Origin of the sequence: Streptomyces sp. RGM 3693 (assembly GCF_050471125.1) — a bacterium.
Taxonomy (GTDB): Bacteria; Actinomycetota; Actinomycetes; order Streptomycetales; family Streptomycetaceae; genus Streptomyces.
This window is the reverse complement of record NZ_JBMPPQ010000002.1, coordinates 1,934,505-2,046,971: the sequence shown is the minus strand read 5'-3', so window position 1 is coordinate 2,046,971 and position 112,467 is coordinate 1,934,505. Positions and strand designations below refer to the sequence as shown.

Genomic DNA, 112,467 nt, shown 5'->3' with positions numbered 1-112,467 from the left:
GCGAGCCGCTGGCTGCGCCCGCGTTGCCCTCGTTCTTCTTCGAGCCGCCGCAGGCGACGGCGCCCAGGGTCAGCGTGCAGGCCAGTGGCAACGCGACGACGGTCCTGCGCAGGGCGGCGCGGTTGCGGACGGGGGACTGCGGAACGGTCACGGAGCGCCTCCGGCGGGCTCGGATCGGCTGGGGAGCATCGTCCGCAGCCTGTCCCGCCCGCCGGAGGGCCGCCACTCGGAAACGGCCGTATGGGGGTGGCCCGTTACCCGGGCCGGTGCGCGGCGCCCGGGTCGGCGGTCACCGGCAGCAGTCCGGCGCCAGCCCGGTCGGCAGCCGCTCGCCGCCGAAGACCGAGGTGGTGGCCTCGTCACCGCCCAGTGCGGCCACCGCCAGCAGCACCGAACCGGCCGTCCAGGAGGTCAGTTCCTGTGGCCAGATCGCCTGGTCCTCGAAGACGTAGCCGGTCCAGTACATGCCGTTCTCGGCGCGCAGGTGCTGGATCCACTTGAGGATCGTCACGGCCCGGTCGGACTCGCCCATCGCCCACAGCGCCAGCGCCAGTTCCGCGCTCTCGCCGCCGGTGACCCAGGGGTTGGGCACCACGCAGCGCACGCCGAGGCCGGGGACGACGAAGCGGTCCCAGTCCGCGTCGATCCGCGCCCGGGCCGCCGCGCCGCGCACCGCACCGCCCAGGACCGGGTAGTACCAGTCCATGGAGTAGCGGGACTTGTCCAGGAACCGCTCGGGGTGGTGGCGTATCGCGTGGCCGAGCCGGCCGAGGGCCAGTTCCCAGTCGGGCTGCGGCTCCTCGCGCTGTTCGGCCAGGGCCAGGGCGCAGCGCAGCGCCTGGTAGACGGAGGACGAGCCGGTCAGCAGCGCATCGCGGACGGGCGTGCCGTCGTCCTCGCGCTTCCAGCCGATCTCACCGCCGGGCTGCTGGAGTTCAAGGACGTACCCGATCGCCGCGTGCACCGCCGGCCACATCCGGTCCAGGAAGGTCTCGTCCCCGGTGGACAGGTAGTGGTGCCACGCCCCGACCGCGAGGTACGCGCAGAAGTTGGTCTCCCGGCCGCGGTCGGTGGGGGCGTGCGGGTCGCCGTCGGCGTAGGCGGCGTACCAGGAGCCGTCCGGGTTCTGGTGCCGGACCAGCCAGTCGTAGGCGGCCTCGGCGCGCTCGTGTTCGCCGGCCGCGTCCAGCGCCATGGCGGCCTCGGTGTGGTCCCACGGGTCGAGGTGGTGGCCGCGGAACCACGGGATGGCGCCGTCCGTGCGCTGGGTCGCCCGGATGCCGGCGACCGTGTCGGCGGCCTGTTCGGCGGTGAGCACTCCCGGCAGGACGAGCCGTTCGGTACGCCCGGGACTCGTCACTTGGCGGCCCCGCGGGCGGCGGCCGGCTTGGTCGCGGACCGGGTGCGCTTGGCGGCGAGCCGGGCGGGCTCGGCGGCGGCGGGCTCGGCGGCGGCCGGTTCCGCGGCCCCGGTGCCCGTCTCGCCCGCCGGCTCGGGCAGGTGCGGCTTGGTGGCGTAGGCGACGAAGCTCTTGCCGATGAGCGGGTTGAGGGCCTGCTCGGCGAGGCGGGTGGCCAGCGGCTTCTTCATGATGTCCCAGACCAGCAGCTTGTGGTACGCCTTCACCGGCAGTGCCTGGTCGTTGTCCACGCCGAAGGCGCACTTCAGCCACCAGTACGGGCTGTGCAGCCCGTGGGCGTGGTGGGTGCCGTAGGGCGTAAGGCCGGCTTCCCGCATCTTGTCGAGGAGTTCGTCGCCGCGGTAGATGCGGATGTGGCCACCCTCGACCTCGTGGTAGGCGTCGCTCAGTGCCCAGCAGACCTTCTCGGGGCCGTAGCGCGGCACGGTGACCGCGATCCGGCCGCCGGGGCGCAGCACCCGCACCATCTCGGCGAGCACGCCCTTGTCGTCCGGGATGTGCTCCATCACCTCGGAGATGATCACGACGTCGAAGCTCTCGTCGGGGAACGGCAGCGCGAGGGCGTCCCCCTCCATCGCGGTGGCGGAGGCGCCCGCCGGGGCCTCGCCGGCCTCCTTCATCGCGGCGAACCACTTGGCGACCTCGCGGATCTCCTCGCCGTTCCGGTCCAGGGCGACGACCTGCGCACCGCGCCGGTAACACTCGAACGCGTGCCGACCGGCGCCGCAGCCCAGGTCGAGTACGCGGTCGCCGGGGGCGAGCGGGAAACGGGAAAAGTCGACGGTCAGCACGGCGTTTACGCTTTCGTCCGGCGGTCAGGGGCGGGGTGAAGTGCGGCGTGGGCTGCGGGAGGACGGCATGGTGCGGTTCACCGGCGGCCGGTGACCGTCGAGGCGGCGGCGCGGCCCGGCTGACGGGCGATGGCTTCGCGGTAGCGCTCGGCGGTGCCGATGGCGGCCTGCCGCCAGGTGAAGCGGGCCAGCACCCGCTCCCGGCCGGCCGCGCCCAGCCGGCGGCGCAGCCCCTCGTCGCCCAGCAGCCGGAGCAGGCCGGCGGCGAGCGCCCCGGCGTCGCCCGGCGGCACCGCCAGGCAGGTCTCGCCGTCCGGCCCGGCGACCTCGGGGATGGCGCCGCCGGTGGTGGCCAGCAGTGGGGTGCCGGTGGCCATCGCCTCGGCCGCGGGCAGCGAGAAGCCTTCGTAGAGGGAGGGCACGCAGGCGATCTGGGCGCCGCGTACCAGGTCGACGAGTTCGGCGTCGCTGATGCCCTTGACGAACTCGATGGCGCCGGACAGGCCGAGCCGTTCGATGGCGGCGGCGACCGGCCCGTCGTCGGCCCGCTTGCCGACCACGACCAGGTGGGCGTCGGGGTTCTCGGTGCGCACCTTGGCCAGCGCCTCGACGAGGTGGATCAGTCCCTTGAGGGGGACGTCCGCGCTGGAGGTGGTGACGATCCGGCCGGGCACCTCGGGGACGGCCGGGTCCGGGGAGAAGAGGTCGGTGTCGGCGCCGATGGGGACGACGTGGACCCGACCGGGGTGGACGCCGAGGTCCTCGACGATCTCTTCGCGGGACGAGCCGGAGACGGTCAGCACCGACGGCAGCCGCCGAGCCACCCGCTTCTGCATCCGGGTGAAGCCGTACCAGCGGCGGACCGAGGCGCGGCGCTTCCAGTCGTGCGCGGCGGCCAGGTCGAGGCGCCGGTCGACGGTGATGGGGTGGTGGATCGTGGTGACCAGGGGGGCGCCGAGCGCGTCCGGGCCGCCGAGCAGGCCGTAGCCGAGGGTCTGGTTGTCGTGGACCACGTCGAACTGGCCGCGGCGGGCGGCGAGATGGCGCCGGGCGCGCAGGGAGAAGGTCAGCGGTTCGGGGAAGCCGCCGGTCCACATGGTGGCGACTTCGAGGCCGTCGATCCAGTCGCGGAACTCGTCTCGCCCGGGGGTGCGGAACGGGTCGGGCTGACGGTAGAGGTCGAGGCTGGCCAGCTCGGTCAGCGTCACGCCCTCGTCGAGGACGGGGTAGGGCTGGGCGCCGATGACCTCGACGGTGTGGCCGAGGCGGGCCAGCTCGCGGGAGAGGTGCCGGACGTAGACGCCCTGACCGCCGCAGAACGGGTTCCCCTTGTACGTGAGCATGGCGATCCGCAGGGGACGTTCACGGTCCGTCGGGGCGGAGGCCGAGGGGGTCTCCGCCGGGCGGGGCGCGGCTGCCTGGACGGCCTCTGCGGTCACGCACGGCCCCCTTCTCACTGGACTTTCGCCGGAGCGTAACCGCTGGCGGTAATCTAGAACAAGTTTCAGAACTGAAAAGCTACTGATCAGTTCACCGAGTTTCGAATCTACCGGCCGGGAACGGAGCGAAAAGAGCCACACCAGGTGATTCGCGCCACGGCACGGGCCCTGCCATGCTGTGCCGATCGCACCACCGGCGCTCACCGCATCGCGGACGGAAAGCCATGGAATGGGACACATGACTACGGAATCCAAGGCGGCCAGGCCGGCGCTTCCGGCGAGTCCTCCCTTGACCGAGCGTCAGGAGGCCCGGCGCCGCCGCATCCTGCACACCAGCGCCAGGCTGGCCAGCCGCGGCGGCTTCGACGCCGTCCAGATGCGCGAGGTGGCCGAATCCTCCGGCGTCGCCCTCGGCACCCTCTACCGCTACTTCCCGTCCAAAGTGCACCTGCTCGTCGCCACCATGCAGGACCAGCTCCAACACATGCACGCAACGCTGCGCAAGCGCCCCCCGTCGGAGGAGGACCCCGGCGCCCGGGTCGCCCAGACCCTGATGCGGGCCTTCCGCGCCCTCCAGCGCGAACCGCACCTGGCGGACGCGATGGTCCGCGCGCTGACCTTCGCCGACCGGTCCGTCAGCCCCGAGGTGGACACCGTCTCCCGGCTGACCACCGCGATCATCCTGGACGCCATGGGGCTGGACGGCCCGCCCACCCCCGAGCAGCTCTCCGCGGTCCGGGTCATCGAGCACACCTGGCATTCGGCGCTGATCACCTGGCTGTCCGGACGGGCCTCGATCGCCCAGGTGAAGATCGACATCGAGACGGTCTGCCGCCTGATCGACCTCACGGCCCCCGGGCGGGGACAGCTGCGGTGAGGGGGGAGGGGTGGGGGTGGTGGGGCTGGCGGGTCCAATCGGGCCGTCCAGCCCGTTAACCTCCTTGCGGATGCGGGTAGTTGGCCCGCAAGGGGCCCTCCCGCCCCCTACGGGATCGACCACCCCACCCCCTACGGGCCCCGCCCCCGGCCGCTCACCCGGCAGCTCGCCCCCTGGTCGCTCCCCCGGTCACTCATCCGGCGGGAAGACCGCCTCCCCGCCCTCCGCCGCGGTGATCGCGATCGCCTCCACCGGGCACCCCTCGGCCGCCGCGAGCACGCCGTCCGCGGCCTCCGTCTCCGGTTCGACGGGGTGCGACTGGCGCGCCGCGTCCAGCCGGAACCGCTCCGGCGCGATCCCGGCACACAGTCCGGACCCGATGCAGACCCGCCGGTCCACCGCCACCCGCCAGCGCTCCGCCATCAGGCACCCGCCGGCAGGTGGATCATCTTGTGCTCCAGGTACTCGGCGAACCCCTCGGGCCCGAACTCCCGCCCGATCCCGGAGTTCTTGTAGCCGCCGAACGGCCCGAGCATGTCGATGCTGAAGGTGTTCACCGAGTACGTCCCGGTGCGCACCCGCCGCGCGATGTCGATGCCGTGCTCGGTGTCCGCCGTCCACACCGACCCCGACAGCCCGTACTCCGAGTCGTTGGCGATCCGCACCGCCTCCGCCTCGTCCCCGTACGGCAACAGGCAGATCACCGGCCCGAAGATCTCCTCGCGCGCGATCCGCATCCCGTTGTCGACCTCGCCGAAGAGCGTCGGCTCGACGTACCAGCCGGTCGGCTGCCCCTTCGGCCGGCCGCCGCCGGTCAGCACCTTGGCGCCTTCCTTCTGCCCCAACGCGATGTAGTCCAGCGACCGCTGCTGCTGACGACGGGCGACCAATGGCCCGAGTTCGGTGGCCGGATCCAGCGGGTCGCCGACGGTCAGCGCGCCCGCCGCCGCCGCGAACCGCTCGGCGATCTCGTCGTAACGGCTGCGCGGGGCGAGGATCCGGGTCTGCGCCACACACGCCTGACCGTTGATCATCCAGGCGAACGGCACGATCCCGGCCACCGCCGCGTCCAGATCCGCGTCCGGCAGGATCACCGCCGCTGACTTGCCGCCCAACTCCAGCGTCACCCGGGTGAGGTTGCGGGCCGCGACCTCCATGACCCGCTTGCCCGCCGCCACCGACCCGGTGAACGACACCTTGTCCACGCCCGGGTGCCCGACCAGGTACTCGCTCACCTCCCGGTCGGCCGGCAGGATCGACAGCACCCCCTCCGGCAGGCCGGCCTCCGACACGATCTCCGCGAGCAGATACGCGTCCAGCGGGGTCTCCGGCGAGACCTTCAGCACCACGGAGCACCCGGCCAGCAGCGCCGGCGCGAGCTTGGCTGCGGCGGTGAACTGCGGGACGTTCCACGGCACGACGGCCGCGACCACCCCCACCGGCTCCCGGCGTACCAGCAGCGGCCCCAGCACCCCGGCCCGCCGCTCCTCGAACGTGAACTCCCGCGCCACGGTGAGCGCCGCGTCCCACACCAACATCGCGGCCAGCGACTGCACCATGACGCCCGAGGTGACCGGCGTCCCGTTCTGCGCGCCGATGATCCGCGCGAACTCCTCGCTGCGCGCCGCGAACGCGTCCTTGATCCGACCGACCACCGCGATCCGTTCGTCCAACGGGGCGTTCGCCCACACCCCGGACTCGAAGGATGCCCGGGCCGCGGCCACCGCCCGGTCGACATCGGCCCGCGCGGCGTGCGGGACCCGGCCGATGACCCGTTCGGTGTGCGGCGAGACGACCTCGATCGTGTCCGGCCCGGCCGGGTCGACCAACTCACCGCCTATATAGAGCTTTCCGTGTTCGACGAGGTCGCTCATAGCTGGCCGCCTCCCGACGGTTTCGACGGATCACGCTCTCGACGGATAACGATTTCTGACGCTCCATCAGAATCACGCATCACCAGAACTGATATCAGTTCCACCCCGCGGAGTCCACGCCCACTACGCGAATCCCAACTCCCGCCGCCGACCGGGCAGTCACCCTGTTAATGAAACGCGTTCTAGTTATAGTTGAGGCGACAACGGCACAGGAAGGGGCGGGACCCATGGCACCGCAGGTGATCGACCACAAGGGCGGGGTATGGAGCATCGCCGTCCCCATCCCGGACAACCCCCTCGGCCACACCCTCGTCCACCTCCTGGAGACCGACCGCGGCCCGGTCCTCATCGACACCGGCTGGGACGACCCGGACTCCTGGGACACCCTCACCGCCGGCGTCACCGCCTGCGGCTTCGAACCCACCGACCTGCACGGCGTGGTGATCACCCACCACCACCCCGACCACCACGGGCTCTCCGCCAAGGTGCGGGAGACCTCCGGCGCGTGGATCGCCATGCACGCCGCGGACGCCGCACTGGTCCGGCGCAGCCGCGCGGCCCAACCGGGGCAGTGGCTCGACTACCTCCTCGGCAAGCTCGCCACGGCCGGGGCGCCGGAGGACCACCTGGAGCCCCTACGGGCCGCCCGCGCCGCCGGACGCGGCCGGAAGCTTCCCGGGCGGCGGGCCGCGCTGCCCGACCGGGCCATCGAGCCCGGCGCACTCCTCGACCTCCCCGGCCGCCGCATCCGCGCGATCTGGACACCGGGCCACACGCCCGGCCACGTCTGCCTCCACCTGGAGGAGGCACACCCCGCGCAGCAGGACGCCCCCGCCCCGACCCGCCCGACCGGCTTCGGCCGGCTCTTCTCCGGCGACCACCTCCTCCCCGGCATCACCCCGCACATCGGCCTGTACGAGGACCCCGACGACGTCGCCCCCGACCTGCTCGACCGGGGCGACCCGCTCGGCGACTACCTCGACTCCCTCGAACGCATCGCCCGCCTCGCGCCGGCCGAGGTGCTGCCGGCGCACCAGCACGCCTTCCCGGACGCGGCCGGGCGGGTCCGGGAGCTGATCGCCCACCACGAGGAGCGCCTCGCCGACCTCCGCACGCTGCTCCGTGAGCCGCGCACCGCCTGGCAGCTCGCCGTGTCCATGCAGTGGAACCGCCCCTGGGAGCAGATCCCGCCCGCCTCCCGCACCATCGCCGTCTCCGAGGCCGAGGCCCACCTCCGCCACCTGATCAAACGGGGCCACGCCGAGCCGGTCCCCGGCTCCTCCCCCACCCGCTACGTGGCGGTGTAGGGCCTGTCCCGTGGGGTGGTGCACGCCGCCGGACCCGGCGGGTTCCCGGGTGCGCGTCGTGGCGGCGGGCGGGGTGGCCGTTCGCGACCGCCGTAGACCGGCACGGCCCGCACGGTGCACCCGGCGCCACCGCGGCCGCCCCGTGCGGGACCCCTCGCCGTCGGCGCCGGCGTTAAAGTGTGCGGGACAACTTCATCCGTACCCGATCGGGGGAAGCCGGTGGAAATCCGGCGCTGACCCTCCCCCAAGCTCTCGGCTTCGCTCAAGCCCGGGGGCACCCCCATCCGTGAGCGCGGCCGCCCGAGCGCGGCCCTGCGAGCCGGAGCACCCGGTGGGGCACGACCAAGGCTCCCGCCACCGGACCCGCCGCGCGTGCGGCCGGCCGGTGCGCGGCACCGTCGAGGTATACGGAGCTGAGCCCGGTGCCACCCCGCCGCACCCCGACGGTGCGCGCGGGCGGTCACCCGAGCGCGGCTCGGCTTCGTACCCCGCCGCGACCCGACCGACCCGAGAGGCACCCATCCGATGGCCCGCATGGCCCCCACGGCTCCCCCCGCCCCCGCGCCGCAGCCGCAGCCGCACTCCGCCGCCCCCCGGGCGCGCCGCGCCGCCACGGCGCTGGCCGCCGTGGCGACCGCCGCCGTGCTGGCCGGTGCCGCGGCCCCCGCCGCCCACGCCGCCGGCCCGGCGGCCCCGCCGCAGCAGAAGCTGCCGAAGGGGCTGTACGGGAGCGCGGATCCGCAGTACGACGGCGTGTGGCGGCAGTCGCTGGCGTTGCTGGCGCAGCACACGGTCGGGGTGCGCCCGGCGGCGTCCGCCGTGGACTGGTTGGCCGGCCAGCAGTGCGCCGACGGCGCGTTCGCGGCGTTCCGGGCCGATCCGGGCAAGGCGTGCGACGCCGGCACGATGCGGGACACCAACCAGACGGCCGCCGCGGTCCAGGCGCTGACCGCGCTCGGCGGGCACGGCGACGCGGTGCAGAAGGCCGTGGGGTGGCTGAAGTCCGTCCAGCACGCGGACGGCGGCTGGAGTTCGATGCCCGGCGGGGAGGGCGGCGCGGAGAGTGACGCCAACTCCACGGCCGTGGTGATCGGGGCGCTCGCCGCGACGGGTGCGAAGCCGGAGTCGGTGACCGCGAAGGGCGGCAGGACACCGTACGGCGCGCTGCTGGGGTTCCAACTGGGGTGTGACGCGAAGGAAGCCGAGCGCGGGGCGTTCACCTTCCAGCTGAAGAACGCCGCGCCGAACGCCGACGCGACCGCCGCCGCGATCACCGCGGCGCTGGGCAAGGGCTTCGTCGTGGCGCCGGCGGGCAAGGACGCGGACCAGCCGGTCAAGGCGCTGGACTGTGCGAAGGGCGGCGTGTCAGGCAGTGGCGCGGATGCCCGGGCGGCGGTCGCGGACGGCGGCGCCGGCTGGTTGGTCGGGCAGTTGGACGCCGGCGGCCAGCACCTGCGTTCGGCGATGCCGGGCGCCGAGCAGCAGCCCGACGTCGGCAACACCGCGGACGCGGTGGTCGCGCTGGCGGCCGGTGGGCACGCCGCCGCCGCGCAGAAGCCGCTGGGGTGGCTGGAGAAGAACGCCGCGGGCTGGGCGAAGCAGCACGGCCCGGCCGCGTACGCGCAGTTGATCCTCGCCGCGCACGCCACCGGCACCGACCCGCGGTCCTTCGGTGGCGCCGACCTGGTGGCCGCGCTCAACGCCACCGGGCCCGAGCCGGCCGGCAGCAGTGCGCCGTCGCCGGCCTCAGGACAGAACGCCAAGGACGCCAAGGACGCTGACGGCGGCGGTGGCATCGGACCGTGGTGGATCATCGGCGTCGGGCTGGCCATCGGCGCCGGCATCGGCTTCCTGATCAGCGGCCGCAACAAGAACAAGACCGGGCTGTGATGCGGGCGCGGCGGGCCGCCGGGGTGCTGCTGCTGGCGGGCGCGGTGGCCGGTCTGGGGGCCGGGCCCGCGCAGGCGCAGGAGTACCGGTACTGGTCCTTCTGGGACGGCAGGCCGGCCGCGGGCGGTGCGGCCGGCGCGTGGGCGTACGCCACGGAGGGGCCCGGCACCGCGCGGCCGGCCGACGGCGCCGTCGTGGGGTTCCGCTTCACGGTGAGCGTGGATTCGGCGAAGGCGGCCGGCCCGCGTACCGCCCCGGACTTCGCCGCGCTCTGCGACCGGACCCCGGCCCGTGCCGGGTCCAAGCGGGTCGGTGTGGTGATCGACTTCGGTACCGCGGCGGACGCACCGTCGGGTGAGCGTCCGCCGGCAGGGCGGACGGCCTGTGCCCAGGTGCCGGCGGACGCCTCGGCTGGCGAGGCGCTGGCCGCGGTCGCCAAGCCGCTGCGGTACGACGCCGATGCGCTGCTGTGCGGGATCGCGGGCTATCCGCGGTCGGGCTGTGCGGAGCAGGTCAGCGGTGGCGGGGCGGAGCCGACGGCGACGCCCGCTGCCCCGCGCGCGGCCGGCAAGGACGATGACGGCGGGCCGTCGGCCGGTCTGGTCGGCGGGATCGGGGCCGTGGTGGTGCTGGGCGCGACCGGCGTGTGGCAGGCGCGCCGGCGGCGCGGATGAGCGCGCCGCGGGCCACCCGGAGTACCGCATTGCACGCGGGCGCCTGGTGGGTGTGGGCGCTCGGCCTGGCGACCGCGGCGTCCCGGACCACCAATCCGCTGCTGCTGGGGCTGCTGGCGGGGGTGGCCGGCTATGTCGTGGCGGTGCGCCGGACGGATGCGCCGTGGGCGCGGTCGTACGGGGCGTTCGTCAAGCTCGGGTTGGTGGTGCTGGGCATCCGGTTGGTCTTCGCGTTCGTGCTGGGGTCGCCGATCCCGGGTACGCACACCTTGGTGACGTTGCCCGAACTCCCGCTGCCGGACTGGGCGAAGGGGGTCCGGGTGGGCGGCCGGGTCACCGCGGAGGGCATGGTCTTCGCGTTGTACGACGGGCTGAAGCTGGCCGCCCTGCTGATCTGTGTGGGGGCCGCGAACGCGCTCGCCAATCCGGCCCGGTTGCTCAAGTCGCTGCCCGGTGCGCTGTACGAGGTGGGGGTGGCGGTGGTGGTCGCGATGACCTTCGCGCCGAATCTGGTGGCGGACGTGCAGCGGCTGCGGGCGGCGCGGCGGTTGCGCGGCCGGCCGGACCGCGGGGTGAAGGCGCTGCTCCAGGTCGGGATGCCGGTGCTGGAGGGTGCGTTGGAGCGGTCGGTGGCGTTGGCCGCGGCGATGGACGCCCGTGGGTACGGCCGGACCGCGCAGGTGCCGCCGGCGGTGCGGCGGTTGACCTCGATGCTGACGCTGGGCGGGCTGCTCGGGGTGTGTGCGGGGACGTACGGATTGTTGGGTGATTCCGGCGGGGGCTACGGGCTGCCGCTGTTGTTGGTCGGGCTGGTGGCGGCGCTGGCCGGGCTGTGGTTGGGGGGCCGTCGGTCGGTGCGGACCCGCTACCGGCCGGAGTCGTGGGGCGTGCGGGCCTGGCTGGTGTCGGGTTCGGGGGTCGCGGTGGCGGCGTTGATGATCGCGGCGAACGGGTACGCGCCGGGTGCGCTGCATCCGTCGGCGGTGCCGTTGACGGCGCCGGTGCTGCCGCTGTGGCCGGCGTTGTCGTTGCTGGTGGGGCTGGTGCCGGCGGTGGTGGCACCGGTTCCGGTGCGGGCCGGGGGCGGCGCGCCGACCGGACGGTCCGGCTCGGCCGGCTCGTCGGGCCCGTCCGCTGTGGCGCGCGCGTCCGGCTCATCCGCCTCGGCCGGCCCGTCCGGCTCATCCGCCTCATCCGCCGCGTCGGCCCGACGCTCCGCCCCCTCCCCCGCCCCCGCCCCCGCCCCCGATCCGTTCACGAAGGAGCCCACCCAGTGATCCGCTTCGAGCAGGTCTCGGTCACCTATGGGGACGCCGCGGCGCCGGCCGTCCAGGGGGTCGATCTGACCGTGCCCGAGGGGGAGTTGTGCCTCCTCGTCGGCCCGTCCGGGGTCGGCAAGTCGACCTTGTTGAACGCGGTGTGCGGGCTGGTGCCGCACTTCACCGGTGGCACCCTGCACGGTCGGGTGACCGTCGACGGGCGGGACACCCGGACCCATCCGCCGCGCGAATTGGCCGATGTGGTCGGCACGGTGGGCCAGGACCCGCTGGCGCACTTCGTCACCGACACCGTCGAGGACGAGCTGGCCTACGGCATGGAGTCGCTGGGGCTGGCGCCGGACGTGATGCGTCGGCGGGTCGAGGAGACCTTGGACCTGCTGGGGCTGGCCGAGCTGCGGGACCGGGCGATCGGCACGTTGTCGGGCGGGCAGATGCAGCGGGTGGCGATCGGTTCGGTGCTGACCGCCCACCCGAAGGTGCTGGTGCTGGACGAGCCGACGTCGGCACTGGACCCGGCGGCCGCGGAAGAGGTGCTGGCGGTGTTGCAGCGGCTGGTCCACGACCTGGGGACGACGGTGTTGATGGCCGAGCACCGGCTGGAGCGGGTGGTGCAGTACGCGGACCAGGTGATCCTGCTGCCGGGACCGGGTGCGGCCCCGGTGATGGGTGAGCCGGCCGGCGTGCTGGCCGCGTCCCCAGTGCGGCCGCCGGTGGTCGAACTGGGTCGGCTGGCCGGCTGGTCGCCGTTGCCGCTGTCGGTGCGCGATGCCCGCCGCAAGGCGGCGCCGTTGCGGGAGCGGTTGTCGGCGGTGGCCGCACCGTCCCCCGGTCCGGCGGCGCCGGTGGCGGACGCCGAGCCGGTCGCCACGGTCGCGGGGCTGGGTGTCCATCGGGACCGGACGCCGGTGCTGCACGGTGTCGGGCTGACGGTCCGGCCGGGCGAGACGGTCGCCTTGATGGGGCGCAACGGGGCGGGGAAGTCGACGTTGCTGCGCACGCTGGTGGGGATGCACCAGCCGTCGTCGGGGTCGGTACGGGTCGGCGGGGCGGCCCCGCACCGGACCCGGCCGCGGGATCTGCTCCGCCGGGTCGGGTTGGTGCCCCAGGAACCGCGTGATCTGTTGTCGGCGGACACCGTGGCGGCCGAGTGCGTCGCGGCGGACCGGGACGCGGGCGCCCCGGAGGGCAGTTGCCGGGAGCTGGTGACCCGCTTGCTGCCGGGGGTGCGGGATGCGGCGCATCCACGGGATCTGTCCGAGGGACAGCGGCTGGCGCTGGCGCTGGCGGTGGTGTTGACCGCGCGGCCGCCGTTGCTGCTGCTGGACGAGCCCACCCGCGGGCTGGATTACGCAGCCAAGGCCCGGTTGGTCGAGGTGGTGCGGGGGCTGGTGGCCGAGGGGCAGGCGTGCGTGTTGGCCACCCATGACGTGGAGTTGGCCGCCGAGTTGGCGCACCGGGTGGTGATCTTGGCGGACGGGGAGGTCGTCGCCGACGGTCCGACCGAGGACGTGGTGGTCTCCTCCCCGGCGTTCGCCCCGCAGGTCGCCAAGGTGCTGGCGCCGCTGCCGTGGCTGACCGTGGCGCAGGTGGCCCGTTCGCTGGACGGGGCTCCGGCGTGACGGCGGCCGGTCGGCAGGTGCGGGCGGTCCGGCTCGGTCCGCGGTCGGTGGCGGCGCTGTGTCTGGTGTCGGCGATCGGGGTGGTGGCCTTCGGGTGGCCGTTGTTGGCCGGTTCCGGTTCGGGGTTGGCGCATTCCCAGGACGCGCCGTGGTTGTTCGCCGCGCTGTTGCCGTTGTTGCTTGCGGTGGTGGCGACCGTCGCGGACGCCGGCCTGGATGCCAAGGCGATCGCCATGCTCGGTGTGCTGGCCGCGGCGGGGGCCGCACTGCGGCCGCTGGGTGCGGGGACCGCGGGCATCGAGCCGATGTTCTTCCTGATGGTGTTGTCGGGGCGGGTGCTGGGTCCTGGTTTCGGTTTTGTGCTGGGGTCGGTGGCGATGTTCGCGTCGGCGTTGTTGACCGGTGGCGTCGGGCCGTGGATGCCGTTCCAGATGTTGTCGATGGGGTGGGTGGCGATGGGCGCGGGCCTGTTGCTGGGGCCGGACCGCTGGCGCGGCCGTCGTGAGTTGGTGCTGCTGGCGGGGTACGGGGCGGTGGCGTCGGTCGGCTACGGGTTGGTGATGAACCTCCAGGGCTGGCCGTACATCGGGGGGTTGGCGTCGGGCGTCTCGTTCGTGCCGGGCGATCCGCTCTCCGCCAATCTGGCGCGTTATCTGGCGTACTGCCTGGCCACGTCGCTGGGGTGGGATCTGCCGCGGGCGGTGGTCACCGTCGTGCTCACGCTGACGCTGGGCGGCACGGTGTTGAAGGCGTTGCGTCGGGCGACGCGTCGGGCGGCGTTCGAGGCGCCGGTGGCGTTCGCGGATCATGCGGCGATCACGGATCCGGCCGGGCCGCCGGGCAGGCCCCAGGGGCCTGCCCGACCCTGATCCGTCGGATCGGCGCTACAGCCGTTGGATGATCGTCGCGGTCGCCAGTGCCCCGCCCGCGCACATGGTGATCAGGGCGAACTCCTTGTCGCGGCGTTCGAGTTCGTGGAGGGCGCTGGCCAGGAGGCGGGCGCCGGTGGCGCCGACGGGGTGACCGAGGGCGATGGCGCCGCCGTTGACGTTGACCTTCTCCAGGTCCTGGCCGAAGACCTGGGCCCAGGACAGCACGACGGAGGCGAACGCCTCGTTGATCTCGACCAGGTCGATGTCCTTGAGGGACATGCCGGCCTTGCCCAGGACGGCCCGGGTGGCGTCGATCGGCCCGTCGAGGTGGAAGTGCGGGTCGGAGCCGACCAGTGCCTGGGCGACGATGCGGGCCCGGGGCTTGAGGCGGAGCGCGCGGGCCATCTTCTTGGAGGCCCACAGCAGGGCGGCGGCGCCGTCGGAGATCTGCGAGGAGTTGCCGGCGGTGTGGACGGCGGTGGGCATGACGGGCTTGAGGTCGGCGAGCGCCGCCATGCTGGTGTCGCGCAGCCCCTCGTCACGGTCGACCAGGCGCCACATGCCCTGGCCGGCACCCTGCTCTTCTTCGCTGGTGGGGACCTGGACGGCGAAGGTCTCGCGCTTGAAGCGTTCCTCGGCCCAGGCGGTGGCCGCGCGTTCCTGGGAGAGCAGGCCGAGCGCGTCGACGTTCTCGCGGGTCAGGCCGCGGTGGCGGGCGATCCGTTCGGCGGCCTCGAACTGGTTGGGCAGGTCGACGTTCCATTCGTCGGGCCAGGGTTTGCCGGGGCCGTGCTTGGAGCCGCTGCCGAGGGGGACGCGGGACATCGCTTCGACGCCGCAGCCGATGCCGATGTCGATGACACCGCCCGCGATCATGTTGGCGACCATGTGGTTGGCCTGTTGGGAGGAGCCGCACTGGCAGTCCACGGTGGTGGCGGCGGTCTCGTAGGGCAGGCCCATGGTGAGCCAGGCGTTACGGGCGGGGTTCATGGACTGTTCGCCGGCGTGGGTGACGGTGCCGCCGACGATCTGCTCGACGCAGTCGGGCTGGATGCCCGTACGGGCGAGGAGTTCGCGGTACGTCTCGCCCAGGAGGTAGGCGGGGTGGAGGTTGGCGAGCGCACCTCCGCGCTTGCCGATGGGGGTGCGTACGGCTTCGACGATGACGGGTTCCGCGGCCATGACTCAACTCGTCCTCTCCTCGCGTCCGTGGGCGTCCCGACGCCCACGGAGGGAAGAACTAGTACGCGTTCTAGTTCTGCGAACAGTCTCGTGAGCCGTCCGGCGTGGCGCAAGGGGGCTGCAACGCACTTGTGCACAAGAGGCGTTGCCGTGACCCTTGCCACTTGTAGAACTCGTTACTACCTTCACCGCCGACCTGCATCTGATGGGCCGTCAGACCTTTGGGTCGGGCGACGGTACCCTCAGGGCGTCCGACGTCAGCTGGACCAGGAGTCGCCGATGCACTGCCCCGCGCTGCCCGAAGGGTTCGACTTCACCGACCCCGACGTCTACCAGTCCCGGGTCCCGCTCCCGGAGTTCGCACGGCTGCGGCAGACCGCGCCCGTGTGGTGGAACGCCCAGCCGCACGGCATCGCCGGCTTCGACGACGACGGCTACTGGGTCGTCACCCGCCACCAGGACGTCAAGGAGGTCTCCACCAAACCGGAGGTCTTCTCGGCCAATCTCAACACCTCGATCATCCGGTTCAATCCGACCATCTCCCGCGACCAGATCGAGGTCCAGAAGCTGATCATGCTGAACATGGACCCGCCGGAGCACACCCGGGTCCGGCAGATCGTGCAGCGCGGCTTCACCCCGCGGGCCATCCGCGCCCTGGAGGAGGCGCTGCGCCACCGGGCCGCGCGGATCGTCGAGGAGGCCCGGCACAAGGGCTCCGGCGACTTCGTCACCGACGTCGCCTGCGAGCTCCCCCTCCAGGCGATCGCCGAACTCATCGGCATCCCACAGGAGGACCGGACCCGGATCTTCGACTGGTCGAACAAGATGATCGCCTACGACGACCCGGAACTCGCCATCACCGAAGAGGTCGGCGCCAACGCGGCCGTGGAGCTGATCTCGTACGCGATGAACCTCGCCGCGGCCCGCAAGGAGTGCCCGGCACAGGACATCGTCAGCCGGCTGGTGGCGGCCGAGCACGAAGGGAACCTCGGCTCCGACGAGTTCGGCTTCTTCGTGCTGCTGCTGGCGGTGGCCGGCAACGAGACCACCCGCAACGCCATCACCCACGGCATGCACGCCTTCCTCACCCACCCCGACCAGTGGGAGCTCTACAAGCGCGAGCGACCGGCGACCGCCGCCGAGGAGATCGTGCGGTGGGCGACCCCGGTGGTCTCCTTCCAGCGCACCGCCACCCAGGACACCGAACTGGGCGGCGCGCACATCAGGAAGGGCCAGCGGGTCGGGATCTTCTACTCCTCCGCCAACCACGACCCGTCCGTCTTCGACCACCCCGAGGTCTTCGACATCACCCGCGATCCCAATCCCCACCTGGGCTTCGGTGGCGGCGGCCCGCACTTCTGCCTGGGCAAGTCGCTGGCCGTACTGGAGATCAACCTGATCTTCAACGCCCTCGCGGACGCCGTGCCCGGGATCTCCCTGGCCGGCGACCCGCGACGGCTGCGCTCCGCCTGGCTCAACGGCGTCAAGGAACTCCGGGTGCACTACCGCTGAGGGAGAGCACCGCCAGGGTGAGCACCTCCAGGACGCCGACACTCAGCAGCGCCACCACCAGTCGGCGCCGCAGCGCGCGGTAGGCGTCCTCGTATGCGGTCCGCAGGGTGGCGCTGCGGACCGCGATGCGCTCCAGATAGGAGCGGGACGCCTCGCGCTGCTCCTGGCAGTAGTGCCGGACGACGTCCTCCCGCTGGGAGTCGGTGAGCCAGGGCAGCCGGTCGCAGAATTCCGCCGCCTTGCTGCGGGCCCGCTCCTTTTCCGCCTCCCACAGCAGATAGCCCTCGATCTCGTTGATCGTCTCCGCCGTCCGGAGGTCTTCTCCCCCGTCGATCTCCTTGGCCATGGAATGTCCTTACGCCTCGATCGCGGCCGCGATGTCCGGGTGGTGCAGGTCGAATGCCGGGGATTCGGAACGAATGCGCGGCAGCGAGGTGAAGTTGTGCCGTGGCGGCGGGCAGGACGTCACCCACTCCAGCGAACGGCCGTAGCCCCACGGGTCGTCCACCTCGACCTTCTCGCCGTACTTAGCGGTCTTCCAGACGTTGTAGAGGAACGGCAGGATCGACATGCCCAGCAGGAACGAGAAGATGGACGAAACGGTGTTCAGGGTGGTGAATCCGTCGGCGGCGAGGTAGTCGGGAATGCGGCGCAGCATGCCCTCGGCGCCCAGCCAGTGCTGCACCAGGAACGTGCCGTGGAAACCGATGAACAGCGTCCAGAACGTGATTTTCCCCAGCCGCTCGTCGAGCATCTTGCCGGTGAACTTCGGCCACCAGAAGTGGAAGCCGGCGAACATCGCGAAGACGACCGTGCCGAAGACCACGTAGTGGAAGTGGGCCACGACGAAGTACGAGTCGGAGATATGGAAGTCCATCGGCGGCGACGCCAGGATGACACCGGTCAGACCACCGAAGACAAAGGTGATCAGGAAGCCGATGGCCCAGAGCATCGGCGTCTCGAAGGACAGCGAGCCCTTCCACATCGTGCCGATCCAGTTGAAGAACTTCACACCGGTCGGCACGGCGATCAGGAACGTCATGAAGGAGAAGAACGGCAGCAGCACACCGCCGGTCACATACATGTGGTGCGCCCACACCGTCACCGAAAGACCGGCGATGGAAATCGTCGCGGCGATCAGACCGATGTAACCGAACATCGGCTTCCGGGAGAAGACCGGAATGACCTCGGAAATGATGCCGAAGAATGGTAGGGCGATGATGTACACCTCTGGATGGCCGAAGAACCAGAAGAGGTGTTGCCAGAGCAATGCGCCACCATTGGCCGCATCGAAGATGTGCGCGCCGAATTTACGGTCCGCCTCCAGGGCGAACAGCGCGGCGGCCAGCACCGGGAAGGCGAGCAGGACCAACACACCGGTCAGCAGCACGTTCCAGGTGAAGATCGGCATCCGGAACATCGTCATGCCCGGGGCGCGCATACAGATGATGGTGGTGATGAAATTGACCGCGCCGAGGATCGTGCCGAAGCCGGAAAAGGCCAGACCCATGATCCACATATCGGCGCCGACACCGGGCGAATGCACGGCGTCGGAGAGCGGTACGTACCCGAACCAGCCGAAGTCCGCCGCCCCTTGCGGCGTGAGGAATCCGCCCACCGCGATCAGCGACCCGAAGAGGTAGAACCAGTAGGCGAGCATGTTCAGCCGCGGGAACGCCACGTCGGGCGCGCCGATCTGCAACGGCATGATCCAGTTGGCGAAACCGGCGAACAGCGGCGTCGCGAACATCAGCAGCATGATCGTGCCGTGCATCGTGAACGCCTGGTTGAACTGCTCGTTCGATAGCAACTGGTGGCCAGGGCGGGCGAGTTCGGCGCGCATCAGTAGCGCCAGCAGGCCGCCGATGCAGAAGAAGGCGAAGGCGGTCACCAGGTAGAGCGTGCCGATGGTCTTGTGGTCGGTGGTCGTCAGCCACTTCACCGGGTTCCGCGGCGCGGTGGACCGCGCCGCGCCGGGCCGTTGCGCGGCGGACCCGGCCGCGGGTGACGACAGTGCGGGGAGCTTCATGCCCCGTAGGTGTCCGCCTCGCCGTGGAACGTCACCGGTGACGGCCCCCGAGCGGCCTCCCGCAGGGGTGCGAAGTCTCACGCCACCGGGGTGTGAAGATCGGGGCGGTGCCGGACACAGGGGGTTTATGAGCACGGACGACGCCTTCGCCGATGCCTATCGCGCGCACTACTGGGCGGTCAGCCGCTTCGTGGCGCGGCGGCTGGACGCCCCGGCACACGAGGTCGAGGAGGTGGTGGCGGACGTCTTCTCCATAGCGTGGCGGCGCCGGGCCGAACTCCCCGAAGCGCCGCTCCCCTGGCTGTACGGGGTGGCCCGGAACTGCCTGGCCAATACGGTGCGCGGGATCGGTCGCTACCGGCGGCTGCTGCACCGGCTCGGCAACCACGAGGCGGCGCACGGCCGGCAGACCGTCGCGAGTCCGGACGCCGAGCGGCCCGGCTCCTGGGTGCACGAGGCGCTGAACCGGCTGTCCGCCGGCGACCAGGAGGTGCTGCGGCTGACCGCCTGGGAGGAACTGACCGTCGAGGAGCTGGCGGTGGCCCTCGACTGTGGTCGGAGCGCGGCGGCCATGCGGCTGCACCGGGCCCGTCGCCGCCTCCGCACGGAGATCGACCGCACCCGGACCACCGTGTCCGTATCAGCAGGAGGCGACGGCAATGAGTGACGAACTGGAGCTGCTGCGGGCGGCCAACCTGGTGCCGGCCGGCGCAGCGCGCTGGCGGGACCGCCCGTTGGACGCCACCGCGGAGCGCGGCCTGAACCGCCTGCTGCACCACACCCGCACCCGGCGGGCCCGTCGCCGTCTGGTGCTGCGCGCCGAGGCGGCCGTACTGGCACTGGTCGCGGTGCTCGCCTTCACCCTCACCGACGCCGGCAGCAGCCGGGCCGTCGCGGCGCCCGCCGCGCTCGTCCCGCAGGCCGCCGGTGCCACGCCCTCGCTGGACGGGCTGGCCCGCCTCGCGCAGGCCCGGGCCCGGACCGCCGGCCCCCAGGACGGGCCGCGGCGCGGCAGCCACCTACAGAGCTGGAGCCTGTCCATGGGGACGGGCCCGGACGCGGCGTCCCCGGTGACCGTCCCCGAGGAACGCATCACCCGGTGGAACGCCGACGGCAGCGGCTCCGAACTGGTCGTGGCCACCGACCCGCAGCACCCGGGCCGCCCGGTCATCCACGACGACGACGGCCGCTGGCGGACCGTCAGGGACGGGAAGGTGCTGCACCGCGCGACCTACCCGGCGGGGTCGGGCGCACCGCACGACGGCCTCGCCGCCCGGACGAAGCCCCCCACCGACCCCACGGCGCTGCGGGCGTTGCTCACCTCCCTCTATGGTGCGGCGAACCGCGACGGCGATGATCCGTCGGCCGTCCCGCAACTGCTGATGGCGCTCTCCTCGTACCGTCAGGAGTGGACGCCGGGGCCGCGGGAGACCGCGGCGATCGTGCGGATGCTGGCGGACACCGAGGGCCTGCGGCCGGCCGGCGCGGTCACCGACCGACTGGGCCGCCGCGGGCAGGCGTTCGTGCATGACGGGCCCGACGGCGCGATGGACGCCACCCGGCAGATGGTGATCCTCGATCCGCGCACCGGCCAACTCCTGGGCACGGAGATCACCTTCACCAAGGACCTGCCCGACTTCCGGATCACCGCGGGCCAGGTGATGTCCTACGAGGCGTGGATGTCGTGACGCCTCCGCGCCCGGACACCGGAAGTAAACGACCGGACACCGGAAGTAGGGGTCCTGAGGGAAGCGCGCGAAGTCGTCGGGTCGCGGTGTGTGGCCGCCCGAGTGGCGGGGTGCCGTCCCGTGGTCGATCCTGGAGGGACGCGACGATCCTTCGGCGCGGTGGTGCCCGGTGCACCGCCGCGCCGTTTCCGTATGCGAATGAACACGCCCGGGGCACCGGCCCTCGCGTGACGCAGACCACAATCCACCTGCGGTTGCGGTCGATCTCCGCGAGATGGATCACAAACAGCGGCCCCGTAAAAAAGTTCGCCGATGCACGTTTGCCCAGCGAGGAGGGGGTAGGCGGGTGACTATGCAGTCATCCGCGCACCGTCCGTGATGACCCGGTCTGCCCGTATGGTCGACCTTTGCCCCTCCATGCCATGGCGGGGCATGTCCATGTAGTCGTCCCAGAGAGCGCAGGCGAGCGAACACGTGCCGACGCAGTCCCCCCTCGCACCCGGGTCCCGTACGGGCGTCGGCAAAAGCACCGGCGCCGCCCCCGAGCCGCAGCAGACGGCCCCCCAGCAGCAGACACCGGGCGAGGTCACCGTCGTCGACCCCGCGATGGTCAAGCGCGCGGTATCGGCGGCCGCCCTCGGCAATGCGATGGAGTGGTTCGACTTCGGCGTCTACAGCTACATCGCGGTCACCCTCGGCCACGTCTTCTTCCCGTCCGGGAACCCGACCGCGCAGTTGCTGTCGACCTTCGGCACGTTCGCCGCGGCCTTCCTGGTGCGACCGCTCGGCGGAATGTTCTTCGGCCCGCTCGGCGACCGCATCGGCCGCCAGAAGGTCCTCGCCATCACCATGATCATGATGGCCGCGGGCACCTTCGCCATCGGCCTGATCCCCTCCTACGCCACGATCGGCGTCGGCGCACCGATCCTGCTGCTCCTCGCCCGCCTGGTGCAGGGCTTCTCCACCGGCGGTGAGTACGGCGGCGCCTCCACCTTCATCGCCGAGTACGCGCCCGACAAGAAGCGCGGATTCCTCGGCAGCTGGCTGGAGTTCGGCACCCTCGCCGGATACGTCGGCGGTGCCGGCCTGGTCACGCTGATGACCGCGCTGCTGTCCACCGACGCCCTCCACTCGTGGGGCTGGCGGATCCCGTTCCTGATCGCCGGCCCGATGGGCATCATCGGCCTCTACCTGCGGATGCGCCTCGAAGAGACCCCGGCCTTCGCCCGGTTGGAGAAGGAGGCGCACGCCAAGGAGAAGGCGCGCCGCGAGGTCGAGAAGCGGATCGGGCTGCGCGAGATGATCTTCGGCCAGTGGCGGGCGATGCTGCTCTGCGTCGGCCTGGTCCTGGTCTTCAACGTCACCGACTACATGCTGCTGTCGTACCTGCCGAGCTACCTCACCTCGGAGCTGAAGTACGACGAGACGCACGGGCTGCTGGTCATCCTGGTCGTCATGGTCGCGATGATGTGCGTCCAGCCGTTCGTGGGCAAGCTGTCCGACCGGTTCGGCCGTCGCCCGGTCATCGCCGCCGGCTGCCTGGGCTTCCTGGTGCTGTCGGTGCCCGCACTGCTGCTGATCCGTCAGGGTTCGCTGGCCGCCATCGCGGTGGGCACCGGCACGCTCGGCCTGCTGCTGGTGTGCTTCACCGCCGCGATGCCCTCCGCGCTGCCCGCGCTCTTCCCGACCAAGGTGCGCTACGGCTCGCTGTCGATCGGCTTCAACATCTCGGTGTCGCTGTTCGGCGGCACGACGCCGCTGGTGGTCACCGCCCTCATCGGCGCGACCGGCAACACGATGGTGCCCGCCTACTACATGATGGCGGCGGCCGTGATCGGCGGCATCGCGGTCCTGCTGATGTCGGAGAGCGCCGGCAAGCCGCTGCCCGGCTCGCCGCCGGCGGTGGAGACCGAGGCCGAGGCCCGGCAGCTGACCGCGGCGGCCGCGGCCCGCTGAGCCACACCCGACCCGCGCGACGGCCGGTCGTCGGACCCCTCCAGGTCCGGCGGCCGGCCGTCCGTCGTAGGGGGCAGCGGGCGAAAAAGGGGAACCGGTGACACCGCCCGTCCCGTCTGTGACCCTGGCGATCGTGGGATCACCGGGCACGGAACAGGGGACCACCATGATTGTGGCGGCAGGAACGACGGGTACGGGCAGCGGGGCGGGGCGCCGGCGGGCACTGTGCCTGGTCCTGGTGCTGCTGGCCATGCAGGTGGGCTGGCTCGCCCGCCCCGCGTACGCCTGTGGCTGCGGGGCGATGGTGCACGGCCCGGGCACCACGATGGCGGTGCACCACGAGACGTCGGCGGTGCGCTGGGACGGCACCACCGAACGGATCGCCATGCGCCTGACGGTCGACGGCACCGCCCCGGACGCCGCCTGGATCATGCCCGTCCCGCACCGCGCCACCGTACGGCTGGGCGATCCCGAACTCCTCGACGAACTGGACCAGATCACCGCCCCGGTCACCCGACACCGCCACTACTTCTGGCCGCGCACGGGCGACTGGCCCTTCGAGGCGGACTTCGACGGCTCCTTCGCCGCCGCCCCGCCCCCGACCGACGCATCGGTCGGCGTCGTCGACCGCGAACGGCTGGGCCCCTTCGACGTCGCCCGACTGACCGCCACCGACCCCGACGCGCTGCGCAACTGGCTCACCACCCACGGCTTCCGACTGCCGCCGGCACTGCCCACCGCCCTCCGCCCGTACGTGGACCAGCACTGGGAATACGTGGCGGTCCGGCTCGCCCCCGCGGACCACGGCACCCGCCTCACCGGCACCCTCGACCCGCTGCTGCTCTCCTTCGCCACCGAGAGCCCCGTCTACCCCATGCGGCTCTCCCGCCTCGCCACCACCCCGCAGACGCTGAGCCTCTACCTCCTGGCCCCGCACCGGATGGAGCCACGCAACGCCATCGGCGGCGCACCGCCGCACGTCCTCTACGCGGGCCGGATCACACCGCAGGACGCCGTCCGCGACTTCGCCGGCCCCGCCCCCACCTTCCTGACCGCCCTCGACCAGAGCTTCCCGCAGCCGCAACGCATCGACGGCGACCACGAGTTCCGCCGCACCGCCACGGACACCCCGTACCAGCGGGTGCGTTACACCGAAACCCTCCTGCAAGTCGGCGGTATCCCCCTCTGGATCCCCACCGTGGGCGCCGCCCTGCTCCTGATGATGGCCACCGCCGCCCTGACCGCCGGCCGCCGCAGGCGCCGCTCGGCGGTCCGGTACTTCCGGACCCCGGCACCGCCAGCCTGACCGATCGCGACCGCCGCAACGGCTGACACCGACCGGGTCGGCACGACGCGGTTGAGCCGGAAGCCGGAGCGGGTGAGCGGGGCCCGCCTTCCGCACCGGACGCGAGGGTGCGCACCACCAGGAGCACCGGTACCGGTCCGCCGACGACGACGTGGCACTACAGGGCCCGGTCGAGAACCTCCGCGATGACCGTGTACGACACGATGTGCGCCCGGGTCGGGTCCCCGAGCGGCGGGAACTCCAACCGCCGCCCGTCCTCGTCGAGCCAGACCCGCCCCGCCGCCAACTCCTCCGCCTTCTGCCGCGCGTAGTCGCGCGCCGCCGTCAACCGCGCCTTCGATACGGCCAGATCGTCCGGGAGTCCGACACCGCCCTCTTGGGCGGCACCTGCGCTGCCATCCGCACTGTCACCCTGTCCTGCGGGCATGTTCCCGTCCTCCCTGTCGCGGATCCCGGGTCTCGTCCGGGGCGGGCGTTACCTGTCCCGACACCGCGACGCATAACCGTCACAAACCAGCCGACTCCCAGCCCTTCGCCGTGAATCAGTGCCTCGCGCTTCTCCCGCCGGGCCTCGGGGCTGGCCCGGGAATCGTCCTCACGACGTTTTGACTGCCTGATGTAGGAAACTGCACGCACCTGATCGAGATGACGACGCCAGTCAGGCGTCCGGTTTGTGAGAGGTGTCATGTGCCCAGCGTGGTAAAGATCAATGTGCTGACCGTCCCCGCCGAGCAGCGGGAGACCCTGGAGAAGCGGTTCGCCTCGCGCGCCGGTGCGGTGGAGAGTTCGGACGGCTTCGAGTGGTTCGAGCTCCTCCGGCCGGTCGAAGGCACCGACGACTACCTCGTGTACACCCGGTGGCGTGACGAGGCGTCGTTCCAGGCGTGGATGGAGGGGCCGATGAAGGCCGCTCACCAGGGCGGCAGCGACCGGCCGAAGCCGGCCTCCAGCGGGTCCACGGTGTGGTCGTTCGAGGTCGTGCAGCAGGCCGCGCCGAAGGGCGCGTAGCTCCGTAACGAGCGGCCCCCGGCCGTACCCAGCGACACCGCGCGCCTTCCGAGGCGCCACCGACCGGCCGACGACGGCCCGCGGTGGTCACCCGCCGTGCGGCGGGCCGGCGCGCGGTGCGCTGGGCCCCGTCAGGCGTCCCGGGCGGGCAAAATCGGTTGCACCCGGCCGCCCCTCAACGTGACATGGCCGTCATGAGCGACGCTGCCACCCCGTCCTGGACCCTCGCCGCCGAACCTGCCGCATCGGCGGTGGCGCGGGCCCTGTTGCGCGAGTACTACACCGATGTCGCCGACCGCTATTACGTGTTGCACGAGGGGCGCCGCTCGACGCCGGAGGAGATCGACGAGGGCGTGGCCGAGTATCCGAGCGACGCCCTGATGCCGCCGCACGGGGTGTTGTTGGTGGCGCGGTACGGGGGCGAGCCGGTCGGGTGCGCCGGAGTGCGGCTGTTGGATGCCCGTACCGCCGAGTTGAAGCAGGTGTTCGTCCGGCCCGACCGGCGGGGTCTGGGCGCCGCGGGCCGACTGCTGCGGGCCGCGGAGGCGGCCGCGGCCCGGCTGGGTGCCGAGCGGATCCGGCTGGACACCCGGCTGGACCTGACGGAGGCGGTCACCCTCTACCGGCGGCGCGGTTACGTCGAGATCGCCCCGTACCACGACGACCGCTATGCGGAGATCTTCTTCGAGAAGCGGCTCGTGGGGACGGAGGCGGGGGCGGATACGGCCGTCGGCCGGTGAGGGGCGGCTATGGGGTGAGGTCCGGTGGTTGCGGTGACCGCGGCGGGGTGTGGGCCGGGGTCCGCGGTACCAGTGGGCGGGCATCGCCGTTGTGCGGCTCCTCCTCGTCCGAGCCGCACAGTTCCGCCGTCAGCTCCTGGACGAGTTCGGTGAGGTCGGTGGGCCGGTCCTTGGTCCACCAGTCGCCCAGCAGGCCCGCCAGCGATGCCTGGCGGGCCGCGGAGAGCCGCTCCGCGGCCTCCCGACCGTGGTCGGTGAGCAACAGCATCAGTCCTTCGCGTCGCGCCAGGCCGCGTTCCTCGATCTGCCGGACGCCCTCGGTGATCACGCCGAGCGGTACCCGGGTGCGCTCCGCGAGCAGTGCCGGTTCCACCGAGCCGTAGTGGTGGATGCGCAACACCAGCCAGCTGGCGGCCGGTTTGAGGTCCAGGCCGGCGCGGGTGGTGATCTTCTCGTAGATGTCCTTGCGGCCCGCGATGCTGCCGAGTTTGGACAGCGCGCGGGCGACCTCCTCGTGGGAGGACCGCTCGACGGGGTTGGAGCAGAGGACCTCGCTGGTGTCGGGGGCGGTGACGCTGCCGCGCAGCGGCTCCTCCTTGAGGAACCAGGCCAGGGCGAAGGCGACGAGGACGATCGGCACGGCGTAGAGGAAGACGTCGGTGATGGAGGCGGAGTAGGCGCCGAGGACGCCGGCGGCCTGCGCGGGCGGCAGCTTGGTGATCGCTCGCGGGTCCTGGGCGATCGCCGACGGGGAGATGCCGGGCGGGAGCTGTGCTCCGGCGAGGGCGTCGGCGATCCGCGGGCCGAGCCGGTTGGCGAAGATCGTGCCGAAGAGGGAGACGCCGAACGAGGCGCCGATGGAGCGGAAGAAGGTGGCGCCGGAGGTGGCCACCCCGAGGTCCTGGTAGGGGACGGCGTTCTGCACGATGAGGACCAGGACCTGCATGACCAGGCCGAGCCCGAAGCCGAAGACGAAGAAGTAGGTGCTCATCAGGGCGACGCCGCTGGACGGGTCGAGCTGGTGCAGGAGCAGCAGGCCCAGGGCGACCACGGCGGTACCCGCGATGGGGAAGACCTTGTAGCGGCCGGTGCGGGAGACGATCTGCCCCGAGGCGGTCGACGAGAGCAGCATGCCGAACACCATCGGCAGCATGTGCACACCGGACATGGTCGGCGAGACCCGCTGGACGACCTGGAGGAACGTCGGTAGGTACGTCATCGAGCCGAACATCGCGAAGCCGATGACGAAGCCGATGACCGAGCAGAGGGTGAAGGTGCGCGAGGTGAACAGGCGCAGCGGGATGACCGGTTCCGCGGCCCGGCGTTCGACGACGATGAACGCGGCGAGCAGCGCGACGCCGAGTCCGGCGAGCAGCGCGGTCTGCCAGGAGCCCCAGGGGTAACTGACGCCGCCGAGCGAGGTCATCAGTACGAGGCAGGCGGCGACCGCGGCGATCAGGGCGGTGCCCAGGTAGTCGATGCGGTGCGGGGTGCGGCGGGACGGGATGTGCAGCACGGCCGCGATGACGGCGAGCGCGACGACGCCGATGGGGAGGTTGATGTAGAAGACCCAGCGCCAGCTGAGGTGGTCCACGAACAGGCCGCCGAGCAGCGGCCCCAGGACGCTGGTGCCGCCGAACACGGCGCCGAACAGCCCCTGGTACTTGCCGCGTTCGCGGGGCGGCACGATGTCCCCGACGATCGCCATCGACAGCACGATCAGGCCGCCGCCGCCCAGGCCCTGGAGCGCCCGGAAGCCGATCAGCTGCCCCATGTTCTGTGCGAGGCCGCAGAGCGCCGAGCCGATCAGGAAGATCACGATGGCGGCCTGGAACAGCTTCTTGCGGCCGTACTGGTCGCCGAGCTTGCCCCACAGGGGCGTCGCGGCCGTGGACGCCAGCAGATAGGCGGTGACCACCCAGGAGAGGTGCTCAAGGCCGCCGAGTTCACTGACGATGGTGGGCAGCGCGGTGGCGACGATGGTCTGGTCGAGTGCCGCGATGAGCAAGCCGAGCAGCAGCGCGCCGATCGCGACGAGGACCGTCCGGCGGGAATGGTCCTCGCCGGGAACGGCAGGAGCACCGGTGTCCTGCACCATGAGCGTCGTCTCCCTCGTGTCCGGCTCGTACGCCCGGCACCGGCGCGCAGGTACGCGCCCGGGTCCGGGTGGTGTTCTCGGCCTTCCGGGCCTTCACTCCATCGTGGGCGTTTCCACCCGATATGGCCCGCTGAGCGGTCGGGGCCGGCTGCCGCCCCGGGGACGGCGGGACGGGCCGGGTGCGGGGAAACGGGCCTGGAGCGGGAGGACGCGGGCCCGAGGCGGGGGGACAGGGCGGGCGGTACCGGGAGACGTCGGGCGGATGTCGCGGAGCGCCTGCGGGGACGGCGGACGCTCTGCATAATCGGCTGCCGGTTCGCGCCTCCAGAGAGGGGACCCTTCGTGACGGCAGCATCCACCTGCCCACACTGCTTCGCCCCGGTACGCGGGGACGGCCGGCCGACCTGCCTGTGCGCGGCGACCGAGGCGGACGACTTCGATCCGCTGCGCATACGGCCGTACGTCTCCCTGCCGGACCGGGACGGCCGACCGGACGACGGCGGGGGCGGGGGCGAGAAGGGGGGCGAGGGCGAGAAGGGGGGCGCCGGCCCCGACATCGGCTACGGGCGCGGCGGCGGTGGCCCTGGCGAGGGCGAATGCGATGGCGATGGCCCGGTCGTTGGCGGCGGCTCGGGCGTTGGCGGCGGCGGATGGGGGCGGCGGGACGCACTGGAGGACTTACCTGGAGTGGACGCCGCGGTCCACCGAGTCCCACACCCCACCGGTCCGGCCTCCAGGACCTTTCACTCCTCTCGCTCCTCCGGGGCGGCCCCGTTCGACCCACCCGCATCGGCGGGGCGGCGCCGTGCCCGGCCGGCCTTACTGGCCGTCACCGGTGCCGCCGTGGCCGCCGCCGCGATCATGCTCGGCACCGGGGCACTCCAGGGCGGCGACCGCGACCGGGCGGCGCCCCCGGACGGCGGCACCGTCGCCCCCACCGCCGCGATCCCGACCGCCACCGGCCCCGCCAGCTCCACGCCGACCCCCGACCGCCCCTCCCCCGCCACCTCGCGCTCCAGGAGCCCCGGGGCGACCACCCACCCGCCCCGATCGCCGGCCGCCACCCCTCCGCCGCCCCCGGTACGGGCCTCCGGCAGCGTCGCGGTCCCCACCGGCGACGCCTCTCCCAGCGCGCCGCCCAGCGGGCCGATCGTGCTCCGTGAGGGATCCAGCGGTCCCGAGGTGACCGAGCTCCAGGGGCGGCTGCGGCAGGTGGCCCTCTATACGGGGGCGGCGGACGGCCAGTACGGCGCGCCGGTACGGGAGGCGGTGGCGCGCTATCAACGGACCTACGGGGTAAGGGGCGATCCGGACGGCGTCTACGGTCCCGTGACCCGCGCGTCCCTGGAGGCGCGCACCCAGCAGCCGTGAGCGGACGTGCACCTCATACACCTGATGCGCCTCGTGCGCCTCCGGAGCGTGACATGCCCCCCGGACCGTGACGAATGCCATGCCGTTTGGGGCGGTGGGTGGTTGTCGGCGACCCGAACTGTTTTGTATCGTGAAAAAACAAAGTGGTTCCGCCCGCACTCCCTGACCGGCGGGCGGGACCGCTTGTGTTCTCCCGCCCGTCCTGACAGTGCAGCTGCCAGCCCCACCGCGCCCAGGAGCCCGCCGATGACGGCCACCACCACGCTCATAGCCCGCGCCCTGCTACTGGACATGGACTCAACGATCGTGAACTCCGAGGCCGTCGTGGAGCGCTGTTGGCGGCGCTGGGCGGCCGAGCAGGGGCTCCCGGCGGAGGACGTGCTCCAGGTCGTCCACGGGCGGCAGGGCTGGGCCACCATGGCGGCGCTGCTGCCGGACCGCCCGATGGAGCTGAACCTGGTCGACAACCGGCGGATGCTGGAGCAGGAGACCGCCGACGTCGAGGGCGTGGTGCCGGTGGCCGGTGCGCCCGCGTTCATGGCCGCCCTCGCCCGGCTGCCGCACGCCCTGGTGACCTCCGCCGACAGCGCGCTGGCCGAGGCCCGGATGCGCGCGGCCGCGCTGCCCATGCCGGACGTGCGGATCACCGCGGAGAGCGTGAGCGCCAGCAAGCCGGACCCGGAGGGCTTCCTCAAGGGCGCCGCCGAGCTGGGCTTCGCGCCCGAGGACTGCCTGGTCTTCGAGGACTCCGAGGCGGGTATCGAGGCCGGCCGGGCCGCCGGGATGCGGGTCGTCGGGGTCGGCGACCGGGCCGCCCGGTTCGCACCCACCGCGCACGTCCGCGACCTCACCCAGGTCCGCGTCGAGGCGCTGGTGGACGGCGGGATCGCCGTCCGGATCACAGCCTGAGCCGCTAGCCGGGCCGCATCTCGTGGGCCGGACCTCATGGGCCGGACCTCATGGGCCGCATCTCATGGCCGGACCTCGTAAGCCGGGCCTCGTGGCCGGACCTCGGCCCTGCCGCGTAGCGGGCGGTCAGCGTGGCGTCGGCGTGCGGTGGATCCGTCCGCGGGCGATCAGTTCCAGTACCACCGCGCACGAGACCGCCTGTACGGCCAGCAGCGCGACCAGGACGAACAGTTGGACCGCGCCGGCCTGTACGGGTGAGGCGCCGCCCAGCAGCATGCCGACGAACGCCCCGGGGAGGGTGACCAGCCCGACCGTCCGGGTCTGGTCGAGACCCGGCAGCAGGGCGTCCGACGCGGCGGGCCGGGCCACCTCCATCCGCGCCTCCCGGTCCGGCAGCCCGAGCGCCAGTCCCGCCTCGAACTCCCCACGCCGCAGCTCCAGTTCGTCCAGCGCCCGGCGTCCCCCGAGGACGGTGGCGGTCAGTGCGCCGCCGATGAGGATGCCGGTGATCGGGATCAGGGTGAGGCCGCGCGGCGGCACCAGGCCGGTGAGCAGCAGCACCCCGACGACCGGCAGGACGCCGGCGGCGATCGGCGCCGCGGCCCACCACCAGGTGCGGTTGGCGGTGATCCGGCGGCCCGCCGTGCGGACCGCCACCGTGAACATCAGGACCAGGAAGCTCAGCAGCCAGGGCAGGGCGTGCACGACCCAGCCGATGAGGTAGGAGACGGCGGCGAGTTGGGCCGCCGCGCGCAGGCCGGCGAGGGCGATCGCGCGGGCGTGGCCGAGGTGGGCCAGCGCGGCGGCGGCCACGGCGGCGAGCAGGAGGACGGCGAGGACGATCCCGAGGGTGGGGTTGACCGGCAGCAGCACCCGCTCACTGTAGGCGGGCGGGTGCGGACCCTCCCAGGCGCCGAGCGCCGGACGCCGAGCGCCGAGCGCCGGCACCACGAAGATCCTCGCCGGCTGCTGAGTCGGCGGGGCGGGGCGCCGGTACGTCGCGGCCGGATTTGCGCGGGTTCGCCGGCGCCGGCACCCCGCCCACCTGCGAATCCGGCTGATTTTTTGCCCACCCGGGTGCCGCGCCGGCGCACCGGACGGTGATGATGGGGCGCACATTCGCCGTCATCCGCCCCCTGATGGCCGGCACGCTCTCCCGCGCGCCGGCCGTCCGCCGCCCCAGGGAGAGCCACTCTTGGCCGCCGCCCACCCCGCCGACCGCTCCGACCGCCCCGCCGCCAGCCTCGCCGTCGTCGGGGCGGGGCCGCGTGGGACGAGTGTCCTGGAGCGGATCTGCGCCTCGGCCGCCGGGCTGGCGCCGGGCACCCGGCTGACCGTGCACGTCATCGACCCGGCACCGCCCGGCGCCGGCCAGGTATGGCGCCCCGACCAACCCGCCGACCTGTTGATGAACACGGTGGCGTCCCAGGTCACCCTGTTCACCGACGCCAGCGTGGAGTGCGCGGGGCCGATCCGCCCCGGGCCGAGCCTGTACGACTGGGCGGGGTGCGACGTCGGACCGGACGACTATCCGGGGCGCGCGCTGTACGGCCGCTATCTGGAGTGGGTGTTCCGGCACACGGTGCGGACCGCCCCGGAAGGGGTGACCGTCGTCCCGCACCGGGCCCGCGCGGTGCGACTGACCGAGGCCGCCGACGGCACCCAGACGCTCACCCTCGACGACGGTCGGACGCTGCCCGGGCTGGGCGCCGTGGTGCTGGCCCAGGGCCATCTGCCGGCCCGCCCGGACGCCGGGCAGCGGCACCTGGCCGATCACGCCGCCGCCCACGGGCTGCACTACCTGCCGCCCGCCAACCCCGCCGACCTCACCGCCGAGTTGGCGGCACTGCCCGCGGGCCGCCCGGTGCTGCTGCGCGGTCTCGGGCTGAACTTCTTCGACCACGTGGCGCTGCTGACCTCGGGCCGCGGCGGCCGGTTCGTCCGCGGCCCCGGCGGCACCCTGACGTACCGGCCCTCGGGTCGCGAGCCGCGGCTGTACGCGGGCTCCCGGCGCGGCGTCCCGTACCACGCGCGGGGCGACAACGCGAAGGGCGCGCACGGCCGTCACCTGCCGCTGCTGCTCACCGCGGACGTGATCGCGGCGTTCCGCAAGCGGGCGGACTCCGGCGACCCGCCGGACTTCCTGGTGGAGGTCTGGCCGCTGGTGGCCAAGGAGGTGGAGGCGGTCTACTACGAGGCGCTGCTGGCGCGCCGCGCCGTCGCCCGCGGCGGCCCGACCGACGCCGAGCGGGACCGCTTCCGAGACCACTTCCGGGAGCGCTTCCTGGGCAGCGCGCACCGCAGCCCCGAGGAGGCCGCGGCCCTCGACGCCTTCGGCCTGGGGCCCGCGGACCGCTGGGACTGGGACCGACTCGCCCGGCCGTACCCGGACGGGCCGTTCGCCGACCGGTCCGCGTTCCGTGCCTGGCTGTTGGACCACCTCCGGGCGGACGTCGCGCACGCCCGGCAGGGCAATGTGACCGGCCCCATCAAGGCGGCCCTGGACGTGCTGCGGGACCTGCGGAACGAGCTGCGGCAGATCGTCGACCACGGCGGGCTGGCGGGCGCGTCCCGCCGCGACCACGTGGACCGCTGGTACACCCCGCTGAACGCGTTCCTGTCCATCGGGCCGCCGCGTCGCCGGATAGCGGAGCTGGCGGCGCTCATCGAGGCGGGGGTGCTGGAGGTGGTCGGTCCCGGCATGGAGGTCCAGGTGGCGGGCGCGGACGGCGCGGCGCCCGGTTTCACGGCGCACTCCCCGGCCGTCCCGGGGTCGCGGATCACCGCGGAGACCCTGATAGAGGCCCGACTCCCGGAGCCGGACCTGCGGCGGACCGGGGATGCGCTGCTGGCCCGCTTGCTGGCGGACGGCGGTTGCCGGCCGCACACCGCGGACGGGTACGAGACCGGCGGCCTGGACGTGTCGCCGAGCCCGTACCACGTCATCGGGGCCGACGGCCGGCCGCATCCGCGGCGGTTCGCGGTGGGGGTGCCGACGGAAGGGGTGCACTGGGTGACAGCCGCGGGGGCGCGCCCGGGGGTGGGTTCGGTCACGTTGGCCGATACCGACGCGGTGGCGCGGGCGGCACTGCGTGCCGCAAAGGCCGCCTCAAATCTCATTGGTTCGGACCAATAGCTCCCGCTACGCGCGGAATGTTGAACTTGCAAGCATTAGTTAGGTGGCCCTAATCTACAGGACTCCGGCGGTCGCGCTGTCCCCCGCGGCCGTCCGTCCCCGAAGACCTAGGAGTCACCGCATGTCCGCTCCCTTGAGCTCCCTCACCCAGAAATCGACCCCGCACGCACTGGCGCTGTTCCGCATCGTCGTCGGCCTGCTCTTCGCCTGCCACGGGGCGGCGTCGCTGTTCGGCGTGCTCGGCGGCGCGATGGGCACCGGCCACTCCCTCCCGACCGGCACCTGGCCCGGCTGGTACGCCGCGGTCATCCAGCTGGCCGGCGGCATCCTGGTGCTGCTGGGCCTGGGCACCCGCGCGGCGGCGTTCATCAGCTCCGGCTCGATGGCCTACGCCTACTTCTCGATGCACCAGCCCCACGGCCTGTGGCCGATACAGAACGGCGGCGAGGCAGCCGCGATGTTCTGCTGGGCCTTCCTGCTGATCGTCTTCACCGGCCCCGGCTCCTGGGCGTTGGACCGGCTCTTCTTCGGCGGCTCGGAGCAGGAGCAGGCGCCCGTCGCCGAGCCCGCGGCGAGCGTCGTCTGACGCGTTCGGTGAGGGCCGGGGCGGGACCGCTTCCCCGCCCCGGCCCGTTCGGCCGTTCGGGCCGGGCGTACGCTGTATAGCCGTAGTGCCGCCCCTGCCGCGCCGAGCGACGTCGCGGCGGGGTCCGGACCGGGAGCAAGACGTTGGTGGAAAGCCTGGGGTCGCTCAGCGGCACCCCCTGGGTATATGTGGTCGTCGGCCTCTCGGTCGTCCTCGACGTCTTCGTCCCGATCCTGCCGAGCGGGGTCCTGGTGATCACCGCGGCCACCACGGCCGCCGGCTCCGGCCCCGCCGCCGACGTAGCCGCCTCCGTCCAGAGCGGGAACCACCTGGCCGAAATGGGCTCCCTCGTCCTCTGCGCGGCCACCGCATCGGTCCTCGGCGACCTGGTCGCCTACCGGCTGGCCTGGCGCGGCGGCGACCGCTTCGACCGCGCCATCAGCCGCTCCCGGCGACTGTCCGCGGCCCAGCAGCGGCTGGGCGCGGCGCTCACCCGAGGCGGCGGCGGCATCGTGGTGCTGGCCCGCTTCGCGCCCGCCGGCCGCTCCGTGGTCAGCCTAGGCGCCGGGGTGGCCCACCGGACGGTCCGCGAGTTCCTCCCCTGGTCGGCGCTGGCCGGCCTGGCCTGGGCCGCGTACAGCGTCAGCCTGGGCTACTTCGGCGGCCACTGGCTCGGCACGTCGTGGGTGAGCACCGCCCTCTCCGTCCTCGCGCTCTTCATCGCCGGTTCGGTGGCCGCCTACGTCATGCGGCGCCCGCAGCGGGAGACCGCGGCGCACTGACCGGCGACCGCCCGCCGCACGTCCCGGGACCGGCCTACGAACCGTCGCCCTCCGCGCCGCCGTCGCCGCCCCCGCCACCGTCCTCGGTCGTGGTCTCCGGCACCACGGCGACCGGACAGACCGCGTGCAGCAGCACCGCGTGCGCCACCGAACCCAGCCGCGGGCCGACCGGCAACCGGCGCCGATGCCGGGCCACCACGACCAGGTCGCTCCCGGCGGACGCGGCCACCAGCTGCCCCGCGGCGTCCTCGGCGCGCAGCTGCACCGCCACCTCGACCCCGGGGTGCCGGACCCGGTGCGGCGCGAGCGCGTCCACCAGCTGGACGCCGAGCGCGTCCTCGTACTCCGGCTGCGTGGACTCGTAGACCGCCGCGTACTCGAAGGCGGGCGGCAGCAGCATCGGCCAGGTGTAGCCGGAGACGACCCGGAGGCGGGCGCCCCGCCGGGCGGCCTCGGCGAACGCGAAGCCGATCGCGGCGGGCTCGTCGGAGGACGCGTCCACGCCCAGGGTCACCTGCCGGACGGCCGGCGGCACCGCCTCGCCGTCCGGGCCCCGCTCCGTGCCGGCGCGGTCCGGGCGCGGCACCACCACGACCGGGCAGGCGGACCGGGCGGCGCAGGCCAGCCCGTTGGAGCCGAGCAGCAGGCTGGCGAAGCCGCCGCGGCCGCGCGAGCCCAGGACGAGCAGCTGCCCCTCGGCGCCGAGCGCCGGCAGCTGGGTGTCGGCCAGTCCGCTCAGCCCGCGGAACTCCACGTCCGGCAGCTCCGCCAGGAACGGCCGGTCCCGGAGGCCGGCCAGCACCCGGTCACCGCCCTGCTCACCGGCCGCGGCCCGCTCCGCGGTGGCGTACGGCCACACGTGCACGACCCGGAGCGGCGCCGACCGCGCCCGGGCCGCGTCCGCCGCCCAACGCAACGCCCGCTCGCTGTCCGGGGATCCGTCCACGCCGACGATGACCGGCAAGGTGCCCATACATGCCTCCACCCATGAACCCGTTGCACCGACGTACGCCGGTGTACGGCTCCGGTGTACGTCTCCGCACACCGGCCCTCCGGCGCCCGTCGTCCGTACGTCCGCATACACCCGGTACATCTGCTTGCACTGCCATAAGACCCGATCTGACCGCACTGGACGGCTTTTGACCGGCTCACCTTCATCCTGCCCCGGCACCCGTGGGGGACACAGGGACGAAGGTCCCACCCCCGGCACGGAGTAGAGTCGAACGTCATCACCCCGCCCCCTCCCGCCCCGGGCGCGGATCCGAACCACTGACGCGAGGCACACTGCGGTGAACCACCCCCCGGTCGTCGAATGGACCGAGGACGACCAGGTCCGTACCGCCCATTGGCATTCCGAGAACGGCGCCCGGCCACCCCGCCGGATCGCCCTCGCGAACGACCGCACCCGGGCCGACGAGGCGTACCGGCTCGCCTGCGAGGGCACCGCGCTGCTGTGGCGCGGCGACTTCCACAACGCCCGCCAGTTGCTCACCGCGCTGGCCCGCCGGGTCGACCGCCGCCCGCAGAAGGCGCCACCCGCCGACGTCACCCAGGCGTTCCACCTGCACCGCGCCGCCCAAAACCAGCGCGCCCGCATCCTCGGCATGCTGCTGGTCCCCCTCGACGCCGAACTGGCCGTCCCGTTGCACCGCGCCCCCGACGTCCGCGAGGCGTGCACCCGCGCCTACGGCCCGCCGGACGAGACCGAGCTGCCCGCCGGCGCCTCCGGCGACACCGCCGTCCTGCTGTCCCTGCGGGAACTGCTCGGCGTGATCGGCGCCAACGAATGGCGCCGCAAGGGCGTGGAGATCCCGGCCCTCGGCGGCGACCGGATCCACCCCCACTACGGCGTCTTCTCCCCGGCCCGCGGCGAATACGTCGACCTGGTCGCCGAGGCCCCGCTGCCCGACCGGGGCCTGGCCTTCGACATCGGCACCGGCACCGGCGTCCTGGCCTCGGTCCTGGCACGCCGCGGCGTGCGGCGGGTCGTGGCCACCGACCAGGATCCGCGCGCCCTGGCCTGCGCCCGGGAGAACACCGCCCGGCTGGGCGTCGCGGACCAGGTGGAGATCGTCGCGGCCGACCTCTTCCCGGCCGGCCGCGCCCCGCTCGTCGTCTGCAACCCCCCGTGGGTCCCCGCCAAGCCGACCTCGCCCGTGGAACACGCGGTCTACGACCCCGGCAACCGGATGCTGCACGGCTTCCTGGCCGGTCTCGCCGACCATCTGACCCCGGGCGGCGAGGGCTGGCTGATCCTCTCCGACCTGGCCGAACACCTCGGTCTGCGCTCGCGCGCCGAACTCCTCGCCGCATTCGCCGAGGGCGGTCTCACCGTCCTCGACCGGCTCGACATCGCCCCCCGCCACCCGCGCGCCCGGGACACCTCCGACCCGCTGCACGTGGCCCGCGCCGCGGAGGTCACGTCGTTGTGGCGGCTGGGCGCGGCAGCTTAGCGGAGTAGCGGAGTAGCGGAGTAGCGGCCGGGGACCGGGGCTCGGGTCCCGACTCGGGGTCGCGGCGGCACGCCGACCGGCCGGACGCGCCGCGTCGAACCGGGCGCGTCGAACCGGTCATTTCGGACTGGTCATGTCGGACCGACCGAGTCGGACCGGTCCTACGGCCGCAGCCCGGCGCAGACGGTGCGCACATAGCGGCGCCAGTCCCCGGCGCCGTTCCGGATCACCGCGGCCAGCCCGCACACCGCCATCACCACGTCCGTGACCTCGGCGTCCGCCCGGACCGTACCCTCCTCCTTGCCGCGGGCCAGGAGTTGGGCGGCGACCTCCTCGGCGCGCTCCCGCCCCTCCCCGCCCGGCTCGGTGGAGCCGAACGCCGCCTCGATGGCCGCGGACAGCCCGCGCTCGGCGTCGAGCACCTCCCCGATGTGCGTGAGGTAGGCGGCCAGCCCCTCGGCCGCGGTCGGGCAGGCCAGACAGCGGCCGCGCCCGAACTCCACGATCTCCGCCTGCCGTTGCTCCCCGACGGCGGCGATCAGTGCGGCCCGGTTGGGGAAGTGCCGGTAGACCGTCCCGACCCCGACGCCCGCGGCACGGGCGATCTCGGGCATCTGCGCCTCGTCGCCGCGCGCCCGGAACACCTCCCGGGCGGCGTCCAGCACAAGGCCGCGATTGCGTTCGGCGTCGGCCCGCGGCCGGCGCTGTGGGGCGGAAGGGGTGGAGGAGGGGGACACACCGCCGATGCTACTGGCCGCACACCGGGCGGAATCGGACGCCGGCCGCCGGGCCGCCCCGACCACCCGGCGGACACCCCGGCCCATCAGGCACGATGGTCCCATCATGAACCTCGACGACCTCGTGGCCCGTGCCCGCCGGCTCGCCGCTTCCGCGACGCCCGGCCGGCGCCGGCTGCTCGGCATCGCCGGGCCGCCGGGCGCCGGAAAGTCCACCCTCGCCGCCCGGCTGGCGGCGGAGCTGACCGGCCAGGCCGCGCTCGTCCCGATGGACGGCTTCCACCTCGCCAAGGCGGAGTTGCGCCGCCTGGGCCGTACGGAGCGCAAGGGCGCGCCGGACACCTTCGACCCCGCCGGCTACGCGGCCCTGCTGACCCGTCTGCGCTCCCCCGAACCCGGCACGCCCGTCTACGCGCCGGCCTTCGACCGCCGCATCGAGGAGCCGGTCGCCGGCAGCATCCCGGTGGCGCCGCACATCCCGCTCGTCATCACCGAGGGCAACTACCTCCTGCTGCACTCCGACCCCTGGGCAGGGATCCGTGAACTACTCGACGAGGCGTGGTACATGGAGCTGGACGCCCAGGAACGGGTACGGCGGCTGATCGACCGACACGAGCGGTTCGGCCGCCTGCGGGTCGACGCCGAGGACTTCGTCCGCACCTCCGACGAGGCCAACGCCCGCCTCGTGGCGGCCACCCGCCCCCGGGCCGACCTCGTCGTCTCCTTTACCACCGACGAGGCCCCTTCCCCACTGGACGACTGACCCCGTCCCCTCGTCCCCGCATCCCCTCGTCCCCCTGCCCCTTCCCGCTCCGCTCCCCCCCGCGGCGCTCCCCCTCACCTCTCCTCTCCCCATCGAGCGTCAACACCCCTTCCAAAACGACATCATGAATGTCATCATGACAGCGTGAGTGTCATCAAGGGGATGTAGCCGGGGCAGGGGCACGGAGGGGGAAATGAACGGGGCTGCGGAGGGGGACGTGAGCGAGGGCATGGGCGCGGGCGAGGGCGAGGGCACGGGCGAGGGCGTGAACAGGGCCTTGGAGGGGGACTTGGCCGGGGACATCGACGGGGGTGCAGCGGCCGCCGAAGAGCTGCTGTACGACGTCATCCGGCGACTGCGGCCGCTGCACCGGACGATCGTGCGCGCGACGGAGCGCGAGCTCGAAGGCACCGGCCTGACCGCCGGCGAGCGCACCCTGCTCGACGCGCTGCGCGCCCACGGCCCGCGCACCGTCCCGCAGTTGGCGCGCTCCTTGGACCTGGACCGGCAGCCGGTGCAGCGCTGGGTGAACCACGCGGCGGAGCTGGGCCTGGTCGTGACGGTCCCCAATCCCGCGCACCGCCGCTCCTCGCTGATCCGACTCACCGACGAGGGCACGGCGGTGGTGCACGGGATCCGGGAAGCCGAGGCGGCGGAGCTCCGGCGCAGCCTGACCGACCTGTCGACCGGGGAGGTCCGTACGGCACTGCGGGTCCTGGATCGGCTCGGTGAGGAATTCCGGCACTTGGCGGACGGCTCGCGCGTTCCCCCGGAGGAAACCGGCAATCCCGAAAAGCGGGACGCCGCCCACCTGGACGCCGCACAGGACGTGATACCGCCCGCAATCGGGCACCGCCCGCCGGCATCCGCCCGTCCGACCGACCGCCCGACGCGCACAGAACGGCCCGCAGAATGACGCACGACTTCCAGGCCTGGTCCGAGATCGACAACGACACCGTTCCGGTCGACGACGGCGAGCTGTTCTACGAGACGGCCGGCTCGGGGCCCGCGGTGATACTGCTGCACGACGGGATGCTCGACCAGCACATGTGGGACGAGCAGTTCGCCTGGCTGGTCAACTCCGGCCTGCGGGTGGTCCGTTACGACGCCCGCGGTCACGGCCTCTCCTCCACGGTGACCGGCGACTGGGCCAACCACGACGACCTGGCGACCCTGCTGGACGCACTCGACATACCGCGCGCCGTCCTCGTCGGCCTCTCGCACGGCGCCCGGGTCGCACTGGACACCGCCCTCGCCCACCCGGCCCGGGTCACGGCCCTCTTCCTCGCCTCCCCCGGAATCAGCGGCCGCGCCTTCACCGACCCCTTCCTCCTGGAACACATCCGGGAACAGGTCGCCGCGATCGGCGAACCGGACGGCGCCGAGCGCTATGTGGAGCACTTCCTGCGGATGTGGGTGGACGGTCCGCACCGCGCGCCGTCCGCCGTCCACCCCGGCTTCCGGGAGCGGATGCGCGCCTCCGCGTCCGCCAATGTCGAGGTGCACGCCGACGACGCGGGCCCGGGCATGCCCTTGGAGGTCGGCGCCTTCGACCGCCTGGGCGAGATCCGGGTGCCGACCACCGTCCTCGACGGCGACCTCGACTCCTCCGACATCTCCGCGAACGCCCATGCCATAGCGCTGCACGTCCCCGGCGCCCGCCGCATACGCGTGCCGGCCGCGGGTCACATGGTCAACCTGGAGAACACCCCGCTCTTCGACCAGGAGTTGCACACCTTCCTGTCGTCCCTGGCCCTCTGACCCGACCCGCCCGGCGCCCGGTCGCCGCCCGCACCAGGCACCGCGCGTGGCCTGTTCTCACCGGTGCCCGCTAGAGTGACCGGGCCGTGGTGTTCGGGAAGACCGGTGCTGGACCTCGTGTCCCAAGCCGGCGCGGCCCTCGCCACTGTGATCGGGGAGTTTCCACCCCTCTCCGTACGCGCCCAGCGCGCGTACGGCGCCACTGACCGCAGCCTGCGGCCGGGAAGGCGGGGTGGACGCGTGCACCCGTAAGCCAGGAGACCGGCCACGGCATCTCACGAAGTGATCCACGAGGTGCTGGAGCGTGATGGCCGGATGGCCCTGTCCACTGATTCCCCGGGTAATTCCCCTTCTCCCCGCAATTCCTCCCTTATCGGCATAACGGGCTCCACCGGATCGTTCCGCTGGCAGCGCCGTGACACCGTCCGCACGGCGGGCCTGATGGCCGTGATCGCCGCACTGCACGTCGTCGCCTTCGGCGTGCTCTTCCTGCTCGTCGTGCCGGGCCACTACACGGTCGGCAGCCAGGTGTTCGGCGCCGGACTCGGCATCACCGCATACACCCTGGGCATGCGGCACGCCTTCGACGCCGACCACATCGCGGCGATCGACAACACCACCCGCAAGCTGATGGCCGACGGCAAGCGGCCGGTCTCGGTGGGCTTCTGGTTCGCCCTCGGCCACTCCAGCGTGGTCGTCGTGATGGCCGCGCTGGTGGCGGGCGGCGCCCAGCTCGCCGGCGCGCTGATGAACGACAACTCCCGTACGCACCAGACGCTCGGCCTCGTCGGCACGACCGTCTCCGGCACCTTCCTCTACCTCATCGCCGCCCTCAACCTGGTCGCCCTGATCGGCATCCTGAAGGTGTTCCGGGCGATGCGGTCGGGCGCGTACGACGAGCAGGAGCTGGAGGCGCACCTGGATTCCCGGGGCTTCATGAACCGGATCCTCGGCCGGCTCACCAAGTCCATCAGCCGCCCCGGCCAGATGTACCCCCTGGGGTTCCTCTTCGGAGTCGGCTTCGACACCGCGACCGAGGTGACGCTGATGGTGATGGCGGGCAGCGGCGCCGCGGCGGGCCTGCCCTGGTACGCGGTCCTGTGCCTGCCGCTGCTGTTCGCCGCCGGGATGAGCCTGTTCGACACCCTCGACGGCACCTTCATGAACTTCGCGTACCAGTGGGCGTTCGCCAACCCGGTGCGCAAGGTCTACTACAACCTCACCATCACCGGGCTGTCGATCGCGGTCGCGTTCCTCATCGGCACCATCGAGCTGGTGACCGTGCTGCACGACAAGCTCGGCCTCGACGACCCGCTGACGGCCGGGATCTCCGCCCTCAACCTGGACAACGTGGGCTTCATCATCGTCGGCGTGTTCGTCGTGGTGTGGGCGGCGGCACTGGCGTACTGGCGACTGGGCGGCGTCGAGAAGCGCTGGGCCGCCCGGGCCCAGCAGGCACCGCCGGCCCAGGGCACCGTCCCGGCCCCCCGCGCGGACGGCACCGACACCCCCTAGGGACAAACTCCCACGCATGCCTGCGGCCCTCCCCACCACCCGGCGGGGAGGGCCGCGGCACACGAACAGGTCGCACCCGGGCGGCGCCTCAGGTGGCCGAGCCGGCCGCCGCGCCCGTCAGCAGGTCCGGACCCCAACGCTCCAGCGCCGCCGCCAGGTCGAGCGGCCGCAGCCGGTCCGGCTCGTCCGCCCCCGGCCAGTCCTCCTGGGGCACCCGCCACATCACCTCGAACTCGTTCCCGTCCGGGTCCCGGGCGTAGAGCGACTTGGAGACCAGGTGGTCGGTGGCGCCGACCAGCGCGCCCCGCTCCCGCAGCTGCGCCGCGATCGCCGAGAGGTCGCCGAGCGTCCCGACCTCCCAGGCCAGGTGGTAGAGCCCGATCCGGCCGCTCTCCGGCCCGGGCGCGTCCGGCCCCACCGCGAACAGCCCCAGGTCGTGGTCGTTGTCCGAACCGGGCGCGCTCAGGAAGGCCGCCCGCCCCGGAATCTCCACGTCCACCGTGAACCCCAACACCTCGGTGTAGAACGCCACCGACCGTGCCACCTCACGGATGTACAACACCGCATGATTGAGCCGCCGTACGGACATCAAAGCCTCCCGTCTTCCTTCACGTCGCTGCCTGGCCGTTGCCCGGCCGTTCCTCTGACCGTTCCTCTGGCCGATTCCCGGTCGATTCGCCGGCCGATTCGCCGATCGTTTCCCTGAGGTCGCCGCGCCGGATTCGCGTCCGCGCGCCCCGGAGGGTGCCCGGACTCACTTCCGGAGCAGCAGCACAATCGCCGCGAGCACCACGCTCAGAACCAGCGCGGCCGCCCCGTACGCCAACCGGTGCGCACGCAACCCGGGCAGGAAGCGGTCGACGGCGTAGCGGCCGGGCCCGGTCAGCGCCAGCGCGGCCGCCCCGGTGGTGATCAGCAGCTCGTACTCCACGCCCTGGGGCGCGAAGAAGCCGCCGCCCCACTTCACCGCCAGCGCATTGATCATCGCGCCGACCACAGCCGCGCCGGCGAGCGGCGTCAGCAGCCCGAGCACCAGCCCGAGCCCGCCCAGCGTCTCGGTGAGCCCGGCGCACAGGGCCATCACCTTGCCCGACGGATAACCACTCGCCTCGAAGAACTTCCCGGTGCCGTCCAGGCCCGGACCGCCGAACCAGCCGAACAGCTTCTGGCCGCCGTGCGCCGCCATGGTCAGCCCGAGGACCAGCCGCAGCAGGAGCAGCCCGACGTCATAGCCGTGCAGAGAAGGGGCGAACCGCACCGCGGCACCGGCGCGATCGGCTCCGAACGTGCTGTGGGGGGTTGTCATGACAAACGCTCATTCCCTCTGAACCGGGTGTCGGACCGACTGCACCGCGTGGCGAACCGGCCGGTCGCGCCACCGGTTGATCACTGCTGGACGATTTACTTGAAAGTTCAAGTCACCATCCACCATACACATCACCCCGGAAACACCAAAGGCCCCCAATCGCCACCGATCGGGGGCCCACCAGCCACCACCAGCCGCCCGGCACGGAGCGCGGAGGCACGGAAGTACAGAGGTACGGAGGCACGGAGGTACAGAGGCACGGAGGTACGGACGGCCACTGCCGCCGACGCTCCCGGTGCCGCCGGACGCAGTCGAGATCGATCACATGCTGCGAATGGGTACGGAGCACGCCCCCCACCTCGCCGGCCCGCGCCACGGAGAGATCGCCGCCGAACACCAGGCACCCGAAGCCTGGCACTCTCGTCATCACCCGTGCCGGTCACCGTCGAATGCTCGGCCAAGCTGAGCTCACAACACCCCGCCCGGCGTCGTCGAGTTGGACGGTTCGACGGAGTGACGAGGTGACGGGGTGGGCAACTGGGCGACTGGGCGACTGATCCTGCATGGCCAATCAGGCCGTCTTGCGCGGTCTCACGTTCCGTGGTGACCTCGATACGGATGATCGGCTTCGGGGGGAGCGCCGTGGACGAATTGGTGGTCAAGCGTTGGCGGAAGGGCGGCAAGGACCGGCTCTACGTGAATCGCCCCGGCCCGAAGGGCGAGGCCGTTGCCTGGTACGACTGCATCACCGGTGAGCTGAACGTGCTCGTCGAAGAGGTGCGGGAGGCCGCCTCGACGAAGATCACGGAGTGGCTTCGGCACCAGGACGGTTCACCACAACACAAGAGCACCCGCCCGCCCGCACCGAACCCACCGAACCCACCACAAGCCTCTCCCCCACCGGCCCGCCAGGCTCCACCGCCCCCTCAGACCCCACCGGCCCCACCGCCGGCCCGCCAGGCCCCACCAACCCGTCAGGTCTCTCAACCTCCGCAGGCGATGGCCGTTCCGCCGCTTCCCACGCTGACGCCGGGCGACGATCTGGCAGCGAACCGCCCGGGCGCCGCCCTGCAAGAGATGGCCCGCGCCGCGGAGTTGGAACACAGCAAGCTCGTCCGCATCGCCTCTCGCCTGACGCGAGGGACCCTCGTACCCGAACGCATCCGGAGCGGCCTCGCGGGCGAGTTGGCCGTGGGGACCGCCCTTGAGCGGTTGACTCCGGCCGGTTGGCGCATCCTGCACGGGATCAAGTGGCCACGGGGAAGCGACATCGACCACCTGGCCATCGGCCCGTCTGGCGTCTTCACCGTCAACGCCAAACACCACGCAGGCGCGAGCGTGTGGGTCGGCGACGTGATGCTGCGGGTCAACGGCGGCAGTACGGACCACCTGCGCAACAGCACGTCCGAAGCGACGAGGACCGCGGAACTGCTTCGCTACTGGTGCGGGCGGGACGTACCCGTTCAGCCGGTCATCGGGGTGGTGGGCGCACAGTCGATCAAGATCGACGCACACGATCCGCGCGTACTGGTGATTGACGGCGCCACCATCGATCACACCTTGGCCGCCCGGCCCCACGTCTTGTCAGCCGGCCAGGTGGCCTCGATCTACGCAGTCGCGCGGCACCGGCAGGTATGGCTCACCAGCCGACGAAGGAATCGGTCGCGCTGACCTCTCGACGACCTCGCGCGGCGCACCCCGCAACGGCTACTCCGAGCGTCCCCGAGTGGGCACTCAGGCCCATACGTCCCGTCCACCGCCGCGCCACTCGATCAACGTTTGGTCGTCGGACCACACCGGGTCCGGGTCAAGCCCGGCACGGGACAGGAATTCGACGATGCAACCGGGCTCGTACGCCGTCCCCAGGGTTTCAGCGTTCACCGTCACCCTCCGGCCACCGCTGTGCGACGGCGGGTGCACCACCACGAGCGGGCGCTCGTCCATGAACCCAGAGTGCGCCTGCCCGACAAGCACGTCAACAACCGTTGGCCGACCCACTTCCCCAGAGCGCAGCCGCCACCAGCCCAGACTACGACTGAGCGCCGCGCCCCGCCTTCACCGAACGGTCCGCACGCCGCGCCGCCGCCCAGGCGGAGACCCGGCAGGGGCCGACGACAGTCAATCGCGACGGCAGGTGCACCGACGGATCAGTCACGCGCATGACTGGCAGCACCGCCCGTTAGCCCCTTGAGCACCTCACATGGGACTGTCAGTGGAGTGATCTAGGGTCAGCGCATGACCACTAGCGTTGAGGTGATCAACCCCGGTGACGTCCGTACGCGTACGGAGATTCGCGCAGCGTTCGGGGGAAGCCCGCAAGGAGGGATCTGTCCCTCTGAGGACATGCATTCCGTCAACCTCTACTCGGACCCTGATGTAGGCGAGCGGAACGGCTACTACGACGGCTGGTTGGCTGAGGAAGACGAGCTGGGAGCCGTCTTCGAGTACACCGGTGCTGGTAAGTCCGGCGACCAGACCTTTGATGGTGTCGCCGGCTCAGGGAACAGGGCGATTCTTCGACACGCGGAGCAGGACCGGGTGCTTCGAGTGTTCACACGAGTGGGCAAGCTGCCCGGGAGCGATACGAAGACGCACCGATACCTCGGGACGTTCACGCTGGACGGCATGGAGCCGTACGTATGGCGCAGGGTGCATGGCGAGGACGGCCACGAACGCAATGTCATTGTGTTCCGCCTGCGCCAAGAAGGTGCTGTTCAGCGCGCTGTACAAGACGTGATCCCCGCGGCCCAGGAGACTACGGCTGAGTTCGTGCCGTTCCGGGCAGTCACTGCGGCGATGTTCCAGTCAGACCCGGCAACTAGCGGCGCGCTTCCGCTTCCGAAGCAGCGCGTACGCAAGGGGAGTACCGCACGGAAGGCGGCCCCCAACGCGGAGACCAGCGGCACCTTTGTCGTCCCGGAGACCTTCAGTACAAAGATGAGTTTGCGCGCTGCCACTGCCGCCACAGTCGCCGTGCGGCATGAGGCCGAGCTGACCCAGGCATACAAGGCTCACCTGGACTCTTTCGGGCACCAAACCGGCGCATTCCAGATCAAGGTGAAGGGGCTTACATCGACGCTCCGTACCGACCTGTATGACGCGACGGATCACGTGCTCTACGAGGCGAAGGGATCAAACTCCCGGGAGGACGTGCGTATGGCCCTCGGACAGATCCTGGACTACAGCCGCTACGTCAAGACGCCAGGGCATGACGGTGAGCCCAAACGCATCATTTTGCTGCCGTCTGCTCCCACTCCCGATATGTACAGCCTGCTCGATCGGTATGACGTCGGGGTGGTGTACCGCTCGGACGATGGAGGCTTCGTCGGAGAGGTAGTTCCCAAGACCGACCAGTAACGCAACGTCCTCTCTGTCGCCACGCCGCTGACGACAGAGAGGAACTTGCGCGTAGTCGAACCTAAGGGTTGTCCCGTAACTGATCTTTGACATGAGGGTAGTTGGTCAGGACTGAATCCTGGGACCACTGGTGGGCTTCGCCGCCAGGGTCGCTCCATTCTCGTGGACTGTCCGGTTTGATCATTTGGTGTCCACGGTGACCCAGGGTCCGGCGGGGTTGCGGGCGGATCCCGCTGGAGAAATGAGTGGCAGAGTCCCAATTCCCCTCGGTACGGTGCACCGATGCCAGCGATCAAGAAGTTCCAAGTCACCTTTGACTGCGCAGAACCTGAGCGGCTCGCTCGTTTCTGGTGCGAGGTGTTGGGGTATGTCGTACCGCCGCCACCAGAGGGGTTTGCCAATTGGGATGATTTCAAGCGTTCGCAGCCACCTGAGCAGCGGGATTCGTGGTTCGCCTGCATAGATCCCTCAGGTGTGGGCCCGCGACTGTACTTCCAGCGTGTCCCCGAAGGGAAGGCCGTCAAGAACCGGGTGCATCTTGATGTGCGGGTCGGCACCGGACTCGTCGGTGAAGAGCGCCTCGCCGCACTTGAGGCCGAGTGCGCACGACTGGTCCCGCTCGGCGCGGTACACGTGCAAACGCTGTATGACGGCAATGATGCGTGCATCCCGATGCTGGACATCGAGGGCAACGAGTTCTGTATCGACTGAGCGTATGGGGCGGGAGCCATCCCGTGAGGGCGAGGTTGTGCAGTCGGGCGATGCCAAGCATGGCGGAGTGAACGCCGTCGCCTTTCAGGACTTCATCCGCGCGAAGACGTGCTCGACGCGGGTCCGGACCTTGCGGTGGGAGGTGTTGTGCGCCTCCTTCCAAGCTGGCAGTTCGGTCTGGCCGCGTTCACGGCGGTGCGGGATGAGCAGGCCAGTACCCCGGTAGCCGCCGTCCGCGATGACCGTGGCCCGGCCAACGGCGGCCTTCGCACCGGAAAGTTCCCACGCCTTGCAATCATTGGGGTTGCCCGTGACCGGCCGACTTCGACGCTCCGAACAGCGGGGCGAGCTGCCGCAGCGTCAAGTCCGTAAGCCAGTAGGCCGCTACCGGCAGGATCTGGTCCTCCAGGGGCAGGCTCCACGGTCGGCCCTTGCGTACTGGGCTCGTGCCTTCGCTCTGTATCGCAGTGACCAGCTTGCCGAACTGCCGCGGGCTCAGCCCGGTGAACGGGGCTATCCAGGATGACTCCGACGCCATGATTCAGACCAGGCAGGGCGAGATCATGCCACCAAGATCAGCCATTACGGGACAACCGTAGTCGCACCTAGATCTTCCAATGCCCGGAAAGTTGCCCCAAGGGCGTAGCGCCGGAATAGGGGACGAGGTCGAGCGGATTCATCCAGGCATCAGAGAAATGAATATTGAGGTGAAGCGCTAGCGGGAGAAGGATGTCTTGCGCAGGGTCAGCGTCGATCCGGAAGAGCGATGCACCGGCCGTCGGAGACCTGAACAGCGAACCAGTGCGAGCGTCACCCCACTGCAGATGCCCCTTGCCTACCACCCATACGCTATCTGGCCACTCAACGGGATTGCGAGTTCGACACCATTCCACGAGATGGCTACCGATCGTCTCCAGCTTGAGACTGTCGAATGCGATGACCATGCCCGATGTCGGGAAGTAGTCGTGAGTCTTGCCATACGCCTTGGTGGAGCGTGGAATCACCCCAGAAATTGGCCGGTATGCCGACTTCGGCATCCGGCGCATCCTGCTGATCTTGTTACAGGCATCGGTAAGTTGAGGCCCGTCCAGCTTCGTCTTGACCTCGACCATCCCATATACGCATTCGTTGGGGATGATCCGAAACCCGTTGAGGCTCGTGAACGGCGGCGTCCCGCGATCAATCAGGACGATGTCACATTGCGGTGAAACATCACCGTTCGCTGAGATAACTTCCACGTTATGCACCGCCTCGACATGAGCCGGCAGATATCCGGAAAGAAACTCCTGGATAATTACCTCACGCGATGTTCCAGCCTCACCATTGTGATTGAAGGTCTGGGACTGTTCAAAGTCGGCACGCATTCTCTTTGCCACTGAACCGAGGATCTTACCGAGCTTGTCTTGGGTCATGCATGGATCCTAGGGGTGCATGGAGAGTGATTTGCAGCGCTGGATGCGGCTCGAAATCACCTGCCGATTCCGTCCGATTCGTTCCAGGATGCAACAAGTGCAATAAATGCACCCCTCGCGTGCGGGGCCTGGCGTTGTCGGGAGCAGGTCCATGGAGTCGCATGAGCGAGGCCACCCCCGCCTTCTTGCCAAATGGGTCTTGCCTGGAATCTTGGCGAGCTGGGCTTTTGCCAGTCAAGCAGTGTGGGCGAACCAGGGCCCGCGGGCAAGGACGGCCGCGACGGCCAGACCTGCCCGCCGGCTACCGTCTCCAGGCCCCGCCCGGTTTCGGCAGGGCGGACGATTCGTTTCAGCTCGGATTGGGCTGGGGATGGCGGGAGTTGGCCCAGGTGACAAGCAGCTGCTCGTACTCCGCTTGCCCCTCGGGCCAGAGCACCCGACCCACACGAGCGGCCATGAAGTCACGTATGCGTTCGTTGGCCTCGGCAGTGGCGCCTCGGACGCATGTGGGCGGGTGCGCCGTCGGAGGCGAGTCGGCCCTCGCGGCGCTCCACCGCAAGGTGTCGGAGGAGACCGGACTGCACGTCATCCCTGGTCTGCTGCTGGTCGCCTCAGCAGGTCGATGCTGTGTGCGCCACCATCCAGACCGATAACCCCGACGTTGAAGCGGACGGCGCCGCGGCGATCCGGGCGAGGCCCCGGCGTTCGTCGCTGCCTGCGCCCAGTTCCCCGACGCGCGCCTGGTCCCGACGCGCATAGTTGACGCCGGTTGGCACGCCCTGATTCTGCACCCGCCGACCTACGCCGAACTGTGCCGGAGCCTCGGCACGTTCGTGCACCAGCGGCCCGAGGCGTCTGATCCGACCCGCTACAACCACGACGCCATCGATCACACCACGGCATTGATCGATGAGGCCGGCTACGGCGTGGACCTGGACCTGTGGGGGCCACCGGACGGTGACCTGATCTCGGTGGCCGCGAACTCTCCTTGAGAACCGCCAAGATCGCGATGGGCAGTGAGGCCGAACGGCCGTTGCGAGGCTTCCTCGTCACCGACCCCGCGCCGAAGCCCGAACAGCACTAACCCGCAACGCTCTGGCCCGAGTCAGCCAGCATCGGTGGGGTTGCCACCGGACACGGCGCCCCGTTCCTGTCCGCCCGAGGGCGAGAACGGGGGCGTCGCCGTTGGCGGTGCCGCAGGCATTCGGAGATCACGGTTAGGCAGTTTTCTGCTCACCGCCTGCGGGCCCGGTGCAGTTGTTCAGGGCATGTTCAGGGCATGGTGGGGCGGATGAGGCCGGTCTGTGGGCGGCCGAGCTGGAGTCGGTGTTCGCGCGGGTGGCGGGCCGGTTCCGCGGGGGTCTTCGCGGTGCTCAGTTAGCGATGCCGACCGGGTGGACCTGGATCTTCTCGTCGTACGGGCCGGCCAGCTTCAGCGCCTCCGCGGGCCACTTCAGGGACACGCTGTGGGTCTCGTTCGGCGGCGTCACGATGATGTCGGTCGGGGACGCGAGACTGTCGCCACTGAAGTCGACCGTGTACGAGATGCTGAAGGTGGCGGTGTCACCAGGCTTCAGATCGGTGATGCGGGGCTGCTCACCGCCGCGGTGGACAGGGGCGGAGGTCCCATCGAGGTCCTTCAAGTCCACACCCGCGAAGCCCGTCGCCGAGCAGGTGCTCCCGCCCTTGTTGGTCATCTGAACGGTCACCTCGCCCGTCTTCTGGTCGGGCGAGCTGTCCACGGCCTCCATGACCAGGTCGTTCGTGCGGCAGAACTTGCTCTTCCCCCCGCCCTTCGCCGCACCGCTCCCGGAGTGGGCACGGGACGAGGCGGCGCCGCCGGAGCCGGCACGGGACGCGGCACCGTCGCCGGAGCCCGACTTCGCGTGACCTGCCTGGGCATCGGCGCCCTGCGCCCCGGCGGAGTTACCCGCGCCACTGGCCTCGGAGGAGCCCGCACCGCTGGCCTCGGAGGCCACGCCCGTGCCCGACTGCCCCCCGGGCTTGGAAGCGGCGGCGTCCGAGCCGGAGCAGGCGGTCAGGGAAAACGCGGCGGCCGCGGTCAGGGCCGCGGCGGCAACGCGCAGGGTGCGGCGACGAACGGTGCGGGCAGTGGTGGTGGAGCTCATTTCGGATTCCCCCCGGGAAGTCGGTGTCGGTCTCTCCTCCGTACGACACCCACTTTGATCACGGCCACTATCGCTACGCTGCCACGCCACTAACACCCAGCTAATACGGGTGCGAGGAAAGGGAGGGCACCAGGGAGCCGATGCACCAGGCCATGGCTGCTGGCACTCCAGACCAACCAGCTCAGGCAGCGATTTCTCACTGGAGTACTAGCTAGGGGTGACCTGCAGCCTTCTCGTGATCACTTGGGAGGTGCGTGATCGTTTGGGAGGAATCTTGGAGGTGCTCTTGAGGGCTCACCCCGTGCACAGACCGTGCGAGACCGCGCTCAGGTCGGGAGCCACGACGAAGGCCCAGGCTCCCCCTGCGGGGGTGGCCTGGGCCTTTGACGTGATCGGCACTGGTGAAACTGGTGGGCACAGACGGATTTGAACCGCCGACATCTGCTTTGTAAGAGCAGCGCTCTACCGCTGAGCTATGCGCCCTGGTCGAGCCGACAGACTACCTTGCCGTAGGGCCGGGACCGCAAACCCGGGCCGGGGGTGGAACGGCACAGCGTTCGCCTGTGGGTCGGGGGGTTCGGGCCGGTGAATGGGCGTGGACGCGGTGGTCGTGAACTCACCGGTCGGGATGTTCGTTGGGGTGGGTGGGAGAATGTCAGACGGTCCTGGGGCGATCCGATCGGGAGAGGGATGTGACGGCGACACATATGCAGCCGCAGCCGCGGCCGTCCGGGCGGGAGATCCGCCGTCGCACCCGCGGGGGCCAGGTCCGCCAGGCGGCCCTGGACGTGGTGGGGCTCGTCCTGCTGCCGTTGCCGCTGCTGGCGGCGGTGGCGCCGATGGCGTTCGCCGGGGGCGGCACCCGGCGCTGGTTCGGGCGCGGGGAGAGTCAGCGGGCCGATGCGCAGGCCGCCAAGGATGCCGCGGCGGCGGCGTTCTACGAGCTCGACACCGCCCATCGGGACCTGCGGATCTCGGTGGAGACGATCACGGCCGTCGACGATTCCCAGCGGGCCCGGCAGGCCGCGGCGGAGTACGAGAGCTTCGGGCAGCGGATCGACCAGGTCAGCCAGGGGTACATCACCGCGGTCGACTCCCATGATCTCGATCGGGACGACGTCGACGGTGCCGCGCTGACGCGGGCGCGGGCCGATCTGACCCGGGCCCGGGAAGAGCTGGAGCGGGTCCGCGGGGAGCTGGACTGGTTCGCGCAGAGCCTCACGCCGCTGTTGCAGAACGCCGAGACCCAGCTGGCGCGGGTGGCCCCGGCCGTGGAGCAGGCCCGGCAGGCGCTGCTGGCGGCGAGCAACGGGCTGGACGCCGTCCGGGGGCAGGGCCTGCGGGCGGACGACCTCGCGGCCCGGTTGGCGGCGCTCGGGCCGGAGCTGACCAAGCTGAACCAAGGGGCCGGGCAGCACGGCGTACCGGGCACGATCCAGCGTGCGGAGGAGGTGCAGCGGCAGGCCGGGGCGATCCGGTCGGAGGCGGAGCGGCTGCCGGCGACCGCCGCGGAGATCGACAAGCGGCTGGTGTCGCTACGGACCCGCGCGGAGGCCATCACCACCCGTGCCCAGCAGGTCGCCCCGGTCCTCAGTGAACTGCGGCGGCGGTACAGCGCGGCATGCTGGCAGGACCTCCAGAAGGTGCCGGAGCAGGCAGTGGACTCCGTCGGGCAGGCGCGGGCCGCTCTCCAGGAGGCCGGGAAGGCCCGCGCGGAGCAGCGTTGGGCGGATGCCACCAGCCGGCTGGCGACGGTACGGGCGCTGCTCAACACCACCGACGAGGCGGTGTCGGCGGCCGGCGACCGGTTGCGGCGGCTGGACGCGGTGGCGGCCGACCGGCAGCAGGAGGTCGAGCGGACCCGCTTCGCAATCCGGGACGCACAACGGCTGGCGATGGCGGGGCGCAGCACGCCCGACCCCCGGCACGCCGGGCCGCTGGACGAGGCGGTGGCGCGGCTGGACCGGGCGGTCGCGGGCCTGGAGGGGCGGCATCCGGACTGGTGGCACTTCCTGACCGAGACCGAGGCGGTGCGGGAGGCGGCGGCCCGGGTGGTGCAGGAGATCCGGGACGCGCGGGGCGGGGCCACGGGCGGTCGGTGACTGCGGTGGGGCGTCGACCCCCTTAGGGCTGTGGGCCCCCGTAGGACGGTACGGCCGTGGGGCCGGCAGTACGGCCGTGGGGCGGTACGGCCGAGGGACCGTACGGGGGCAGGCAGTACCGCCGTGGGCCCGGGTCCGGGGGCCGGTAGTCGGTGGTCGGGCCCGGCTCCCTCCCGCGATGGCTTCACCCGGCCCCACCGCTCACGCGCACCCCGCCATTCCCCCACCCCTCCCCCAACCACTCCCGCACACCTCGCCACTCCCCCACCCCACTGCCCCACTGCCCGCAATGGCATGAAATGCCCCCGTGGCGGATGCTGGAGTTCTGGAGTGAGTACGGCCCAGGCGGCTCGTCTGTGCGAAGGAGGCCGGATATGGCTGCTACCGGTGCACCTGGTCAGGTGCTGCACAAGCCCGCGAACCCCCTCCGCCGGTTCAAGCGGCGGCGCACCCAGATCAACGAACACCTGCCCGTGGATCACCGGCTGAGCCAGGTCTACCGCATCGGCGCGGGCGTGATGGGGCTGGTGCTGCTCGCGTTCGGCATCCTCGGCCTGACCCACAACATCGGGTTCTTCGACACCGGCGGTTCGACCGCGGCCGGGCTGAACACCAACGGTGCGCTGAGCGTGCTCTCGATCGTCGTCGGTGCGCTGCTCTTCGCCGGGATGGTGATCGGCGGGAATTTCGCCTCCACCCTCAACATCGTGCTCGGCGGGCTGTTCCTGCTGAGCGGTTTCGTGAACCTCGGGCTGCTACAGACCGACTCCAACTTCCTCGCCTTCAAGATCCAGAACGTGCTCTTCAGCTTCGTGGTGGGGCTGTTGCTGCTGGTGTTCGGGATGTACGGGCGGGTCAGCGGCGGTCTTTCGCACGACAACCCCTACTGGCGCGCCCGGCACCCGGAGGAGGCCGAGCGCTTCGAGCGCGGGGAGCTGCACCCGGTGTCCGGGATGACGGCCGGGCGGCAGTCGGCGCGGGTGCGGATGCAGGGCGCCTGGCACGGTGGGCTCGGCTCGCTCGGTCCCGGCACCAGCGTCACCGGCCCGCACCCCCGGCACACCGGCGCGCACGCCGAAGCGGGTACGGGTACGGGGACGGGCCCAGGGACGGGTACGGGTACGAGGACGATGAGCGCGGAGAAGGGCGCGGGCCCCGGCGGAGCGCCTCCGGCCGGCAGCTCCGAGGAGTTGTGACGCGCGGGAGGAGTCGTGACGAGCGGGGGCGCACCGAGCGGTAGGGAGTGGTGAGCCGGACGGCAGGGCGGCAGGACGGCAGGGCGTGCCGAGGTGGGGTCGTGTGCTCGGTGCGCCCTGACGGCTGCGGGGCGGCGGCGCACCACGGTCGGGGTGCCGGGGCGCGGGTATAAGGAGTACGGGGGCAGCACGGGAGTACCGGGTACCTGGGAGCGACCATGGGGCAGTTGGGGAATCCCACCTCGTACGCGGGTCACGGGCGGCACGGAGCGGCTGTCGAGGCGCTCGCCAAGCGGATCTGCGAGGGCGGTTACGGCGAGGGGGACGTCCTCGCCGTGCCGGAGCTGGTGGCGGAACTGGACGTCAGTCAGACCGTGCTGCGCGAGGCGGTGAAGGTGCTGACCGCCAAGGGGCTGCTCGCCACCCGTCAGAACCACGGCACCTACGTCCGCCCCCGTGAGGAGTGGAACCTCCTCGACTCCGACGTGTTGCGCTGGAAGCTGGCGGCCGGTGCCTCGTCCGACTTCTTCGCCGACGTGCTCGAACTCCGCCGGTCCATCGAGCCGGCGGCCTCCGCCCTGGCCGCGGAGCGCCGTACCGACGACGACCTCGAAGCCCTCAGCGCCGCACTGAGCGCGATGTCCGCGACCGAGGACGATCCCGTGCTGCTGATCCGCGCCGACGCCTCCTTCCACACCGCGATGCTGCTCGCCTCCAACAACCGCTTCTACGCGCAGATGCACCGGGTGATCGTGCCCGTGATCATCCAGCGCGGCCGGGAGGTGTACGCCTCCGGCGGCGCCTTTGCGCATCCGCACGCCGTGCACGCGGCGGTGGCCGAGGCCGTCCGGGACCGGGACGTGGACGGGGCGTACATGGCGATGCTGGAACTGCTCGACAAGTCGGCGCGCGAGCATCCGTAGGGCGGGGCGGGGGCAGGGCCGGTCGGGGAGGGGCCGGGGCCGCCGGGCGCGGGTAGGGGGAGGGGTGGACGCCGCTCGACGGACACCGCGACGGAAGGACGGTCCCCGCGCCATGGCCGACTCCCTGAAGATCACCCGCATCGAGACCTTCCTCGCCCCGCCGCGCTGGCTGTTCGTCCGGGTGGAGACCGACCAGGGTGTGGTGGGCTGGGGCGAGCCGGTGGTCGAGGGGCGGGCCGAGCCGGTCCGGGCGGCGGTGGCAGTGCTGGCGGAATACCTGCTCGGGCAGGACCCGGCGCGCATCGAGGACCACTGGCAGGTGCTGACCAAGGGGGGCTTCTACCGCGGCGGGCCGGTGCTCTCCTCCGCCGTCGCCGGCCTGGACCAGGCGCTGTGGGACATCAAGGGGAAGCACTGCGGGCTCCCCGTCCACCAACTGCTGGGCGGACCGGTCCGCGACCGGGTGCGGGCCTACGCCTGGGTCGGCGGCGACGAGCCGGCGGAGATCCGGGACGCGCTGGCCGAGCAGGTCGAGGCGGGCTTCACCGCCGTCAAGATGAACGGCTGCGGGCGGATGTCCCCGCTGGCCACCCGCGCCGAGGTGCGCGCCTGCCTGCGGCGCGCCGAGACCGCCCGTGAAGTCCTCGGCGACGAACGGGACTTCGCCCTCGATTTCCATGGCCGCGCCTCCCCTTCCACTGCCCGCCGGCTGCTGCCGCTGCTGGCGGAACACGCGCCGATGTTCGTCGAGGAGCCCGTCCTCCCCGACCACCTACAGGCCCTCCCCGGCCTCGTCGACGCGTCCGGCATTCCGCTCGCACTCGGTGAACGTCTCTACACCCGCCGTGAATTCCTGGCTCCGCTCCAGGCCGGGGTCGCGGTCGTGCAGCCCGACGTCTCGCACGCCGGCGGGATCTCCGAGCTACGCCGGATCGCCGCCCTGGCGGAGACCTACGGGGCCCATCTCGCCCCGCACTGCCCGCTCGGCCCGGTCGCCCTCGCCGCCAGCCTCCAAGTGGCCTTCACCACCCCGAACTTCCTCATCCAGGAGCAGTCCCTGGGCATCCACTACCACCAGGACGCCGAACTGCTGGACTACGTCGTCGATGCCGCGCCGTTCCGCTTCGACCGCGGCGCACTGCTGCGGACCGACCGCCCGGGACTCGGGGTGGAGGTGGACGAAGCGGCGGTCCGCGCGGCGGACGCGGCGGGCGGGCACACCTGGCGGAACCCGGTCTGGCGGTACGAGGACGGCGCGTTCGCCGAATGGTGACGGATCCAAGCCGAATGGTGACGGATCCAAAACGGCGACGAGACCCCACCGGCGACGGCGGGGCAACACGGGCCGCGGACGCACCACATGGCAGAAGCACCACCGCATGGCGCGAGTACCGCATGGCAGGGTGGCGCGCACGCGCCATTCGCACGACCCAGGGGGGACAGATGGACGCCACCGCACAGGACGGCACGGGCATACCGGCCGGCACCGGGGCACCAGCCGCACCCGCCCGCCCCGACGTGCTCACCTTCGGCGAGACCATGGTGGCGCTGCGCGGCAGCGGCCCCCTGAAGCTCGGCGGCACGCTACGGGTCTCGGTCGCCGGCGCGGAGAGCAACGTCGCGATCGGCCTGGCCCGGCTCGGCCACCGCGTCCACTGGACCGGCACGGTCGGCGCGGACGAGGCGGGGGAACTGGTGCTGCGGACGCTGCGGGCCGAGGGCGTCGAGGTGTCCGGCGCCACCGGCGATCCGGCCGCGCCCACCGGCCTGATCCTCTTCGAGCCGCGGCTGCCGGAGGTCACCCGGGTGCACTACTACCGCACCGGCTCGGCCGGCTCCCGGCCCGCGGCGGCCGCCGTCGACCGGGCCTTCGCCGCCGCCCCGCCGCGCGTACTGCACCTGACCGGCATCACCCCGGCGTTGGGCCCGGTGGCCCGCGCGACGGCCGGGCACGCGCTCCGCCTGGCCCGCCGGCACGCCACGCTCGTCTGCCTGGACGTCAACTTCCGCGCCCGGCTGTGGACTGCCGCCGAGGCCACCGAGGTGCTGCGGGACTGGCTCCCCTTCGTGGACGTGCTGATCGCCTCCGACGACGAGCTGTCGCTGTGCCTGCCCGGACCGGCCGGCGGCACCGACGAGGACGCGGCCCGGCTGCTGGCCCTGGGGGTCCGCGAGGTGGTGGTGACGCACGGCGCGGACGGCGCGACGGCCTACGCCGGGGACGGTGGTCCCCGCCACCAACCCGCCGTCCCGGTCCGGGCGGTGGACCCGGTGGGCGCCGGCGACGCCTTCACCGCGGGCTACCTCTCGGCGCTGCTGGACGGCGCGGACCTCACCGGGCGGCTGGCGCGGGCGGCCACCACCGGCGCGTTCGCGGCCGCCTCCGTAGGCGACTGGGAGGGCGCGCCGACCCGCGCGGAGCTGGACCTGCTGGGCGCGCCGCCGGGCACCGTGGTGCGCTGAGCGGGGGCGCGGCGGGGGCCCGTCCGGTGGGTCGGGCCGGGCGGGCAGGCCCTAATCTGTGGCCATGCCCCGTTACGAATACCGCTGCCGCCCCTGCGGGACCACCTTCGAGCTGAACCGGCCGATGGCCGAGTCGTCCGCCCCGGCCTCCTGCCCGGAGGGCCACCAGGACACCGTGAAGCTGCTCTCCACCGTCGCCGTAATGGGGTCTCCCCTGGTCGAACGGAGCCGAGAGCTTGGGGAAGGGACCGCGTCCACCCCCGGCCCGTCGGCCGCCCCGCGCGGCGGGGGCGGCGGCTGCTGCGGGGGCGGCTGCTGCGGCTGACCGCGGCCCCGGCCCGCCGGCTACCGTTTGCGGGCCAGCGTCACCCCGTCCGCCACGGTGAGCAGCACCGCCTCCATCCGCGCGTCCTCCAGGACGTGGTCGTTGAACTCCCGGATCGCCAGGGCCGGTCCGGTCGCCGCGGGGTCGGTGACGTCACCGTGGTACAGGACGTTGTCGGCGACGAGCAGGCCACCAGGCCGCAGCCGCGGCACCAGTTCCTCCCAGTAGGCGATGTAGCCGCCCTTGTCGGCGTCGAGGTAGACCAGGTCGATGTGCGGCTCGGCCGGCATCCCCCTCAGGGTCTCCAGCGCGGGGGCGATCCGCAGCCGGATCCGGTCCGCGACCCCGGCCTTCGCCCAGGCTTCCCGGCCGTAGGCGGTCCACTCCTCGGAGACGTCGCAGGCGGTCAGCGTTCCGCCGGCGGGCAGCGCGCGGGCCATGGCGAGGGTGGCGAAGCCGGTGAACGTGCCCACCTCGACCACATGCCGGGCCCCGGTCAGGCGGACCAGGAAGGCCAGTAGCGACGCCTGCTCGGGCGCCGAGAGCATCCCCGCCGCCTCGGGGAACCGTTCGCGGGTGCGCTCCGCGAGGTCCTGAAGTGCGGGGTCCAGCGGGGGGTTGTGCGCCAACACGTAGTCGTACAGCTCCGGTGTGAGCGGGGCGCTCTTGGGCTCGGCCACGGACTCTCCTCCCAGTCGCCGGCAGCCTATTGCCGGCGACTGGGCCGCGTCATCAGACGCGCCCCGGTTCCGTGGCGCCGGCCAGGAAGGCGCGGGCGATCACCTCGCCGGCGGCCACCCCCCGCTCGCGGAGCGCGGTGACGTGCGGGGCCCGCCAGCCGGTGTCGGCCAGTTCGCCGTGGCCCGGCCGCCAGCCGCGGTCCGCGGCCAGCAGCAGGTCGGTGTCGAGCAACGAGTCACCGGCCGCGAGGAGCCCGGTGGCGCCGGTGCGGCGGGCCACCTCGGCGACCGCGGCGCTCTTGGTGAGCGGCTTGGGGACGGCGTAGATCTTGCGGCCCTGGAGGGAGACCGTCCAGCCGCGCGGCTCCGCCCATGCGGCCAGGTCCTTCACCCAGGTCTCCGGCAGCAGTGACCGCTCCACGACGAGGTAGGCGAAGAGGTCCTCGGCGGTGCGTTCCGAGCGCAGCCAGGCCGGGTCGGCGGTGCGGACCAGGTGCGCGCGGAGCTCGGCGAGCGGTGCGCACTGGGCGGCGAGCCGGGCGGCGACGGTGCGCTGCCAGTCCGGGTCGGACTCGCCCCGGACCAGCAGGTGGCCGCCGTTGGCGCAGACCGCGAACTCCGGTGGCGGGCCGGGGAGGTGGATGCGCTGGTACTGCGCGCGGGTGCGGGTGGTGGCCGGTACGAAGGTGGTGCGGCCGGCCAGTTCGGTGAGCAGCGCGGCGGCCGTCTCGGTCATATAGGAGAGCGGCCGGCCCTCGTAGACCTCGACGCAGAGCAGCCGGGGGGCCGCCGCGTCCGGCACGGACAGGTACAGCGCGGCGGACGAGTAGATCAGGGTGCGGTCGAGGTCGCTGGCGACCAGCGGTGCGGGGGTGGTCATCAGGAGGCCACCGCCTTTCCGTCCGCGCCGGTGGCCCCGCGGGTGAAGCGGGGGTGGATCAACCCGACGCAGGTGTAGGGGAGTTCGTCGACCTCTTCGACGGGCACGCCGCGTTGCTCGGCCAGCAGTCGGACGTGGTCGAGGTCGCTGCCGGCGCCGCGCCGGGCGAGGATCCGCCAGGGGACCCGGCGGAGCAGGACCCGGGTGGTCTCGCCGACGCCGGGTTTGACGAGGTTGATGTCGTGGATGCCGTACTCCACGCTGATCCGCTCGACGGCCGCCCAGCCCGCCCAGGTCGGGGTGCGGTCGGTGGCGGCCAGTTCCCGTACGTCGGCGGCGACGGTGTCGGCGACCGCGTCGAAGCGGGCGGCGACGGTGTCCAGGAACGTCGCCGAGAGGTCGCCGCCGGCCAGTTCGCGGTAGAACTTGGCGCCGTGGAAGTCGTCCGGTCCGACCAGGTCGGCGCGGAGCACGGTGCGCGAGATCAGTCCGGAGACGGTGGAGTTCAGGCAGGCGGACGGGATGAGGAAGTCGTCGCGGGTGCCGTAGGTCTCGACGCAGCCGCCGGGGTCGGCGAGCACCGCGATCCGCGGGTCGAAGTCGGGGAACTCGGTGAGCCCCGCCAGCGTCCCGGCGAGTTCGCGGGTGATGGCGCCCTTGCCCGTCCAGCCGTCCACGAAGACCACGTCCGCCGGGTCGTGGTGGGCGGCGAGCCAGCGCAGGGCGGTGGTGTCGATGCCCCGGCCGCGGACGATGGAGACGGCGTAGTGCGGCAGGTCCAGGCCGTGGGCGTACGCGGCCCAGCGGCGCATCAGGATGCCGACGGGGGTGCCGGCCCGGGCCAGCGAGACCAGAACGGGGCGGGGGCTCCGTTCGGCGAGGACGGTCTCGGTGACGGTCCCGACGGCGCGGGCGATCCGGTCGGCGGAGGTGCGCAGCGCGGCGTGGAACAGCTCCTGGTACCCCTCGCTGGGCTGGTACTCGACCGGCAGCGACTCCGCGTAGTGGGCGCCGCCGCGCTGGATCGCCTCCTCGCGCTCCTCGGTGGGCGCCTCCAACGTGACGTCGGACAGGTCCTGGAGCAGCCAGCCGACCTCGTCGGGGGCGTAGGAGGAGAAGGCGGGGCCGCGCAGCGGGCCGGGGAGCGCGCCGCGCGGGGTGTGGGCGGGGACGACGGCCAGCAGCAGCCGGTCGGTGTGGGCGGCGAGCCGGTCCAAGAGGCCGCCGGGGGCGTGGAGTTCAGGGCGGTCGCCGGCGGAGTCGACGACCGCGACGACGGCGTCAAAGCGGCGCTCCGGGTCGCTTCCGGGCGCGACGTTGTACGCGTAGCGCTCCCCCGGTCCGTCCGCGGGGTGGTCGTGGGCGGGGAACGCCAGCCGGGTGCGGATGGCGTAGCCGGGGTCGTCCACGGCGAGCACCGGGGAGCGGGTGGTGGTCGAGAAGCGGACCGTCCCGCCGGTCCCGGCGACCCGCGCGTCCAGGGCGCCGGCCAGGCGCAGCGGGGCGTACATCAGCTCCTCGTTGCCGAGGACAAGGATGCGGCGGGCGTCGCCCAGGTGCGCCGCGATCCGGGCGGCCATGGCGGGCAGTCGTTCCTCCAGGAGCGCGCGGTGGGCGGGGGTGAAGCCGTGCCGTCCGCCGTCGGGCAGCCCGGTGGGCCAGCCGAGGTCGATGCGTACCGCTTCCGGGCGCGGGGCCGCGCCGTTCACGGGGGACGTGGGCGGCTCCTCGTGGGCGGCAACCAGTTCCCGGCCGCGGTCCAGGACGTCGTCGGGCAGTTGGACGCCGCCGCTGGCCAGGGCGACCAGGTCGACGCGGGCGCCCAGGTCGGCGGCGAACTCCGCGAGCCGCCCGCGGTCCGCTGCGGAGCGCATGTCCACCAGGGCGACGACGACGTACCGCTTCCGCGGGTGGCGGGCGTGCAGCGCCGCAATGGTGTTCAGGACCGTGCGCCCGGTGGAGAACTCGTCGTCGACCAGGACCAGGGGGCCGTCGCCGGCGAGCAGGGTGCGGTCCTCGGGGAGCAGCAGGTGCGCGGTGGCGTGGCTGTGCTCCTCCTCGAAGCCGGCGGCGTGCGGCACACCGGGGACCGGGCGGCGGGTGGAGTGCAGGTACGGCGCGAGCGCCAGCCCGTCGGCGACCGAGTGGCCTAGCCCGGTGGCGGTTTCGGCGTATCCGAGGACGACGGCACGGGCGGCGTCCGCGTCACCGAGCAGTGCGCGCACCCGGCGGCCCAGCCCGACGCCGGCGCCGTGCACCACGTCCGGGCGCTGCGGTACGTGCTTGCCGAGCACGTTGGAGACCAGCAGATGGGCCCGCTTGGGGTTGCGCCGGAGCGCCAGCCCGAGCAGTTCCGGCAGCTCGTCCCCGCCGCTCAGCGCGACGCCGAGCCGTCCGGCGACCCACTCTCCCGTCCACACCACGTGCCGTGTCTCCTCCGTCGTCGTGTCCATGCCGTCGTTCATGCCAGTGCTCTTGCCGTCGTTCTCGCGGTGGTCGGGGTTCCTGTCGGGCCGTCGTGCTCAGGCCGGTTGGAGGCTCGCGGTGAGCAGTTCCACGAAGCCGATGTCCTCGCGGGCCACGCCGAACGCCTCGGCGCGCAGCAGCGTCCGCTCGGCCCAGGCCCGGTGCGGCTTCACCTCGTTCATCTTGTTGGTGTAAGCGGAACGCAGCACTCCGCCATCGTCGCGCTCCGGCCGCAGGATGTCGGTGGCGTCGCTGTACTCCTCGTGGCTGACGACGGACAGGGCGTGCACCGGGGCGACGTGCGAGGGGTGGATGCAGGTCTTGCCCGTCAGGCCGTTGGCGCGGTCGAGTTCGATCTCGCGCAGCAGGCCGTCCATGTCGTGCTCGATCAGGGTGGTGCGCAGTTCCTCGGCCTGCCCCAGGAACGGGCTGCGGCGCAGCTGCGGCTTGAACATCCGCTCGTGCAGCCGGAAGTACTCCCACACCGGGCCGGTGATGGTGAAGCCGGTGCCGTCCGCGCGGCCGAGGACGTTGACCACGTCGGCGATCACCGAGGCGACGATCTGCACGTCGTACGCCGTCATGTCGGGGGCCCGGCGCAGGCCGTAGGCGGAGCAGAAGTCGGTGACGCCGAGGCGCAGCGCGAGCACCCGGTCGCGGTGGGCCTCGACGGTACGGGCGATGCCCGCCAGGGTGGCGGCGCGGCTCTCCAGGTGGAGCAGTTGCGGGGATTCCAGCACCGGCATCGCGAACAGCCGCCGCCCGCAGGCGGATTCGGCGAGGGCCAGCGCCTCCAGGAAGAGCTGGCCGCTCTCTGCGGTGAACTTGGGAAGTACGAATCCGGACAGCCTGCGCACGGCTGGTCCCATCCGGCGCACCAGGTCCGGCATTTGGGCCGGTTCGCGGACGCGGACGAAGAGCAGCGGGAGGTCCTCGCCACGGTCGGCCGCCTCGTCGAGCAGGCCGAGCTGCCGGACGAGGTTCTCCTCGCCGGCCGCCACGTCGCCGTCGCCTATGGAGTCTTCGAGGCAGAGCACCATGGACGTGACGCCGCGGGCGGCCTGCTTGAGAACGTCGGCGGCGAGGCGGGGACGGGTGGCGGGGCTGTAGAGCGTGGCACCGAGGGCGGCTGCGAGCGTGCGGGCCGGGGAGTCGGCGGTGAATTCCACCGGCTCCTTATGGAACAGGGTCTTCCGGATGTCGGGCGCAAGATGCCCAAAGTGACGCATACAACTCCCCGTATAGAAGCGGGACCCGGGCACCCCCGCTGCATCTCGGTGTCTGGATCCAGCCGGTAATCGTACGTGCGCGGGGGTCCGGAAAGTTCCCGGGCAGACGAAATTCTCGCCGCCGTCCGGCCACCCCGACGCGGCCACCAGGTGTCCGGGAAGCACCGGGCCCGGCCCCCGCGTTGTGGCCGCCACCGCGGGGAAGGCAGGATTGCGGCATGACGCACGCGATGCTGAAGGGGTCGAACGTACCCCTCGACGCCACGGCCGTCCGGGCCGTCCTGCGCTGGACGCCGGGCACCGGCGTCCCCGACGTCGACGCCTCGGCCCTGCTGGTGGGACCGGACGGGCACGTGCGCTCCGACGAGGACTTCGTCTTCTACAACCAGCCGCGACACCCCAGCGGCCTGGTCCGGCACCTGCCCAAGGCCCGCCTGACCGATGCCCTGACCGACACCATCGAGGCGGAGCTGACGCCGCTGGACACCTCGGTGGCGCGGGTGGTGCTCGCCGCCTCCTCGGACGGCGGCCCGTTCGGCGGGGTGACGGACCTACGGGTGCTGCTGTACGACGCGGCGGCGGACGGCGCGGAGCCGCTGGCGGTCTTCGACGTGGTGCCCGAGACGGGCGAGGAGACCGCGCTGATCTGCGGTGAGCTGTACCGGCGCGGGGACAGCTGGAAGTTCCGTGCGCTCGGCCAGGGTTACGAGAGCGGACTGGTCGGCCTGGCCACCGAATTCGGCATCTCGGTGGACGAGAACGACGCGTCCACCAGTCGGACGGCCCGCAAGCCCCCCGCGCCCCCGGAGGCGGGGGACGGGGAGCCGCCGGCCGCCGACTCCCCGTCCCCCGAGGCGTCCACCGCGGACCCGCAGGGCGAGGACCCCACCACGGCCGTCGAACGCCCAGCGGCCGGCGCGCCGACCCCCGCCCCGCCCGGCCCGGCCCCGTCCGGCCCGGTCTCCCCGCCGCCCGGCGCCTGGCCCGAGGAGGCCACCGCCCCGCCGACCGGCGCTCCGCAGTCGGACCCGGCGGCGGTCACCCAGCACGTACCGGACCGGATGCCGGAACCGTTCTCCGCCGCTCCGCTCCCCCCCACCCCCACCGGCGGCTACGGCTACCCGGCCAACGTCCCGCCCCCGCCGATGCAGCCCCCGGCCCAGCCCGCGGGCCCTGCGTCCGAGGGCATGTTCGGCAGCCGAGGCGAAGCGCAGCACAGCGGCTACCCGGGCCCGCCGCCGCAACAGCCGCCCTACCCGCCCCAGCAGCCGCCCACCTACGGCTATCCACAGCAGCCGCAGCCCGCCCCGGCGTACGGCTACCCGGCGCCGCCGCAGCAGCCGCAACCCTTCATGCCCGACCCGGCGTTCGTCCTGCCGCCCCAGGGGCCGCAGTTCCAGCGCCGCTGACGCACCGGAAACGGCCGGGGTGCCGGGCGGGCCCGCCCGGTTGCTCAGACCTTCGACTTGTAGCCGCGGCCCCATTGGAGGCCCCAGCCGTACAGCCGGTCCAGCTCGGCCTGGAAGCCGTAGACGTACTTCACCTCGCGGCGCACCGACAGGCCGTCCTTGCCGTTCTCCAGCATGAAGATGGCGCAGGAACGGGCCTGCGGCGCCCGCTCGTCCAGCTTGACCTCGACCCGCGGCCCGGTGCTCGGGTAGAGCGTCACCACCGCGTGCGTGCGGTCGAACGCCGGGGTCCCGTCGTAGATGTAGACGAAGATCAGCAGCCGCTTGATCTCGTCGCGGTGGTCCAGGTTGATGTACAGCGTCTCACCGGACCCGGAACCGAACCGGTCGTCGCCGCTGAGCTTGACGAACGGCGGGGCGTTGAGGTCGCCGAGGAAGTCGCCCAGCGGCTGCACCACGCCCTTGCTGCCGTCCGTGAGCTCGTACATACAGGCCAGATCGAGATCCACGTTGACCACGGCCGGGCCCTGCGCCTGCACGATCTCGGGCCGGAACAGCTTGCCCGGGTTGCGCAGCAGACTGCCGGAGCGCTGCCCACCCCGCTCGCCGAAGTCCGAGGTCCGCATCTGCCAGCTCAGATTGACCCGCAGATGGCCGCTGGCCGCCCCCTGCTTCGTCAGCGAGACGACCGGATTCCGCTTCGTCAGCTCGACGACGTACGACGCGCCACCGCCGTCGAACTTCGGCGCGTTGCCACGCCACAAGTTCTCCAGGAACGACACTTTGCCCACCCCCTCGTTTGTGGCCCCTACCCAGTGCGGGGCGGCCGTGGGTGTGTCCCCGTGGCCGCCCCGCAGAAAGCGTTCCTCATTCAGGGGCCCGTCACACTCCGGACGACACTTCCGACTGCGCCGATGACGCCTCGCCCGGCTTGCCCTCGCGCCGGTTGCGCAGCACCGACGAACCGAAGGAGAGCGCGATCAGGACGACGCCGACCAGGCCGGTGATGACCTCGTTGATCTCGTACCGGATCGTGACCAGCAGGATGACGCCCAGCGCGCCGATGGCGTAGTGCGCCCCGTGCTCCAGGTAGACGTAGTCGTCCAGGGTCCCCTTGCGGACCAGGAAGACGGTCAGCGAGCGGATGTACATCGCGCCGATGCCCAGACCCAGTGCCATCTCGAAGATGTCGTTGGTGATGGCGAACGCGCCGATGACACCGTCGAAGGAGAACGAGGCGTCGATGACCTCCAGGTAGAGGAACATGAAGAACGCCGCCTTGCCGGCCAGGCCCACCGCGGCGCCGGCCCCGCTGCCCTTCTTCTGCACCGCGGCCCCGGCGCCGTCCTCGCCGTCCTCCTCGCCGTCCTCCAGCCGACCCTCGAAGTAGCCGGAGATACCGCCGACGACGAGGTAGGTGACCAGGCCCGCGATGCCGGCCAACAGGACCGTGGTGGTCTTGTCACCGGCGCCGTGCGCGGCATGCGGCGCCACCGTCACGGCGCTCACCAGCAGGACGACCAGGGCGACGACGACGGAGAGGGTGTCGAGCTTGCCGATCCGGGCGAGCGGCTTCTCGATCCACGACAGCCACGTGTAGTCGCGGTCCTCAAAAATGAAGTCGAGGAAGATCATCAGCAGGAAGATGCCACCGAAGGCCGCGATGGCCGGGTGGGCGCTGGTGACCAGCTCCTCGTAGTGCGCCTTGTTGTTGATGGCGAGCTGGACCGCCTCGATCGGCCCCATCTTCGCGGTGATCGCGACGATGACGACCGGGAAGACCAGCCGCATGCCGAACACCGCGATGAGGATGCCGACGGTGAGGAAGATCTTCTGCCAGAAGGCGTTCATCTTGCGCAGGATGCCCGCGTTGATGACCGCGTTGTCGAAGGACAGCGAGATCTCCAGGATGGACAGGATCCCGACGATCGCGAGCCCCTGCCACCCCCAGAGGACGCCGGCCAGGCCGAGGCCGAGCACCGTGATGGCGAACGACCAGCCAAAGGTTTTCAGGAGCACTGCCTACCCAATCCTTCGCTGTGTGGGTCCCCCGCGCGCAGTGCGCGGCGCTTTGCAAAACGTTGACCCGAAGTCTAGAGCGCGCACTTCCCGGCCGGGGCGGTCGGCCCCCACCCGGCCGGAGAGCCGCAGGTCGGGGACCGCGCTCCCACTCTTCGCGGACGGCAGCCCGATAGTGCCGCCCGCCGCGCCTGGCCCGCGGCGGACGACACACGTTCCGACACCGCCGACGACCGGGCGGTGTCGTAACGGCTTATGAAACGTTGACCCCGAAGTCCAGGGCGATGCCCCGCAGGCCGGACGCGTACCCCTGGCCCACGGCCCGGAACTTCCATTCGCCGTTGCGGCGGTAGACCTCTCCGAAGATCATCGCGGTTTCGCCGGCGGCGTCCTCGCTGAGGTCGTAGCGGGCGAGTTCGCTGCCGTCGGCCTGGTTGAGGATTCGGATGAAGGCGTTGCTGACCTGCCCGAAGCTCTGACCGCGCAGATCGGCCTCGTGGATCGAGACCGGGAAGACGATCGTCTCCACCTGCTCGGGGACCTGGGTGAGGTCGACCAGGATCGTTTCGTCGTCGCCCTCGCCCTCACCGGTGAGGTTGTCCCCGGTGTGCTCGACGGACTCCTCGGGGCTCTTGAGGTTGTTGTAGAAGACGAAGTACTCGTCCCCCAGCACCCGACCCGACCGGCACAGCAGCGCGCTGGCGTCGAGGTCGAAGGGCGCTCCAGTGGTGGACCGCGCGTCCCAGCCGAGGCCGACCGTGATCTGTGTGAGATTCGGAGCGGCCTTGGACAGGGAGACGTTGCCCCCTTTGGCGAGCGTGACGCCCATGGTGTTCGCTTCCTCCCCGGTGTCGGTGCGGGGCGCGGCGCACGCCCCGGAAACGCGCCCGGCGCCGCACTCCCCGATCGGGGCGTACGGCGCCGGACACGGTCGTGCCGTGCGGTCAGACGTTGACGCCGAAGTCCTGCGCGATGCCGCGCAGGCCGGAGGCGTAGCCCTGACCGATGGCGCGGAACTTCCACTCCGCGCCGTTGCGGTACAGCTCGCCGAAGACCATGGCGGTCTCGGTCGAGGCGTCCTCGCTCAGGTCGTAGCGCGCCAGCTCCTTGCCGTCGGCCTGGTTGACCACGCGGATGTAGGCGTTGCGGACCTGGCCGAAGCTCTGCTGGCGGGTCTCGGCGTCGTAGATCGACACCGGGAACACGATCTTGTGGACGTCGGCGGGGACGCCGACGAGGTTCACCTTGATGGCCTCGTCGTCGCCCTCGCCCTCACCGGTGGTGTTGTCACCGGTGTGCTCGACCGAACCGCACGGGCTCTTGAGGTTGTTGAAGAACACGAAGTTCTGGTCGTTGGCGACCTTGCCCTGGTCATTCGTCAGCAGGGCGCTGGCGTCCAGGTCGAAGTCCGTACCGGTGGTGGTACGCGCGTCCCAGCCCAGACCGACGAGAACGGCGGTCAGATTGGGGGCTTCCTTCGTCAGCGAGACGTTGCCGCCCTTGCTGAGGCTGACTCCCACGAGTCCTCCCGTAGATTCGAGGGGTACGTCAAGATGTGCGCCCCCATCGTGCATGGCATCGGATCAACGATTTGATCCTAGTGACCGGTTCCCGCCGAATGCAGATAACGCACATGGATCTTGACGGATGTCCGGACCCGGCCATGATCCACCGGGCAGGTCTAGAGGGCTGCGAGCGCCTTGACGTAGTCGTTGAGGTCACGGGCGTCCGGCAGGCCGTTGACGATCGTCCAGCGCACCACGCCCTCCTTGTCGATGACGAAGGTGCCACGGATCGCGCAGCCCTTCTCCTCGTCGAAGACGCCGTACGCCCGGGAGACCTCGCCGTGCGGCCAGAAGTCCGACAGCAGCGGGTACCCCAGGCCCTCCTGCTCGGCGAAGACCCGCAGCGAGAACAGGGAGTCGTTGGAGACCGCCACCAGCTGCACGTCGTCGTTGACGAACTTCGGCAGCTCGTCGCGGAGCGCGCAGAGCTCACCGGTGCACACGCCGGTGAAGGCGAACGGGTAGAAGAGCACCACGACGTTCTTCTCGCCGCGGAAGTCCGAGAGCTTCACCAGCTCGCCGTGCTGGTTCTTCAGCTCGAAATCCGGAGCCTTGGTGCCGACCTCGATCGCCATGGGACTGCTTCCTTCCCGCGTCACCCTCTACTGGACGCGACCACCCTACGTGTCCGCCCAGATGGTCGGCGCACCGCTCCTGAACTGCACCGAGCCCCTTCCGGAACGACTCCGGAAGGGGCTCGGTGAGGACGTCGGGTGGCGCGGTCGATCAGCGCTTGGGCGAGATCAGCCGGCTGCCGGTCCAGTCCTTGCCCGCGTTGATGCTCCGGGTCTGGGACAGACCCGCGGTCTGTGCGGCCTCGTTGATGTCGCTCGGCTCGATGTAGCCGTCACGGCCCGTCTTGGGCGTCAGCAGCCAGATCTGGCCGCCTTCGTCGATCAGACCGATGGCGTCCACCAGCGCGTCCGTGAGATCACCGTCGTCGTCTCGGAACCACAGGACGACGACATCAGCGACATCGTCGTAATCCTCGTCCTCGAGTTCCTGGCCGATGATGGCCTCAATGCCTTCGCGGAGCTCCTGCTCGACGTCGTCGTCGTAGCCGATCTCCTGGACCACCTGTCCGGGCTCGAACCCCAGCTTGGCCGCAGGGTTGGTCCGCTCCTCCGCGTGGTCCGCGGTCGCGCTCACGGATTGCCTCCTGTCATGTTTCGGAAAGTACTCGGGGACTCCGCGCGTGCGCGGAGCATTGGCCGTAGTCCACACGTGCCGGGCGGATCGCGCAAGTACCCGACGGTCGAGACCGCCGAAACGGTGACGATCGACGGGCATACCGCCGCGGCCCGGCCCCCACCAGGACACCATGAAGTGATACGCACCACAGCATTGTGCCGGGTATATGGGGTAGGCGGGAAGGAAAGGCCCCCGCGAAGGGTATCGGAGCCTTTCGGCTCCCCCCGCCGGCGCCGCACGGCCGCACGCCGGGGCGTTTCGAGATGCGCGTATGGTTGCGATTTGGCCGACCACAAGTATCGGCCCTTTCCGCGCCATCTCTCAGCGGGTGGTTACCCATCGGTAGAGGTGACGTATCCCAGTGGCTCGGTACACGATGGAAGACGGCGCGACACAAGGCACAAACAGCTTTCGTCCCCGTGCGCAGCGGCAATAGCAGGCAGAGCACGACACGAACCGAACACGAAGGAACAGCGTGGCTTCCGGATCCGATCGAAACCCGATCATCATTGGCGGCCTTCCCAGCCAGGTCCCGGACTTCGATCCCGAAGAGACCCAGGAATGGCTCGACTCGCTCGACGCGGCCGTCGACGAGCGAGGCCGGGAACGTGCCCGCTACCTCATGCTCCGCCTGATCGAGCGCGCCCGCGAGCGGCGTGTGGCCGTGCCCGAGATGCGGAGCACGGACTACGTCAACACCATCGCGACCAAGGACGAGCCGTTCTTCCCGGGCAACGAGGAGATCGAGCGCAAGGTCCTCAACGCGACCCGGTGGAACGCCGCCGTGATGGTCTCCCGCGCCCAGCGCCCGGGCATCGGCGTCGGCGGCCACATCGCCACCTTCGCCTCCTCCGCCTCGCTGTACGACGTGGGCTTCAACCACTTCTTCCGCGGCAAGGACGAGGGCGACGGCGGCGACCAGATCTTCTTCCAGGGCCACGCCTCCCCCGGCATCTACGCCCGCGCCTTCCTCCTGGACCGACTCACCGAGGCCCAGCTGGACGCCTTCCGCCAGGAGAAGTCCAAGGCCCCCAACGGGCTGTCCAGCTACCCGCACCCGCGGCTGATGCCGGACTTCTGGGAGTTCCCGACCGTCTCGATGGGCCTCGGCCCGCTCGGCGCGATCTACCAGGCCCGGATGAACCGCTACCTGGAGGCCCGCGGCATCGCCGACACCTCCAAGTCGCACGTCTGGGCGTTCCTCGGCGACGGCGAGATGGACGAGCCGGAGTCGCTCGGCCAGCTGTCCATCGCCGCCCGCGAGGGCCTGGACAACCTGACCTTCGTCGTCAACTGCAACCTCCAGCGGCTGGACGGCCCGGTCCGCGGCAACGGCAAGATCATGCAGGAGCTGGAGTCGCAGTTCCGCGGTGCCGGCTGGAACGTCATCAAGCTGGTCTGGGACCGCAGCTGGGACCCGCTGCTGGCGCAGGACCGCGACGGCATCCTGGTCAACAAGCTCAACAGCACCCCCGATGGCCAGTTCCAGACGTACGCCACCGAGACCGGTGCGTACATCCGCGACCACTTCTTCGGTGACGACCACCGGCTGCGTGCGATGGTCGAGAACATGACCGACGACCAGATCCTGCACCTGGGCCGTGGCGGTCACGACCACCGGAAGATCTTCGCGGCGTACGCGGCGGCCAAGGCCCACCGGGGCCAGCCGACCGTGATCCTGGCCCAGACCGTCAAGGGTTGGACGCTCGGCCCGAACTTCGAGGGCCGCAACGCCACCCACCAGATGAAGAAGCTGACGGTCGAGGACCTCAAGCGCTTCCGCGACCGGCTGCACCTGCCGATCCCGGACAAGGACCTGGAGGACGGCCTGCCGCCGTACTACCACCCGGGCCCGAAGTCCGAAGAGATCCAGTACATGCACGACCGCCGCAAGGGGCTGGGCGGCTATGTGCCGACCCGGGTCGTGCGTGCCAAGCCGCTGGAGCTGCCCGGCGACAAGGCGTACGCCACCGCCAAGAAGGGCTCGGGGCACCAGAAGATCGCCACGACCATGGCGTTCGTCCGCGTCCTGAAGGACCTGATGCGGGACAAGGAGATCGGCAAGCGCTTCGTGCCGATCGCCCCGGACGAGTACCGCACCTTCGGCATGGACGCGTTCTTCCCGTCGGCCAAGATCTACAACCCGCTGGGCCAGACCTACGAGTCGGTGGACCGCGAGCTGCTGCTGGCCTACAAGGAGTCCCCGACCGGCCAGATGCTGCACGACGGCATCACCGAGGCCGGCTGCACCGCGTCGCTGATCGCGGCGGGCTCCGCGTACGCCACCCACGGCGAGCCGCTGATCCCGGTCTACGTCTTCTACTCGATGTTCGGGTTCCAGCGGACCGGCGACCAGTTCTGGCAGATGGCCGACCAGCTCTCGCGCGGCTTCGTGCTCGGCGCGACCGCCGGCCGCACGACGCTGACCGGTGAGGGCCTGCAGCACGCCGACGGCCACTCCCAGTTGCTGGCCTCGACCAACCCGGCGTGTGTCGCCTACGACCCGGCCTACGGCTACGAGATCGCGCACATCGTCAAGGACGGTCTGCGGCGGATGTACGGCGAGACCGCCGACGGCCAGCCGGGCGAGGACGTCTTCTACTACCTGACCGTCTACAACGAGCCGATCCTGCACCCGGCGGAGCCGGAGGACGTCGACGTCGAGGGCATCCTCAAGGGTCTGCACCGGATCAAGGCGGGCGAGAAGGGCGAGCACCGGGCCCAGATCCTTGCCTCGGGCGTCGCGGTGCCGTGGGCCGTCGAGGCCCAGCAGATCCTCGCCGACGAGTGGAACGTCAAGGCCGACGTGTGGTCGGCGACGTCCTGGAACGAGCTGCGCCGCGAGGCGGTGGAGGTCGAGGAGCGCAACCTGCTCCACCCGGAGGAGGAGCAGCGCGTGCCGTACGTGACGCGCAAGCTCCAGGGTGCCGAGGGCCCGAAGGTCGCGGTCTCGGACTGGATGCGGTCCGTCCCGGACCAGATCGCGCGCTGGGTGCCGGGCACGTACCAGTCGCTGGGCGCCGACGGCTTCGGCTTCGCGGACACCCGCGGTGCCGCCCGCCGCTTCTTCCACATCGACACCCAGTCGATCGTGCTGGGCGTGCTCACCGAGCTGGCCAGGGAGGGCAAGGTCGACCGCTCGCTGCTCAAGCAGGCCATCGACCGCTACCAGCTGCTGGACGTGACGGCCGCCGACGCGGGTGAGGCCGGCGGCGACGCCTGACCTCCCCGCGGCCGTCCGCCGCACCGTCTCCCCCGCGCCCCCCGACCGGCGAAGCCCGCCGGTCAGGGGGCGCGGTGCGTCCGCCGGGGCCGGACCGTTCAGTGCTCCCACAGCTTGAACGCCCTTACCTGGTACGGGGAACGGGGCACCCAGCTGCCGCCGCCCGGGTAGGTGTCGAACTCGCCGGTCTCGGCGCAGACCGCGCTCTGGTAGGTGGTGACCGGGCGGCCGGTGCGGTTGGCGAGCGAGGCGGCGGTCATCCCCTTGGGGAGGGTCACGCAGCTCTCGATGTCGGTGCCGGACAGCTCGTAGGTCTGTCGACGGCCGCCGAAGTCCGACTTCGGCCACAGGCACAGCTGCCCGGCCGAGCAGTCACCGGACGCGGTGGCGGTGCGGCCGCGGCTGGCCGCGTGGGCGGCCGGGGTGCCCAGGAGGTACGGCGTGGCCAGCGCCGCGGCCACCGCGGCGAGGCCGGTGAGAAGTGCGGCGCTGCGGACCGTGCGGGACGTGCCGGACGTGTGGATGCGCATGAGAATCGCTCCCCCGTGTCGTGGCCGTGGTGGGCCGCGCGGGTCTTGGCGCGGGCCACGGCCGTGTTGTCCGCGGCGGGCGGGTGCCCGCAGCGGGTTCGGGTTCGAGCGTGCGGCGGAACGGGCGCGTCCGCCAAGCCCGCGGCGGCTCCTCCACCCGGATCAGGTATGGGGATAACTCACCGGTCGTGAACCGGGCTGCGGGTGAACGGAGTTGACGTGTCGTGGCCGGCGGGGGCGAAGTGCGGAAACCGTTCCTCTGGTCTACGGCAAGGGAGTTGGACGGGGCCGCGGTCCAGGAGGCGGGGACCCGGCCCGTTGGTTCCCGCCTCGGGCCATCCGAACGAGGGATACGCCTTCGGTTCGGAGGTCAACTGCGGCCTGGGCAGCGGCGATTGCCGGTGGGGGGCGGTGCTGGAGTGCAGGTTGACGGCGGATGACGACCGACGAGCCTGGCCCCGGACCCGGACCCGGCCCTGGGCCCGGGCCCGTACGCGCAACGGCGCGCGGCCGGCCGAGGGGGTGGTTCGGCCGGCCGCGCGCCGCTGGGGCGGACCGGGTGACGCCGTGGAACTCCGGGGCGGTGGTGGTCAGATGTGGCCGACGCCGGCGCCCGCCGCGGCGTTCGCACCGCGCTTGGTGAAGAGCGCGACGACGGCGGCGAGGACCGCCACGCCGCAGGCCACCGAGAACGCCAGACCCATACCGGAGACGAAGGTGTCGTGGGCGACCCCGGCGATCTTCTCGGCGAACTCCTTCGGGGTGCCCTTCGGCACCGGCGCGATGCCCGCCGAGACGGCGTCGGAGGCCAGGGCCAGCTTCTCGGGCGACAGCGGCGGGAGGCCGGCCCCCTGCCAGTTGCCCGGGAGGTCGTGGTCGACACGGGAGGCCATCACCACGCCGAGCACGGCGGTGCCGAGGCTGCCGCCGACCTGCATCGCGGCCTGCTGGAGACCGCCGGCGACACCGGAGAGCTCCAGCGGGGCGTTGCCGACGATAACCTCGGTCGCGCCGACCATGACGGGCGCGAGGCCCAGGCCGAGCAGCGCGAACCAGACGGACATCGGGCCGGTGGTGGTGTTGGCGTCCAGCCCGGACATGCCGTACATCGCGACGGCGGTGATGACCATGCCGCCGACCAGCGGGATGCGCGGGCCGAACCTGGTGATCAGCACGCCCGCGAGCGGCGAGCCGACGATCATCATGCCGGTCAGCGGGAGGAGGTGCAGTCCGCTGTCGACGGGGCTCATGCCGTGGACGTTCTGGAGGTAGAACGTCACGAAGAACAGGCCGCCCATGAAGCCGAAGGCCATCAGCACCATCAGGACCGTGCCCGCGGTCAGCGGCACGGAACGGAACATCCGCAGCGGGATCAGCGGCTCGCGGACCTTGGTCTCCACGACGGCGAAGAGCGCGAAGAGGACGACCGCGCCGATCAGGAAGCCCCAGGTCGTCATGGAGCCCCAGCCCCACTCCGTCGCCTTGATCAGCGGCCAGATGAGGCAGAACATCGCGCCGGACAGCAGCACGATGCCGGGGATGTCGAAGGAGCGGGGGGCGTTCTGCGCGCGGTGGTCCTTGAGGATCACCAGGCCGAGGACGAGGGCCAGCGCGCCGACCGGGACGTTGATGAAGAACACGGACTGCCAGCTGACGTGCTCGACGAGCAGTCCGCCGACTATCGGGCCGCCGGCGGTGGAGGCGCCGATGACCATGCCCCAGATACCCAGGGCCATGTTCAGCTTCTCGGCCGGGAAGGTGGCGCGCAGCAGGCCCAGCGCGGCGGGCATCAGCAGTGCGCCGAACAGCCCCTGGAGCACGCGGAAGACGATGACCAGCGTGACCTGGCTGGAGAAGCCGATGGCGGCGGAGGCGGCGGCGAAGCCGACGATGCCGATGAGGAAGGTCTGGCGGTGGCCGAAGCGGTCGCCGAGCTTGCCGGCCGTGATCAGCGAGACGGCCAGGGCGAGCATGTAGCCGTTGGTGATCCACTGCACGTCGGCGAGCGACGCGTTCAGATCGTCCTTGATGGCGGGGTTGGCGATGGCGACGATCGTGCCGTCGAGCGCCACCATCATCACCCCGATGGCGACGGAGAAGAGAGTCAACCAGGGATGGCCCCGCAGCCCCTTGCGAGGCTCCGGTACGGGAAGTTCCGGTGCGAGGTGGGCGACCGGGGTCTGAGAGCTCATACTTCGAGGCTAATGTCAGCTACTGACAGTTGACAAAATAATTCATGAGTCGGTAACTGTCATTTAGCTCACAGGTATCCTGAGCAGCGAGAACACCGCGGAAAGGCGGCGCAGGATGGCGGACCCGACGCCGCAGACAGTCCCCACCGGCGGACTGCGCGAGCGCAAGAAGCAACGCACACGGGATGCCCTGATCCGTGCGGCTCTGGAGCTCTTCACGGAGCAGGGCTATGAGGCGACGACGATCGACGAGATCGCCGAGGCGGTGGACGTCTCCCAACGCACCTTCTTCCGGTACTTCAGCAACAAGCAGGAAGTGACCTTCGCCGTCCAGGACATGGTCGAGGCCCGCTTCCTGCAGAAGCTGGCGGCCCGACCGGCGGACGAGCCGCCGCTGCTCGCCCTGCGCAGCGCGGTATTGACCGCCTGGGACGAGATCGGCAACGTCATCGCGTCGGTGATCCCGGTGGACCTGTACATGCGCACGTTCCAGATGATCGAGTCGACCCCGGCGCTGGTCGCCGCGCACCTGCGGCGCTACACCGAACTGGAGGAGCAGATCGCCCAGTTGATCGCCCGGCGGGAGGGGCTGGACGTGGACGCCGACCCCCGGCCGCGGGTGCTGGTCGCGGCGTTCAGCGGGGTGATGCGGGTGGCCGGGAAGGTGTGGGGCGAGGGGCACGACTGCAGCGTGGAGGGGATCCGCGAGGTGACGCGCTCCTATCTGGACCACATCGGGCCGGCGATCGAGACCGACTGGCGGGCGGACCGGGGCCCGTCGCATTGACCTGAGCACGCCTACGACCAGGCGTAACGAGCCTCGCCCGGTGCGTGACCGGTTCCTTTCCGAACGAGAGGGGGCGCGCACGCCTGAGCGTCGGACGCCGTTCCGATGTGTCGGATTTGACACAAATACCCTGCCTGAAACGTGAGATGCCTCACGGTGGTCGGCGCGCACCCTGCCGCGTCTCCTAGGGTGGCCCGCGGTGACTTCTTTCCCGGGCCTCGGCCCCTCCTCCGGTTTCCTCCAGTCCACCGTGTGGCGTGCCGCGCTCGCCCTACTGGTGGTGTTCGTGATGCTCGCCCTGACAGGTTGGACGGCCATCAGAAACACCAAGGAGGACGCCAACCCGCTGGCAACGGCGAGAGCCGCCTGGCGGCACGCCACCTTCCACGGACGGCCGCTGCCCGCCCCGGACGCCACCCCGGCCACCCTGCGCGCCTTCTTCGCCTCCCTCGGCCGGGCCGAGGGCCAGCAGCTCGCGGCCCGCTATCCGCTCGTCGTCGGCAACATGGGCGGCGCCCCCGTCGCCCTCCGCTACCGCGCCAACCGGATGGCGATCGACGCCGCCCGCAAGATCGAGAAACGGCGCATGGGCGACCACCGGCTCACCCCCGTCGGCCGCCAGGAGGCGAGCCGGCTGATGCACCGCATGGAATCGCTGATGAGCCCCGACCGCCAGATCCTGGCGTTCGACCCGGCGGGCGACGGCCGGGCCGCGGAGGTCTTCGGCGACCTCGCCACCGCCGACCGGGTCTCCGTCGTGGTGCCCGGCGTGGACACCAACCTGTCGACCTTCGAGCGCACCGCCAAGGCCACCGCCGCCCCCGTGGGCATGGCGGAGTCCCTCTACGCCGCCGAGCGGACGGCCAGCCCCGGCACCCGTACCGCGGTGATCGCCTGGGCCGACTACACCACGCCGTCCGGACTGGGGGTCGAGGCCGCCACCGGACAGCTCGCCGAGGCCGGCGCGGTCCGACTGCGCGCCCTGGTGGACGCGCTGCCGTCCACCGACTCCGTCTCGCTGTTCTGCCACAGCTACGGGTCCGTGGTGTGCGGACTCGCGGCCCGGAACCTTCCCGACGACGTCACCGACATCGCGGTGGCCGGCAGCCCCGGCATGCGCGCCGGGAGCCTGTCGGGCCTGGACACGCACGCCCGGGTCTGGGCGATGCGGGACGCCGACGACTGGATCCAGGACGTGCCGTACCTGGAGGTCGGCGGGCTCGGCCACGGCGCCGACCCGGTCGATCCGTCCTTCGGGGCCCGGATCCTGTCGGCCCAGGGCGCGGCCGGTCACGCCGGCTATTTCGCGCCCGGCACCCAGAGCCTGCACAACTTCGCGCTGGTCGGGGTGGGCGACCTCGGGTCGGTGGACTGCGCCGCCAGCGACCCCCACTGCAGCGTGGACCTGGCCTGACGGCCGTCCCGCACTGCCCGCGGGAACCGCGGCCACGTCGAGTGACGTGAACAGGGCAAGAGCGAGCACCCGGCGACCGGGTTCCCGTGACACGCGTAGCGCAGGTGTCCGGAAGGGGGACGGGCGGGCAACCACCCGCATACGATGAGCCACATGGGTGATGTGCTGGCCGGTTTTCACGCCGTCTGGGAGTTCGACTCGGACTCCGTACTCATCCGCTTCGAACGGGGGATCCGCAGGCCGAAGCTGTTCCAGGCACTCGGCGAGCGACGCATTCCGTACGAGGCGCTGAGATCCGTCGAGGTCTCCACGGGCAGGCGCGGCACGGTGGTGCTGCACGCCGTGCCGCGACCGGGCGCCGACCCCCTGATGGAGGCGGCGAGCGGACAGCTCAAGGAGGACGCCGACCCGTACCGGCTGGTGCTGCCGGCCGAGCGCGAGGCGCTGGCCTCCTACTACGCGGACGAACTGCGCACCGCTCTGGGCCCCGCCGCCCAGGAACCCGCCGACCGGCACCTGGTGACCGCGCCGGAACCCCCGCTGCACTTCAAGGCATACGACGGCAAGGCGTCCTTCGACGGCCGGTCGGTGGCCTTCCGCTGGTTCTGGACGGGCGCGTCGTCGGCGAAGTGGAAGAGCGGCGACCAGACCTTCGCGATCGGCGAGCTGACCGGTGTCGAGTGGCGCTCACCGGAGGTCTTCAACGGCTATCTGCGGCTGCTGGCGCGCGACGCCCCCGAGACGCGGTCGGGCGAGGCGGACCAGGATCCGGCGGCGGTGGTCTTCGGGCTCGGCTACGGCCCGGTACACGAGTCCCTGCCGTTCGCGGCCGCCGTCCTCCAGGCCGTGCGGGCCGCCGAGCCGGCACCGGACGGCCTGGAGCGGACACCGGTGCGGCGCGCCGGGAGCACCGGCCGGGACCCCGCCGACATCGCGGACCGGATCCGGCACCTCGGCGAGCTGCACGGGGCGGGGCTGCTGACGGACGACGAATTCAGCACGAAGAAGGCGGAGTTGCTGGCGGAGTTGTAGCGCCGGCCCGCCGGAGCCCCGGCCCGCCGGCCGCGACCGGCCTCGTGTCACCGCCGGCCCCCGCCCCACCGGCGCCCGCGTCATACCGTGGTACGGGGCGGAAGCCCGCACCACGGTATGACGCCGGGGCGCGTGCGGTCCGCTTACATTGATCCCGCGATGTCCAAACGATCTCTCACCCCCGAAGACGAGCCGGCCGGCGACGACGGGCGCCGGCCGACCCGCGCCACCGCGCTGCGCATCGCCCGCCGGGTGCTGCGGGCCACGCGGCCAGCGCTGCGGGTGCTCGCCACCGAGCTCGGCACCCCGACCCGTCCCGGCACCCCGCTCTTCGGCAGCGTCCGGAGCCGTTGGGTGCGCCGGCTGCCGTACGTGGTGGCGTTCGCCTTCGCGGTGTCGCTGCTGCCGTCGGGGGTCAACCTCCTCCACAACGAATACGGCATGGCCGGCGGCCTGGCCGGTGCGCTGGCCACCGCGCAGAGCGTGCCGCTGCTGCTCGCGGTGACCCGGCCGCTCCAGGCGTGGTGGGTGATGTTCGCGGCGGACGTCGTCTGCGCCGCGGTGCTGATCGGCGCCGACGGTGTCGTGGGCCGCCCCTGGCCGTGGCCGCCCACGGTGATCGTCGGCTATCTCGCGCTGATGGTGGCGCTGTCGGTGCGCGAGCGCCGGAGAACGCTGATCGCGGTCTGGTGCACCACCGGGGTGGCGGGGATCCTCGGCGAGGCGGTCGCGCCCCAGGGGAGCGAGAGCACCTGGGTGCTGATGTTCGTGCTCGCCGGTGTGGTGCTGCTGCTCGGTGGCGCTCTGCGGGAACGGGGCGACGCTCAGCGGAAGTTGCAGGAGCAGGAGACCATCAGCGAGGCGGAGCGGGCCCGGCGCACCCTGCTGGAGGAGCGCACCCGCATCGCCCGTGAGCTGCACGACGTCGTCGCCCACCACATGTCGGTGATCACGGTCCAGGCGGACAGTGCGCCGTACCGCATCAGCGGGATACCCCAGCAGGCCCAGGAGGAGTTCGGGGCGATCGCGGCGAGCGCCCGCGAGTCGCTGGCCGAGATGCGCCGGCTGCTCGGGGTACTGCGCAGCGAGGAGACCGAGCGGCACGGCGGCCCCGAGAAGGCCCCGCAGCCGGGGATCGGCCAGCTGCCGAAGCTGGTCGAGGCGACCGTACGGGCCGGTGTGCCGGTCGAGTTGGTGCTGCCCGAGGAGCCGGTGACGCTCGTACCTGCGGTGGATCTGTCGGGGTACCGCATCGTCCAGGAAGCGCTGGCCAATGTGGTGCGGCACGCTCCGGGCGCACCGACCCGGGTGTCGGTGACGACGACCAAGGACGGCTCGCGGCTGACGGTGCTGGTGGTCAACGAAGCGCCCGCCCCGCCGGTGTCCGCGCCGTTGGAGACCAGCGGCACCGGGCACGGTCTGGTGGGGATGCGGGAGCGGGTGCGCCTGGTCGATGGCACGCTGGACACCGGGCCGCTGCCCGACGGTGGCTTCCGGGTCGCCGCCCAACTCCCGCTCTCCACACCGCTCTCCCCGTCCGGCCCCCACTCAGCGAAGGACCCCGACGCCCCATGACGACCCGCGTGATCATCGTCGACGACCAGGCCATGGTGCGGGCGGGGTTCGCCGCGCTGCTCGCCGCGCAGAGCGACATCGACGTGGTGGGCGACGCGGCGGACGGCGTGCAGGGCGTGGAGCTGAGCCGCCGGATGCACCCCGATGTGGTGCTGATGGACGTCCGGATGCCGGAGATGGACGGGCTGGAGGCGGCCCGTCGGCTGCTCGATCCACCGGCCGGGGTCACCCACCGCCCGAAGGTGCTGATGCTGACCACCTTCGACGTCGACGACTACGTCTACGAGGCGCTGCGCGTGGGCGCGTCCGGCTTCCTGCTCAAGGACGCTCCCCCGGCCGACCTGATCTCCGCGGTCCGCGTGGTGGCGGCCGGGGAAGCACTGCTCGCGCCGTCGGTGACCCGCCGGCTGATCGCCGACTTCGCCCGCCAGCGGCCGGCGCCCCGCACCGACCGCACCGCTCTCCGGCTCAACGGCCTCACCCCGCGCGAGACGGAGGTCCTGGAGCTGATCGCCCGCGGCCTGTCCAACCAAGAGATCGCCGAGCGGCTGATCCTCGCCGAGCAGACCGTGAAGACCCACATCGGCCGGGTGCTGGCCAAGTTGGAGCTCCGTGACCGCGCCCAGGCCGTGATCTTCGCCTACGAGTCGGGACTGGTCTCGCCCGGCGAGCGCTGATACCGCCGTTTCGGGTTGTCCCCACCCGCCCTTAGGGGTAGCCCCCCCTTCCCCTAGAGGGCAGCCCCCGGCTTCTCCTCCCGGGGGACGACCGCCGGTCGGGACCCCCTACCCCGGTATCACCCGGGAGTTGGCTCCGCGGTGTGACGCCGCGCCACCCACCGGTTTCCTACCTTTCCCTCCGCCACACCGCTGGAAGAGGGAGAGACCACCATGACCGTGCTGCGGAGCGCCGCCCGGCGCAGCAAGCGGACGCTCGCCGCCGCCGTCCTCGCGCTGACCGTCGTCGCGGGGACCGGTGGCTGGGCAGCCGGTTCCACGCAGACCGCCGTCACCGGCCCGGCCCCCGGCGCCGCCGCCTGGCGCGCCGACCACACGCTCGGGGTCCCCCTGCCCGATCCGGCGAGCGCCTCCCCCGCCGAGGTCGCCCGGTTCTTCGCCGGGCTGACCGACGCCCAGCAACGGGCGCTCGCCGCCCGGCACCCACTCACCGTCGGCAACCTCGACGGGGCGCCGGTCGCCCTGCGGTACGAGGCCAACGCCCGCGCCCTGCGCACGGAACGGGACCGGGAGTCGGCCCGCGCCACCGACCCGGCCGGCACCCTCCAGGACCACCAACAGGCCAAGCAGGCGGCCGAGCGCTACACCGCGCTGCTCGCGCCCGGCCGCCGGATCCTCGCCTTCGACCCGCGCGACCGCGGCCAAGTGGCCGAAGTCCACGGCGACTTGGCGACCGCCCGGCGCGTCGCGGTGATCGTGCCGGGCTCCGACATCGACCTGACCACGTTCGACCGGACCACCGACCCGTACGGCACACCGACCGGGATGGCCACGTCGCTGCGCCGGCAGATGGCCGCCGAGGCACCCGATGTGCGGACCGCGGTGATCGCCTGGGTCGGGTACACCACCCCGGTCGGCCTCGGCCCGGACGCCGCGACCGGCCGGCTCGCCGAGGCCGGCGCGCCCCGGCTGACCCGCTTCCTGTCCGGTCTGGCCGCCACCGGCGCCCCCGCCCCGACCGTGCTGTGCCACAGCTACGGATCGGTGGTCTGCGGGCTGGCCGTCCCGCACACCGCCCGTGGCCAGCTCGCCGACCTGGTGGTCTTCGGCTCCCCCGGGATGCGCCAGGACAACGCGGCGGAGCTGCACACCGCGGCCCGGGTCTGGGCCGCGCGGGACGCCTCCGACTGGATCGGCGACGTCCCGCACGTCGAACTGCTGGGCCTGGGACACGGTGCGGACCCCACCGATCCGGCGTTCGGCGCCCGTCGGGTCCCCGCCGAGCGGGCCGAGGGCCACACCGGCTACCTCGCTCCGGGCACCGACTCCCTCCGCAACTTCGCCGCGATCGCGCTGGGGCGCTACGGCGACGTGCGCTAGGCCGCGCCGGCCGGATCCGGCCGGATCCGGCCACCGGGTCCGTAGGGCCCCTGCTGTCACCCCGCCCTGGAAGGACGCCAGATGACCACCGAGCCGAACGTCGGGACGCCTCCGGGGAACCCCGTCGCCCTCCTGCGCTCCCGGGCCCGCACTGCCGTCCGTGCCCTCGACGCCCGCACCCCGGCCCACCGCGACCGGGCCATCGACGGCCTCCGGGCGCTCGCCCTGCTCGCCGTCCCCGCCGGGCACTGGCTGCTGGACGGCTTCGCCCGGGACGCCGACGGCACACTGCACAACGCCAGCCCGCTGACCGCGCTCGGCTTCCTCGCCCCGGCGAGCTGGCTGCTCCAGATGCTCGGCATCTTCTTCCTGGTCGGCGGCCATGCCTCGGTGCTGTCCCTGCGGCGGACCACCGCACGGGGCGGCTCCACCACCCGGTGGTTGGGCGGCCGGCTCGCCCGCCTGGGCCGCCCGGTGCTGGGCGTAACCGCCGTCTGGGCCGCGCTGATCCCGCTGCTGCACGCCCTGGGAGTGTCCACCGCGACGTTGCGCACGGGGGCGACACTGGTCATCCAGCCGCTGTGGTTCGTCGGCATCTACGTCGTGGTCACCGCGCTCACGCCGTACTGCGCCGCGGCCGCGCGAAAGCTGGGCGTCTGGAGTGCGGTGCCGCTGCTGGTGTCGGTCGCCGCCGTGGACTTCCTGCGCTACGGGCCGTTCGCCGCGGCCGTGCCGTCCTGGCTGGACCTGCTCAACCTGCTGCCCGGTTGGCTGTTCGCCTACCAACTCGGCGTCTGTTGGGGCGAGCGGCGGCTGGGCCGGCGCACCGCCTGGGGCCTCCTGTGCGGCGGCGTCGCGCTGTTCGCCGCACTGCTGCTGTTCTTCCACTACCCGGCGAGCATGGTGGGCGTCCCCGGTCAGGACCGGACCAACTCCCACCCCCCGTCGCTGCTGGTCCTGGCGCTGGCCGCGGCCCAGTCCGGGGCGGCGGTGCTGCTCCGGGACAAGCTGGCCCGACTACTGCGGCGGCCCGCCCTGTGGGCGCCGGTGGTCGTGATCAACCTGTCGGCGATGACGATCCTGTGCTGGCACCAGACGGCGATGTTCGCGGCGGCCGTTCCGGCGTCGTTCGCGGGCGCCGTACCGGGCCTGACCACCGTGCCGGACGCGCTCGGTTGGATCGCGGCACGGCTGGCGTGGATGCCGGTCTTCGCCGTCCTGCTCGTCCTCATCAGCGCGGTGACCCGCCGCTTCGAGGCACCGTGGACAGGGGCCGGCCGGGCCCGGCGGACGGTCGCAGCGGTGCTGGCGGCGGCCTTCGCGGCGTTCGCGCTGGGGTACGCGTAGGGGTGGGCGTAGGGATAGGCGTAGGGATAGGCGTAGGGATAGGCCCGGTGGTGCAGGGGCCGAGCCGGCCTTGCACCACCGGGCCGGGCCCGGCCGCCCGGGGCGCCGTGGCGAGCCGACCGCGGCCCGTCGCGGCGCCCCGTGGCGCTCCGCCGGCCGGGGCTACTCCCGCCCGGCCGAGGTGAACCGCATGTCGGCGTAGCGGTCGCCCGCCACCCTGGCCGCGATCGGCTCCAGCAGGGCCAGCTCCTCCTTGGCCAGCTCGATCCGGGTCGCGCCGGCGTTCTCCTCGACCCGGCTGCGCTTGCGGGTGCCGGGGATCGGGACGACCGCCAGTCCGCGGGTGACGGCCTGCTGCTGCACCCAGGCCAGCGCGATCTGGCCGAGGGTGGCGCCGTGCGCGTCGGCGACCGTGCGGACCGGCTCCAGCAGGGCGGCGTTGGCGGCCGCGTTGTCGCCGGTGAAGCGGGGCTGCTGGCGGCGGAAGTCGTCGGCGGCCAGCTCCTTGTCGGCGTGGACGAAGGAACCGGTGAGGAAGCCGCGGCCGAGCGGCGAATAGGGGACGAGGGCCACGCCGAGGTCGGCGGCGGCCGCCACCACGCCCTCCTCGATGTCGCGGCTGAAGAGCGACCACTCGGACTGGACCGCGGCGATCGGGTGCACGGCCTGCGCGGCGCGCAGTTCGGAGGCGGTCACCTCGCTCAGGCCCAGGTGCTTCACCTTGCCCTCGGCGATCAGCTCGGCCATCGCGCCGACCGTCTCCTCGATGGGGACGGTCACGTCGCGGCGGTGCATGTAGTAGAGGTCGATCTGCTCGACGCCGAGGCGCTCCAGGCTGCCCTCGACGGCCTGGCGGATGTACGGCCGGTCATTGCGGATGGTGCGCTTGTAGGGGTCCTTCGGGTCGCTGCCCAGCGCGAACTTGGTGGCCAGGACGACCTCGTCGCGGTGTGCCTGGACGAAGGGGGCGATGAACTTCTCGTTCTCGCCGTCACCGTAGACGTCGGCGGTGTCGTAGAGCGTGATGCCCAGCTCCAGCGCGCGCTCCAGAGTGGCCCGCGCCTCGCCGGCGTCCTCGGTGGGGCCGTAGGCCCAGCTCATTCCCATGCAGCCGAGGCCCTGCACACCGACCTGCGGGCCGTCGGTGCCCAGCTGGACGGTGCCGATCTTCGTGTCGTTCGCCATGAGAACCCTCAGACCTTCCCGGACGCCCGCCGGGCGTCGGCGTAGATACCGATCTTGTAGTCGAGGACGTCCGCCGTGCTCTCCAGTTCGGCGATCCGCTGCCGCACGTCCTCGCGGTGCTTGGTGAGCAGCTGTTCGCGCTCGGCGAAGGTGCTCTCGCCCTCCCGCACCAGCTCCGCGTACCGGACCATGTCGGCGACCGGCATACCGGTCAGCCGAAGCTTGGAGACCAGGTCCAGCCAGTCCAGGTCGCGGTTGGTGAAGCGGCGCTGCCCGGTGTGCGTCCGGTCCACGTGCGGCATCAGGCCGATCCGCTCGTACCAGCGCAGGGTGTGGGCGCTCAGACCGGTGTGCTGGGCCACCTCGCTGATGGTGTACCGGTCGCGGCCGGCCGGCCGCGGATAGCTGCTGCGGGCGGTCCCGCAGCCCCGGACCGTCGCCGGCGGCTGCCTGGGGCACACCGTCTGAGGCAGACCGGCCACGACTCCGCTGCTGGTCACCGGTTCGCTCTGGGTCACCGTCATGCCGCGTCTTCCCCCTACTCGTTCCCGGTGCGCGCGCCGCCCCGGATGTCGTCGCGCCGCCGGAGGTTCCGCCGGGCGCCTTACGACCTCTCCAACGCTAAAGAGTTGGAGTGCACTCCAAGCAAGCACCGGCCGTGAGCAGTCTTGACCGGAATTTGAAGGCATGGGGGCACCCCGTAGGCTCGGGACCATGCAGAGCCTGGGGATGATCGAGAACTGGCCGGTGCCCACCGCCGCGGCCGCCGTCGTACGGGCCGACGGCTCGGTGGCCGGATCGCACGGTCCGCTGGAGCACCGCTTCCCGCTGGCGTCCGTCACCAAGCCGCTGGCCGCCTACGCCGTGCTGCTCGCCGTCGAGGAGGGCGCCGTCGAGCTGGACGAGCCGGCCGGCCCGGAGGGTTCCACGGTCCGTCATCTGCTCGCCCACACCTCGGGGCTGGCGTTCGACGAGGCACGTCAGGTCGCCGCCCCGGGCACCCGCCGGATCTACTCCAACGCCGGCTTCGAGGCGCTCGGCGACCACCTCGCCAAGGCCACCGACATCCCGTTCCCGCAGTACCTGCACGAGGCGGTGCTGGCCCCGCTGGGCATGACCTCGACCGAGCTGGCCGGCTCCCCGGCCAAGGACGGCGTCTCCACCGTCGCGGACCTGGTCCGCTTCGCGGCCGAGCTCCAGGCGCCGCGCCTGCTGGCGCCGGAAACCCTCGCGGCGGCGACGCGGGTGGTCTTCCCGGGACTGACCGGGGTGCTGCCGGGCTACGGCCACCAGAAGCCCAACGACTGGGGTCTGGGCTTCGAAATCCGCGACGGGAAGGCCCCGCACTGGACGGGCGCCGGCTCCTCGCCGCGCACCTTCGGGCACTTCGGGCAGTCCGGGACGTTCCTGTGGGTGGATCCGGCGGCCGGCGCGGCCTGTGTCGCGCTGACCGACCGGGACTTCGGCCCGTGGGCCGTCGAGGCGTGGCCGGCCCTGACCGACGCCGTCCTGGCCGAGCTGGCCGGCAACGGCTGAGGCCGTACTCCCCCGGAGCCGGCCCGCGGTCTCACCCGTACACCGGCTCCGGCCCCATCTCCCACACCAGGCACTGGGCCCCCGCCGGCGCCACCAGCTCCAGCCCCTCCGCATCGCTGATCCGCGCCGCGTCCCCGGCCACCAGGTGCTCGGCCCCGAGCCGCACCGCGCCCCGTACGACATGGACGTAGACCCGCGCGGCACCGGGGACGGCGGTACGCCCGTCCGCCCCTAGGCGGTACACCCGCAGCGTGGCGCCGGCTCGCGGCAGCGGGTAGGGCGTGCCGTCGGCGATCTCCCGCACCACCTCGTACTCCGGCTCACCACCGGGAGCCAGGGGCGTCAGCCACATCTGGACGAAGCGCAGGGGCGTCGGGCCGTCGTTGCGCTCGACGTGCCGGACCCCGCCCGCGGAGCTGAGCCGCTGGAGGTCGCCGGGGCGTACGGTCGTGGCATGACCCGTCGAATCGCGGTGGGTCAGCTCGCCCTCGACGACCCAGGTGACGATCTCGGTGTCCCGGTGCGGGTGCTCGTCGAACCCGGCGCCGGCCGCCAGGCGCTCCTCGTTGCAGGCGACCAGCGCGCCGAAGCGCAGGTTGTCCGGGTCGTAGTGGGGGCCGAAGGAGAACGCGTGCCACGACTCGATGCCGGCGTCCTCGTCGCCGCCCCGATAGCGTTCCGCACCTCTGCGCACCTCAATCATCGGGCCACCGTAGCCCCACCGCTCCACCCCCTCATCCCGATAGGGCAGGCTTGGTCCCGTGTCTGAACCCGCATCGCGCGACGCGCACCCGCACTCCGCGACCCTCCGGCGGCTGGAGAACTCCTCCGGCAAACTGGCGGCCGCTGCGATCTCCCGCATGGACGCCACGCTGCCGTGGTACCGCGCGATGCCCCCGGAGAACCGTTCCTGGATCGGCCTGGTGGCACAGGCCGGTATCGCCGCGTTCACCGAGTGGTTCCGCCATCCCGAGACGCCGCAGGCGATCAGCACCGACGTCTTCGGGACGGCGCCGCGCGAACTGACCCGGGCGATCACCCTGCGGCAGACCGTCGAAATGGTCCGCACCACGATCGAGGTCATGGAGAGCGCGATCGACGAGGTCGCGGCACCGGGCGACGAGTCCGTACTGCGCGAGGCGCTGCTGGTCTACGCCCGAGAGATCGCCTTCGCCACCGCCCAGGTCTACGCGCAGGCCGCCGAGGCGCGCGGAGCGTGGGACGCCCGCCTGGAGTCCCTGGTGGTCAATGCGGTGCTCTCCGGGGAGGCGGACGAGGGCGCGGTCTCCCGGGCCGCGGCCCTCGGCTGGAACTCACCGGAGCACGTGTGCGTGGTGCTGGGCACCGCCCCGGACGGCGACAGCGAGCTGACCGTCGAGGCGATCCGGCGGGCCGCCCGGCACGCCAAGCTCCAGGTGCTGACCGGCGTGCTGGGCAGCCGGCTGGTGGTGATCACGGGCGGTTCGGACAATCCGCTCAAGGCCGCCAAGGCGCTGATCGGGCCGTTCGCCGCCGGTCCCGTGGTGGCCGGCCCGGTGGTCGCCGACCTGCTCGCCGCGACCCGCTCCGCGCAGGCCGCGGCCGCCGGACTGCGGGCCTGCGCGGCCTGGCCGGACGCCCCCCGACCGGTGCTCGCGGACGATCTGCTGCCGGAGCGCGCGATGGCCTCGGACCCGGTCGCGCGGGAGCAGTTGGTGGAGGAGATCTACAGACCGCTGGAGGAGGCCGGGTCGGCGCTCCTGGAAACGCTGAGCGTCTATCTGGAACAGGCGAGCAGCCTGGAGGGCGCCGCCCGGATGCTGTTCGTCCACCCCAACACCGTGCGCTATCGGCTGCGACGTGTGACAGACGTCACCGGCTGGTCACCGTCCGATGTGCGCTCCGCATTTACGCTGCGTATCGCGCTGATCCTGGGGCGTCTCGCTGACGGTGAGGCGCAGCCCTAGACTTTTGTCGAACACCAACAATTCCCCCGATGGTTCTTCGTCCCTGTCCCCACGGGCGGGCGGGACCTCCCGCAAGAGAGAGTGTGAGGGTGCTCGTACTCGTCGCTCCCGGCCAAGGCGCTCAGACGCCCGGCTTCTTGATCCCCTGGCTCGACCTCCCCGGAGTCGAGGACCGGCTCCGTGAATGGTCCGCGGCCATCGACTTGGACCTCGTCCACTACGGCACCAAGGCCACCGAAGACGAGATCCGCGACACCGCGGTGGCCCAGCCGCTGCTGGTGGCGGCCTCCCTGATCTCCGCGCGGCAGCTCTTCCCGAGCTCCGACGACCTCGCCGCACAGGTCGGTGCGACGGCCGGCCACAGCGTCGGTGAGCTCGCCGCCGCGGCCCTGGCCGGCACCCTGTCGGAGGCCGAGGCGATGACCCTGGTGCGCCGCCGCGGGCTGGCGATGGCCGAGGCCGCCGCGGTCACCGAGACCGGTATGGCCGCGCTGCTGGGTGGCGACGAGGACGTCGTCCTGCCCCATCTGGAGAAGCTGGGTCTGACCCCGGCGAACGTGAACGGCGCCGGGCAGATCGTCGCCGCCGGCACCGCCGAGCAGATCGCCGCGCTGGTGGAGGACAAGCCGGAGGGCACCCGTCGGGTCGTGCCGCTGAAGGTGGCCGGCGCGTTCCATACTCGCCACATGGCACCCGCCGTCTCGGCCCTGGAGGCCGCGGTCACCGAGTTGTCGCCGGCCGACCCGGGCATCCGGTACGTCTCCAACAGGGATGGCCAGGTGGTCACTTCCGGCCAGGACGTGGTGCAGCGGCTGGTCGGCCAGGTGGCCAACCCGGTCCGCTGGGACCGGTGCATGGCGACCTTCAAGGAGCTCGGTGCCACCGCGCTCATCGAGGCCGCTCCCGGCGGCACCCTCACCGGCCTGGCCAAGCGCGCTCTGCCTGGTGTGAAGACGCTCGCCCTGAAGACGCCCGACGACCTCGACGCGGCCCGTGAGCTGATCGCCACCGCAGCAGACGCCGCAGCATCGGCCGAATAGGAGTCCGTAGCGCATGACCTCGAAGATCAAGCCTTCCAAGGGCGCCCCGTACGCGCGGATCATGGGTGTCGGCGGCTACCGCCCGACCCGTGTCGTGCCCAACGAGGAGATCCTCAAGCACATCGACTCGTCCGACGAGTGGATCCGTTCGCGGTCGGGCATCTCCACGCGCCACTGGGCGGGGCCCGACGAGACCGTCGCGACCATGGCGGTCGAGGCGTCCGGCAAGGCCATCGCGGACGCCGGCATCACGCCCGAGCAGATCGGCGCGGTGGTCGTCTCCACCGTCTCGCACTTCAAGCAGACCCCGGCCATCGCGACCGAGATCGCGCACCTCGTCGGCGCGGGCAAGCCGGCCGCTTTCGACATCTCCGCGGGCTGCGCCGGCTTCGGCTACGGGCTGACCCTGGCCAAGGGGATGGTCACCGAGGGCTCCGCGGAGTACGTCCTGGTGATCGGCGTCGAGCGGCTCTCGGACCTGACGGACCTTGAGGACCGCGCGACGGCCTTCCTGTTCGGCGACGGCGCCGGCGCGGTCATCGTGGGCCCGGCCAAGGAGCCGGCGATCGGCCCGACCGTGTGGGGCTCGGAGGGTGACAAGTCCGACACGATCAAGCAGACCCTCTCCTGGGACGTGTACCGCACCACCCCGACGCCCGGCGGCGACGGCCCGGAGGAGCGTCCCGCGTTCGAGGCGATCCGTTACCCCGCCATCACCCAGGAGGGCCAGGCGGTCTTCCGGTGGGCGGTGTTCGAGATGGCGAAGGTCGCCCAGCAGGCGCTGGACGAGGCCGGAGTCAGCCCGGACGACCTGGACGTCTTCATTCCGCACCAGGCCAACATGCGGATCATCGACTCGATGGTGAAGACTCTGAAGCTGCCGGAGAGCGTCACGGTCGCCCGTGACGTGGAGACCACCGGCAACACCTCGGCCGCCTCGATTCCGCTCGCCATGGAGCGGCTGCTGGCGACCGGACAGGCCAAGAGCGGGGACACCGCGCTGGTCATCGGCTTCGGGGCGGGTCTCGTGTACGCCGCGACGGTCGTTACTCTCCCCTAGGCAAGATCTGCGCAGCCCGGCACCGAGCACGAGGTGCCGGCCGCTGCGGGACCTTCACCGCTTCACCGTAAAACAAGCAGTTTCCCGCTATTCGAAGGAGCGCCATCATGGCCGCCACTCAGGAAGAGATCGTCAAGGGTCTCGCCGAGATCGTCAACGAGATCGCCGGCATCCCCACCGAGGACGTCAAGGTGGACAAGTCCTTCACCGATGACCTGGACGTCGACTCGCTGTCCATGGTCGAGGTCGTCGTCGCCGCCGAAGAGCGCTTCGACGTGAAGATCCCGGACGACGACGTCAAGAACCTCAAGACCGTCGGCGACGCGACCGACTACATCCTCAAGCACCAGTCCTGATCTGGCGCAGCGCATGTCGCCACCCCGCGGTGGCGCCGTCGATTCAGACACCTCTACCCGTGGAGTAAGAATTCCCGTGAACGCGACCAATCGCACCGTGGTCGTCACCGGTATCGGCGCAACCACACCGCTGGGTGGCGACAGCGCTTCGACCTGGGAGGGTCTCCTCGCCGGCCGGTCCGGCGTCAGCCCCCTGGAGCAGGAATGGGCAGCCGAGCTTCCGGTCCGCATCGCCGCGCAGGCGGCGGTGGACCCGACCGAGACGCTGCCCCGGGCCCAGGCCCGCAAGCTCGACCGTTCGGCGCAGTTCGCGCTGATCGCGGCCCGTGAGGCGTGGGCGGACGCCGGCTTCGCGGCCAAGGCCGGCGAGCCGGACGCAGCCGCCGGGCCGGCCGGCTCGGTCAACCCCGACCGGCTGGGCACCGTCATCGCCTCCGGTATCGGCGGCGTGACCACGCTCCTGGGCCAGTACGACATCCTTCGGGAGAAGGGCGTCCGTCGGGTCTCCCCGCACACCGTGCCGATGCTGATGCCCAACGGGCCGTCGGCCAACGTCGGTCTGGACGTCAACGCCCGCGCCGGTGTGCACACCCCGGTGAGCGCCTGCGCCTCCGGCTCGGAAGCCATCGGCTACGCCATCGAGATGATTCGTACGGGCCGTGCCGACATCGTCGTCGCGGGCGGTACGGAGGCGGCCATCCACCCGCTGCCGATCGCCGCGTTCGGCAACATGATGGCGATGTCGAAGAACAACGACGACCCGCAGGGTGCCTCCCGCCCCTTCGACTCCGACCGCAACGGTTTCGTCCTCGGTGAGGGCGCCGGCGTGATCGTCCTGGAGTCGGCCGAGCACGCCGCCAAGCGCGGCGCCCGGGTCTACGCGGAGGCGGTCGGCCAGGGCATCTCCGCCGACAGCCACGACATCGTGCAGCCGGAACCGTCCGGCAACGGCATCGCCCACGCGCTGCAGAACCTCCTCGACAACAGCGACCTCGCCGCGTCCGAGATCGTGCACGTCAACGCGCACGCCACCTCGACCCCGCAGGGCGACCTGGCGGAGCTGAAGGCGCTGCACAAGGTCTTCGGCGACGACGTGCACCACATGGCGGTCTCCGCCACCAAGTCGATGACCGGCCACCTCCTGGGCGGCGCGGGCGGCGTGGAGACGGTCGCCACCATCCTGGCGCTGTACCACCGCACGGCCCCGCCGACCATCAACCTGGAGAACCTCGACCCCGAGGTGGACGCGGACATCGTCCGCGGCGCGCCCCGGGCGCTGCCCGCCGAGGGCCGTATCGCGGCGCTGAACGACTCGTTCGGCTTCGGCGGCCACAACGTGGTCCTCGCCTTCCGCACGGCCTGAGGCACCGCCAGGTAGCAGTCGGCACACGCAGTACGAGGGCCCGCCCGGTCAGGACGACCGGGCGGGCCCTCGTACGTTCACCGGCGGCCGGTCAGCCGTCGAAGCTGGCGAAGTACGCGGCGACGCCGTCCTCGCCGCCGTGCCCCTGTTCCTCGGCCCGGCGGAAACGCTCAGCGGCCGCGGCCGCCAGGTCCAGCCGGATGCCGGACGCCTCGGCGGCCTCGGCGATCAACCGGGCGTCCTTGCGCGCCGCGGAGACCGTGAAGCTCGGCGCAAGCTCGCCGGACAGCAGCAGGTCGGCCTTCATCCGTAGGTAGGTCATGTCGAGCGAGCCGCCGGCGATCGCGTCCAGGAAGTCCCGCGGGTCGACGTCCAGCCCCTTGGCGAGCGCCAGGGTTTCACCGGTACCGCCGACGATGGTGAGCACCCAGCTGTTGACGACCAGTTTGAGCCGGCTGGCGGCGCCGCTCGCGGCGTCGTCGCCGACCCACTGGGTGCGGCCGCCGACGATGTCGAAGACCTGCCCGGCGCGGTCGCGCAGTTCGGGGGAGCCGGCGGCGAGGACGATCAACTGCCCCTTCTCTGCGGGTGCCTTGGTGCCCAGTACGGGGGCGTCCACGAACCGCAGGTCCTGTTCGGCGGCGAAGCGGACGAGCGGTTCGAGTGCCGCGGGCCCGACGGTGCTCATCTGGAGCCAGAGGGTGCCGGGTGCCAACTGCGGGGTGGCCTGGCGTACGGCGTCGAGGGCGGCGGGACCGTCGAGCAGCATGGTCAGGACCACGTCGGCGCCGGCCACCGCCTCGCCGGGGGTGTCGGTGACATGGACCCCGTCGGCGGCCAGCGGCTCGGCCTTGGCGCGGGTGCGGTTCCAGGCGCGGACGTCCAGCCCGGCGCGGGCGAGGTTGCGGGTCATCGCCGCGCCCATGATCCCGGTGCCGAGGACGGCGACCGAGAGGGTGTCAGAAGTCTTGTTGTCGGCCATGGCGGCACGCTAGGACGTGGAGTGGACTCTAGGTCAACCGTGCGCCGTGTGTCGCGGGACGAACCCGCACAAGGCTCCGTGCGGGCGCGTACGGGCGCGTACGGGGCGTCAGACGACCTGGTGGAGCCAGCGGACGGGGGCACCCTCGCCGGCGTACCGGAAGGGCTCCAGCTCGTCGTCCCAGGGCTTGCCGAGCAGCTTGGCGACCTCGGCGGCGAGTTCGGTCTCGCCGCGGGCGGAGCGGGCGACGGCGGCGCGCAGCCGGTCCTCCGGGATGAGGATGTCGCCGTGGATGCCGGTGACGGCGTGGAAGATGCCGAGGTCGGGGGTGGAGCTGTAGCGCTCGCCCTCCGCGCTGGAGCAGGGCTCGGCGGTCACCTCGAAGCGGAGCAGGTGCCAGCCGCGCAGCGCGGAGGCGAGCTTGGAGGCGGTGCCGGCCTCGCCCTGCCAGGAGAACTCGGCTCTCCAGGTGCCGGGCGACGCCGGCTGGCGGATCCAGTCGAGGTTGACGCGCACCCCGAGGACGCCCGCCACCGCCCATTCGACGTGCGGGCACAGCGCTCGTGGAGCGGAGTGGACGTACAGGACTCCACGTGTCGTCACCGGGACCTCCCGTGCGGATCGAGGTTCGCCTTCCCCAGCGGCCTCGTGCCCGTTCCGGTCGCGGCCGGGACAGCTGCCGACATTCTGCCCCAGTGATCACTTCGGCACCAGCTGCGAGGTGACCTACAGTAAACACCACTAGGCGGAATTTGCCGCAAAAGGGACAGGAAATGACGTGTTGTAATTTATCTGTGCCGACTGCACGTGCCACTTCGGGTCACCGCCCGGCAGGCACGGGGCCAAACTACCGTGCGGTGCCGGACCGGAAGTGACGTACCGTCGGTACCCGAAGAGATATCACTCGCACGCCGGAGGGGACAGGGGATGACGACGATCGATCGCTCCGCCCGCCCTCGGCGCCACCGCTTGGCCGCCCGCGCCGCCCTCGCCTCGGCGACCGCTTCCGCACTGCTGGCCACGCTCACGGCCTGCGGCGACGGCTCCGCCCCGCACGGCCGCACAGCGGTCAAACCCACCCGGAAACCAGCGCCCGCCTGGCGGACGGACCCCACCTCCATCGCGGCGCTCGGCGACTCCATCACCGTCGGCTTCGACGCCTGCACGGTGCTCTCCGACTGCCCGGAGGTCTCCTGGTCCACCGGCACCAACCCCAAGGTCAACAGCCTGGCCCGGCGGCTACTGAAGAAGGACCCGGCCGCGCACAGCTGGAACTACGCCCGGACCGGCGCCCTGATGAGCGACCTGCCGCAGCAGATCACCACGGCGGCGGCCCGTAAGCCCCAGTTGGTCACCGTCCTGATCGGCGCCAACGACGCCTGCCGCAGCGACGCCCGGACGATGACCTCCCCCGCCGCCTTCCGCGCCGGTTTCGAACGGTCCATGAAGACCCTGCGGCGCGCCCTGCCGCGCACCCAGGTGTACGTCGCGGCCGTGCCGGACCTGCTGCGACTGTGGTCCGAGGGGCGCAAGAACCCGCTCGGCAAGCAGGTGTGGAAGCTGGGCATCTGCGGGTCGATGCTGCGGGACCCGGACGACCTGACGGAGCCGGCGCAGGACCGGCGGACACTGGTCCGGGAGCGGGTGATGGCGTACAACGAGGCGCTGGCGGAGGTCTGTGCGCGGGACGCGCTGTGCCGCTTCGACCGGTCGGTCTTCGACTACCGCTTCACCGGGCAGCAGTTGAGCACCTGGGACTGGTTCCATCCGGGCCTGCACGGCCAGCAGCAGTTGGCGGAACTCGCGTTCCGGACGATCACCCGCAAGGAAAACCCCCTGAAGGGTGAGGCGGCTTCCGCGAGGTGAGGCAGCTTCCGCCGGGTGAGGCGGCCCGCCCCCGGACGACGTCAGGGGAACCCCTAAGGGCACGGCGGTGCGGGTCATACCGTGTGGGGACAGCGAAGGTCATACCGTGCGGCGACGTCCGCGGGGTGCGGGGCGCGGGACGATGAGGATCGAGCGGAACCGGCCCGGTCCGCCCGCTCGTACCGCACCTTCATCACTGCCTCGGGGGAATCACCATGGCTCGTCTCCGCGCCGCCCATCTCGTCCTGCCCTGTGCGGCCCTGACCCTGCTGACGACCGGCTGCTCCCTTGCGGTGAGCGGCCCCCGCACCACCGCCCAGCGGACGTACGGGGTCGACGGCACGGTCAGCTCGCTGTCGGTGACGACCCACGCCGGGGACATCGAGATCGTGCCGGTGGACGCCAGCGGAGCGATCAAGGTGACCGAGAAGGCCAAGTACGACGACGCCAAGCCGCAGACCACGCACACCGTCAAGGACGGCCGGCTCACGCTGACCGCCGAGGACTGCTCGTCCGGCCACCACTGCGAGGTGGGGTACCGCGTACTCCTGCCGCGCAGCGCCTCGGTCGATCTGCACACCAACGGCGGGAACATCACCGTCCGCGGCGCCTCCGGTGGTATCACCGCGGACACCAGCGGCGGCAACGTCACCGTCGAGGACACCAAGGCCCGCACGGTGAAGGCGAAGACCAGCGGCGGGGACGTGGAGATGACGCTGGGCACGGTGCCCGACGACGTGTCGGGCCGGACCAGCGGCGGCAACGTCACCCTCCGCGTACCGAAGGGCAGCTACGCCGTCGACGCGGGGACGAGCGGCGGGAGCCGCACGGTGTCCGTCCCGACGGACACCGGCTCGGCGCACAAAATATCCGCCCGGTCCAACGGCGGCGACGTCTCGGTGCTCAGCCAGCAGTGATCTGGGCGGTCAGCCGGATGTCTGCGCTGCTGTGCGCCGCCTCGACGGTGCAGGTGCCCGGGATCCGGCGCCAAGTGCCGTCCGGTTCCGACCAGACCTCGAAGGCCCGCCCTGGCAGTGGGATCTCGGTCTCCGCGCTCTCGCCGGGTCCCGCCTCGACGGTGGCGAAGCCGGCCAGCCAGCGGGTCGGGCGCTCCGGCGTGCCGGGGGCGGCGCCGGCCGGCGCGAGGTAGATCTGGACGACCTCGCGTCCGGGGCGGTCCCCGGTGTTGCGCAGGCGGACCCGGACGGAGTCGGGGGTGGTGTCCAGGGTCTCGTACTCCCAGTGGGTGTAGCCGAGGCCGTGGCCGAAGGGGTACGCGGGGGCGGTGGTGGCGCGCTGCCAGGCGCGGTAGCCGATGAACACCCCTTCCTCGTAGGGGAGCGTGCCGTCGGTGGGGGTCACGGTGGAGACCGGGGCGTCGGCGAGGTGGGCCGGCCAGGTGGTGGGGAGCCGGCCGCCCGGTTCCTCGGCGCCGAGCAGGACGTCCGCCAGCGCGGCCCCGGCTTCCTGGCCGGGGAACCAGCTCAGCAGCACCGCGGGGACCTGGTCGCGCCACGGCAGCTCCACCGGGGAGCCGGAGTTGACCACCACGACGGTGCGGGGGTTGGCGGCGGCGACCCGGGCGACCAGCTCGTCCTGCCGGCCCGGCAGCCGGAGGTCGGTGCGGTCGAACCCTTCCGACTCGACCTCCTCGGTGGTCGCCACGACGACGATCGCGGCATCCGCCCCGGTCGCCGCCCGGACCGCCTCCTCGATCTCGGCGTCGCCGTCGAGCTGCGGTTCGCCGTGGCCGAGGACGAAGTTCAGGGCGTCCATGCCTTCCCCCAGACCGAGGCTGTGCGGCACGAAGCGCAAGGTGAGCGAAACCTCCTGATGGCCAGTCAGCTCCATGGCGATCCGGTGCTCGACAGGCTGCATGAACGCCTCGAAGGGGTCGGAGCCCTCCTTCCCGGCACCGTCGCCGTCGAAGGCGACCTCGCCGCCCAGGGTCAGCCGAAGCCGCCCCGCGCCGGCCACCGCCAGGGTGTGGGTACCAGTGGCCCGCGGGGTGAAGCTGCCGGTGAGTTCGACCGCGTGCAGGTCCCGCCGGGTGACGCCGTCGGGGAAGCTGCCGAGCACCTGGACCTTGCCGTCGAACTGCGGTGTCTCGGCGAGCAGTCGGCCCTCGGCGGTGAGGTAGCGGGCGCGCAGGGTGAAACCCTCGCGGGCGTGCGGGATGCGGGCGCGCGGGTCGGCACCGGTCGCGAACACCACCTCGACGCCCTCGGGCAGCGCGGCCCGCAGGCCCGCGAGCGGAGAGACGATCCGTGCGGGGAAGACGGTCGCGGAACCACCGCCGAGCACCCGGGCATCGCGGGCGGCCGCACCGATGACGGCGACCCGGCGCAGCGCCGCGGCGTCGAGCGGCAGGAGCGGGCGAACGCCGTCCTCCGGCGCCTTCCCCGCAGTCTCGTTGCGCAGCAGGACGACGGCGCGGCGGGCCAGCTCGCGGGCGACGGCCCGACCGTCGATGCCCTGCGGGACGTCGGACGGGGCCACCGCGGGCGGCACCCCGTCCAGACAGCCGGTCCGGGCGGCGAGCAGCAACACCCGGCGGACCGCGGCGTCCACCTCCGACTCGGCGATCTCGCCCGCGCGGACGGCCGCCGCGAGCGGGGCGCCGAAGACCGTGCGGGGCCCCGGCATCGCCACGTCCAGGCCGCCGCGCAGGGCACGGACGGTGTTCCGGGCCGCCGTCCAGTCGGAGACGTTGCAGCCATCGAAGCCCCAAGCGCCGCGCAGGACTTCGGTGACGAGGTGGTGGTGTTCGGTCATCGTCGAGCCGTTGACCTGGTTGTAGGCGGTCATGATGGCCCAGGGTCGGGCGTGGGTGACGATGTGCTCGAAGGGCGCGAGATACAGCTCGTGCAGCGGGCGTGGGGCGATGCGGTTGTCGACCGTGAAGCGGTCGGTCTCGGCGTCGTTGCCGACGAAGTGCTTGACCGTGGTGCCGACGCCGCCTTCCTGTACGCCCCGCACATAGCCCGCGCCGATCGCGCCGGTCAGCAGCGGGTCCTCCGAGTAGCACTCGAAGTGGCGGCCGCCCAGCGGCGAGCGGTGCAGGTTGACGGTCGGCGCCAGCAGGACGTGCACGCCCTTGCGGCGGGCTTCCTGGGCGAGCAGATGGCCGGCTCGGCGGGCCAGTTCGGGGTCCCAGGTGGCGGCCAGCGCGGTGGGGCTGGGCAGCGCCACCGAGGGGTCCTCCGCGCTCCACTGCCGGCCCCGGACACCGATCGGCCCGTCCGACATCACCAGCGAGCGCAGTCCGATCGCGGGCACCGCCGGCAGGCTCCACATGTCCTGCCCCGAGAGCAGTCGGGCCTTGCTGTCCAGATCGAGCGCGCCGAGCGCCCGCTCCACCACGCCGGAATACTCCACCACACCGGAATAGTCGTGGGATCCGGCGCCCACGCCGGGGCCATGGCCGGTGTCCGCGCCGGGGGCGGTGCGGGGGCCGCCGGGCTCGGCGTGGCGGGCGTGCGACTGATCGGTCATGTGCGGCGCTCCCTTGCGTGGACGTGCGGGCCCCCTGGCCGAATTCTTACCCTCATACCGGACGGCAGGTAGGTATCGTGATGCTTCCGTTATTCGCGAGTCGCGGGCGCCTAGGGAGCGGATCGGGAGGGTTACGCTCGGCCGGTGAGTGCACGAGAGCAGGGCGCGCGCGGCGGTTCCCGGCGGGCCGGCGGCGGGCGGGAGGTGCAGCGCGCGGAGCGGCGGGCGGCGATCCTGGAAGCCGCCATGGAGCTGATCGCCGAGCGCGGCTACCGCCGGACCTCGCTCGCCGCCGTCGCCGAACGGGCCGGGCTGACGCAGCAGGGACTGCTGCACCACTTCCCGTCGAAGGAACTGCTGCTGGTCGGCGTGCTGGAGGCACGCGACCGTTGGGACGCCGCCGCCGCGGCCTCCGGATCCTGGCGCACCGACACCCTCGCCCAACTCGTCGAGTACAACGCCACCCGCCCCGGCATCGTCCAGGCGTACACCGTGCTCTCCGCCGACAGCGTCACCGAGGACCATCCGGCGCGTGCCTTCTTCGAGGCTCGTTTCCGCGCCGTGCGCGAGGCGCTGGCCGGGGCGCTCCGGGCCGAGTTCGGCGACACCCTGCCCGGCGGCCTGACCCCGGAGCGGGCGGCGCCGCTCCTGGTCGCGGTGATGGACGGACTCCAACTGCAGTGGCTGCTGGACCCGGAACGGGTTGACCTGCCGGCGTCGTTCCGGGACTTCCTGGGCCTGCTCGGAGGCGGGGAAACGGGTCGGACGGGCCCGGGGCCGGGGGCGGAAGAGGGCTCGGGGGCGGGGCGTGCCGCGGGCGCGGGGCGCGGGGGAAGCGCCGGCGATGACGCAGGGGCGGGCGAGGGCGCGGGCGAGCCGTAGGCGCGGGGGCGAGCAGTGGGCACGGGGCGGGCCGTGGGCGGGATGGGCGTCAGCCTCGTGGGGCCAGGGGGTATCGGGACCGGAGGCAGCTTGGGGGCGGTGGGGCGGGTTGGGGCGGGAACGGGCGGTAGCCGAGCCGGAGTTCGGCGGGTGGGGGGGCGGCTCCGGCTAGCCGTTGTCTGGACTTCGGTGGGTGAGGCGTGGCTCTGGCGAGCCGTTGTCCGGGCTTCGGCGGGTGGGGGGCGCGGGGCGGTAGCGACGGGCGGTAGTCGCCGGGCGGCAGGCTGGGGCGTGGTGGCCGGAGCGTCGGGGCGTTGTGCAGACGGGAGTTATCCACAGGCCGCCGCGGGCGGGATGCGGGGCGGGCATCATGGAGGAATGATCATCGCAGCCGCACAATTCCCCTCCGTACCAGGCAACATCACCGCCAACGCCACGCGGATGGCCGGGCTCATCGCCGAGGCCGCCGAGCGCGGCGCCGGGCTGGTGGTCTTCTCCGAGCTGGCCCTGACCCACTACGACCTCCGACTGATAGCCGCCGATCCGGTGGGGCTGGCGGTGCTGCCCGACGACCCCCGGCTGGCGCCCGTGCGGGAGGCGTGTCGTGCGGCCGGCGTCGCCGCGGTGGTCAACGGCCCCGGTCGCGGCGCCGGGGACGGCGCGAAGCCCACCCTCGCCAGCTTCGTCTTCGGGCCGGACGGCACGCTGCTCACCCGCTACGACAAACGGCACCTGTACGAGACGGAGAACGCGGTGTTCGCGCCGGGCAGCGCGCACGGACGGTTCACACTGGGCGGAATCCGCTTCGCGCTCGCCACCTGCTTCGACAACTCCTTCCCCGAGGTGCCGGAGCGGGCCGCGGCGGACGGCTGTCGGGTGTATCTGTCCAGCGCCTTCCACGGCGAAGCGGAACGGGTGGCGCGGTACGCCGAGTTGGCGCGTGAGCACGGGCTGCACGTGCTGCTCGCCAACGGCATCGGGAGCAACGAGCCGGGCGGCGTCGGGCTCAGCGGCTGTTGGCTGCCGTCCGGTGAGCAGGTGGCGGCGGCGTCCGCCGGGCCGGGCGGTGACGGCGCGGAGATGGTGCTGAGCGACGTCCGGGACGCGATCACGCTGATGGCCGACCCGGCGGTAGCCGCGGTGCCGGTCCGGGAGTGCGGTGAGCCACTGGTGGACGTGCGTGCCGCGGCGCCCGGGTTGCTGGGGGACGGACTCAAGGCCGGGGTGGACGGTGGGGCTGAGGGCGGTGCGTTCGCCCACCTGCGGGAGGGGGTGCTGCGGCGGCTGCTGGCCGCACAGGAAGCGCTGCCGGACGGGCTGCGGCTCCAGTTCGTGGAGGGATACCGCCCGCCGGCCCTCCAGCGCCACTACTTCACGCGGTACGGGGACGAGCTCCGCGCGGCCCACCCCGACTGGGACGATGCGCAGATCCACCGGGCCGCCAGCCGCTACGTGTCCCCGCCGGAGATCGCCCCGCACAGCGCGGGCGGTGCCGTGGACCTCACTCTGGTCACGGCGGACGGCGGTGATGTCGACATGGGGACTTTGATCGACGCGTCCCCTGAGGAAAGCGGCGGCGCCTGCTACACCTCCGCGCCGGAGCTGACACCCACGGCCCGCGCCAACCGCCGGATCCTGTCCGCCGCACTGCGCGGGGCGGGCCTGGTCAACTACCCGACCGAGTGGTGGCACTGGTCCTACGGCGACCGCTACTGGGCGCTGGCGACCGGCGCGGAACACGCGCTCTACGGGCCCAGGGAGCTCGGCGGAGAGCCGGTGGGCGATCACACGGCCGGCTCGGTCGGCTCGGTCGGCGCGGTCGGCGCGGTTCGTGTGGGTGAGGCGGCCGGCCCGGACGGCGCGGGAGTCGAGCGGTGAGGTACGGACGGGGCCGAGGGGGCGGGGCGGCGGCACGGTGGGCAACCGCCGTACCGCACAATCCCGTTGGCCCCGTTGGCCCCGTTGGCCCCGTCGGTGCCGTCGGTGCTGTTGGCACCGTCGGAGCCGACGGTCCTGTCCTCCTCCGAGCGCTCCCGCGGTCCGCCGAATCGGTCGGATCCTCAGGCTCGGTCGGCTCGGCCGGAAGCGGCAGCCCGGCCACAACCGCCGGCTCAGCACTGCGGCGGCTGTGGCGGCTGTGGCGGCTCGGGCCCACCCGGCAGCGCCTAGGGCTGTTGCGGCTGCTCCGGCAGTTCCGGCAGCTGGGCCAGTTCCTCGGTCGTGGGGTACGAGGGCTGTGCGCCCGGCTTGGTGACGGCTGCGGCGCCGACGCGTACCGCGAAGCGGGCCGCGTCGGGGAGGGTGGCGCCGCCGGCGAGTCGGGTGGCCAGGGCGCCGGTGAAGGCGTCGCCGGCACCGGTGGTGTCCACGGCCTTGACCCGTACGCCGGGGACGGCGGTCGTCCCGGCGTCGTCCAGCACCAGCGCGCCGTCACCGCCGAGGGTCACCACGACCGAGCGGGCGCCCCGCTCACGCAGTGCGGCCGCCCACTCGGCGGGGGTGCCGTCGGTGTGTCTGGACAGCTGTCGGGCCTCGTGCTCGTTGACCACCAGCGGGTCGGCCGCGGCCAGGAGTTCGCGGTCGAGGTCCTCGGGGGCCGGCGAGGGGTTAAGGACGACGCGGGTGCCGGCTTCTCCGGCGGCCGCGACGGCCGCCCGCACGGTCTCCATCGGGATCTCCAGCTGGAGGGAGACCACCGAGGAGGCCGCGATGACGTCCTTGGCGGCGGCCACGTCGTCCGGGGTGAGGGCGGCGTTGGCGCCCGGCGAGACGACGATGCTGTTGTCGCCGTCCGGGCCAACGATGATCATTGCGGTACCGGTGCGGGCGTCCTCGTCCACGATGACGGGGGCCACGTCGGTGCCCGCCGCGCGCTGGGCGGCCAGCAGCAGTTCACCGTAGGCGTCCCCGCCGACCCGGGCCAGCAGGGCGGTGCGCCCGCCGATCCGGGCCGCCGCGGCCGCCTGGTTGGCGCCCTTGCCGCCGGCCGACTCCATCAGGTCCGTGCCGAGCACGGTCTCCCCCGCGCCGGGCCGCCGGGCCACCCGTACGGTCAGGTCCGCGTTGGCCGAGCCGACCACCAGGACGTCGTACATGCGCCGTTCCTCTTCTCTGTCCGGGCGTCGTTCTCTCGTGTCCATACGCCGCTTTCCCGTTTCTTCCTGTGTGCCGCCGCCCGGCGGCACTGTCAGCCGCCGAACGTGGCGGCGTTGGCCGCCGTCACCAGCACCACCGGCACCTTCACCATCCGCGGCAACTGCTCCCCGCGGGCCGCTTTCAGCGCCCAATCCACGGCCTGCTTCCCGAGGAGTTCGGGCTGCTGGGCGACGGTGGCGGTCAGGGTGCCGGCACGGACGGCGCGCACCCCGTCCGGGGTCCCGTCGAAGGCCACCACCTTCACGTCCTTGCCGGAGCGGGCGCCCAGCGCCTTGGAGGCGCCGAGTGCCATCTCGTCGTTGGCGGCGAACACCCCGCCGATGTCGCGGTGCGCCTGGAGCATATTGGACATCACGTCCATGCCCTTGGTGCGGTCGAAGTCCGCGGGCTGTCGGGCGACGACCTCGATGCCCGGGTACTGCTTGATGCCCTCCTCGAAGCCCTGGCCGCGTTCACGGGCGGCGGAGGTGCCGGGCTGGCCTTCGAGGAAGGCCACCTTGCCCTTGCCGCCGAGGGCCTCGGCGAGGGTCTTGGCGGCGAGCCGACCGCCGGCGACGTTGTCGGAGGCGATGGTCGAGCCGACCTGCCCGCCGTTGACGCCGCGGTCGATGGAGATCACCGGCACCTTGGCGCGGTTGGCGACGCCGACGGCCGGGACAGCGGCGTCGGAGTCCACCGGGTTGATGATGGCCGCCTTCACCTGCTGGCTGGTGAAGGTCTCCATCTGGTTGATCTGCTGCATGGGGTCGTTCTGTGCGTCGGTGATGTTGATGTGCAGTCCGCGGGCGTCCGCCTCGGCCTGCGCGCCCTTCTTGATGCCGACGAAGAACGGGTTGTTCATCGTGGACAGGGCCAGACCGAGGTCGGTGTTGCCGCCGCGGTCGCAACCGGCCAGGGCGAGGGCGCCGACCGCGAGGGCCGCGCCGAGCAGTGCCGTGCGTCGCCTCATCGCGCGCTCCTGCGCCGCAGGGTGTCCAGGAGGACGGCGAGCGCGATCACCAGACCGGTGGCGACCTGCTGCCAGAAGGCCGAGACGCTCAGCAGGTTGAGGCCGTTGCGCAGCACGGCGAGGATCAGCGCGCCGATCAGGGTGCCGGACGCCTTGCCGGAGCCGCCGGAGAGGCTGGCCCCGCCGATCACGACGGCGGCGATGGCGTCGAGTTCGTAACCGCCCGCGGCCTGCGGCTGGGCGGAGGTGAGCCGGGCCGCCAGCACGATGCCGGCGACCGCGGCGAACACTCCGGACAGCGCGTAGATCACGAGCTTGCGGCGCTTGACGTCGATGCCGGAGAGCCGGGCCGCCTCCTCGTTACCGCCGATCGCGAACATCGCGCGGCCGGAGTACGTACGCGCCAGGATCAACGCGGCGACCAGCCCCATCACGATCATGACGAGGACGGGCACCGGCAGCCAGCCGCCGAGGGTGCCGCCGAGCGCGTTGACCGCACCGGGGAAGGGGATCGGCGTGCCGCCGGAAATGACCAGGGCCAGACCGCGACCGACCGACAGCATCGCGAGCGTGGCGATGAAGGCGGGCAGTCTCCCGTAGGCGACCAGGGCGCCGGAGAGCAGCCCGGCGGCCGCGCCGACCGCGAGGCCGAGCAGCACCGCGAGCCAGACCGGCAGTCCCTCGTTGGTGGCGGCCCAGGCGACGACGGTGGCGGACAGGGCGGCGACCGAGCCGACCGACAGGTCGATGCCGGCCGAGACGATCACGAAGGTTACGCCGAAGGCCAGGATCGCGGTGACCGACGCCTGCACGCCGACGTTGAGGAGGTTCTGCCCGTTGAGGAAGTCCCCGGACAGCACCGCCATCACCACGACCAGGGCGATCAGGCCGCCGAGTGGGCCGTTCCGCAGGACGGCCCGGGAGAACCACGGCCCGAAGCCGTCCGGGGCCGGTCCCCCACCCGCCGCCTGCGGGGCGGCTGCTGTCTTCACGTCAGCGGACATCGGAGCCCTCCATCGCGCTCTCGTTCGTGTGCGTGCCGTCCCCGGCACCGTGCGGGGACTGGAGCGCCAGTTCCATCACGGCGTCCTGGGTGGCCTCGTCGGCGGGGAGTTCGCCGGTCAGCCGGCCCTGTGCCATCACCAGCACCCGGTCGCTCATGCCGAGCACCTCGGGCAGGTCGCTGGAGATCATCAGCACCCCGCAGCCGGCCGCCGTCAGCTCGTTGATGAGCTGGTAGATCTCGACCTTGGCGCCGACGTCGATGCCGCGCGTCGGCTCGTCGAGGATCAGCAGCCGGGTCTCGGCCAGCAGCCACTTGCCGATGACGATCTTCTGCTGGTTGCCGCCGGAGAGGGTGCGGGCGTACTGCCCCAGGCCGCTCATCCGGACCTTCAACTGCCCGGCGACGGCGGCCGCTTCGCGCCGCTGGCCGCGTCGGTCGACCAGCCCGCCGCGGGTGTCCCGGTCGAGCCGGGCCAGCGTCAGGTTGTCCTGGAGCGAGGCGTCCAGGACCAGGCCCTGGCCCTTGCGGTCCTCGGGCACCAGCCCCAGTCCGGCCCGCATCGCGGCCCGGACGTCACCGCGGACCAGCCGCGCACCGGCCACCTCGACGGCGCCGGCGTCGTAGCGGTCCACGCCGAAGACCGCCCGGGCGACCTCGGTACGGCCGGCGCCGACCAGCCCGGCCAGCCCCACCACCTCGCCGGCCCGGACCTCGAAGTCGATGCCCTCGAAGACCGGCCGGGCCGGGGCGCCGCCGGTGCCCTTGGCGCCGTGCCGGGTCAGGCCCCGTACGCGTAGCAGGGGCGCGCCGGGCTCGTCGGGGCGGCGGCGGGGGTACTGCTCGGCGATGTCCCGGCCGACCATCAGCCGGATCAGTTCGTCCTCGCCGGTGGTGGCGGGCACCTCGTCGACCGAGCGGCCGTCGCGCAGGACGGTGACCCGGTCGCCGAGGGCGCCGATCTCGTCGAGGTGGTGGGTGATGAAGATGATGCCGACGCCGGCTTCGCGCAGTTCGCGGACGATGCCGAAGAGCGTCTCTACCTCTTCGGAGGTGAGCACCGCGGTCGGCTCGTCCATGATCAGGACGCGGGCGTCCAGGCTGAGCGCCTTGGCGATCTCCACCATCTGGAGCCGGGCGATGCCGAGTTCGGCGACCGGGGTGTTCGGGGAGACGTCGAGGCGTACCCGGCGCAGCAGGTCGGCGGCGCGGGCGCGCATGGTCTTCTTGTCGACCAGGCCGAGCGCGGTGCGCGGTTGGCGGCCCAGGAAGATGTTCTCGGCGACGGTCAGCCCGGGGATGAGGTTGAACTCCTGGTAGATGGTGGCGATGCCGAGCCGTTCGGCGTCCTGCGCGGAGCGGATCTGCACCTCGTGGAGCCCGTCGGACGCGCCTGCCCCACCACCGTCGACGAGGATGCGGCCGCTGTCCGGGCGGTGGGCGCCGGAGAGCATCTTGATCAGGGTGCTCTTGCCGGCGCCGTTCTCGCCGAGCAGGACGTGCACCTCGCCGGCGCGCAGGCTCAGGTCGACGCCGTCCAGCGCGCGGACGCCGGGGAACGCCTTGGTCACCCCCTCGACGCGCAGCAGTTCGCGGCCGCCCGGTACGTCGTCGTTGACGCCGGTCATGCGCTGCCCCTCTCTCCTCGGTGTCTTCCTCGGCTGGCGGGTGGTCTCCGGGCGGTGTGCCCGGACGGTCTTGCGGCGGTGGGTCCCGACGGGGCGGACGGGTCGGGTGGGACCGTTCCGATGCGGCGGGGCGGGTGGGGTCAGTGGGTCGGCACTTCGCCGCAGGAGCGGCGCGGCACCAGTCGGGCGGGCAGCAGCGCCGACGCGGCGGGGCGGCCCTCAATGCGCTCCAGCAGGGTGCGCACGGCGGCCCGGCCGAGGTCGCGGGTGGGCTGGGCGATGGCGGTCAGCGGCGGATCGGTGTGCGCGAACCACGGCACGTCGTCGTAGACCACCAGCGCCATGTCGTCGGGGACCCGCAGGCCGCGGGCGCGGAGTTCGTCCATCGCGCCGAGCGCCATGAGGTTGTCGGTAGCCAGCACCGCGTCCGGCGGCTCGGGCAGGTCCAGGAAGTCGCGCATCACCCGGCGGCCGCCGGTGGGCTGGAGGTCGGGGGTGGCGCCGACCCGCTCGTCGGGGAGCGCGATGCCGTGCCCGGCCAGGGCGGTGCGGAAGAGTTCCAGACGCTCGTCGCCGGTGGGGGTGCCGGCCGGGGCGACGATGATCGCGGGGCGGCGGCGGCCGAGCGCGGCGAGGTGGGCGGCGAGGTCGGTGAGCGCGGCCCGGCCGTCGGCGCGGACGCAGGGCGCGTCGATGCCGGGGACGGCGCGGTCCAGCAGGACGAGCGGGGTGCCGGAGGCGACGACCTCGCGGAGCATCGCCGAGCCGGTGCCGGCCGAGCTGACCAGCAGCCCGTCGATCCGGCGGTCGAGCAGGGTGCGGATGTAGTCGTCCTGCTGGGTGGGGCGTTCGCCGGCGTTGCCGATGACGAGGCTGTAGCCGAGGCCGCGGGCGGCGTCCTCGACGGCGTCGGCCAGTTCGGTGAAGAACGGGTTGGTGAGGTCGCTGATCACCAGGCCGAGTGCGCCGGTGCGGGCGGTGCGCAGGGCGCGGGCGACGTTGTTGGGGCGGTAGCCCAGTTCCCGTACGGCGGCGAGCACCCGCTCGCGGGTTTCGGCGACCGGGCTGTTGCCGTTGAGGACCCGGGAGACGGTGGCGACGGAGACTCCCGCCCGCTCCGCCACGTCTTTGATGTTCGCCATGGCTCCGTCGCCGTCCTGTCGCCCTACCGTCGTGAAATCGATTACGCGTCTCGCGTGAGGGCTACGTAATCGATTACACGGCAGGTGCGTCAAGGCCGCGCACATGTGGCCTGCGCCACATCGGGCGCCGGGCGGGGCAGTGCTCCGGGGCGCGGGAACGGCGGAGGGCCGCACCCCCGACGGGAGTGCGGCCCTCGTTCTGCCGGTGCCGAGTGCGGCCCCTCAGGCCGCGCGTCAGCTGCCCGAATCGCCTCAGGCGACGGTCAGCGTGACCTCGATGTTGCCGCGGGTGGCGCTGGAGTAGGGGCACACCTGGTGCGCCTTCTCCACCAGGTCCTTGGCGGTGGCCGCGTCGACGTTGGGGATCGAGGCGACGATCTCGACGGCGAGGCCGAAGGCGCCCTCCGGGGTCTTGCCGATGCCGACCTTGGCGGTCACCCGGGAGCCGGAGACGTCAGCGTTCTCCCGGCGGGCGACGACGCTGAGCGCGCCTTGGAAGCAGGCGCTGTAACCGGCCGCGAAGAGCTGCTCCGGGTTGGTGCCGGCGCCGCTGCCGCCCTGCTCCTTGGGCGGGTTGACGACGACGTCGAGCTTGCCGTCGTCGCTGGCGACGCGGCCGTCGCGGCCGTTCTCAGTGGTGGCGACGGCGGTGTAGACGACGTCGACGGTCTGGATGGACATACCGGATCCTCCTGTGGTTCGCCGCGACTCGCGCCCACGCATCGCGACGGCTTGCCGCTGAGCCTAACGGGCGGAGGCGCGACGACGGGAGGCGAGTCTCACAGTGCGGAGGCCGGGGCGCCCGCCGCACCGCCGGGGGTGGCGCCGGCCGCCCGGAGCAGGGCGACGGATTCCGGGTGCGGGCCGGCCAGCGCCCAGTCGAGCGGTGCAAGGCCGGTGCCGTGGTCCTCGCGGAGCTGCGGATCGGCGCCGTGCGCGAGCAGTTCGCGCACGGCTGCCGCATGGCCCCAGCAGGCGGCGGCGCACAGTGGGGTGCCCTCCTGGCCGAGCCCGCTGCTCTCGGCGTCGGGTGGGGCGCCCGCCGCCAGGAGTACGCGAACGCTGTCGGCGGCGCCGTGCACGGACGCCGCGTACAGCGGGGTGGTGCCGTCGGCGTCGGCCGCCGCCGGGTCGACCCCGGCCCGCAGCAGCGCCGCCACCTCAGCGGCTCCCTCCAACGCCGCCGCCGCGACCAGGCGGTTGGCGAGCTTCTTGCGCTTCCGGTGGTTCATGGTCGCGAGGTTAACCCGCGGTGATCATCCAGGGGGTGGGCCACCGGACGCGGGGCGGGCACCGGAGCGCCGGGGAGGAGGCCGGGCCGGACACCGCCCCGGGCCCTCCCGCTCTGCGCCGCCGCGCCCCGCCCCGTGGTCCGGGACTCAGTCGGCCAGGCTCACGATCATCTTCCCGGTGTTGGCACCGCGGAGCAGGCCGAGGAACGCCTCGACGCCGTTCTCGATGCCGGAGACCTTGGTCTCGGAGAACTTCAGCTCGCCGGAGCGGATCCAGGCGGAGACCTCCTCGACGAACTGCGGCTGGAGCGCCTGGTGGTCGCTCACCAGCAGGCCCTCCAACCGGAGGCGCTTGCCGATCACCAGGGGCATGTTGCGCGGGGCGCAGCTCGGCTCGGTGGCGTTGTACATCGAGATCATGCCGCAAATAGCCACCCGGCCATGGACGTTGAGCGTGCTGATGGCGGCTTCGAGGTGGTCGCCGCCGACGTTGTCGAAGTAGACGTCGATGCCGTCGGGGGCGGCGGCCTTGAGCTGCTCGGTGACGTCGCCGTTCTTGTAGTTGAAGGCGGCGTCGAAGCCGTACTCCTCGGTGAGCAGGCGGACCTTCTCGTCGGAGCCGGCGGAGCCGATGACCCGGGAGGCGCCCTTGAGGCGGGCGATCTGGCCGACCTCGCTGCCCACCGCACCGGCCGCGCCGGAGACGAAGACGGCGTCGCCCTCCTTGAAGTCGGCGACCGCCAGCAGGCCCGCGTACGCGGTCAGGCCCGGCATGCCGAGGACGCCGAGGTAGGCGGTGAGCGGGGCGAGCGAGGCGTCCACCTTCGCGGCGCGGTCGGCGCCCAGGACGGCGTACTCGCGCCAGCCGAGACCGTGCAGGACGTGGTCGCCGACGGCGACGCCCTCGGCGCGCGAGGCGAGGACCTCACCGACCGCGCCGCCGTCCATCGGCTGGTCCAGCTGGAAGGGCGGGACGTAGGACTTCACGTCGTTCATCCGGCCGCGCATGTACGGGTCGACGGAGAAGTGGAGATTCTTGACGAGGATCTGGCCGTCGGCGAGCTCGGGCAGCGCAGCCTCACGGAGCGCGAAGTCGTCGGGGGTGGGCCAGCCCTGCGGGCGAGCGACGAGGTGCCATTCGCGACTGGTCGTAGGCAGCGGTGCGGACATGAGCGTCATCCTCCAAATGCTTCAGGTACTGAAACAATAATGCGCCTGAATATTTCAGCTTGTCAAGCAATTGGGTATCCTGGTGTGTATGACTGCGCGCCCAGACCCGCTGACCGTCGAGGTGGTCGATCTCATCGGCACCGTCGTCGCCCGCTTCCACGAGGAGTACGAGCGCGCCGCGGCCGAGCACGCCCTCACGGGCGCGCAGGCCCGGCTGCTGCGACTGCTGGCGATGGAGCCGCTGCCGATGCGCAAGCTCGCCCAGTGCCTGAAGTGCGAGCCGTCGAACGTGACCGGCATCGTGGACCGCCTGGAGTCCCGCGGCCTGGTGGAGCGCCGCCCCGATCCGGCCGACCGCCGGGTCAAGATCGCCGTCCCGACCGCCGAGGGCCAGGCGACGGCCGAACGGCTGCGCACCTCGCTGGACTTCGCCCGCGAGCCGCTCGGCCGGCTGACGGCCGCCGAGCGCACCCTGCTCAAGCAGCTGCTCCAGCGGATGCTGGGGCTGGGCGACGCACTGGAGGTGGTCGAGCAGGCCGGGGAGCCCGGCGACGCCGGGGAGTGACCGGATCCGGCGGACGAGCGGGGCCGGGCGGACGCGCAGGCGGCGCCGGGCCGCGGACCGCCGGCGGCGGAATTGGCCCAGGATTGCCGCGGCGGAGTGCCCCGACCGGCCGGGCCGGTGGCGCCTTAACCTGGACCGCATGACGCACCAGAGCCCCACCCGCCACACCGTCGACTTCTACTTCGACCCCATCTGCCCGTTCGCCTGGATCTCCTCCCGCTGGATCCTGGAGGTGGAACGCCTCCGGGACATCGACCTGCGGTTCCGGGTGATGAGCCTGTCCGTGCTCAACGAAGGCCGCGAGGACCTCCCGGAGAAGTACCGCGAGCTGCTGGACGCCGGCTGGGGCCCGGTGCGCGTGTGCATCGCGGCCGCCCAGGAGCACGGCGAGGAGGTGCTGCGCGACCTGTACACCGCGCTCGGCACCCGGATCCACAAGGAGGGCCGGGAGGACACCGCGGCCGTCATCGAGGAGGCGCTCGCCGAGGTCGGACTGCCCGCCGACCTGGCCCGCGCCGCCCAGCAGGACACCTACGACGACGCGCTGCGCAAGAGCCACCACGAGGGCATGGACCCGGTCGGCGAGGACGTCGGCACCCCCACCCTCCACATCGACGGGGTGGCGTTCTTCGGCCCGGTCCTGATGGCGATCCCCCGGGGCGAGGACGCGGTGCGGGTCTTCGACGGTGCCCGGCTGCTCGCCGGCTACGACCGGTTCTTCGAGCTGAAGCGGACCCGCACCGGGGAATTCGACTTCAGCTGACGTGGAGTTGACGGCGGCGGGAGCGGCGGCCCGGTGGTCGCCGCCCGTCTCCTGGCGAAGGCCCGGTCCAGGTGCCGGGCGGGCGTGGCGGCGCCCCGGCCTGCGTCCCTCCTACCCGAGTTTCCCCCGTAACCGTTGGGCGCGTAGGACCAGTTCGAGTTCGAAGCGGCGGTCGGGGTCGTCGACGTCGTTGCCCCACAGTTCGCGGATCTGGCGGAGGCGGTAGCGGACGGTCTGCGGGTGGACGCCGAGGCGGGCGGCGATCTCGGGGGCGCCGCCGCGGGTTTCCAACCAGGCGAGCAGGGTCTCGGCGAGCCGCCGGCCGTGGGTGGGGCCGCAGTCGTCCAGCGGGGCCAGGCGGCGGCGGGTGAGGTCCTCGATCAGCTCGCCGGGCGGCAGCAGGACCAGTGCCTCGGTGTGCTCGGTGCACTGGAGCAGTTCGCCGGCGGGCAGCAGTCCGCGCTCCATCAGGTCGACCGCGGAGGCCGCCCAGCGCAGCGACTTCCCGGCGTCCAGCAGTGGCACGGCGGGGCCGATGGCGCCCGACCAGCCGGCCGCGGCGCGGGCCAACAGTTCACGGCGGCCCGGGGCTTCCGGATCCGGCACCACCAGCCGGGGCCGTTCGCACTCCATGTCCAGCAGGATCCCGTCGGCCACCGCGGGCGCCACCGCCTCCCGGTCCGGGCGCAACAGGACCGCCACCGCGACCCGTTCAGGCAGCGGCCAGTCGATCGACCGGGCGCGTTCGGCGAGCAGCGGACGAGGGTCCCCGCGGCCCTGGGAGTGCCCCCGCTGGAACGAAGGCGAGGTGGAGGGCGAGGGAGATAACGAGAGCGAGGGAGAGGCCGGGGGCGGGGACGGAGGCAGGTCGCCGGGGTCCGGGGGAGGGCTCCGGCGGGCGCCGTTCCGGTGGTGGCGTCGCCCCTCGCGGGCCACCGGGTCCGGCTCGGCGAAGAGTTGGTCCATCAGGCGGCGTTGCATCCGTAGTCGTTCGCCGGCCTGGCGGGCGGCGGCCTCCGCGTAGCCGCGGACGGATTCGGCGACCAGCCCGTCGAGGTACTCGAAGCCGGACTCGGCCAGTTCGTACATGGCGGGGGCCGGGATGGCGACCTGCTGACCGATCTCCGCCAGCCGCCGCCAGGCCAGGCGCACCCCCAGCCGGTAGATCGCCTGGAGGACGTCCAGGCTGCGGCCCTGGATGCCCTCGCCGCGGCCGAACTCCTGGAAGACGCGCGGGTGGACGTGCGGCCGGTCCAGGCCCGCGGTCAGGTGCGCGACGAAGTGCTCCAGGGACTGGCGGATGCCCACCAGGGCCCTCGGCTGCCCCGACTCGTCCGGAACCAAGGGGAGTTGGGGGTACTCGTGGCGGATCTCCCGGAAGATCTCCTGCGCCAGCGCGGGGACTTCCTCCAGTGCCAGGGCGGCGAACCGGCGCACCTGAGGGGGCGGGACCTCCCGCCACGCCGAACGGACCGCGGTCACCACGGCCGGCCCTACGCGCCGGGCCGGCCGAAGGTCACCAGCGGCACGTTCGGTTGCTCGGGGGTGGCTTCCAGGGCGGCGACGATGCCCAGCGCGGCGCCCACGGCCAGGGCGGCGGCGGCCAGTGCGGTCAGTGCGGCGGCGAGCGTGCGGTGCATGGCGCGGCGTCCCTTCGTCGGCAGCCGGTACCGGGAGAGCGGCGCGAGCCGGTACCGGAGAGCGGCACAGGAGGAGCACGTCGAGATGCGGACGGCCGCGGGGCGGACGGCCTGCGGCCCCGCGGCCCACAGGCCCAACGGCTCGGAAGACCGGCGGCGGTGCCGCGTTCCCACTGCGCGGCGCCGCTTCGGTCACGGTGCCTGCCGAGTGTGGAAGGGCATTGACGCGCTGTCAAGGGTTCGCTTACGTTCCCGGCCCATGACGCCGCGTCGCGGCGCCGCACGTGCACCAGGGCGTGTTCCCCTCACCGCTTCCAGGAGTGCTCGTATGCGTCAATCCAGGCATCTCGGCCGTCCCGCGGCGGACCCCACGGCCCCCGCCCCCGCCCCCGCCGCCCGCACCGCCACACCGC

101 protein-coding genes, 1 tRNA gene, 2 pseudogenes and 1 riboswitch (2 of these 105 running past the window's edge) are annotated in these 112,467 nt (G+C 72.2%); of the genes and pseudogenes, 56 read left to right on the top strand and 48 right to left on the bottom strand.

All coding sequences use genetic code 11. From position 1 onward, the window contains the following. The 4 genes from ACO0M4_RS26460 to ACO0M4_RS26445 form a co-directional block, all read right to left on the bottom strand. Positions 1-151, bottom strand: the 5' portion of a protein-coding gene (locus tag ACO0M4_RS26460) for a hypothetical protein (protein WP_430373402.1). The gene continues 434 nt to the left of window position 1, outside the view; 151 of the gene's 585 nt are visible here — the first part of the coding sequence; the start codon lies at positions 149-151; its stop codon lies off the left edge, out of view. A gap of 138 nt (positions 152-289) precedes the next feature. After that, positions 290-1,360 (bottom strand): prenyltransferase, encoded by a 1,071-nt coding sequence (locus ACO0M4_RS26455; protein ID WP_430373401.1) that lies wholly within the window; start codon positions 1,358-1,360, stop codon positions 290-292. Then, a complete protein-coding gene (locus ACO0M4_RS26450) occupies positions 1,357-2,211 on the bottom strand; it encodes a class I SAM-dependent methyltransferase (RefSeq protein WP_430373400.1) in 855 nt (284 codons plus the stop codon). Before ACO0M4_RS26450 ends, ACO0M4_RS26455 begins: the two co-directional genes overlap by 4 nt. A 77-nt stretch (positions 2,212-2,288) precedes the next feature. Beyond that, entirely contained in the window at positions 2,289-3,650 is a 1,362-nt protein-coding gene (locus ACO0M4_RS26445; protein WP_430373399.1) for a glycosyltransferase family 4 protein, read from the bottom strand. 238 nt (positions 3,651-3,888) lie between these two features. Here ACO0M4_RS26445 and ACO0M4_RS26440 point away from each other — a divergent pair, with 238 nt between their 5' ends. Then, a complete protein-coding gene (locus ACO0M4_RS26440) occupies positions 3,889-4,527 on the top strand; it encodes a TetR family transcriptional regulator (RefSeq protein WP_430373398.1) in 639 nt (212 codons plus the stop codon). A 189-nt stretch (positions 4,528-4,716) separates the two neighbouring features. On the opposite strand, the gene ACO0M4_RS26435 is transcribed toward ACO0M4_RS26440, so the two are convergent. Both ACO0M4_RS26435 and ACO0M4_RS26430 read right to left on the bottom strand, forming a co-directional pair. Beyond that, positions 4,717-4,950: a ferredoxin gene (locus tag ACO0M4_RS26435; protein ID WP_430373397.1), complete on the bottom strand. Its 234-nt coding sequence runs from the start codon at positions 4,948-4,950 to the stop codon at positions 4,717-4,719. Then, positions 4,950-6,401 carry an aldehyde dehydrogenase gene (locus ACO0M4_RS26430; protein WP_430373396.1) on the bottom strand — a complete coding sequence of 484 codons (1,452 nt, stop codon included), beginning with the start codon at positions 6,399-6,401 and terminating at the stop codon, positions 4,950-4,952. Before ACO0M4_RS26430 ends, ACO0M4_RS26435 begins: the two co-directional genes overlap by 1 nt. A gap of 227 nt (positions 6,402-6,628) precedes the next feature. Between ACO0M4_RS26430 and ACO0M4_RS26425 the strand changes: the two genes are divergently transcribed. From ACO0M4_RS26425 to ACO0M4_RS26400, 6 genes are all read left to right on the top strand, one after another. Beyond that, complete coding sequence (locus ACO0M4_RS26425) at positions 6,629-7,708, top strand: MBL fold metallo-hydrolase (RefSeq protein ID WP_430373395.1); 1,080 nt, start codon at positions 6,629-6,631, stop codon at positions 7,706-7,708. Positions 7,709-8,242: 534 nt separating this feature from the next. After that, positions 8,243-9,598, top strand: a complete 1,356-nt coding sequence (locus ACO0M4_RS26420) for a prenyltransferase/squalene oxidase repeat-containing protein (protein ID WP_430373394.1) — start codon at positions 8,243-8,245, stop codon at positions 9,596-9,598. Next, on the top strand, positions 9,598-10,272 hold the full coding sequence (locus ACO0M4_RS26415; protein WP_430373393.1) for an SCO2322 family protein: 675 nt from the start codon (positions 9,598-9,600) through the stop codon (positions 10,270-10,272). The genes ACO0M4_RS26420 and ACO0M4_RS26415 overlap by 1 nt, the downstream gene beginning before the upstream one ends. Positions 10,273-10,322: 50 nt before the next feature. After that, the gene (locus tag ACO0M4_RS26410; protein WP_430373944.1) at positions 10,323-11,549 is read left to right on the top strand and encodes a CbiQ family ECF transporter T component; all 1,227 of its coding nucleotides are present in this window, start codon (positions 10,323-10,325) and stop codon (positions 11,547-11,549) included. Beyond that, a complete protein-coding gene (locus ACO0M4_RS26405; RefSeq protein ID WP_430373392.1) occupies positions 11,546-13,171 on the top strand; it encodes an ABC transporter ATP-binding protein in 1,626 nt (541 codons plus the stop codon). Before ACO0M4_RS26410 ends, ACO0M4_RS26405 begins: the two co-directional genes overlap by 4 nt. Next, positions 13,168-14,040: an ECF transporter S component gene (locus ACO0M4_RS26400; protein WP_430373391.1), complete on the top strand. Its 873-nt coding sequence runs from the start codon at positions 13,168-13,170 to the stop codon at positions 14,038-14,040. Before ACO0M4_RS26405 ends, ACO0M4_RS26400 begins: the two co-directional genes overlap by 4 nt. A gap of 15 nt (positions 14,041-14,055) precedes the next feature. Here the strand turns inward: ACO0M4_RS26400 and ACO0M4_RS26395 are convergent, their stop codons facing one another. Further along, positions 14,056-15,225, bottom strand: coding sequence for a steroid 3-ketoacyl-CoA thiolase (locus ACO0M4_RS26395; RefSeq protein ID WP_430373390.1), 1,170 nt, complete (start codon positions 15,223-15,225; stop codon positions 14,056-14,058). A 279-nt stretch (positions 15,226-15,504) separates the two neighbouring features. On the opposite strand from ACO0M4_RS26395, the gene ACO0M4_RS26390 reads away from it, so the two are divergent. After that, positions 15,505-16,737, top strand: coding sequence for a cytochrome P450 (locus ACO0M4_RS26390; protein WP_430373389.1), 1,233 nt, complete (start codon positions 15,505-15,507; stop codon positions 16,735-16,737). Here ACO0M4_RS26390 and ACO0M4_RS26385 read toward each other — a convergent pair. After that, positions 16,709-17,083, bottom strand: coding sequence for a hypothetical protein (locus tag ACO0M4_RS26385; protein ID WP_430373388.1), 375 nt, complete (start codon positions 17,081-17,083; stop codon positions 16,709-16,711). The genes ACO0M4_RS26390 and ACO0M4_RS26385 overlap by 29 nt on opposite strands. Before the next feature lie 9 nt (positions 17,084-17,092). Then, the gene (ctaD, locus tag ACO0M4_RS26380) at positions 17,093-18,766 is read right to left on the bottom strand and encodes an aa3-type cytochrome oxidase subunit I (RefSeq protein WP_430373387.1); all 1,674 of its coding nucleotides are present in this window, start codon (positions 18,764-18,766) and stop codon (positions 17,093-17,095) included. 127 nt (positions 18,767-18,893) lie between these two features. Between ctaD and ACO0M4_RS26375 the strand changes: the two genes are divergently transcribed. The 4 genes from ACO0M4_RS26375 (at position 18,894) to ACO0M4_RS26360 (ending at position 23,716) form a co-directional block, all read left to right on the top strand. After that, the gene (locus ACO0M4_RS26375; RefSeq protein WP_430373386.1) at positions 18,894-19,433 is read left to right on the top strand and encodes an RNA polymerase sigma factor; all 540 of its coding nucleotides are present in this window, start codon (positions 18,894-18,896) and stop codon (positions 19,431-19,433) included. Further along, a complete protein-coding gene (locus tag ACO0M4_RS26370; RefSeq protein WP_430373385.1) occupies positions 19,426-20,454 on the top strand; it encodes a CU044_5270 family protein in 1,029 nt (342 codons plus the stop codon). Before ACO0M4_RS26375 ends, ACO0M4_RS26370 begins: the two co-directional genes overlap by 8 nt. A gap of 474 nt (positions 20,455-20,928) precedes the next feature. Next, a complete protein-coding gene (gene proP / locus ACO0M4_RS26365; RefSeq protein ID WP_430373384.1) occupies positions 20,929-22,410 on the top strand; it encodes a glycine betaine/L-proline transporter ProP in 1,482 nt (493 codons plus the stop codon). 166 nt (positions 22,411-22,576) lie between these two features. Then, positions 22,577-23,716, top strand: coding sequence for a DUF2330 domain-containing protein (locus ACO0M4_RS26360; RefSeq protein ID WP_430373383.1), 1,140 nt, complete (start codon positions 22,577-22,579; stop codon positions 23,714-23,716). Positions 23,717-23,873: 157 nt separating this feature from the next. On the opposite strand, the gene ACO0M4_RS26355 is transcribed toward ACO0M4_RS26360, so the two are convergent. After that, complete coding sequence (locus ACO0M4_RS26355) at positions 23,874-24,143, bottom strand: hypothetical protein (RefSeq protein WP_430373382.1); 270 nt, start codon at positions 24,141-24,143, stop codon at positions 23,874-23,876. Positions 24,144-24,403: 260 nt separating this feature from the next. Here ACO0M4_RS26355 and ACO0M4_RS26350 point away from each other — a divergent pair, with 260 nt between their 5' ends. Next, the gene (locus ACO0M4_RS26350; protein WP_430373381.1) at positions 24,404-24,724 is read left to right on the top strand and encodes an antibiotic biosynthesis monooxygenase family protein; all 321 of its coding nucleotides are present in this window, start codon (positions 24,404-24,406) and stop codon (positions 24,722-24,724) included. Between the two features lie 194 nt (positions 24,725-24,918). Next, a complete protein-coding gene (locus ACO0M4_RS26345; protein WP_430373380.1) occupies positions 24,919-25,464 on the top strand; it encodes a GNAT family N-acetyltransferase in 546 nt (181 codons plus the stop codon). Positions 25,465-25,471: 7 nt separating this feature from the next. Here the strand turns inward: ACO0M4_RS26345 and ACO0M4_RS26340 are convergent, their stop codons facing one another. Beyond that, positions 25,472-27,562 (bottom strand): MFS transporter, encoded by a 2,091-nt coding sequence (locus ACO0M4_RS26340; protein ID WP_430373379.1) that lies wholly within the window; start codon positions 27,560-27,562, stop codon positions 25,472-25,474. A gap of 342 nt (positions 27,563-27,904) precedes the next feature. Between ACO0M4_RS26340 and ACO0M4_RS26335 the strand changes: the two genes are divergently transcribed. After that, the gene (locus tag ACO0M4_RS26335) at positions 27,905-28,933 is read left to right on the top strand and encodes a peptidoglycan-binding domain-containing protein (RefSeq protein WP_430373378.1); all 1,029 of its coding nucleotides are present in this window, start codon (positions 27,905-27,907) and stop codon (positions 28,931-28,933) included. Positions 28,934-29,179: 246 nt separating this feature from the next. Then, on the top strand, positions 29,180-29,842 hold the full coding sequence (locus ACO0M4_RS26330; RefSeq protein WP_430373377.1) for an HAD-IA family hydrolase: 663 nt from the start codon (positions 29,180-29,182) through the stop codon (positions 29,840-29,842). Positions 29,843-29,968: 126 nt separating this feature from the next. Here the strand turns inward: ACO0M4_RS26330 and ACO0M4_RS26325 are convergent, their stop codons facing one another. Beyond that, positions 29,969-30,715, bottom strand: a complete 747-nt coding sequence (locus ACO0M4_RS26325) for an ABC transporter permease (protein ID WP_430373942.1) — start codon at positions 30,713-30,715, stop codon at positions 29,969-29,971. A 322-nt stretch (positions 30,716-31,037) separates the two neighbouring features. Here ACO0M4_RS26325 and ACO0M4_RS26320 point away from each other — a divergent pair, with 322 nt between their 5' ends. From ACO0M4_RS26320 to ACO0M4_RS26310, 3 genes are all read left to right on the top strand, one after another. Further along, on the top strand, positions 31,038-32,978 hold the full coding sequence (locus ACO0M4_RS26320) for an FAD/NAD(P)-binding protein (protein WP_430373376.1): 1,941 nt from the start codon (positions 31,038-31,040) through the stop codon (positions 32,976-32,978). Positions 32,979-33,099: 121 nt separating this feature from the next. After that, positions 33,100-33,564 (top strand): DoxX family protein, encoded by a 465-nt coding sequence (locus ACO0M4_RS26315; protein ID WP_430373375.1) that lies wholly within the window; start codon positions 33,100-33,102, stop codon positions 33,562-33,564. A 143-nt stretch (positions 33,565-33,707) separates the two neighbouring features. Further along, entirely contained in the window at positions 33,708-34,346 is a 639-nt protein-coding gene (locus ACO0M4_RS26310) for a DedA family protein (RefSeq protein ID WP_430373374.1), read from the top strand. Between the two features lie 34 nt (positions 34,347-34,380). On the opposite strand, the gene ACO0M4_RS26305 is transcribed toward ACO0M4_RS26310, so the two are convergent. After that, positions 34,381-35,319, bottom strand: coding sequence for a universal stress protein (locus tag ACO0M4_RS26305; protein ID WP_430373373.1), 939 nt, complete (start codon positions 35,317-35,319; stop codon positions 34,381-34,383). Between the two features lie 316 nt (positions 35,320-35,635). Here ACO0M4_RS26305 and ACO0M4_RS26300 point away from each other — a divergent pair, with 316 nt between their 5' ends. Next, positions 35,636-36,799 (top strand): methyltransferase, encoded by a 1,164-nt coding sequence (locus ACO0M4_RS26300; protein WP_430373372.1) that lies wholly within the window; start codon positions 35,636-35,638, stop codon positions 36,797-36,799. Positions 36,800-36,960: 161 nt separating this feature from the next. Here the strand turns inward: ACO0M4_RS26300 and ACO0M4_RS26295 are convergent, their stop codons facing one another. Then, positions 36,961-37,536 (bottom strand): TetR/AcrR family transcriptional regulator, encoded by a 576-nt coding sequence (locus ACO0M4_RS26295; protein WP_430373371.1) that lies wholly within the window; start codon positions 37,534-37,536, stop codon positions 36,961-36,963. Positions 37,537-37,642: 106 nt separating this feature from the next. Between ACO0M4_RS26295 and ACO0M4_RS26290 the strand changes: the two genes are divergently transcribed. The 4 genes from ACO0M4_RS26290 (at position 37,643) to ACO0M4_RS26275 (ending at position 41,575) form a co-directional block, all read left to right on the top strand. After that, positions 37,643-38,299 carry a nucleoside/nucleotide kinase family protein gene (locus ACO0M4_RS26290; RefSeq protein WP_430373370.1) on the top strand — a complete coding sequence of 219 codons (657 nt, stop codon included), beginning with the start codon at positions 37,643-37,645 and terminating at the stop codon, positions 38,297-38,299. Positions 38,300-38,492: 193 nt separating this feature from the next. Further along, entirely contained in the window at positions 38,493-39,215 is a 723-nt protein-coding gene (locus ACO0M4_RS26285) for a MarR family winged helix-turn-helix transcriptional regulator (RefSeq protein WP_430373369.1), read from the top strand. Beyond that, positions 39,212-40,060 carry an alpha/beta fold hydrolase gene (locus ACO0M4_RS26280; protein ID WP_430373368.1) on the top strand — a complete coding sequence of 283 codons (849 nt, stop codon included), beginning with the start codon at positions 39,212-39,214 and terminating at the stop codon, positions 40,058-40,060. The genes ACO0M4_RS26285 and ACO0M4_RS26280 overlap by 4 nt, the downstream gene beginning before the upstream one ends. A gap of 70 nt (positions 40,061-40,130) precedes the next feature. Beyond that, positions 40,131-40,344: riboswitch (cobalamin riboswitch) on the top strand. Positions 40,345-40,375: 31 nt separating this feature from the next. Next, positions 40,376-41,575: a HoxN/HupN/NixA family nickel/cobalt transporter gene (locus ACO0M4_RS26275; protein WP_430373941.1), complete on the top strand. Its 1,200-nt coding sequence runs from the start codon at positions 40,376-40,378 to the stop codon at positions 41,573-41,575. Between the two features lie 88 nt (positions 41,576-41,663). Here ACO0M4_RS26275 and ACO0M4_RS26270 read toward each other — a convergent pair whose 3' ends face one another. Both ACO0M4_RS26270 and ACO0M4_RS26265 read right to left on the bottom strand, forming a co-directional pair. Next, the gene (locus tag ACO0M4_RS26270) at positions 41,664-42,164 is read right to left on the bottom strand and encodes a VOC family protein (RefSeq protein WP_430373367.1); all 501 of its coding nucleotides are present in this window, start codon (positions 42,162-42,164) and stop codon (positions 41,664-41,666) included. A gap of 165 nt (positions 42,165-42,329) precedes the next feature. Next, on the bottom strand, positions 42,330-42,881 hold the full coding sequence (locus tag ACO0M4_RS26265) for a DoxX family protein (protein WP_430373366.1): 552 nt from the start codon (positions 42,879-42,881) through the stop codon (positions 42,330-42,332). A 603-nt stretch (positions 42,882-43,484) separates the two neighbouring features. Between ACO0M4_RS26265 and ACO0M4_RS26260 the strand changes: the two genes are divergently transcribed. Further along, positions 43,485-44,552, top strand: a complete 1,068-nt coding sequence (locus tag ACO0M4_RS26260) for a nuclease-related domain-containing protein (RefSeq protein WP_430373365.1) — start codon at positions 43,485-43,487, stop codon at positions 44,550-44,552. Positions 44,553-44,615: 63 nt separating this feature from the next. Here the strand turns inward: ACO0M4_RS26260 and ACO0M4_RS26255 are convergent, their stop codons facing one another. Beyond that, positions 44,616-44,825 carry a hypothetical protein gene (locus tag ACO0M4_RS26255; protein WP_430373364.1) on the bottom strand — a complete coding sequence of 70 codons (210 nt, stop codon included), beginning with the start codon at positions 44,823-44,825 and terminating at the stop codon, positions 44,616-44,618. 291 nt (positions 44,826-45,116) lie between these two features. Between ACO0M4_RS26255 and ACO0M4_RS26250 the strand changes: the two genes are divergently transcribed. Further along, a complete protein-coding gene (locus ACO0M4_RS26250) occupies positions 45,117-46,238 on the top strand; it encodes a hypothetical protein (protein ID WP_430373363.1) in 1,122 nt (373 codons plus the stop codon). A gap of 282 nt (positions 46,239-46,520) precedes the next feature. After that, positions 46,521-46,949 (top strand): VOC family protein, encoded by a 429-nt coding sequence (locus ACO0M4_RS26245; protein WP_430373362.1) that lies wholly within the window; start codon positions 46,521-46,523, stop codon positions 46,947-46,949. A gap of 19 nt (positions 46,950-46,968) precedes the next feature. Here the strand turns inward: ACO0M4_RS26245 and ACO0M4_RS26240 are convergent. Both ACO0M4_RS26240 and ACO0M4_RS26235 read right to left on the bottom strand, forming a co-directional pair. Further along, positions 46,969-47,487: pseudogene (locus tag ACO0M4_RS26240) on the bottom strand (transposase); the annotation flags it as partial. Positions 47,488-47,554: 67 nt separating this feature from the next. Continuing rightward, positions 47,555-48,361: a DUF6602 domain-containing protein gene (locus ACO0M4_RS26235; RefSeq protein ID WP_430373361.1), complete on the bottom strand. Its 807-nt coding sequence runs from the start codon at positions 48,359-48,361 to the stop codon at positions 47,555-47,557. 833 nt (positions 48,362-49,194) lie between these two features. Here ACO0M4_RS26235 and ACO0M4_RS26230 point away from each other — a divergent pair. Next, positions 49,195-49,353, top strand: a complete 159-nt coding sequence (locus ACO0M4_RS26230) for a hypothetical protein (protein WP_430373360.1) — start codon at positions 49,195-49,197, stop codon at positions 49,351-49,353. 381 nt (positions 49,354-49,734) lie between these two features. Here ACO0M4_RS26230 and ACO0M4_RS26225 read toward each other — a convergent pair whose 3' ends face one another. Together ACO0M4_RS26225 and ACO0M4_RS26220 are read right to left on the bottom strand one after the other, a co-directional pair. Then, complete coding sequence (locus tag ACO0M4_RS26225; RefSeq protein WP_430373359.1) at positions 49,735-50,490, bottom strand: DUF4232 domain-containing protein; 756 nt, start codon at positions 50,488-50,490, stop codon at positions 49,735-49,737. Between the two features lie 408 nt (positions 50,491-50,898). After that, a tRNA-Val gene (locus tag ACO0M4_RS26220) sits at positions 50,899-50,973 on the bottom strand. A 209-nt stretch (positions 50,974-51,182) separates the two neighbouring features. Here ACO0M4_RS26220 and ACO0M4_RS26215 point away from each other — a divergent pair. The 6 genes from ACO0M4_RS26215 (at position 51,183) to ACO0M4_RS26190 (ending at position 57,499) form a co-directional block, all read left to right on the top strand. Beyond that, positions 51,183-52,592: a hypothetical protein gene (locus tag ACO0M4_RS26215; protein ID WP_430373358.1), complete on the top strand. Its 1,410-nt coding sequence runs from the start codon at positions 51,183-51,185 to the stop codon at positions 52,590-52,592. A 401-nt stretch (positions 52,593-52,993) separates the two neighbouring features. Next, positions 52,994-53,788, top strand: coding sequence for a DUF4383 domain-containing protein (locus ACO0M4_RS26210; RefSeq protein WP_430373939.1), 795 nt, complete (start codon positions 52,994-52,996; stop codon positions 53,786-53,788). A 218-nt stretch (positions 53,789-54,006) separates the two neighbouring features. Next, complete coding sequence (locus ACO0M4_RS26205) at positions 54,007-54,711, top strand: FadR/GntR family transcriptional regulator (protein ID WP_430373357.1); 705 nt, start codon at positions 54,007-54,009, stop codon at positions 54,709-54,711. A 124-nt stretch (positions 54,712-54,835) separates the two neighbouring features. Next, entirely contained in the window at positions 54,836-55,984 is a 1,149-nt protein-coding gene (dgoD, locus tag ACO0M4_RS26200) for a galactonate dehydratase (RefSeq protein ID WP_430373938.1), read from the top strand. 170 nt (positions 55,985-56,154) lie between these two features. Further along, a complete protein-coding gene (locus tag ACO0M4_RS26195) occupies positions 56,155-57,174 on the top strand; it encodes a sugar kinase (RefSeq protein ID WP_430373356.1) in 1,020 nt (339 codons plus the stop codon). Positions 57,175-57,238: 64 nt separating this feature from the next. After that, positions 57,239-57,499 (top strand): FmdB family zinc ribbon protein, encoded by a 261-nt coding sequence (locus ACO0M4_RS26190; protein WP_430373355.1) that lies wholly within the window; start codon positions 57,239-57,241, stop codon positions 57,497-57,499. 20 nt (positions 57,500-57,519) lie between these two features. Here ACO0M4_RS26190 and ACO0M4_RS26185 read toward each other — a convergent pair whose 3' ends face one another. The 4 genes from ACO0M4_RS26185 to ACO0M4_RS26170 all read right to left on the bottom strand — a co-directional run bounded on the left by ACO0M4_RS26185 (position 57,520) and on the right by ACO0M4_RS26170 (position 62,754). Next, positions 57,520-58,179 carry an O-methyltransferase gene (locus ACO0M4_RS26185; RefSeq protein ID WP_430373354.1) on the bottom strand — a complete coding sequence of 220 codons (660 nt, stop codon included), beginning with the start codon at positions 58,177-58,179 and terminating at the stop codon, positions 57,520-57,522. 52 nt (positions 58,180-58,231) lie between these two features. Next, a complete protein-coding gene (locus ACO0M4_RS26180) occupies positions 58,232-59,059 on the bottom strand; it encodes an HAD family hydrolase (protein WP_430373353.1) in 828 nt (275 codons plus the stop codon). Beyond that, positions 59,059-61,512 (bottom strand): phosphoribosyltransferase, encoded by a 2,454-nt coding sequence (locus tag ACO0M4_RS26175; protein WP_430373352.1) that lies wholly within the window; start codon positions 61,510-61,512, stop codon positions 59,059-59,061. Before ACO0M4_RS26175 ends, ACO0M4_RS26180 begins: the two co-directional genes overlap by 1 nt. 69 nt (positions 61,513-61,581) lie before the next feature. Continuing rightward, positions 61,582-62,754, bottom strand: a complete 1,173-nt coding sequence (locus tag ACO0M4_RS26170; RefSeq protein ID WP_430373351.1) for an HpcH/HpaI aldolase/citrate lyase family protein — start codon at positions 62,752-62,754, stop codon at positions 61,582-61,584. A 218-nt stretch (positions 62,755-62,972) separates the two neighbouring features. On the opposite strand from ACO0M4_RS26170, the gene ACO0M4_RS26165 reads away from it, so the two are divergent. After that, positions 62,973-64,163 (top strand): TerD family protein, encoded by a 1,191-nt coding sequence (locus ACO0M4_RS26165; RefSeq protein ID WP_430373350.1) that lies wholly within the window; start codon positions 62,973-62,975, stop codon positions 64,161-64,163. Between the two features lie 44 nt (positions 64,164-64,207). Here ACO0M4_RS26165 and ACO0M4_RS26160 read toward each other — a convergent pair whose 3' ends face one another. From ACO0M4_RS26160 to ACO0M4_RS26135, 6 genes are all read right to left on the bottom strand, one after another. Beyond that, positions 64,208-64,945 (bottom strand): TerD family protein, encoded by a 738-nt coding sequence (locus ACO0M4_RS26160; RefSeq protein WP_430373937.1) that lies wholly within the window; start codon positions 64,943-64,945, stop codon positions 64,208-64,210. A 100-nt stretch (positions 64,946-65,045) separates the two neighbouring features. After that, positions 65,046-66,182: a DUF475 domain-containing protein gene (locus ACO0M4_RS26155; RefSeq protein WP_430373349.1), complete on the bottom strand. Its 1,137-nt coding sequence runs from the start codon at positions 66,180-66,182 to the stop codon at positions 65,046-65,048. A gap of 253 nt (positions 66,183-66,435) precedes the next feature. Continuing rightward, positions 66,436-67,011, bottom strand: coding sequence for a TerD family protein (locus ACO0M4_RS26150; RefSeq protein WP_430373348.1), 576 nt, complete (start codon positions 67,009-67,011; stop codon positions 66,436-66,438). A gap of 115 nt (positions 67,012-67,126) precedes the next feature. Further along, a complete protein-coding gene (locus tag ACO0M4_RS26145) occupies positions 67,127-67,702 on the bottom strand; it encodes a TerD family protein (RefSeq protein WP_390023474.1) in 576 nt (191 codons plus the stop codon). Positions 67,703-67,863: 161 nt separating this feature from the next. After that, entirely contained in the window at positions 67,864-68,322 is a 459-nt protein-coding gene (locus ACO0M4_RS26140) for a peroxiredoxin (protein WP_430373347.1), read from the bottom strand. 151 nt (positions 68,323-68,473) lie between these two features. Continuing rightward, complete coding sequence (locus ACO0M4_RS26135; protein WP_430373346.1) at positions 68,474-68,896, bottom strand: DUF3052 domain-containing protein; 423 nt, start codon at positions 68,894-68,896, stop codon at positions 68,474-68,476. Between the two features lie 517 nt (positions 68,897-69,413). On the opposite strand from ACO0M4_RS26135, the gene aceE reads away from it, so the two are divergent. Further along, positions 69,414-72,161, top strand: coding sequence for a pyruvate dehydrogenase (acetyl-transferring), homodimeric type (gene aceE / locus ACO0M4_RS26130; protein ID WP_430373345.1), 2,748 nt, complete (start codon positions 69,414-69,416; stop codon positions 72,159-72,161). Between the two features lie 98 nt (positions 72,162-72,259). On the opposite strand, the gene ACO0M4_RS26125 is transcribed toward aceE, so the two are convergent. After that, positions 72,260-72,691 (bottom strand): peptidase inhibitor family I36 protein, encoded by a 432-nt coding sequence (locus tag ACO0M4_RS26125; RefSeq protein WP_430373344.1) that lies wholly within the window; start codon positions 72,689-72,691, stop codon positions 72,260-72,262. 590 nt (positions 72,692-73,281) lie between these two features. Further along, the gene (locus ACO0M4_RS26120) at positions 73,282-74,883 is read right to left on the bottom strand and encodes an MFS transporter (protein WP_430373343.1); all 1,602 of its coding nucleotides are present in this window, start codon (positions 74,881-74,883) and stop codon (positions 73,282-73,284) included. 115 nt (positions 74,884-74,998) lie between these two features. Between ACO0M4_RS26120 and ACO0M4_RS26115 the strand changes: the two genes are divergently transcribed. The 7 genes from ACO0M4_RS26115 (at position 74,999) to ACO0M4_RS26085 (ending at position 83,095) form a co-directional block, all read left to right on the top strand. Then, the gene (locus ACO0M4_RS26115; protein WP_430373342.1) at positions 74,999-75,670 is read left to right on the top strand and encodes a TetR family transcriptional regulator; all 672 of its coding nucleotides are present in this window, start codon (positions 74,999-75,001) and stop codon (positions 75,668-75,670) included. A 199-nt stretch (positions 75,671-75,869) separates the two neighbouring features. Then, positions 75,870-77,084 (top strand): alpha/beta hydrolase, encoded by a 1,215-nt coding sequence (locus ACO0M4_RS26110; protein WP_430373341.1) that lies wholly within the window; start codon positions 75,870-75,872, stop codon positions 77,082-77,084. A gap of 153 nt (positions 77,085-77,237) precedes the next feature. Further along, positions 77,238-78,116: a DUF4429 domain-containing protein gene (locus ACO0M4_RS26105; protein WP_430373340.1), complete on the top strand. Its 879-nt coding sequence runs from the start codon at positions 77,238-77,240 to the stop codon at positions 78,114-78,116. A gap of 159 nt (positions 78,117-78,275) precedes the next feature. Further along, the gene (locus ACO0M4_RS26100) at positions 78,276-79,691 is read left to right on the top strand and encodes a sensor histidine kinase (RefSeq protein ID WP_430373339.1); all 1,416 of its coding nucleotides are present in this window, start codon (positions 78,276-78,278) and stop codon (positions 79,689-79,691) included. Continuing rightward, entirely contained in the window at positions 79,688-80,368 is a 681-nt protein-coding gene (locus ACO0M4_RS26095) for a response regulator (protein ID WP_430373338.1), read from the top strand. Before ACO0M4_RS26100 ends, ACO0M4_RS26095 begins: the two co-directional genes overlap by 4 nt. A 213-nt stretch (positions 80,369-80,581) precedes the next feature. Beyond that, positions 80,582-81,748 carry an alpha/beta hydrolase gene (locus ACO0M4_RS26090; RefSeq protein WP_430373337.1) on the top strand — a complete coding sequence of 389 codons (1,167 nt, stop codon included), beginning with the start codon at positions 80,582-80,584 and terminating at the stop codon, positions 81,746-81,748. An 81-nt stretch (positions 81,749-81,829) separates the two neighbouring features. Beyond that, entirely contained in the window at positions 81,830-83,095 is a 1,266-nt protein-coding gene (locus ACO0M4_RS26085) for an acyltransferase family protein (RefSeq protein WP_430373336.1), read from the top strand. A 162-nt stretch (positions 83,096-83,257) separates the two neighbouring features. Here ACO0M4_RS26085 and ACO0M4_RS26080 read toward each other — a convergent pair whose 3' ends face one another. Both ACO0M4_RS26080 and ACO0M4_RS26075 read right to left on the bottom strand, forming a co-directional pair. After that, entirely contained in the window at positions 83,258-84,280 is a 1,023-nt protein-coding gene (locus ACO0M4_RS26080; RefSeq protein WP_430373335.1) for an aldo/keto reductase, read from the bottom strand. An 8-nt stretch (positions 84,281-84,288) separates the two neighbouring features. Further along, on the bottom strand, positions 84,289-84,804 hold the full coding sequence (locus ACO0M4_RS26075) for a MerR family transcriptional regulator (protein ID WP_430373334.1): 516 nt from the start codon (positions 84,802-84,804) through the stop codon (positions 84,289-84,291). Between the two features lie 190 nt (positions 84,805-84,994). On the opposite strand from ACO0M4_RS26075, the gene ACO0M4_RS26070 reads away from it, so the two are divergent. Further along, on the top strand, positions 84,995-85,816 hold the full coding sequence (locus tag ACO0M4_RS26070) for a serine hydrolase domain-containing protein (protein ID WP_430373333.1): 822 nt from the start codon (positions 84,995-84,997) through the stop codon (positions 85,814-85,816). A gap of 31 nt (positions 85,817-85,847) precedes the next feature. Here the strand turns inward: ACO0M4_RS26070 and ACO0M4_RS26065 are convergent, their stop codons facing one another. Then, complete coding sequence (locus ACO0M4_RS26065; protein ID WP_430373332.1) at positions 85,848-86,519, bottom strand: pirin family protein; 672 nt, start codon at positions 86,517-86,519, stop codon at positions 85,848-85,850. A gap of 58 nt (positions 86,520-86,577) precedes the next feature. On the opposite strand from ACO0M4_RS26065, the gene ACO0M4_RS26060 reads away from it, so the two are divergent. The 5 genes from ACO0M4_RS26060 (at position 86,578) to ACO0M4_RS26040 (ending at position 91,581) form a co-directional block, all read left to right on the top strand. Beyond that, on the top strand, positions 86,578-87,762 hold the full coding sequence (locus ACO0M4_RS26060) for a PucR family transcriptional regulator (protein WP_430373331.1): 1,185 nt from the start codon (positions 86,578-86,580) through the stop codon (positions 87,760-87,762). Positions 87,763-87,851: 89 nt separating this feature from the next. Then, entirely contained in the window at positions 87,852-88,802 is a 951-nt protein-coding gene (locus ACO0M4_RS26055; protein WP_430373330.1) for an ACP S-malonyltransferase, read from the top strand. Positions 88,803-88,815: 13 nt separating this feature from the next. Further along, entirely contained in the window at positions 88,816-89,862 is a 1,047-nt protein-coding gene (locus tag ACO0M4_RS26050; protein ID WP_390027146.1) for a ketoacyl-ACP synthase III, read from the top strand. A 107-nt stretch (positions 89,863-89,969) separates the two neighbouring features. Next, complete coding sequence (locus tag ACO0M4_RS26045; protein ID WP_100601360.1) at positions 89,970-90,218, top strand: acyl carrier protein; 249 nt, start codon at positions 89,970-89,972, stop codon at positions 90,216-90,218. A gap of 76 nt (positions 90,219-90,294) precedes the next feature. Further along, positions 90,295-91,581, top strand: a complete 1,287-nt coding sequence (locus tag ACO0M4_RS26040; protein ID WP_430373329.1) for a beta-ketoacyl-[acyl-carrier-protein] synthase family protein — start codon at positions 90,295-90,297, stop codon at positions 91,579-91,581. 91 nt (positions 91,582-91,672) lie between these two features. Here the strand turns inward: ACO0M4_RS26040 and ACO0M4_RS26035 are convergent, their stop codons facing one another. Both ACO0M4_RS26035 and ACO0M4_RS26030 read right to left on the bottom strand, forming a co-directional pair. Further along, positions 91,673-92,563, bottom strand: coding sequence for an NAD(P)-dependent oxidoreductase (locus ACO0M4_RS26035; RefSeq protein WP_430373328.1), 891 nt, complete (start codon positions 92,561-92,563; stop codon positions 91,673-91,675). 108 nt (positions 92,564-92,671) lie between these two features. Then, positions 92,672-93,166, bottom strand: a complete 495-nt coding sequence (locus ACO0M4_RS26030; protein ID WP_388985482.1) for a DUF3145 domain-containing protein — start codon at positions 93,164-93,166, stop codon at positions 92,672-92,674. A 324-nt stretch (positions 93,167-93,490) separates the two neighbouring features. Here ACO0M4_RS26030 and ACO0M4_RS26025 point away from each other — a divergent pair, with 324 nt between their 5' ends. Continuing rightward, positions 93,491-94,429 carry an SGNH/GDSL hydrolase family protein gene (locus ACO0M4_RS26025; RefSeq protein WP_430373327.1) on the top strand — a complete coding sequence of 313 codons (939 nt, stop codon included), beginning with the start codon at positions 93,491-93,493 and terminating at the stop codon, positions 94,427-94,429. Between the two features lie 215 nt (positions 94,430-94,644). Further along, positions 94,645-95,346: a DUF4097 family beta strand repeat-containing protein gene (locus ACO0M4_RS26020; protein ID WP_430373326.1), complete on the top strand. Its 702-nt coding sequence runs from the start codon at positions 94,645-94,647 to the stop codon at positions 95,344-95,346. Here ACO0M4_RS26020 and ACO0M4_RS26015 read toward each other — a convergent pair. Beyond that, positions 95,333-97,924, bottom strand: a complete 2,592-nt coding sequence (locus tag ACO0M4_RS26015) for a beta-glucosidase (RefSeq protein WP_430373325.1) — start codon at positions 97,922-97,924, stop codon at positions 95,333-95,335. The genes ACO0M4_RS26020 and ACO0M4_RS26015 overlap by 14 nt on opposite strands. Before the next feature lie 144 nt (positions 97,925-98,068). Here ACO0M4_RS26015 and ACO0M4_RS26010 point away from each other — a divergent pair, with 144 nt between their 5' ends. After that, complete coding sequence (locus tag ACO0M4_RS26010; protein ID WP_430373324.1) at positions 98,069-98,806, top strand: TetR family transcriptional regulator; 738 nt, start codon at positions 98,069-98,071, stop codon at positions 98,804-98,806. Between the two features lie 378 nt (positions 98,807-99,184). Further along, entirely contained in the window at positions 99,185-100,684 is a 1,500-nt protein-coding gene (locus ACO0M4_RS26005) for a nitrilase-related carbon-nitrogen hydrolase (protein ID WP_430373323.1), read from the top strand. 287 nt (positions 100,685-100,971) lie between these two features. Here ACO0M4_RS26005 and rbsK read toward each other — a convergent pair whose 3' ends face one another. The 7 genes and pseudogenes from rbsK to ACO0M4_RS25970 all read right to left on the bottom strand — a co-directional run bounded on the left by rbsK (position 100,972) and on the right by ACO0M4_RS25970 (position 109,086). Further along, entirely contained in the window at positions 100,972-101,901 is a 930-nt protein-coding gene (gene rbsK, locus ACO0M4_RS26000) for a ribokinase (RefSeq protein WP_430373322.1), read from the bottom strand. Positions 101,902-101,993: 92 nt separating this feature from the next. Continuing rightward, positions 101,994-103,915: pseudogene (locus ACO0M4_RS25995) on the bottom strand (ABC transporter permease/substrate-binding protein). Then, on the bottom strand, positions 103,905-105,542 hold the full coding sequence (locus ACO0M4_RS25990) for a sugar ABC transporter ATP-binding protein (protein ID WP_430373321.1): 1,638 nt from the start codon (positions 105,540-105,542) through the stop codon (positions 103,905-103,907). The pseudogene ACO0M4_RS25995 and the gene ACO0M4_RS25990 overlap by 11 nt, the downstream one beginning before the upstream one ends. Before the next feature lie 140 nt (positions 105,543-105,682). Beyond that, the gene (locus ACO0M4_RS25985) at positions 105,683-106,684 is read right to left on the bottom strand and encodes a LacI family DNA-binding transcriptional regulator (RefSeq protein ID WP_430373320.1); all 1,002 of its coding nucleotides are present in this window, start codon (positions 106,682-106,684) and stop codon (positions 105,683-105,685) included. A 252-nt stretch (positions 106,685-106,936) separates the two neighbouring features. Beyond that, positions 106,937-107,365, bottom strand: a complete 429-nt coding sequence (locus ACO0M4_RS25980; protein ID WP_430373319.1) for an organic hydroperoxide resistance protein — start codon at positions 107,363-107,365, stop codon at positions 106,937-106,939. A 98-nt stretch (positions 107,366-107,463) separates the two neighbouring features. Then, entirely contained in the window at positions 107,464-107,916 is a 453-nt protein-coding gene (locus ACO0M4_RS25975; protein WP_430373318.1) for an ankyrin repeat domain-containing protein, read from the bottom strand. Positions 107,917-108,063: 147 nt separating this feature from the next. Beyond that, positions 108,064-109,086 carry an NADP-dependent oxidoreductase gene (locus ACO0M4_RS25970; protein ID WP_430373317.1) on the bottom strand — a complete coding sequence of 341 codons (1,023 nt, stop codon included), beginning with the start codon at positions 109,084-109,086 and terminating at the stop codon, positions 108,064-108,066. Between the two features lie 88 nt (positions 109,087-109,174). Between ACO0M4_RS25970 and ACO0M4_RS25965 the strand changes: the two genes are divergently transcribed. Both ACO0M4_RS25965 and ACO0M4_RS25960 read left to right on the top strand, forming a co-directional pair. Continuing rightward, complete coding sequence (locus ACO0M4_RS25965; protein WP_430373316.1) at positions 109,175-109,651, top strand: MarR family winged helix-turn-helix transcriptional regulator; 477 nt, start codon at positions 109,175-109,177, stop codon at positions 109,649-109,651. Positions 109,652-109,790: 139 nt separating this feature from the next. Next, positions 109,791-110,414, top strand: coding sequence for a disulfide bond formation protein DsbA (locus ACO0M4_RS25960; protein WP_430373315.1), 624 nt, complete (start codon positions 109,791-109,793; stop codon positions 110,412-110,414). A gap of 111 nt (positions 110,415-110,525) precedes the next feature. Here ACO0M4_RS25960 and ACO0M4_RS25955 read toward each other — a convergent pair whose 3' ends face one another. Together ACO0M4_RS25955 and ACO0M4_RS25950 are read right to left on the bottom strand one after the other, a co-directional pair. Beyond that, the gene (locus tag ACO0M4_RS25955) at positions 110,526-111,899 is read right to left on the bottom strand and encodes a helix-turn-helix domain-containing protein (RefSeq protein ID WP_430373314.1); all 1,374 of its coding nucleotides are present in this window, start codon (positions 111,897-111,899) and stop codon (positions 110,526-110,528) included. An 8-nt stretch (positions 111,900-111,907) separates the two neighbouring features. After that, a complete protein-coding gene (locus ACO0M4_RS25950) occupies positions 111,908-112,054 on the bottom strand; it encodes a hypothetical protein (protein WP_167739071.1) in 147 nt (48 codons plus the stop codon). 328 nt (positions 112,055-112,382) lie between these two features. Here ACO0M4_RS25950 and ACO0M4_RS25945 point away from each other — a divergent pair, with 328 nt between their 5' ends. Continuing rightward, positions 112,383-112,467 carry the 5' end (the start) of a DUF3068 domain-containing protein gene (locus ACO0M4_RS25945; protein ID WP_430373313.1) on the top strand. The gene runs 941 nt beyond the window's last position, so the window shows 85 of its 1,026 coding nt (coding positions 1-85); its start codon is at positions 112,383-112,385; its stop codon lies beyond the right edge, outside the window.

What these genes read in the sequence shown, in the direction of transcription:
- ACO0M4_RS26440 (WP_430373398.1), top strand. Translation starts at nt 3,889, where the DNA reads ATGACTACGGAATCCAAGGCGGCCAGGCCGGCGCTTCCGGCGAGTCCT.
- ACO0M4_RS26435 (WP_430373397.1), bottom strand. Translation starts at nt 4,950, where the DNA reads ATGGCGGAGCGCTGGCGGGTGGCGGTGGACCGGCGGGTCTGCATCGGG.
- ACO0M4_RS26430 (WP_430373396.1), bottom strand. Translation starts at nt 6,401, where the DNA reads ATGAGCGACCTCGTCGAACACGGAAAGCTCTATATAGGCGGTGAGTTG.
- ACO0M4_RS26425 (WP_430373395.1), top strand. Translation starts at nt 6,629, where the DNA reads ATGGCACCGCAGGTGATCGACCACAAGGGCGGGGTATGGAGCATCGCC.
- ACO0M4_RS26420 (WP_430373394.1), top strand. Translation starts at nt 8,243, where the DNA reads ATGGCCCCCACGGCTCCCCCCGCCCCCGCGCCGCAGCCGCAGCCGCAC.
- ACO0M4_RS26415 (WP_430373393.1), top strand. Translation starts at nt 9,598, where the DNA reads ATGCGGGCGCGGCGGGCCGCCGGGGTGCTGCTGCTGGCGGGCGCGGTG.
- ACO0M4_RS26395 (WP_430373390.1), bottom strand. Translation starts at nt 15,225, where the DNA reads ATGGCCGCGGAACCCGTCATCGTCGAAGCCGTACGCACCCCCATCGGC.
- ACO0M4_RS26390 (WP_430373389.1), top strand. Translation starts at nt 15,505, where the DNA reads ATGCACTGCCCCGCGCTGCCCGAAGGGTTCGACTTCACCGACCCCGAC.
- ACO0M4_RS26385 (WP_430373388.1), bottom strand. Translation starts at nt 17,083, where the DNA reads ATGGCCAAGGAGATCGACGGGGGAGAAGACCTCCGGACGGCGGAGACG.
- ctaD (WP_430373387.1), bottom strand. Translation starts at nt 18,766, where the DNA reads ATGAAGCTCCCCGCACTGTCGTCACCCGCGGCCGGGTCCGCCGCGCAA.
- ACO0M4_RS26375 (WP_430373386.1), top strand. Translation starts at nt 18,894, where the DNA reads ATGAGCACGGACGACGCCTTCGCCGATGCCTATCGCGCGCACTACTGG.
- ACO0M4_RS26370 (WP_430373385.1), top strand. Translation starts at nt 19,426, where the DNA reads ATGAGTGACGAACTGGAGCTGCTGCGGGCGGCCAACCTGGTGCCGGCC.
- ACO0M4_RS26360 (WP_430373383.1), top strand. Translation starts at nt 22,577, where the DNA reads ATGATTGTGGCGGCAGGAACGACGGGTACGGGCAGCGGGGCGGGGCGC.
- ACO0M4_RS26355 (WP_430373382.1), bottom strand. Translation starts at nt 24,143, where the DNA reads ATGCCCGCAGGACAGGGTGACAGTGCGGATGGCAGCGCAGGTGCCGCC.
- ACO0M4_RS26345 (WP_430373380.1), top strand. Translation starts at nt 24,919, where the DNA reads ATGAGCGACGCTGCCACCCCGTCCTGGACCCTCGCCGCCGAACCTGCC.
- ACO0M4_RS26340 (WP_430373379.1), bottom strand. Translation starts at nt 27,562, where the DNA reads ATGGTGCAGGACACCGGTGCTCCTGCCGTTCCCGGCGAGGACCATTCC.
- ACO0M4_RS26330 (WP_430373377.1), top strand. Translation starts at nt 29,180, where the DNA reads ATGACGGCCACCACCACGCTCATAGCCCGCGCCCTGCTACTGGACATG.
- ACO0M4_RS26315 (WP_430373375.1), top strand. Translation starts at nt 33,100, where the DNA reads ATGTCCGCTCCCTTGAGCTCCCTCACCCAGAAATCGACCCCGCACGCA.
- ACO0M4_RS26305 (WP_430373373.1), bottom strand. Translation starts at nt 35,319, where the DNA reads ATGGGCACCTTGCCGGTCATCGTCGGCGTGGACGGATCCCCGGACAGC.
- ACO0M4_RS26290 (WP_430373370.1), top strand. Translation starts at nt 37,643, where the DNA reads ATGAACCTCGACGACCTCGTGGCCCGTGCCCGCCGGCTCGCCGCTTCC.
- ACO0M4_RS26285 (WP_430373369.1), top strand. Translation starts at nt 38,493, where the DNA reads ATGAACGGGGCTGCGGAGGGGGACGTGAGCGAGGGCATGGGCGCGGGC.
- ACO0M4_RS26280 (WP_430373368.1), top strand. Translation starts at nt 39,212, where the DNA reads ATGACGCACGACTTCCAGGCCTGGTCCGAGATCGACAACGACACCGTT.
- ACO0M4_RS26275 (WP_430373941.1), top strand. Translation starts at nt 40,376, where the DNA reads ATGGCCCTGTCCACTGATTCCCCGGGTAATTCCCCTTCTCCCCGCAAT.
- ACO0M4_RS26270 (WP_430373367.1), bottom strand. Translation starts at nt 42,164, where the DNA reads ATGTCCGTACGGCGGCTCAATCATGCGGTGTTGTACATCCGTGAGGTG.
- ACO0M4_RS26265 (WP_430373366.1), bottom strand. Translation starts at nt 42,881, where the DNA reads ATGACAACCCCCCACAGCACGTTCGGAGCCGATCGCGCCGGTGCCGCG.
- ACO0M4_RS26255 (WP_430373364.1), bottom strand. Translation starts at nt 44,825, where the DNA reads ATGGACGAGCGCCCGCTCGTGGTGGTGCACCCGCCGTCGCACAGCGGT.
- ACO0M4_RS26250 (WP_430373363.1), top strand. Translation starts at nt 45,117, where the DNA reads ATGACCACTAGCGTTGAGGTGATCAACCCCGGTGACGTCCGTACGCGT.
- ACO0M4_RS26245 (WP_430373362.1), top strand. Translation starts at nt 46,521, where the DNA reads ATGCCAGCGATCAAGAAGTTCCAAGTCACCTTTGACTGCGCAGAACCT.
- ACO0M4_RS26235 (WP_430373361.1), bottom strand. Translation starts at nt 48,361, where the DNA reads ATGACCCAAGACAAGCTCGGTAAGATCCTCGGTTCAGTGGCAAAGAGA.
- ACO0M4_RS26225 (WP_430373359.1), bottom strand. Translation starts at nt 50,490, where the DNA reads ATGAGCTCCACCACCACTGCCCGCACCGTTCGTCGCCGCACCCTGCGC.
- ACO0M4_RS26205 (WP_430373357.1), top strand. Translation starts at nt 54,007, where the DNA reads ATGGGGCAGTTGGGGAATCCCACCTCGTACGCGGGTCACGGGCGGCAC.
- ACO0M4_RS26195 (WP_430373356.1), top strand. Translation starts at nt 56,155, where the DNA reads ATGGACGCCACCGCACAGGACGGCACGGGCATACCGGCCGGCACCGGG.
- ACO0M4_RS26190 (WP_430373355.1), top strand. Translation starts at nt 57,239, where the DNA reads ATGCCCCGTTACGAATACCGCTGCCGCCCCTGCGGGACCACCTTCGAG.
- ACO0M4_RS26180 (WP_430373353.1), bottom strand. Translation starts at nt 59,059, where the DNA reads ATGACCACCCCCGCACCGCTGGTCGCCAGCGACCTCGACCGCACCCTG.
- ACO0M4_RS26175 (WP_430373352.1), bottom strand. Translation starts at nt 61,512, where the DNA reads ATGGACACGACGACGGAGGAGACACGGCACGTGGTGTGGACGGGAGAG.
- ACO0M4_RS26170 (WP_430373351.1), bottom strand. Translation starts at nt 62,754, where the DNA reads ATGCGTCACTTTGGGCATCTTGCGCCCGACATCCGGAAGACCCTGTTC.
- ACO0M4_RS26165 (WP_430373350.1), top strand. Translation starts at nt 62,973, where the DNA reads ATGACGCACGCGATGCTGAAGGGGTCGAACGTACCCCTCGACGCCACG.
- ACO0M4_RS26150 (WP_430373348.1), bottom strand. Translation starts at nt 67,011, where the DNA reads ATGGGCGTCACGCTCGCCAAAGGGGGCAACGTCTCCCTGTCCAAGGCC.
- ACO0M4_RS26140 (WP_430373347.1), bottom strand. Translation starts at nt 68,322, where the DNA reads ATGGCGATCGAGGTCGGCACCAAGGCTCCGGATTTCGAGCTGAAGAAC.
- ACO0M4_RS26125 (WP_430373344.1), bottom strand. Translation starts at nt 72,691, where the DNA reads ATGCGCATCCACACGTCCGGCACGTCCCGCACGGTCCGCAGCGCCGCA.
- ACO0M4_RS26120 (WP_430373343.1), bottom strand. Translation starts at nt 74,883, where the DNA reads ATGAGCTCTCAGACCCCGGTCGCCCACCTCGCACCGGAACTTCCCGTA.
- ACO0M4_RS26115 (WP_430373342.1), top strand. Translation starts at nt 74,999, where the DNA reads ATGGCGGACCCGACGCCGCAGACAGTCCCCACCGGCGGACTGCGCGAG.
- ACO0M4_RS26105 (WP_430373340.1), top strand. Translation starts at nt 77,238, where the DNA reads ATGGGTGATGTGCTGGCCGGTTTTCACGCCGTCTGGGAGTTCGACTCG.
- ACO0M4_RS26100 (WP_430373339.1), top strand. Translation starts at nt 78,276, where the DNA reads ATGTCCAAACGATCTCTCACCCCCGAAGACGAGCCGGCCGGCGACGAC.
- ACO0M4_RS26095 (WP_430373338.1), top strand. Translation starts at nt 79,688, where the DNA reads ATGACGACCCGCGTGATCATCGTCGACGACCAGGCCATGGTGCGGGCG.
- ACO0M4_RS26090 (WP_430373337.1), top strand. Translation starts at nt 80,582, where the DNA reads ATGACCGTGCTGCGGAGCGCCGCCCGGCGCAGCAAGCGGACGCTCGCC.
- ACO0M4_RS26085 (WP_430373336.1), top strand. Translation starts at nt 81,830, where the DNA reads ATGACCACCGAGCCGAACGTCGGGACGCCTCCGGGGAACCCCGTCGCC.
- ACO0M4_RS26080 (WP_430373335.1), bottom strand. Translation starts at nt 84,280, where the DNA reads ATGGCGAACGACACGAAGATCGGCACCGTCCAGCTGGGCACCGACGGC.
- ACO0M4_RS26075 (WP_430373334.1), bottom strand. Translation starts at nt 84,804, where the DNA reads ATGACGGTGACCCAGAGCGAACCGGTGACCAGCAGCGGAGTCGTGGCC.
- ACO0M4_RS26070 (WP_430373333.1), top strand. Translation starts at nt 84,995, where the DNA reads ATGCAGAGCCTGGGGATGATCGAGAACTGGCCGGTGCCCACCGCCGCG.
- ACO0M4_RS26065 (WP_430373332.1), bottom strand. Translation starts at nt 86,519, where the DNA reads ATGATTGAGGTGCGCAGAGGTGCGGAACGCTATCGGGGCGGCGACGAG.
- ACO0M4_RS26050 (WP_390027146.1), top strand. Translation starts at nt 88,816, where the DNA reads ATGACCTCGAAGATCAAGCCTTCCAAGGGCGCCCCGTACGCGCGGATC.
- ACO0M4_RS26045 (WP_100601360.1), top strand. Translation starts at nt 89,970, where the DNA reads ATGGCCGCCACTCAGGAAGAGATCGTCAAGGGTCTCGCCGAGATCGTC.
- ACO0M4_RS26035 (WP_430373328.1), bottom strand. Translation starts at nt 92,563, where the DNA reads ATGGCCGACAACAAGACTTCTGACACCCTCTCGGTCGCCGTCCTCGGC.
- ACO0M4_RS26025 (WP_430373327.1), top strand. Translation starts at nt 93,491, where the DNA reads ATGACGACGATCGATCGCTCCGCCCGCCCTCGGCGCCACCGCTTGGCC.
- ACO0M4_RS26020 (WP_430373326.1), top strand. Translation starts at nt 94,645, where the DNA reads ATGGCTCGTCTCCGCGCCGCCCATCTCGTCCTGCCCTGTGCGGCCCTG.
- ACO0M4_RS26015 (WP_430373325.1), bottom strand. Translation starts at nt 97,924, where the DNA reads ATGACCGATCAGTCGCACGCCCGCCACGCCGAGCCCGGCGGCCCCCGC.
- ACO0M4_RS26005 (WP_430373323.1), top strand. Translation starts at nt 99,185, where the DNA reads ATGATCATCGCAGCCGCACAATTCCCCTCCGTACCAGGCAACATCACC.
- rbsK (WP_430373322.1), bottom strand. Translation starts at nt 101,901, where the DNA reads ATGTACGACGTCCTGGTGGTCGGCTCGGCCAACGCGGACCTGACCGTA.
- ACO0M4_RS25990 (WP_430373321.1), bottom strand. Translation starts at nt 105,542, where the DNA reads ATGACCGGCGTCAACGACGACGTACCGGGCGGCCGCGAACTGCTGCGC.
- ACO0M4_RS25985 (WP_430373320.1), bottom strand. Translation starts at nt 106,684, where the DNA reads ATGGCGAACATCAAAGACGTGGCGGAGCGGGCGGGAGTCTCCGTCGCC.
- ACO0M4_RS25980 (WP_430373319.1), bottom strand. Translation starts at nt 107,365, where the DNA reads ATGTCCATCCAGACCGTCGACGTCGTCTACACCGCCGTCGCCACCACT.
- ACO0M4_RS25975 (WP_430373318.1), bottom strand. Translation starts at nt 107,916, where the DNA reads ATGAACCACCGGAAGCGCAAGAAGCTCGCCAACCGCCTGGTCGCGGCG.
- ACO0M4_RS25970 (WP_430373317.1), bottom strand. Translation starts at nt 109,086, where the DNA reads ATGTCCGCACCGCTGCCTACGACCAGTCGCGAATGGCACCTCGTCGCT.
- ACO0M4_RS25965 (WP_430373316.1), top strand. Translation starts at nt 109,175, where the DNA reads ATGACTGCGCGCCCAGACCCGCTGACCGTCGAGGTGGTCGATCTCATC.
- ACO0M4_RS25960 (WP_430373315.1), top strand. Translation starts at nt 109,791, where the DNA reads ATGACGCACCAGAGCCCCACCCGCCACACCGTCGACTTCTACTTCGAC.
- ACO0M4_RS25950 (WP_167739071.1), bottom strand. Translation starts at nt 112,054, where the DNA reads ATGCACCGCACGCTCGCCGCCGCACTGACCGCACTGGCCGCCGCCGCC.